The sequence below is a fragment of the Caballeronia sp. LZ034LL genome (assembly GCF_031451215.1).
GTDB lineage: Bacteria > Pseudomonadota > Gammaproteobacteria > Burkholderiales > Burkholderiaceae > Caballeronia.
Window position 1 is genome coordinate 765,943 of sequence record NZ_JARUXR010000001.1, and the last position, 88,958, is coordinate 854,900.

An 88,958-nucleotide genomic window follows, 5' to 3' on the forward strand; every position below is an offset into this window, starting at 1 on the left:
CTTCGTCACGACGTCCGTCATGGCGCCGGCGACGGCGTCGCCCTGAGCCATGCCGTGCGCGAGCGACGGAACATAGCCGCCCGATTTGATCGCCGTCTGTTCATCAGCGTAGGACTTCTTCGCGCAGTCGTCGAATTTAGCCATCGACACGCCGAGACGGACCGGGATCGAGCCCTTGTTCAGGCTGAACTGCTCCTGGAATTCCGGCGTCATGATGGTCTTTGCGAGCGCGAGCTGGCCCGGCGTCGCGGCCTTCTGGTCCTTCTGCTGGAAGAACACGAAGGAATCGACGTTGAAGGTGTAGGCCTTGTCCGTGCCCGGCACCGGCGCGCAGATGTAGTCCGTGCCCGCCTTCTTGTTCGCGCCGGCGAATTCACCCTTCGCCCAGTCGCCCATGAACTGCATGCCTGCCTTGCCCTGGATGACCATGGCCGTGGCCAGGTTCCAGTCACGGCCGGTGCGGCCGCTGTCGAAGTAGCCCTGGATCTTGCGGACCGTGTCGAACACCTGAATCATCTGCGGCGACGTCAGCGTCTTCTGGTCGAGATCGACGATTGCTTTCTTGTAGAAGTCCGCGCCCTGCGAGAGCACCACGTCTTCCCACAGCGTCAGGTCCTGCCACGGCTGGCCGCCCATCGCGATCGGCATGATGCCCGCAGCCTTCATCTTGTCGGCCACCTGGAAGAACTCGTTCCAGTTGGTCGGCACCTTGCCGCCGGCCTTGTCGAGCGCCGCCTTGTTGATGTACAGCCAGTTCACGCGGTGCACCGAGAAGGGCGCGGCGACGTAATGGCCGTCTGCGTGGATGATCTTGTCGATTTCCGGCGGCAGGTTCTTCTTCCAGTCACCCGCGACGGAGTCGATCGGCACGAGCACGCCTTGCTCGGCCCATTCCTGGATCAGCGGACCCTTGATCTGCGCGGCCGAAGGCGCATTGCCCGAGATCACCTGGGTCTTCAGCGCGGTCATCGCCGCCGCGCCCGCGCCGCCCGCCACCGCGAAGTCCTTCCACTGATAGCCCTGCTTGGTCATGTCGTCCTTGAGCACGCCGACCGCCTTCGATTCGCCGCCGGACGTCCACCAGTGCAGCACCGAGACCGCCTCGGCTGCCTGCACCGCCGACGCCGTCGCACCGCACAGAAGACCTGCGGCGCACAGTGCGCCCATGAGCTTACGGACTTTCATTGTTTATCTCCTCGACACCTGAACAAGAAACGATTGGCTCCCGAAGCCGCCAGAAGCATTGTTGGAAAAACAGTGGTCAAAAACGGCACAACGTGGGCGGCCGGGAATCGGCGGTGTCGGCGGGATGCGGCAGGCGCGGGCGCATGAAACGCCGCGTGCGTGCAGGGCCGGCAGACCGATAGCGGCCGCACGGCTCTCAAGAGATGAGTGGGTGGAATCGCAACTGCTGTCTCCTCTTTTGATTTTTGCCGGCCAAGGCGCGTGGAGTTGCGGAGCGCGCCGGGCACGGCGGCGAGGCTGAACGCACTGGAACACTGAAGCTGAAAGGCACGCCTTGCGTGAAAAGCAAGGGTTCCGGGGCTCCGATAACATGCGCTCAGAAGGTCGGCGGGGAAACTGCGCGCTGTCCGATGACTCTCTTTGACAGTGCGATTTTCCCTGCGATGACATTTCCTCTTGATTTGAATTGTAGTTAAACTACAATTCAGTGTCAAAAAAAATTTTATCGGACTACGGCCGGTTTAGAGGAATTCTTCAGCGCGTGCTTCAGAATAGCGCTGAAATCGTCCCGTAATGACCATGAAAGTTCGATAACGCAGCGCCACCGTTTCGACTCACCCAGCGTCAGGAACCCACGTTCAGACCCATGCAAAGCGATTCGAACTTCATCTTCGTCCTCTTCGGCGGCACCGGCGACCTCTCCATGCGCAAGATTCTTCCTGCGCTGTTCGAGGCCCATCGCGCGGGCATGCTCAACCCGGCAGGCAGGATCGTCTGCGTCGCGCGCGAGTCGCTGGACCAGGCCGCGTATCGCGCATGGGTGGAAGAACACGTGAAGCCGCATGTGTCGAAGAGCGGCGTGGACGAGCCGGCGTGGCGCAGCTTCCTCGAACGCTTCGAGTACGTCGGCATCGATCTCGCGCGCGCCGAAGACTTCGTCACGTTACGTGACGTGCTCGCGCAGTACGACGGCACGCGCGTGTTCTACCTGGCCACCGGCCCGTCGCTGTTCGTGCCCATCTGCCGCGCGCTGGCGGATGTCGGCCTCAACAAGAATGCGCGCATCGTGCTGGAGAAGCCGCTCGGCTACGACCTGAAGTCGTCGAACGCGATCAATGACGCCGTCGGCGAGATCTTCGAGGAAGAGCAGATCTACCGGATCGATCACTACCTCGGCAAGGAACCGGTGCAGAACCTGCTTGCACTGCGGTTTTCCAACGTGCTGTTCGAGCCGCTGTGGCGGCGCGAGTGGGTCGAGAGCATCCAGATCACGATCGCGGAAGAACTGGGCGTGGAAGCGCGCGGCGACTTCTACGACAATACGGGCGCGTTGCGCGACATGGTGCAGAACCACTTGTTGCAGCTGCTCTCCATCGTGACCATGGAGCCGCCGCATTCCATCGACTCCGACTCCGTGCGCGACGAGAAACTGCGCGTGCTGCGCGCGCTGAAGCCGGTGGACGAACGCGACATCAGCCGGGTCGCGGTGCGCGGTCAATACCATGCGGGCGTGATCCGCGGCGCGGCAGTGCCGGCCTATGCCACCGAGAAGGGCGTGCGTCCCGACAGCAACACGGAAACCTTCGTCGCGCTGAAGGTGGAGATCGAGAACTGGCGCTGGGCGGGCGTGCCGTTCTTCCTGCGCACGGGCAAGCGGCTGGCGGACCGGGTGGCGGAGATCGTGGTGAACTTCCGGGCCGTGCCGCATTCGGCGCTGGGCGCGAATGCGTCGCGCGTGGGCGTGAACCGGCTCGTGATCCGCTTGCAGCCGAACGAGTCCATTCGGCTGTACTGCCTCGCGAAGCAGCCGGGCGAAGGCATGAATCTGGCAAGCGTGCATCTCGACCTCGCGTTCGACCAGTTCTTCAAGGAAGGACAGATGGAGGCGTATCAGCGCCTGCTGCTCGACGTGATCCATGGCCGGCTCGCGCTGTTCGTGCGGCGCGATGAACAGGAAGCCGCGTGGCGCTGGGTCGAGCCGATCCTGAACGCGTGGGCGTCGTCGGCCAACAAGCCGAAGCCGTATGCGTCGGGCACGTGGGGGCCGGCGGCATCGAGCGCGATGCTCGCGCAGCACGGCACCTGCTGGCTCGAGGAAGAGAACTGAAAGAGAACTGAAGACGTCACGCCGACGCCGCCCGTCAGAGGCACGCGGCGACTAAAGACCGCTTCGCCCATCGTTGCGATGGCGCAGGCAGAAAGCGGATCGATAAACCAAAACAAGCAGGAGGAGCAGTGATCGAGCTTCACACTTTCGATGACCCTCGCGCCCATTCGGACGCGCTGGCGAAAGCCGTGGCGGACGCACTGAGCGCGACGCTCGCGGCGCGGGGCGCAGCCTCGGCCGACGCCGACGCCGGCGGACAGGGCGCGCATGCCACGCTCGCGGTATCGGGCGGCAGCAGCCCGAAGCCGTTCTTGCAGGCGCTCTCGCACGAGCCGCTCGACTGGGCGCATATCGATGTCACCCTCGTCGACGACCGCTGGGTGCCCGAAACCGATCCGGCGAGCAACGCGGAATTCGCGCGCAACACGGTGCTGCAGAACGCGGCGGCGGCCGCTTATTTCCTGCCGCTCGTGGACACGACGAAGCCGCTCGAAAGCCACGTCGCGGAACTGAACGCCGACCCGCGCCGCCGTCTGCCCGATGTCGCCGTGCTCGGCATGGGCGAGGACGGCCATACGGCGTCCATCTTCGCCGATGCCCCCGAGTGGGACTTCGCCATCAGCACGCCGGACCGTTTCGTCGCAGTGCATCCGGGCGCCGCGCCCCATGCGCGCGTGAGCCTGTCGATGTCGGCGCTGACGCAGGTCGGGCAACTGTATTTGTTCATCGCCGGGCAGAAGAAACTCGACGTCCTGAATGCCGCGCTCGCCGCGCCGCAGAAGAACGCCATCTCGACGCTGGCCCATGCTGAAGGAGTGAAGCTCGATGTCTACTGGTGTGCATAAGGGCGTGCATAAGGCAGCGGCTCAGCACGCCGACGGACCGAGACTCCTGGCCGATGTCGGCGGCACCAATGCGCGCTTCGCGCTGGAGACGGCGCCGGGCGAGATCGGCCAGATCCGCGTCTATCCGGGCGCGGACTATCCCGGCATCGCCGAGGTGATGCAGCAGTATCTGAAGGACACGCAGGTCGGCCGCGTGAATCACGCGGCGATCGCCATTGCCAATCCGGTCGACGGCGATCACGTCAAGATGACCAATCACGACTGGAGCTTTTCGATCGAGGCGACGCGCCGCGCGCTCGGCTTCGACACGCTCCTGGTCGTGAACGACTTCACCGCGCTGGCCATGGCCGTGCCCGGCCTGACCGACGCGCAGCGCGTCCAGGTGGGCGGCGGCGCGCGCCGGCAGAACAGCGTGATCGGGCTGCTCGGGCCGGGCACGGGCCTGGGCGTGTCGGGCCTGATTCCCGCCGATGACCGCTGGATCGCGCTCGGCAGCGAAGGCGGTCACGCGACGTTCTCGCCGTTCGACGAACGCGAAGACCTCGTCATGCGCTTCGCGCGCCGCAAGTTTCCGCACGTCTCGTTCGAGCGCGTCTGCGCGGGGCAGGGGCTGGAGCTGATCTACCGGGCGCTGGCCGAACGGGATGCCGTGAACGTCGCGGACTCCTTCAGCGCCGCCGACGTCACGCATCGCGCGCTAGACGGCGAAGCGCTCGCGCTCGAAACGGTCAACTGCTTCTGCGCCATTCTCGGCACCTTCGCGGGCAATATCGCGGTGACGCTGGGCGCGCTGGGCGGGATTTTCATCGGCGGCGGCATTGTGCTGAAGCTGGGCGAGCTGTTCCACAAGTCGCCGTTCCGCGAGCGCTTTGAGGCCAAGGGACGCTTCCAGCAATATCTCGCCGGGATTCCCACCTTCATCATCACGGCCGAGTATCCGGCGTTCCTCGGCGTCTCGGCGATCCTGTCCGAGCAGTTGTCGAATCGCGCGAACAGCGGGTCATCGGCGGTGTTCGAGCGCATCCGCCAGATGCGCGATGCGTTGACGCCCGCCGAGCGGCGCGTGGCCGACCTCGCGCTGAATCATCCGCGCTCGATCATCAACGATCCGATCATCGACATCGCGCGCAAGGCCGACGTGAGCCAGCCCACCGTGATCCGCTTCTGCCGTTCGCTCGGCTGCCAGGGCCTGTCCGACTTCAAGCTGAAGCTCGCGACCGGGCTGACCGGCACGATTCCGGTGAGCCATAGCCAGGTGCATCTCGGCGATACGGCCACCGACTTCGGCGCGAAGGTGCTCGACAACACGGTGTCGGCCATCCTGCAGCTGCGCGAGCATCTGAACTTCGACAACGTCGAGCGCGCGATCGATATCCTCAACGGCGCGCGGCGCATCGAGTTCTACGGGCTGGGGAATTCGAACATCGTCGCGCAGGACGCGCACTACAAGTTCTTCCGCTTCGGCATTCCGACCATCGCGTACGGCGACCTGTACATGCAGGCCGCGTCCGCCGCGCTGCTGGGCAAGGGCGACGTGATCGTCGCGGTATCGAAGTCGGGCAGGGCGCCAGAACTGCTGCGCGTGCTGGAAGTGGCGATGCAGCAGGGCGCGACGGTCATCGCCATCACGTCGAGCAACACGCCGCTCGCGAAGCGGGCGACGGTCGCGCTGGAAACCGATCACATCGAGATCCGCGAGTCACAGTTGTCGATGATTTCGCGCATCCTGCACCTGCTGATCATCGATATCCTCGCGGTCGGCGTGGCGATCCGCCGCGCGGCGCCGCAGCCGGGCGCCAAGCTCACCGAGACGGTCGAGAAGGCGCGCGCATCCGGCGACGATGACGCCGCCGCGGTGCTCGACTGGTTGAGTCATGGCGCGTCGGGGTCGGCGCGGGAATAACGCTGACTTTGTTTCTGATGCGAAAGCCGCCGGCCTACACCGGCGGCTTTTTCACATAGGCTGAATGGCCGTTCAGAACGAATGCTGGATGCCGGCGTACACGCCGGTCTGGCTTTGGCCGGGCAGCGGGTTGTCTGTCGCGGCCGTGTTGCCCACGTTGTTCGCATTCAGGCCGTAGTTCGCGCTGCCGCTGTTCTGCACCGTCGCCACCTGGAAATCGAGCAGGGTGCGCTTGGACAGCTTGTAGGTGCCGCCGACGGAATACAGGGTGGCGTTGCCCGCGCCGTTGTTGCCGTTGACGTGATACACGGCGGCGATCAGCGCGGCGGCGGGCGTCGCCTGCCAGGTCACGCCGCCCCATTCCTGATCGAGCGCGGAAGGCTGGCCAGGCTGCAGGCCGGTCATGCCCGAACTGCGGATGGCCTGGTAGCCGCCCTGAAGCTTGAACGCACCGAGGAACACGTTGAGCAGCGCCGTGTATTCGCGCGAATAAGCGTAGACGCCATTGCCGCCGTTGGCGTAGGCGCCGCCGAGCGAGCCGTTGGCCGGGTTGCGGATCTCGTCGTAGATGCCGCGCACCTGGTAGAGCGGTGCGGTGTAGGTGATCTGCGCGCCGGCTTCACGGCCTTGCGGGCTCGTGCCGTTGCCATTCCAGCTGCTCGCGTTCGAGAAGGCGTACTGGCCGTAGAAGTCGAAGCCCGCGACGTGCGGCGACTGCCAGGAGACGTTGTTGCTCGACTGCGGCCAGTTGCGCCCGCGCACCAGCGATGCCGACGACCAGGCCGACTGGCCGAACGGATCGAAGTCCCACAGGCCGTTCGAGATGAACAGTTCACGGCCGATCCGCAGCGTGCCGTAGCGGTCGTTGCTCAGTCCGACCGTGGCCCAGCGGTTGAAGATGCCGTTGTTGCCCGGGCCCTGCCCGTTCATCGTATTGAAGCTGCCTTCCAGCTGGAACAGCACGTGGTTGCCGTTGCCGACATCCTCGACGCCCTTCAGTCCCCACAGGCTCGTGCCCCAGTCGCCGCTCTCGGCGCGAAAGCGGTGCGAGCTGCCGGTGGCAGCGCCATTCGGCGCAACGCCGGTGGGTACGCCCGTCATGTACTCGAGGCCGGCGTCCAGGCGTCCATACAACGTGATGCTGCCCTGGGCCTGCGCGAGCGCGCTGAATGTCCATAGCGCCGCCGACGCGAGCAAAGCCTTCTTCATGGTCTCCTCCACTATCCTTGATCGACGGCGATTCGATCGGACGCGACGCGCGGCCGGATGAACCGCCGATTCGAATTCTGGAGGAGAAAAGATGCTATTCGGCAGGATGCTTTTGTCGAATTTTGTCCGGCGGCATGGGACTGTCATGCCGGGTGATGCAAAGGCGGCGCTCCAATAAAAAACGGTGCGATACCCTTTCGGGCACCGCACCGATACGCGCCTCTCGCAGCAGCGTGAAAACCTGTTGAAGCTCTGTTCTTGTCCGCCCCGTGTTTTAGAACGAGTGCTGGATGCCTGCGTACACGCCGGTCTGGCTGTGGCCCGGGAACGGATTGTCCGTCGAGGCCGCCGAACCGTAGTTGTTGGCGTTCAGACCGTAGTTGGCGGTCTTGCTGTTCTGCACGGTCGCAACCTGCAGATCGAGCAGCGTGCGCTTGGACAGGTTGTACGAGCCGCCGACCGTGTAGATGGTCGCGTTGCCCGCGCCGTTGTTGCCGTTCACGTGATACACCGCCGCGATCAGCGCCGCTGCCGGGGTGGCTTGCCACGTCACGCCGCCCCACTCGTGATCGAGTGCGGTCGGCTGGCCGGGCAGCTGGCCGGTCATGCCGGAGCTGCGGATCGCCTGATAGGCGCCCTGGACCTTGAACTGGCCGAGGAACACGTTGAACATCGCCGTGTACTCACGCGAATAGCCGTACACGCCGTTGCCGCCCGAGCCGCCGTCGATCGGGTTGTACACGCCGCCGAGCGTACCGTTGGCCGGGTTGCGGATTTCATCGTACATGCCGCGAATCTGGAACAGCGGCGAGGTGTACGTGACATACGCGCCCGCTTCGCGGCCTTGCGGCGTCGTGCCGTTACCGTTCCAGTTGGTGGCGTTCGAGAGCGAGTACTGACCGTAGAAGTCGAAGCCCGCGATCTTCGGCGACTGGTACGAAATGTTGTTGCTCGATTGCGGCCAGTTGCGGCCACGCACCAGCGATGCGGACGACCAGTTCGACTGGCCGAACGGATCGAAGTCCCACACGCCGTTGGCGATGAAGAGCTCACGACCCAGCAACAGGGTACCGAACTGGTTGTTCGCCATACCGACCGTTGCCCAGCGATTGAAGAGACCGCCGCCGCCCGGGCCCGCGCCCGTCATGGTGTTGAAGCTGCCTTCCAACTGGAACACGGCGCGATAGCCGCCGCCCAGATCTTCGACACCCTTCATGCCCCACAAGCTCGTGCCCCAGTCGCCGCTTTCCGCCTTGAAGCGGTGCGAGCTGCCGGTGGCGGGTGCGCCGGCCGGACCGGTCGGCACGCCGTTCATGTATTCGAGCCCCGCGTCCAGGCGGCCATACAACGTCACGCTGCTCTGAGCGTGCGCCACCGCGCTGAACGTCAGCAGTGCTGCCGACGCGAGCAAAGCTTTCTTCATCATCTCCTCCAACCCTGTCAAGAAATAGAACCCAAGTGCTGCGGTGTGGTTCGATGCGGGCGCACCCAACCGAAAATTGTTTTTCAGAGGAAGGACACGCGGGCTTGTAGTGCTTGCAGCGATTCGCACGGGGTGGGCGCGAATCTGACGCCGATTCGTTTGATCGGTGTCGTTCCTCAGTTTCTTTTGGACTTTTTGAAGTAAAACTACTTTTTGGGTACTTCGTTTTGGTACTTTCGTTACCAATTTAACAAATTACGTTATGCGCGCCAAAGAAAAATGACGAAGGGCGTTCGTTTGTGTCAAAAACGCAATGGTGATGTGCTAGGGAGCTGACCCACAGCATGGGAAACATCCCGCAAAGCCTTATGCTGTCAGGGCTTCAGCGCAATGTAAGTTTCGGGGTCAGGTTTGTCTCCTATTGACGCGGACATAGCGTGGCGCTAGGTCGAATCGAGACACGAAACAGTCGAGTGCAGCGGCGCGCGGGCGCAAAAAAAGCGCCTCGCGGGCGCTCTTTCTGGAGTGGGGGGTTGCGGGCAGTACCGCCGGACAAGCCTCTTACTTGAGGCTGCCCGACAGGAACTGCTTCAGGCGCTCGCTCTTCGGGCTGCCGAAGACGGCATCGGGATGACCTTCCTCCTCGATGCGCCCCTGGTGCAGAAACACCACATGGTTCGAGACGTTGCGCGCAAACGCCATCTCGTGAGTCACGACGATCATCGTGCGGCCTTCCTCGGCGAGCGTCTGCATCACCTTCAACACTTCGCCGACCAGTTCCGGATCGAGCGCGGAGGTCGGTTCGTCGAACAGCATGACGTCCGGATCCATCGCGAGCGCGCGGGCGATCGCCACCCGCTGCTGCTGTCCGCCCGACAGATGCGACGGATACTGCTTCTCCAGCCGCGGCGCGAGGCCCACCTTCTCCAGATACATGCGCGCGCGGTCTTCGGCTTCCTTCTTCGGCAGCCCGAGCACGTTGATGGGCGCCTCGGTCACGTTCTCCAGCACGTTCATGTGCGACCACAGGTTGAAGTGCTGGAACACCATCGACAGCTTCGAGCGCATCTGGCGCAGCTGCTTCGGGTCGGCGACCTTGAGCGCGCCGGTCTTGTCCTTCATCGTGCGGACTTCGTCGCCGTCGACGAAGATGCGCCCCTGGTTCGGCTGCTCGAGGAAGTTGATACAGCGCAGCATCGTGCTCTTGCCCGAACCCGACGAGCCGATGACGCTGATCACATCGCCGGCCTTCGCCTTGAGAGAGACGCCCTTGAGGACCTCGTTGCTGCCGTACTGCTTGTGGATGTCGTCGACGAAAAGCTTGTGCATCTGGGAGTTCATGAACGGTCCTTGACTGACTCGGGTACTTATTTGCCTTGCGGCCGCAAATAAGCGAGCCAGCGATGCTCGGCACGGCGGAACAGCCACACGAGCGCGAACGAAATGCAGAGATAGAGCAGGGCGGCGATGCCGAACGCCTCGAACGACTGATAGGTCGCCGAGTTCACGTCGCGCGCGATCTTGAGGATGTCGGGCACGGTGGCCGTGAACGCCACCGTCGTGGCGTGCAGCATCAGGATCACTTCGTTGCTGTAGTAGGGCAGCGCGCGGCGCAGCGCCGACGGCAGGATCACCCGCCGATACAGCGTGAAGCCCGACATGCCGTAGGCGCGCGCCGCCTCGATCTCGCCGTAGGGCGTCGCCTTGATCGCGCCGGCGAAGATTTCGGTGGTGTACGCGCAAGTGTTCAGCGTGAACGCAAGCAGTGTGCAGTTCATGCCGCTGCGGAAGAATTCGGCGAGCAGCATGTGATCGCGCACGACCTGCAGGCTGTACAGGCCCGTGTAGCACAGCAGCAGCTGCACATACAGCGGCGTGCCGCGGAACACGTAGGTGTAGAGCCAGACGGCGCGCGACAGCAGCTTGTTCTTCGACACCCGCGCCACCGCGAGCGGCACCGAGAGACAAAAGCCCAGGCCGATGGAAATGACCAGCAGCCACATCGTGATCGCGAGACCGGTGATGCGGTAGCCGTCGGTGAAGAGGTAGTTCTTCCAGTATTCCTGGATGATTTCGATCATGATCCCAGACGCTCGTGATTAGACCAGTAGCAGGATTAGAGGTCGGCGCGGCGCACGCCGATGGAATAGCGCCGCTCGAGCCAGATCAGCACCAGATTCGAGATCGTGGTGATCGCGAGATAGATCGCGCCCGCGAGAAGCGTGAAGAAGAAGAACCGCAGCGTGCCCTTGCCCGCGTCCTGCGAGGCCTTGACGACGTCGGCCAGGCCGATGATCGACACCAGCGCCGTCGCCTTGACCATGACCTGCCAGTTGTTGCCGATGCCCGGCAGCGCGAAGCGCATCATCTGCGGAAACATGATGCGCGCGAAGGTCTGCCACGGCGTCATGCCGTAGGCCGCGCCGGCTTCGAGCTGGCCGCGCGGCACCGAGAGGAACGCGCCGCGGAAGGTTTCCGTGAAGTACGCCCCGTAGATGAAGCCGAGCACGAGAATGCCGGCGAGGAACGGGTCGATGTCGATCTGATCCCAGCCGACCAGGTCGGTCAGCTGGTTCAGCCAGATCTGGATGCTGTAGAACAGGAGCAGCATCAGCACGAGGTCGGGCACGCCGCGGATCAGCGTCGTATAGATCGTGCCGACGCCCGAGGCCAGGCGGTTCTTCGACAGTTTTGCCGCCGCGCCGATGAGACCGATCACGAAGGCGAACGCGAGCGACAGCACCGCCAGCTTGACGGATTGCCAGGTGCCCGCGAGGATCAGCGGACCGTAGCCTTGCAACATGGTGATTCCTTGGTAAGGTGCCTGACGTGCATGCAGTGGGACGAGTCCGCCGCACGACGGTTCGCGCGAGGGCTTCGGACGGCGGCGGCCGTGGATGACGGCGCCGCGCGCATGGCGAATGGTCTCATCTTTCTCCCCGGCCGCCCGCGCCTTGTCCCGCGCGTTGCAGCTGTATTTCCCTGGTCCGGCCCGTCCTGCGCGTTCCGTGTTTCAGCGAACGGGTCAGCGGTCCGTATTCTAGATGGTCAAAAATGCGCATTGCCGCCGGTTTGCCGCGGGTTTGCCCTTCTCGCGAATCCTTGTCGGCCAGCAACTGTTCGGGTTGCAAACCCTCGCCACCCCGGAAAAGCGCGGTATTTTACCCGAAGCCGACGGACGCGCGGCCACGAAGCCGGAAGCGTCCGATTACCTGCATCAGCAGAACGATGTAGTGCCGTTGCACGCGTTGTACGGAGGGGGCGTCGCCCTTACATTCTCTCCATCGCAAATCAACGCCTTGGGCGGGAGCAAACATCATGTTCGAGATTCGCCGCAGCAATGAACGGGGTCACGCCAACCACGGCTGGCTCGACTCGTATCACAGCTTCTCCTTCGCCGACTACTACGACACGCAGCACATGCATTTCGGCGCGCTGCGCGTGATCAATGAAGACCGCGTAGCGGGCGGTCAGGGTTTCGGCGCGCATGGCCATCGCGACATGGAGATCATCAGCTATGTGCTGGACGGCGCGCTGGCCCACAAGGACAGCATGGGCAACGGTTCGACCATCCGTCCCGGCGACGTCCAGCGCATGAGCGCCGGGACCGGCGTGCGGCATAGCGAATTCAACGGATCGCCGACCGACACCGCGCACTTTCTGCAGATCTGGATCATTCCGGATGCGCCGGGCGGCGCGCCGGGCTACGAGGAAAAGCGTTTCGCCGATGAGGACAAGCGCGGCCGGCTGCGCGTGATCGCGTCGCCGGAAGGCGAGGACGGCTCGGTGCGCCTCGGGGCGGACGCGCGTATCTTCGCGGGTCTGTTCGACGGCGCCGAGCGCGCGGACTTCGACGTGCCGGCGGGCCGCCGTGTCTATGTGCACGTGGCGCGCGGCGCGGTGACGGTGAACGGCAAGGCACTCGGCGCGGGCGATGCCGCGATGATCGAGGACATCGCGAAGGTCTCGGTGGAGCAGGGCGAGAACGCGGAAGTGCTGCTGTTCGATCTCGCGTAAGTCCGGGTCCGTTGATCTGAAAAAAGGCCGCGGAGCGTGATGCTCCGCGGCCTTTCTGCTTCAGGACTTCAGACTTCAGTACTTCGGAAACACGCTTACTGCGCCGCAGGAGCCGATGCGCCGGCTGCCGCGCCCGGCGTGGGCCGTGCACCGTCCGCGCGTTCGCGGTTCTTGTTCCAGCGCTCATGCATGCGCTGCTCGTGCGCGTGCATCCGGGCGAAGTGCTTCTTGAGCGCCGTGCTGACGGTGGTCTTCTGCTGGTCGTTCAGCGCGTTGTAGAAGTTCAGCCACGTGGCGGCGGTCTGCTCGCGCAGATGCGCATTCTGTTCATCCACCTTCTGATGCGCGGCGTGCATCGCGTTCAGGTCGAGGATCGGCTGGTTTTCCATCGACTTGAACTGCTCGCCCATCTGCTTGAAGTTCGCACGCATTGCCTGATGGTTCTGCTTCATCGTGGTGAGCGCCGTCTGCCAGAGCTTTTCCTGGTCCGCGTTCAGCTTCAGCTGGCCATGCAGTTCATCCAGCTGCTTCTGCATGCGCTGTTGCATGTGATGCCCGCCATGACCGCCGGGGCCGCCGGGGCCACCCATCATCGCCGGGCCGGCCGGAGGCGGCGGGGGCGCGTCAGTGGTAGCGGCATGCGCGGCGCCGAACGTCAGCGCGATGGCTGCGGCGGCTGCGGTCAGAATGCGATATTGCTTGCTCATCTCGATACTCCCTGGATTGTTTTGAAGCCGAGGCAGCAACGCCTGCATGACACGTTGGTCAGCGGTTGGCGGCGTTGCCCTTGTCGGTGAGACACAGCGTAGGGGTTGATGGCGCGGGCCGTGTTACGGCAAGGTTCAGGCTTGTTACGCAGGTTTACGCCCTGCTTTCGTGGTAACACCCCGTAACCCTTATGGCGTGCCTGTCATCGATGGCCGCCTGACTCACGCGCTAAACTTCGAGCCATGACTACGCAAATACTTGTTGTCGACGACGACGCCGAACTGCGCGACCTTCTGCGCGACTATCTGGTCCGGCAGGGCATCGAGGTATCGGTGCTGCATGACGCCGGTGGCCTCGAACGCCGCATCGAACGCGAGCGGCCCGACCTGATCGTGCTCGACCTGATGATGCCGGGCGTCGACGGCCTGACCGCGCTCAAGTCACTGCGCGCGTCCGGCGACGACATCCCGGTCATCATGCTGACCGCGCGCGCCGACGACGTGGACCGCATCGTCGGTCTGGAGCTCGGCGCGGACGATTACCTCGGCAAGCCGTTCAATCCGCGCGAACTGCTCGCGCGCGTGCAGGCGGTGCTGCGGCGCCGCCGCACGGTGCCCTCGGCGGCGCCGGAGCAGCGCGAGCCGTATTCGTTCGGCCGCTTCAGGCTGGACTTCCAGTCGCGCACGCTGCAGCAGGACGACAAGCCGCTCACGCTGTCCGGCAGCGAATACGCGCTGCTCAAGATCTTCGTCAACAACCCGATGCGCACGCTCACCCGCGAGCGCCTGCTCGAACTGCTGCACGGCCCGGAATACGACGGCACCGACCGCGGCATCGACGTGCAGGTGTGGCGTCTGCGGCGCATTCTCGAAACCGATCCGTCGGCGCCGCGCTTCATCCAGACGGTGCGCGGACGCGGCTACGTGTTCGTGCCCGACGGCGAGCAAAATGCGCCGGGCAATTGACACGCTGTTCGGACGGCTGGTCGTCATCGTCATCGGCATGCTGGTGTTGTCGCATGTCGCGTGGTTCGCGATCATCCGCTTCGAGCGCGACAACGTGCAGACGCGCTTCGCGGTCGAGGAAGCCGTGTTTCTCGTCGAGGCGGTGCGCCAGCACATCACCAACACGCCGGACCAGCCGCTGCCGCCGCGCGTGCGCGTGGTCCCGCTGGGCAATGCCGAAGTGCCGAGGCCGCCCGACGAAGACCTGCCGCCGCCTTTGCAGCGTTTCATCGAAGATCTGAGAGACCGTCTGCCGGAGGGCACCGAAGTGCGCCTGAACGAGCCCGGCGGGCCGCCGAGCGTCTGGGTGCACGGCGCGAAGGATGCGGGCTGGATCGTCGTGCCGGTGCAGCCGCTGCGGCCGCCGCGCTCGCGCGACCGCATGGTCGTGTGGCTCCTGATCATTTTCTCGGCGGCGGTGCTCGCGGCCTTGTTCGGCGCATGGCAGCTGCAGCATCCGCTGCGCGGACTGGCGCAGGCCGTGCAGCGTTTCGGCCGGGGCCAGCCGACGCCGGTCGTGCCCGAGCGCGGGCCGCGTGAACTGCGCCAGCTGACGCACGGCTTCAACCAGATGGTGCGCGAGGTGTCGCAGGCCGAGAACGACCGCGCGGTGATGCTGGCGGGCGTCGCGCACGATCTCAAGACGCCGCTCGCGCGCCTGCGTCTGCGCGCCGAGATGATGGACGATGAGAAGATGCGCGACGGCGTGGTGCGCGACGTGGATTCCATGGCGCATATCGTCGACCAGTTCCTGGTGTTCGCGCACGACCGTCCGGACGGCAGCGAGCCGGTTCCGGTGGACCAGCAGTGCGAGCGCATCGTGCGGGCGTACCGGGCGGTGTCGCCGGGCGCCGAGCCGGTGCAACTGAGTCTGGAGGCGGGTCCGACCTTCGCGCTGCCGGCGGCCACGCTCGACCGGCTGCTGTCGAACCTGCTCGACAACGCTCATGCCTACGGCGCGCCGCCGGTCGTCATCGGGACGCAGCGAGCCGCGCGCGGCTGGGTTCTGCAGGTCAAGGATCACGGCAAGGGCATTGCGCCCGACGATCTCATCAAGGCCAGCCGGCCGTTCGTGCGGCTCGATCCGGCGCGCGGCGGCAGCGGTCATAGCGGGCTGGGGCTGGCGATCGTCGAGCGGCTGGTGCGGCGCGCGGGCGGCGAGTGTGAAGTCGCCAATTCCGCGGAAGGCGGCGGCCTGGAAGTCCGGATGACGTTCCCGTTCCACCTCGCGACCCTGCCGGCCGACGAGCGCCGCACGGGTTCGCAACCGGAAGAGCGCGTGCTGTAGAAAGTGGCGGGTGCGGCGTGAGGGTCGCGCCGGCGGCGCTCAGTCGAACAGCGTTTCGAGCGCTGAGGCCGCCTCGCTGTCCACCGTGTTGTAGGTCACCGTGGACGCCTCGAAGATGTAGTGCGTCGTGTACTTGCCGAGCCGCGACAGGATCTCGTCCTGGATCGCTTCCGGGGCGAGGTCGATCTTCAGGAACCAGGCTGTCGACGAGAGCCGCGTCTGATACGAACCGTATTCGGCGAGCAGGTGGTCGAACGTTTCCGCGTCCTGATCCCGGCACACGATCACCAGATTTCCCTTCATGCAATCCTCCGATTGAGGCCAGCGTCATTCGATATCGAATGTCGATGATACCTGCGCGCTGCCCGGGCGTCGCGCCGGGCACATGACCGTGCCCATGACCGGAGATTACCGCGGCGCGCGGCTCACTTGCCCGCGAGCGAGTCTTCGGGATGGCGGGCGGGCGGCGCGGCGTCGGCGGGCCGTACTTCGCTGCGGTCGCGGCCGCGCGACTTGGCCTCGTAGAGCGCCAGGTCGGCGCGGGAGAGAATCCATTCGAGGGCGTCGTCGGGCGCCAGTTCGGTGATGCCGATGGACACCGACAGCACCGCGTCGTCCGGCAAGTGCGCGCAATGCTCGTGATGGAAGCGCTTGCGCAGCCGTTCGAGCACGGCCTGCGCGTCGGCCAGCGCGGTCTGGGGCAGCAGGATGCCGAATTCCTCGCCGCCGAGACGTCCGATTGCGTCGCTCGGCCGCAGCTGGGTCCTGCAGACCTCGACGAAATGCTCGAGCGCCCGGTCGCCGGACGCATGGCCGAAGCGGTCGTTGATCTGCTTGAAGTGATCCAGATCCGCGATCGCCACCGAGAGCGGCGTGCCGACCGAACGCGCCAGTTCCACTTCGTGCCGCAGCGTGTCGAGGAAGTAGCGCCGCGACAGCGCGCCGGTGAGTGCGTCGTGGCGCGCTTCGGCGGAGAGCAGGGTATTGGCGGCCTGCAACTGCTCGGCGAGATCGCGTGTGGCGCGGTGCAGGCGGCGTTCGCGCGAGTACGACGTGGCGATCACGATGGCGAGCGTCACCACGCCGAGCATCGTCAGGAACACGAGAAAGCGGTCGCGGCTGTGATTGCGGCTGATCTCCGGCCAGCTCGTCAGCGGATGCACGATATGCGCCGAGAGCCCGGAGTTCAGGCCGGTGCGCTCGTCATACAGCGAGGGCACGTTGCTGCCGTTGGCGGCATAGAAGGTCTGTGCGAGCGCGGGCGCGAGCCAGTGTTCGGAGGTGCGCATCTGCTCGCCGACGTGTGTCAGGCGCAGTTCGGGAAAGGCGTCGCGCCGGTAATGCTCGATTCGTTCGCGCGCGGTCATGCGGGTGATGGGCGCCTGGGGCATGGCTTCGTATTCGAGCCGGCCGTCGTGCGCCATCACGATGACGCCGTTTTCGTCGGTGACGAAGGTGCCCGCGCGCGACACCCAGTGGCGCAACCGGTCGATGCTCACCTTCGCGATCACCGCGCCGACCAGGATGCCGTCCTGATAGGACGGCGCCGCTATGAAGATGCCCGGCTCGCCGGACAGCCGGCCCACGCCGTACATCTCGACGAAGCCGCCGAGCAGCGCCCGCGCGACATAGCCGCGTCCGCTCATGTCGAAGCCGATGAAGCTGTTTTCGTCGCCGGCGTTGCTGGAGGCGATGCAGTAGCCGTGTTCGTTGACGAGCCAGATCGTATCGAGACCGGAGAAGCCCTGGGCGTCGTGCAGGAAGAGATTGACCTTCTCGAGCCCGGGACGCGCGGCCCATTTGTTGCGCCGTTCGAGTTCCGTCTCGCCCGGCTTCGAGGCATAATTCCGCGACTCCGCGAGGGCGCGCTGGGTCAGGTCCATCTGGGCGAGCGTCGCAGGAATGGCGCGCGACAGCGCCAGATCGCTGGCGATGATCTGCGCCATGTTGTCGACGATCGACGCCGCCATGTTGCGCTCGGTGCGCACCGTCGACGTCATCTCCTGCTGTACCATGCGGTCCGACAGCAAGCCCGCGGCAATCCAGCATGCGAACGCCAGCACGGCCAGGCCGAGCGTCGCGATCACACGGTGCAGGATGAGCTTGTTCATCGGACTGGAGCGCAAGGGTGGTTCACGCGGCCTGCATGCGAGGCGCGTCGCCCGGCCGATGCGTATCCGCCAGCCTGGAATACGTGCGTCCTGCAAACCGGGCGCGCGGCTTGCAAGGCGCCTCGTTCGCAGCAGCGTGAATCAGGCTCACGCCGTGACGGCGGGCAGGGGACAGGCGGACTTCCGGCTCGGATCGGGCGTCTCGCATCGCATCGGCGCTCATTTTATTGTTTGTAACCAGCCCAGATTGGACGATGTTTTTTGCCGCCTATCAAGCGCCTCGTGACGGTCTGCGACGTGCGCCCAACACAGGCATCGCGCAGGGGTTCGCCCACTTGACCTCGCCGTTCTCCGCGTGGTCCGGCGCACCGCTCGCCGCGGCGCCTGGCCGGGACGGATTGCAGCCCGTCTGAAAGGAAGCAAAAGCACGCGGGGGGCGTTCACGGAACGCCCGCCGACCCTTCATTGTGCCCTTGCCGCGCGGAAGAGCAACAGAAACATCGCATGAATGGCGGGCGCGGGCGTGGTTACGGTTGTGCGTGTCATGTTGCTTGGTGTAGTGTCGCTCGGTTCGGCTCGGGCAATCTTTGCAACGATGGGCAGCGCGCAGGGCGTGGGTGTCGTCCGTTCGTGTCGTCCGGCTGTGTCGTCCATTTAGCCGCGACGTGCGTTGAGCATGGGGCTGCCGGCGACTTCGCACCCGTCCGCCGACGCCCGATGGGCCGTCTCAAGTACTATCCCGCGCTCGCGCGGTCGCATCACAGCCTTACGGGGAGGGCCTTGCATGGAATTTGGTTTCAATCTGAAGCGCACGGCGAATGCATCGGCCTGGCGGATCCTGCCCAACCGCTGGGATTTCGTCGCCTTCCCGATGATCATCTGCCTGATCGCGCTGGCCGCTGTCGGCTTTCACGAAACCCTCGCGCCGATCTCGACCCTGCAATCGCAGGCCATCTCGCTCGATCCCGCGAATCTTCCCGAATACGCGCTGCGCACCACGCTGCGCATGCTGCTGGCGATGGTCGCCTCGCTCATCTTCACGCTGGTCTACGGCACGCTTGCGGCCAAGAGCCGGCGCGCGTCCATCGTGCTGGTGCCGATCCTCGACATTCTCCAGTCAGTGCCCGTGCTGGGCTACATCTCGTTTACGGTCACCTTCTTTCTCGCGCTGTTTCCCGGGCGCGTGATCGGCGCCGAATGCGCGGCGATCTTCGCCATCTTCACAAGCCAGGCGTGGAACATGACCTTCAGCTTCTACCAGTCGCTGCGCACGGTGCCGCGCGACCTGGATGAAGTCTCGCGCGGCTTCCATCTCACCAACTGGCAGCGCTTCTGGAAGCTCGAAGTCCCGTTCTCGATGCCCGGCCTCATCTGGAACATGATGATGTCGATGTCGGGCGGCTGGTTCTTCGTCGTGGCGTCGGAGGCGATTACCGTCGGCAACCGGACGATCGTGCTGCCGGGCATCGGCGCCTATCTGGCGGCGGCCATCGGCGAGCGCAATCTCGCTGCGATCGGCTGGGTCATCCTCGCGATGACGGTCGTGATCCTTGCCTATGATCAGCTGATGTTCCGCCCGCTGGTGGCATGGGCCGACAAGTTCCGCATGGAGAACACTAGTTCCGGCGACGAGCCCAGTTCCTGGCTGCTCGACCTGATCCGCCGCACGCGCCTGATTCACCGTCTGCTCGTGCCGGCAGGCTGGATTCTTGCCAAGGTCGCCCGCGTGCCGATCAAGCTGCCGTCGCTGCAGGGCGCGCTCGAGAACGTCGGGCTGCCGCTGCGCGCGAAGGTGCCGTCCACGCGCACGGGCGACATCGCATGGGGCGCGGCGGTGCTGCTGATCACCGTGTTCGTCGTGTGGAAGGTGGTGTCGTTCGTATCGACGGGCGTCACCTGGGGCGAAGTGGGCCACGTGTTCGTGCTCGGCTTCATCACGCTGTTGCGTGTGGTCGTGCTGATCGCGCTGGCGTCGGTGGTCTGGGTGCCCATCGGCGTATTGATCGGCCTGCGTCCGGCGCTCGCCGAAAAGGTCCAGCCGCTCGCGCAGTTCCTCGCCGCCTTCCCGGCCAACCTGCTGTTCCCGGTGTTCGTCGTCGTGATCGTGCGCTGGCACCTGAACCCGGACATCTGGCTGTCGCCGCTGATCGTGCTCGGCACGCAGTGGTATATCCTCTTCAACGTGGTCGCGGGGGCGTCGTCCTATCCGAACGACTATCGTGAAGCCGCGACCAACTTCCAGATTCGCGGCTGGCAGTGGTGGAAGAAGTGCATGCTGCCGGGCATCTTCCCGTACTACATCACCGGCGCCATCACCGCGTCGGGCGGCGCGTGGAACGCGAGCATCGTCGCGGAAGCGGTGTCGTGGGGCAAGACCGAGGTCGTCGCGCACGGCCTGGGCGCCTATATCGCGCAGACCACCGCCGCCGGCGACTACCCGAAGATCATTCTCGGCATCGCCGTGATGTCGCTGTTCGTCACGCTGTTCAACCGCCTGTTGTGGCGCCCGCTATACGCCTACGCCGAAGCACGGCTCCGGCTGGATTAAGGACGAGTTCCGATGCAGAACCCAAAAAACCCGCAGACGTCCGCTGCACCGGGCTTCCAGCGCCCGCAAGGTACGCCGCCGCGGCTCGGCGAAGAAATCATGCGCGTGCAGAACGTCAGCCGCGGCTTCAACAAGACCCAGGGCGAGCTGCTGGTGCTCGACGATGCGAACCTCGCGCTCCGCGAGGGCGAGATCGTCGGGCTGCTCGGGCGCTCGGGCTCCGGCAAGTCCACGCTGTTGCGCATCATCGCCGGGCTGATCGAGCCGACCGCCGGTGAAGTCACCTATCTGAACGAGCCGTTGCGCGGTCCGGCGAAGGGCGTCGCGATGGTGTTCCAGACCTTCGCGCTGTTTCCGTGGCTGACCGTGCTGCAGAACGTGGAAGCCGGGCTGGAGGCGCAGGGCGTCGGCGCGCGCGAGCGGCGCGAGCGCGCTCTGGCCGCGATCGATCTGATCGGTCTCGACGGCTTCGAGAACGCCTATCCGCGCGAGCTGTCGGGCGGCATGCGGCAGCGCGTGGGCTTCGCGCGGGCGCTGGTCGTCGACCCGACCTTGCTGCTGATGGACGAGCCGTTCTCCGCGCTCGACGTGCTGACCGCCGAGAACCTGCGTACCGACCTGCTGGACCTGTGGACGCAGGGCCGCATGCCGATCAAGTCGGTGCTGATCGTCACGCACAACATCGAGGAAGCGGTGTTCATGTGCGACCGGATCCTGGTGCTGTCCTCGAATCCGGGGCGCGTGATGGCCGAGATCAAGGTGCCGTTCAAGCATCCGCGCAACCGGCTGGATCCGGCGTTCCGGCGGCTCGTCGACGACATCTACGCGAAGATGACCGCGCGGCCGATGGACGAGGCGAAGAAGAAGGGGCTGGAGCTGGGCACCTGGCTGCCCTCGGTGTCGACCAACCTGATGGCGGGTCTCATCGAAACGCTCGCGGCCGCGCCGTATCACGGCCGCGCGGACATGCCGGAGATCGCGCGCACGCTGCACTTGGAAGTGGATGACCTGTTCCCGGTCGCGGAAGTGCTGCAGCATCTGGGTTTCGCCGACGTCCGCGAAGGCGATATTTTCCTGACGCCGCAGGCGCGCGTGTTCGCGGAATTCGGCACGCAGGAGCGCAAGATGATGTTCGCCGAGCATCTGCTGCGGCACGTGCCGCTGGCGGCGCGGATCAAGAAGGTGCTGAACGAGCGGCCGGGGCACCGGGCGCCGCGCGTGCGCTTCGAGCAGGAACTGGAGGATTTCCTCTCCGACAAGGCCGCGCAGGAATCGCTCGATGCGGTGATCGACTGGGGACGTTACGGCGAGATCTTCTCGTACAACGACCAGACCGAGATGCTGAGCCTGGAAGACGTGGAGGCCTGAACGTCTTGCCGCGCGTTGCGCGCGGCTCAAAAAAAAGCGCGGCGCGCCGGTGACGGCGGCCGCGCTTTTGCATGAAAAGGCCTTATTGCAGGTTGCCCCAGCGTTCCACCGCCGGTTCCGCCGACGCCCACTTCCAGCCGCTCGACTGCTGGCAGGCGGTAGCGACAAACCATTCGGCAGGCGCCTTGGCATCGTCGCCGTCGACGACCGAGAAGGCGAACTCCTTGCAGGTCGCGAGTGCACTGCCGAATTCGCGCAGCACGCGCACTTCGCCGTGGCCGTTCTCGACCGGCAGCGTGTGCTTGACCTTCCACGGCCGCGTCTCGCCGACCGACGCCGTGCCCGCGGTCACCGCGATCATGACCTGCTGATCCTGATGCAGCGACTTCATCGTGCGCTTGACGAGCTCGTCGGTGGCGCTCTGCACCGCGACGCCCACGCCGAAGCCAATCGCCGGATTGGTCGTGAAGGCGCCCGTCGCAATGCCGGCTGCGGCGCCGGTGGCCGCGCCGATCGACGCACAGCCGTTCAGGCTCAGGCAGGCCGCGGCGCCGGCGGCGACCAGGCCGACGCGCAAGCTGATCTGAAGCGTCATTGCAGCGAGCCCCAGCGCGGCGTCGCCGGTTCGGCGGAGGCCCATTTCCACTTGTTGCCGTCGCGGCAGACCGAGGCGACGTAAAAGGCGCTGTCAGCGGGACGGTCCTGCGTGGCGTCGCGATCGACGGAGAACACCACTTCCTTGCACTCGAGCGCGCCGATGCTGATGATGCGGCTCACGGTGACGCGGCCTTTTTCGTCGTCCTCGATCGGCACCGAATGCACGATCTTCCACGGCGCCACCGCGCCGACATCGAGCGGACCGGCCGCCGAGGCGATCTGATCCTGGGTGTTCGTGTGCACCACGCGCTGGCTGTACTGCACGCCGGTCCTGGCCGCGGCGACCGCGCCCAGGCCGATGCCGGTGGCCACGGCCGCATTGTTGGTGACGCTGCTGGCGATGGCCGCGCCGCCGATACCGGCGCCGGCCGTCGCGCCTTCGCTGTAGAGGGAGTTGCATCCCGTCAGGCTCGCGCAGGCCATGACCCCCGTGATGAGCGCGGCCAGCGCGCCGACGTGCCGGCTACGCCGGTCTACCCTGATTTGCATGTTGCTTCCCTTCGTTTTCCGATGTCCGGCAAGGCTGACCGGGTGCTCGAATCTGCTTGAACTTTCGCCGCCGGAGCGAGATCCGGCAGAGCGGGGCGGCTCTCGTGAAAAGCGCGACGCTAACGTTTCACGAGCTTTGCGCATTCTGAAGCAAGCCTCTAATTACCGGGCTGTGAAAATTGCAAGCAAATGCAAACGAACGGAACGCGGTCCGCGAGGCGTCCTGCGTGCGGGCAAAAAAAAGCGAACGCCGGAGGGCGTTCGCTTCGTGTCGATTGCATCCCGGCAAGGAGGCCGGGCGCGCCTCAGCTGTCGTGCTTCGAGGCCGACTCGACCGAATCGGAGTCTTCGTTCTCGTAGGCGCCGAGCCGGTTGTACAGGGTCTTCAGGCTTACCCCGAGCGCCTTCGCCGCGCGCCGCTTGTCGCCGCCGCAATGCTTGAGCGTGCCGAGGATGATCTGTTTCTGCGCGTCGGCGAGCGGCGTTCCAACCCAGACGTTCATCGCATCGCCCTGCGTCACTGGCTTCTTCACCCGCGACGCGAGATGCGGATGCGCGATTTCCACCGTCTTCTCGGCGAGGATGAACGCGCGATATACCGTGTTCTTCAGTTCCCGCACGTTGCCGGGCCAGGAATAGGTGCGCAGGACATCGAGCGCGCGCTTGCTGAAGGCCTTGCTGGTGCCTTCCTGGGCGTTCATTTCGGACAGGAAATGCTGGGCGAGCAGTTCGCGGTCGGCGTCGCGTTCGCGCAGCGGCGGCGCGCGCAGCGGAAACACGGCGAGGCGGTACATCAAGTCTTCACGCAAGCCGTTTTCCTTGACGGCCGCGACGGGATCACGGTTGGTCGCGGCGATCACGCGTACGTCGGACGTGATCAGGTCGTTGCCGCCGACGCGAAAGAACGTGCCGGTTTCGAGCGCACGCAACAGCTTGACCTGGCGCACGGGCGACATTTCGGTGACTTCGTCGAGGAACAGCGTGCCGCCGTTGGCGTGCTCGAAGTAGCCGATGCGTCCCTGAACCGCGCCGGTGAAGCTGCCTTTCTCGTGACCGAACAGCTCGGCTTCGATGAGATTGTCGGGAATCGCGCCGCAGTTCACGGCGATGAACGGAGCGTCCTTGCGGGCGCTGTGGTCGTGGATGGTTCGCGCGACGAGCTCCTTGCCGGTGCCCGACTCGCCGATGATGAGCGCGGTCGCGTCGGTGGCGGCGACGCGCTCGATCTGCGCATACAGCTCCTGCATCACGGGCGACGAGCCGAACATCAGTCCATAGGACTTCAGGCCGGGCACTTCTCCCGCGCTGCGCTTCTTTTGCGCTGGTGTATCGCCGACTGCAAGGGGCGGCTGATCGAGATCGGTTGACGCCATGTGTCCTGATGTGTCCTGAGTGCTTGCGAATAGGGTTGTCCGGGCGGCGTCCGGCGGCGCGCCTGCGCTGAATCCGGTAGCGGCCGGCGCGCGAGCAACGCGGGAGTGGAATGCCGCGCGCGTCGGAAGGCGACGCGCGACGCCCGTTGCCAGATACGTCCCCGCGCTGTGCGGGCGTCGATGCTGGCCGTGCGTCGGTCGAGGAGCGTCTGTGCGGCGAGGCGGCCTGGATTGCTCCAAGGCCGCCTGAAGGCGGACGTTCCTGTCTCATAAACGCTATTTAACCATTCGCGACGACATTGCGGCAATGCGCGCTCGGGCCGATGCGGTGTTTTGTCTGAAGGCCCGGAGCGCGGACGCTCAATTCCGGCAAGGTTCGCCGGACGCATCGCGAATTTACAAAGCCACGGCGTAATTGTTACCCGCTGTTGTCGGTTGTCTGTTCATGGCGGCGCGGTCTTCGCACGCACGGCCTTTTGCTTCTGACGAAAGCCGCTGCTGGCACGAAAGCTGCAATGTCCCTATCGAACTTATTCGAAAGTGCCGCAACGACTCGTTTCGGCGGCACAGATACGAGGATGAGCGAGAGAGGCAACAGCATCATGGACAACATCCAGCATTTCGACAGCATCGTGCACGAGCCCGTCCGGCCCGCGAAGATGCGCGGCACGCGCGGCAGCCGGCCGGAACTCGCGGCAAGCGAACCGATCGACATCTATCACTGGGCCGCGGTTGCGCTGGTGACCGCGCTCATGTGCGCGGTGTTAGGGTATGCGGCAGGAACGCCGGCGCTGGCGCGCGCGGCAAACGTGACGAGCTTCGTGTTCGGCACGATGGGCGGCGCGCTGGTGGCGAGCGGCCTGGTGCGGAGCCTGCGCGCCCGCGGCGCCGGTCAGCGGCTCGCCGAAACCCATTGAACGCGGCATCGATAAACACAAGCACGCCCGCCCGCAGCAACGGCGATGCGTGCACCACCCCACTTGGGCGAGGACTTCATTCCATGAGTCAGACGACTGTCCAGCTTGCGTTGGGCAAGCAAAAGATCATCGAAGACATCAAGGTGCTGCTCAACGACTCGGAAGAGTTGTTGCGCCTCTCGGCGACGCTGCCGGGAGAAGGCGTGGATGCGCTGCGTTCACGCCTGCGCGAGCATGTCGATTCGGCCCGCAGCGCCCTCGAGGACGCGCAGGCGAGCGCACAGACGCGCTATCGCGCAGGCGTGGACTGCACGGAGAAATATGTGAAGGACAATCCCTGGCAGTCGCTCGGCATCGCCGCCGGTGTCGGCTTCCTCGTAGGGCTGCTGGTCTCGCGCTAACAGCTTGCGTCGAATGCCGGACACGGGAAACCGTCGACGATTCGGCGATTTTTGATGACACTGGGAGAGAACACTCATGGCACGTCCTTCGATCGGAATCTTCGGCGCGTTGTTCGCAGTGGGCAGCGTGCTCGCATGGAAATGGGTGCAATCGCAAGACGCCGGCCGGCGCACCGCGCGCGACGTCAGCCGCTGGGAAGATGAAGGCGGCAAGGTGCTGACGCCGGCTTCGGGCGGTGCGGTGAATGGCCACGGTGTCGTCGGCGGCACCGCTGACGCGTGGCATTTCCCGCGCAGCTGAGCCCGCGCGGACAAAGCCCGCCGCGCCCGGCGGGTTCGCCGGCGCGGAACGCGCAGCCGCCTCAGTCGATGAAACGCACGTCTGGTCAGCGTGCGTTTTTGACTTGATAAACGCTTATAATCAGTGAAACTCTTTCATAAGTTGCGTATATGGAAAAACTTACGATGAGTTGATTCCAAGCGTGCTGAATATCGGAAATTATTCTATTTTTGCGGAATCACACGGTGCGCGAATCGCTCGCAGATTCGGCGCCCTGGCTCACCGCACCGGCCCGCGCGGCCTTGCCCGCACGGAGAAGACCACGCCGCATCGAGGCGTGTGACCTGAAAACGCTTTGGAAACATTCGAGACGCAATGCCACACGTATTGATTGTCGATGACGATCCCAGTACCCGCGAGGCGCTAGCCGCGATCATCGGCGAAGACGGACTGACAACGGCCGTTGCCAGCGATTTGCGCGAGGCGCGCATCCAGCTCGTGCGTCAGACGCCGGACGTCGTCTTCACGGATTTGAAGCTGCCCGACGGCACCGGCGTCGATCTCTTCGAAGATCTGGACCCGCGCTCGGGTGTCGAGGTGATCGTGATCACCGGGCATGCCACGGTCGAGTCCGCCGTCAGCGCGCTGAAGATGGGCGCCGCTGACTACCTCGTCAAGCCGATCAACATGCAGCGCGTGAAGGCAATCCTCGCGCGCCTGCCGCGTGCCGGTGACCTCAAGGCGGAAATCGGCACGCTGCGCGGCGAACTGCGCCGCATGGGCCGCTTCGGCCTGATGCTCGGCAATTCCCCCGCGATGCAGACCGTGTACGACCAGATCGGCCGCGTCGCGCCGACGGCCGCTTCGGTGCTGCTGATCGGCGAATCGGGCACGGGCAAGGAAGTGGCCGCGCAGACGCTGCACGAGCTTTCGCTGCGGCGCAAGCATGCGTTCATCGCCGTAAATTGCGGCGCGATCTCGCCGAACCTGATCGAATCGGAGATGTTCGGCCACGAACGCGGCTCGTTCACGGGCGCGGATCGTCAGCACAAGGGCTATTTCGAGCGCGCGAACGGCGGAACGCTGTTCCTCGACGAAATCACCGAAATGCCGATCGAACTCCAGGTGAAACTGCTGCGCGTGCTCGAAACCGGCATGTTCATGCGCGTGGGCACGACCAAGGAAATCGAGACGGACGTGCGCCTGATCGCCGCGACCAACCGCGATCCGGAACAGGCGGTGCTCGAGGGCAAGCTGCGCCTCGACCTCTATCACCGGCTCAACGTGTTCCCGATCAACCTGCCGCCGTTGCGCGAGCGTGGCAAGGACGTCGAGTTGCTCGGACAGGCGTTCCTCGACGAGCTCAACAACCGCTACAGCACGAAGAAGGATTTCCCGGTTGCCGTGCGCGAGATGCTGGCCTCGTACAACTGGCCAGGCAACGTGCGCGAACTGAAGAACTACGTGCAGCGCGCGTACATCATGTCCTCGTCGGATTCCGACAGCACCGCCACCGTGCCGCTGCAGATTTCGCTGTCGAAGCCCTCGGCGGGGACGTCGGTCACCATTCCGTTCGGCACGTCGCTGGCGCAAGCGGACCGGCAGCTGATTCTCGCCACGCTCGAGCAGTGCGGCGGCGTGAAGACGCGGGCCGCGGAAATCCTCGGCATCAGCCTCAAGACGCTCTATAACCGGCTGGTCGAGTACGGCGAGGATGCCAGCAAGGCCACGGTCGGCGAGGGCGGCGAAACCGGCGAGCCAGATAGCGAAAATCCTTGAACGTCGGCTATCTTTAGACGAATCAGACGCCTGCTGCTGTTAAAAGCGCAGGCGTTTTTCATTGGCAGGCGCCTTTTCTACGCCGATAATGAGTCACTGGAGTGCGTGAAAGCAGGATCTCGAAGGGCATGGCCCTTGCTGTCTTCTGATTGACATCCGCGCGCTGCGCAGTGGCGTCGGCGCCTGGATAGGGAAAGTACGATCACAAGACCGCAAGGAGCCCGTCATGTCACAGAGCGATGCAACTCACGTCTTCCACGCTGCGGGTATCGAGGCGCAGACGCCGCAGCCGCCGGATCCGCCGGTGACGCCGCCCGATCAGCCGCCCCCGACTCCGATGCCGCCCGACACCAATCCGGATCCGACGCGCGAGCCGCCCGAGCCGCCGTCGCAGCCGATCGGCGACCCGCCGCCCGGGCCGAATGAAACGCCGCACGTGTATTGAGAGGTTGAAAGGCGGTCGGACAGTTCGCAGGACCGCCGACGTTGGACCATGCCCAGACTTCGTGCACGGTTTGAATAAGTTTCCATCCCGTACGTAGGGATTACAAGCAAAGACGCAATAATGGCCGGCGATCCGCTGTTTCGCCGGTCGTTTTTTCTGAAGCTGCGCTCCTCCAAGGGCGCATCGGTCCGACGCCGCCGAGGTCCTATCGCGACGGCCTTCTACTCTGGAGGCATCATGAGGCATCCCGCACTTCGACGCTCCGCGCGTCATTCATCCAAGCGCGAAGCGCGCGCCGAAGCCGCCAAGGCAGCCGGCACGCAAGCCGGCCCGGCGTCCGCAACCGAGCACGATCCCGCCAGCCAGAACCGCGCCGCGCCTGGCGTTCCGCCCGATGGCGAGCACAATCAGGGTGGCGTCCGGCGCGAGGGAATAGACTATCAACGCGACCTCGGATCCGAGCAGGATTCGTGATCCCAGGCGAGCCGGCCCGCGCGTTCCACGAACAAAAATTTCTACGCGGCGCGCCGTCGCCGCGTGTTTTTGTTCGTCCGTAACATCTGCGTACAAATATTTATTCACCATTAGCAACAAAAAGGCACAGTTTTTGCACCTTTATCGATCGCCAATTCGAGCATGCAACGACAACTGAGAGGTGAAGCTGTAATGAGCAGATTGATCGTGGTATCGAATCGCGTCGCCCCGATTCAGGAAGGCAAGCCCAGCGCGGGCGGCCTCGCTATCGGCGTGCTGGATGCGCTCAAGGAGACAGGGGGCGTGTGGTTCGGCTGGAGTGGCGAGATCGTCGGAGAAGCGGCGGCGCCGGTGGTCGAGAAGGGCGGCAAGGTGACCTACGCGACCGTCGGGCTCACGCGCCGTGACTATGACCAGTACTACCGTGGCTTCTCGAACGCCACGCTGTGGCCGACGTTCCACTATCGCAATGACCTGTCGCGCTTCGACCGCGAGGAATTTGCCGGCTACATGCGCGTCAATGCGAGCCTCGCGTCCAAGCTGAAGACGATGCTGAAGCCCGACGACATCATCTGGGTGCATGACTACCACATGCTTCCATTCGCGCAGGAACTGCGCAAGCTGGGCGTGGCCAATCCGATCGGCTTTTTCCTGCACATTCCGTTTCCGGTGCCGGAAGTGATGCGCACCATTCCGCCGCACGAGGAACTGATGGCGGCAATGTGCCAGTACGACGTCGTCGGTTTCCAGACCGACAACGACAAGCAGTCGTTCATCGATTACATCGAGCGCACCGGGCGCGGTCACTACAGCGACGACGGCATGCTGCAGGCGTACGGACGGATGATGAAGGTCGGCGCCTATCCGATCGGCATCTATCCGGATGCAATCGCCAAGTCCGCCGAGCAATTCGCCAACCGCAAGCAGGTGAACAGCCTGCGCGACAGCATGCGCGGCCGCAAGCTCATCATGAGCGTGGACCGGCTCGATTATTCGAAGGGTCTGGTGGAACGCTTCCAGGCCTTCGAGCGCCTGCTGCTGAACGCGCCGGGCTGGCATGGCCGCGTGTCGCTGGTGCAGATCGCGCCGCCGACCCGCTCCGACGTGCAGACCTATCAGCGCATTCGCCAGAACCTGGAAGGCGAGGCGGGCCGCATCAACGGTCGCTTTGCGCAACTCGACTGGACGCCCATCCAGTACCTGAACCGCAAGTACGAACGCAATCTGCTGATGGCGTTGTTCCGCCTCTCCCAGGTCGGCTATGTGACGCCGTTGCGCGACGGCATGAACCTGGTCGCGAAGGAATATGTCGCGTCGCAGGATCCGGCGGATCCGGGCGCGCTGGTGCTGTCGCAGTTCGCGGGCGCGGCGGATCAGTTGCCGGGCGCGCTGGTCGTCAATCCGTTCGATCTGTCGCAGATGTCGGAAGCGCTGGAGCGTGCTCTGTCGATGCCGCTCGCCGAACGTCAGGCGCGCCACGCCGACATGATGGCGCCGCTGCGGGAGAACAACCTGTCGGTCTGGCGCGACTCGTTCCTGTCGGACCTGCGCAGCGTGGCCAACGCGGCCTCCGTGACGGAGAAGACCGTCAAGACGGTCAAGCAGAATGCGACGTCCGCTGCCGGCTCCGCCGCAAAGCCTTCGGCGGCGGCGAAGGCCTGAAGCCTGGAGCCTTGCTGCAACCGTGTCGCACGCAACCCCGTGTTTCGCAAGAAGCGCGGGGTTTTTTCATGGACGCGCGGAACGGCTTTTGCGGATCTCCATGGAACACGAACAGGAACCGACCATGGAGGTCACGATGAGTGGAAGCACATTGAACCCGCCGGAAGACGACGGCGCGGAATACGGCAAGGGACACGGCACGGGTGCGCTCGGTCCCAGCGATTCATCGGACAGCGGCTCGGACGTGCAGGGCGAGAAGCGCTATCCGGGCGAGATCGAAGACGAACTCGATGCCCACGCGCTCGGCCAGTCCGAAGCCGAGTTGAACAGCGACACCGACCGCTATGGCACCGGTGAAGCGGCGTCCGCGGATGGCGACAATCATCTGACGCCGGACGGCGACATCCTGCCTGACGAAGTGGAAGACGAGACGCGCGGCATCGCCGAGGACGAAGCCGATCCGGACGCGGAACGCCCCTGACTGCATTCAGGCGTGCATGAGGGCAAGCGGCATGTTCCACCCGGAACGTGCCGCTTTTCATTTGCGCCCCCGCTGTGCGCATCGTCCGGCCGGGCTAACATCAGCGCTGGCACCTTTCGCCGCGCTCCGCTTCCCTGTCGATGGACCAGAATCTTCGCCCGACCACTCCGCAAGCTCCCACCGTCGCCGCCGGCCGCACGTCGCGGGTCGGCTGGCTGTCATGGCTGGTCGACCCGGTCTCGCAATGGGTTCAGGACCACTGCCTGATGTTCTCCGCGTCGATCGCCTTCTTCGCGGCGTTCTCGATCGCGCCGACATTGGTCATCGTGATCGCGGTCGCGAGCGTCTTCTTCGGCGCCGAGGCCGTGCAGGGACGTCTGTTCGATGAAATCAGCGGTGTGGTCGGCGCCGACGCGGCGCACGCGCTGGAGGCGATCGTCGCGAACGCGTGGCATGCGGATATCGCACGCAGCACGGCACTGCTGTCGCTCGCGGGCGTGCTGGTCGGGGCGTCGGCGACCTTTTCGACCTTGCACAGCGCGCTGAACGTCATCTGGCCGACGCCTGCGGTCAGCGCGCGCGAGAGCATCGTCTCGCTGCTGCGCGTGCGGCTGATGTCCTTCGGGCTCGTGATCGGCGCGGGGCTGCTCGTCGCGGCGCTGCTGGTGCTGGATGCGCTCGTCGAGATTCTCGGGCATTGGGTGCTGGGCGACGGCAGTCCATTCATCGTGCTGTCGGGGCTCAGCCAGCGGGCGATCTCGCTGTCCGTGCTGATGCTAGCCTTCACCGTGCTGCTGAAATTCCTGCCGACGACCCGCATGCTCTGGCGTGACGCCGCACTGGGCGCGGCCGCAGCGGCCCTGCTGTTCGAGGGCGGCAAGCGGCTGTTCGCGTTCTATCTCGCGCATGCCGGCACGGCGAACATGTTCGGCGCGGCCGGGTCGCTGGCGATCATCCTGATGTGGCTGTATTACTCGGCGGCGGTGTTCCTGCTGGGCGCCGAACTCGCGGCCACGGCGGCGCGCAAGCGCACGCACCGGGCTTCCGGCTGGCGCTGAACGACCGGCGCTGAACCACCGTGCGATGACAAAAAAAGGCCGTCCGCGAACGGACGGCCTGTCGGCTACGCTCCCTGTCGCTCAGGCGCCTCGCTTGACCGGGTCGTCGCCGAGCGCTTGGGAGCGTGACAATCAGTGCGTCCGCGCGCGTTGCTTATATGCGCGGACGAAGCACATCACGCCTGGCGGCGAAGTTCGGCGGGCGGCACCTTCATCAGATGTCGATACTTCGCCACCGTGCGGCGCGCCACGATCACGCCCTGGTCTGCCAGCATCTTCGCGAGACTGACATCGGACAGCGGATCGCGCGTGTTCTCCTGCGAGATCATTTCCTTCAGCAATGCGCGCACGGCCGCGGCCGAGCAGGTGCCGCCGCTTTCCGTCGACAGCTCGCGCGGGAAGAAGTGCTTGAACTCGAAAATGCCGCGCGGCGTGGACATGTACTTGTTGCCCGTGGCGCGCGAGATGGTCGACTCGTGCAGGCCGAGTTCATCGGCGACATCGCGCAGCACCAGCGGCTTCAGCGCGATTTCGCCATAGTCGAAGAATGCCTTCTGATGCGACACGATGCATTCCGCCACGCGCTGGATGGTCGTGAAGCGTTGCTGGGCGTTGCGAATCAGCCAGCGTGCTTCCTGCAACTGCTGCGCGAGCGGCGAACGGCTGGCGCCGGCCGATTGCGCGAACAGTTCGGCATACATGCGGTGAATGCGCGCGCGCGGCAACACGGCGGGGTTGATCGTCACGAGCCACTGCTTCTTGACCTGACGCACGATCACATCCGGCACGACGTAGTTGTCTTCGCTCTGGCCGTAGTTCTCGCCCGGCTTCGGATCGAGACGGCGGACGAGCGCACAGGCGATGCGGAGTTCATCGGCGCTGCAGCCGATCTTCTTTTGCAGCTCGGCTTGCTCGCGTCGTGCGAGACGTTCGAGGTGGTGCGCGACGATCTCGAGCGCCACCGCGCGGCCCGGCGTCTCTTCGTCGAGCGCTTCGAGCTGCAGGGTCAGGCATTCGGACAGATTGCGTGCACCCACGCCAGGCTTGTCGAGCGACTGCACCAGCTTGAGGGCGATCGTGAGTTCGTCTTCGCCGAGCGCCGGTTCGATCTCGACCACATTGGCGAGATCGCTCAGTTCCTGGCGCAGATAACCGTCGTCATCCAGGGCTTCGATGATGAGCTGGGCAATGGCGCGGTCGCGCTCGTTCAGCTGATACAGCCGGAGCGAATCGTGCAGGGTTTCGTGCAGCGACGGTTCGATGCGGACCCAGTCGGCGGGGTCGGAGCCTTCGCCGTCGCCGTTGTTGCGCGACGCGCTGCGTCCAAACGGGTCCGAGGAAAATTCGTTCATCGAGTCGTCGCGGCTGCCCGAATCCATGCTGGATTCGCCTTCGCTCGACGACTCGGTGCTGCTGGGTACTTCGCTTGCGCTGTCGGTGGTGGGGGAGAGCGTCGAATCGCTCATCGAGCTGCCGTTGTCGGCGCCGAGCGCATTGTCTTCGGTCTGCGTTTCGTCGTACTCGAGAAACGGGTTGGTGTCGAGCGCGTTGCGCAGTTCCTGCTGGAACTCGAGCGACGACAACTGCAAAAGGCGAACGGACTGCTGGAGACGCGGTGTAAGCGCGAGACTTTGCTTCGCGCGGAGTTCGAGTATGGGCGGCATTGCGTGCTGATCCTCGATTGTTCTAAACGTGACGGGCTGATGTGTGACTCTATAAAGCACAGGCCGTGCCAGGAATCGTTAAGCTCGTGCCGCTACTGGCTTTTTTGCGCCGGCATCGATTATTCGATGCGTGGCCGAGGCCACATTCACGCACTTTTTTACACGCACTCAGACAAAAGCGCCGCGCGTTTCGCCGATTCGCACGGCCTCGCCGGCATGACCGCCGGAAGCGCCGGGAGAGGCTTTCGCAGCCGCAACAAGCCTTTGATTCTTCATAAGGATCACGTGTCGCGAGACGATTTTCGGACCTTGGAAACAAGGCTTCGGCACGCAAGTTGCGAGAGGGATGTCACGTTTCGCGTGCTACGGCGCGACGTAAATCCAAGAGCGCGGCCCCTCGCCATAAGCAGCGAGTCGGTGCGCCAGACCAAAATCGACAAAATGGGAGTATTGCCATGAAGACGACTCAAATCCTGAAGGCTGCCGGTGGTATCGCTTGTGTGGTGTTCGCGCTGAACGCCAGCGCCCAGAACGCAACCGTGACGCCGGCATCGTCCACCACCGGTTCCGGCACGACGATGGGCCAGAAGGTCGATGACAGCGCGGTCACGACCAAAGTCAAGGCCGAACTGCTCGGCGCCAAGAACGTCAAGTCGACGCACATCCATGTGAAGACCCGTTCGGGCGTGGTGTCGCTGACGGGTACGGTGCCGTCGGCGGAAGACAAGACCGCTGCCGAGGAAGTCGTCTCGAACGTGTCCGGTGTTGCATCGGTGAAGAACCATCTTAAAATTGCGGCCAAGTAATGGCATAGTGCGTATGCCCGGCTTCGCCACGGCGGGCCGCGGTTGAGTGCCAGCAGCAAGGAACCCGCGCAGGGTCCGATGGTTCGCCGGAAGGCGGACGGCCGGATCGGGCGCGGGTTCTCGCATGAGGGCGTCGTGATTCGTGTCGCAACGGGTCCGGCGCCGCAGTCGCAACATGATTCCGCTTCAGCAGTGCGCATTACCTCGCAGCACTTCGAAATCTAAAAACGAAGTACGGCCGTTCAGGACGTTACTTACACAGGCGGTTGACGAGCGTGCAGAACAGCGCCGGTCCGATACTCCGACAAAAGGAGCTCTTCATGAAGACGAAAAAGATGGCATTGATCGGCGCGCTGGCACTGGCGTTCTCCACGGGCGCCTTCGCGCAGGCTGCTTCGGATGCGGCGGCAACCGGCTCGCACGCGAAGAAGTCGAAGGGCACCTATCTGCATCAGCAGGACAAGGCGCACAAGCTGAAGGGCGCTTCGGCAGCCGCAGCGGCGTCGTCGCTGGGCACCAACGACAAGGGTCAGCCGCAGTAAGCTGCGTTTCCCTGATCGCGAAGAAAAACGGCCGCGCAAGCGGCCGTTTTTCATCAGCGAACCTGAATACTCATCAGGACTTCGCAGCCGCATACTGATCGCGCAAGTCGCGAATGCGGTCATGATTCTCCAGCACGCCTTGATACTGACGCTCAACGATCGCGCGGACATCGGCAGGCAGATCCTTGTCCAGCGCCTCGCGATAATTCTTCTTTGCGGCATCTTCTCCACGCTCGCATTCGGCGAGGATTGCATGGTCGCTGTGGCCGCTTACGGCCGACTTCACATCCACCCATCCACGGTGCAACGCGCCGGCCACGGAGCCGCCGGTTTCCGGCGTGCCGCCGAGCCGCTGGACCACGTCCTGCAGTTCGCGCGCGCCTTCGGCGCATTTCTGCGCGCGATTCTGGAACAGCAGCTTGAGACTGGGATCGCGCGTGTCCTCGGCAGCCTTGAGGAAGCCCTTCTCACCATCCTTCGAAGTTTCGACCAGATCGTTGAGTACCGATACGACGTTCGTGCTCATGAGAGTCCTCCGTTATTGAATTGAGACCTTGCTGCGCCGCGGCCTTCCTGCGAGATGCGGCTCGCCGATACATAGCGCATGCGGCGTGCCCGCAAGGCGTGCCGTCCGGAGGAAAGTCGGCACACACCTTGCTGACTCCGAGCCACAACAAGCGCGACTCCCATCGGAGAGTCGCGCACGACGGCAATCGGAGAAAACAATATGAATTTTTTGCATCGGCTCGCGAAGCGCGAGTCGCTCGTACTCGTGGCTATCGTCGCCTCGGCGGTCACCGTGCAAGTGCGACAGCACGTCAACGCCGCTCAAGAGACTGCGGCACACGTTCAACCGTCGCAGGCCGCGCCGATCTGCGAACCTTCGTCGGCGCAGACGGAGACGGACGCACCACGCATGCAGGCCGCCGATTGCAGCATCCGCGCGCATGTGCGTCCTACACATCCGGTCGGACTCTGGGTTTGACGAGCAGCGATAACGCAAACACAGAAACGCCCGCGTTCGCGGGCGTTTCTGCATGAGAAGCAGGGCGCTGCCTCAGGCACGCGTCTCCGCGAATTCGCCCACCGGATGCGGAGGCTTCAGCGGGTCGAAATCGCTCCAGCGGCCTTGCTTCCAGCGTCCCGACGCCCGTTCGATATCCATGCCGCCGGCCGCGCGCAGCATATCGGCGGCCTGGCCCTGGGTTTCGGGAGAAACATGCACGGCGACCACCACGCCGGCATGACGCATCGGCTCCTCCGCGTGCGCGGGACCCTTCGGCTTGCGCGTATGCGACATCGCGCCGACCAGCGACCCCACATAGGCGCCCACGCCCGCCGCGATCACGGACACCAGCAGCGGCGCATGGAACACGGCGAAGATCGCCGCGCCGACCACCGCGCCCGCCACCGCGCCGATCGTCACGCCCTTGCCGGCGCCCTTGGGCGCGGCGCTCGCACCGGCATCGGTGCCGACGTCGCCGCCGATCGGATGACGCGCGTGTTGCCCGCTCGGATTGACGAAGAACAGCGTCACGTCCTCTTCGACGAAACCGTTCTGGAAGAGGCGCTGCGCCGCCGCCTCGGCCGCGGGGAAAGTTTGAAATCGGCCCGCAATGATCAGGGACATGTTCCCTCCTTATCGACTGGGTGAATGGGTTCGACGCGCGGCATGCCGGTCCGGATCATTCCGGTTCCAGGCCCGCGACGCGGAACAGCCCGCTTCTCAGCACGACGGGCTGGCCGCCGTTGTCATCTAGCGCTTCGGCGCAGACCGCGCGGATGCGAGCCTCACCGTTTGCGAAAGCGGCGCGTAAATCGTCTTCGCGCGGTGAGGGCGCGCCGAAGTGGTCTTCGAGCGCCTCGGCGGAGATCGAACAGATGACCGGCTCGCCATCGACGAGTGCAGCGAAGTGGATAGCGAGATCGTCGCCGTCATAAACAGGGGATTCGTCTGCGAAAGTGATGTGCATGGTCGAGTCCTCATAAGCGGGACGAGGGTGGGCGACGCGCCGCGTGTCGTGAGCGAGGATCATGACGCCGCATTTCCAATATAGGCCGTGCCGAAAGCACCGCCGCGGGGATTTTCCGCGGCGCTTGCCGGAAGGCAAAGGCCGCGCCCTTGCGCATGCATGCGGTCGTAACGGCTGAATGGATTCGACATCGCCATGACTTCGTGACGAGGCGTCCGCCTCAGGCCGCGCGCGACTTGCCGAGCGCATCGATCAGCGCACGGTTGAAAGCGGGCAGATCGTCCGGCTTGCGGCTCGTGATGAGATTGCCGTCCACCTGCACTTCCTGATCGACCCACGTGCCGCCCGCGTTGCGCACGTCGTCCTGCAGGCTCGGCCAGCTGGTCATCGTGCGGCCCGCGACGATGCCCGCCGAAATCGGCAGCCAGCCGCCGTGGCAGATCACCGCGATCGGCTTCTTCGCGCGGTCGGCTTCCTTGACGAAGCTCTGCGCCTTCGCGTCCAGCCGGATGGCGTCGCCGTTGACCACGCCGCCCGGCAATACCACAGCGTCGTAATCGCCGGCGTTGGCGGCATCGAGCGTGACATCGACGTCGAACTTGTCGCCCTTGTCGACATGCTTGAACCCCTGGATTTGGCCAGCCTTCTGCGAGATGACGTGCACCTGCGCGCCGGCTTCCTTGAGCGCGCGTTGCGGCTCGACGAGCTCTGCCTGCTCGAAGCCGTCGACGGCGAGAATGGCAACCTTGCAACCGTTGAGCGATGAGGCCATGAACACACTCCTTTTAGCGATTTCCGGGTGATCCGCGTGTGCGGAATCCATGCCCGAAGTTCAGCAAGGGGTGTGCCCAAAGGGCGGGAGACGAGACGTGCGGGCGCGTCCCTCAGGCGGTCTCGACGCGCTGTCCGCTGGTTAGCCGCAGCAGGCTGACGACGGCGGCCACGGCGGCGAATGCCGCGCCGAGGCCGAGCGCGAGCGTGGGGCCGTTTTTGGAAGCAATGCCGAAGCACAGCGCGACGAGCGCCGCGCCGAGGGTCTGGCCGGTGAGGCGGGCGGTGCCGAGCATGCCGCTCGCGCCGCCGCTGCGATGACGCGGCGCCGCGGAGATGATCTGGCGATTGTTGGGCGACTGGAACAGCCCGAAGCCGAGGCCGCAGACGGCCATGCGCCACGCGATGTCGAACGCGTCCGGATGCGCGCCGAGCGTGGCGAGCGCGACCAGTCCGAGCGACAGGATCGCGAGTCCGATGCCGCCGAGCAAGCCTGCCGAATAACGGTCCGCGAGAATGCCCGAGAGCGGCGCGACGAACACGATGACGAGCGGCCAGGGCGTCATCAGGAACCCCGTTTCGACCTGGCTCATGCCGAAGGTGTCCTGCAGCAGGAACGGCAGCGACACGAAGGCCAGCATCTGCGCGCAGAAGGAACAGACCGAGGTGCCGATCGACAACGCGAACACCGGAATGCGCAGCAGGTCGATCGGCAGGAGCGGCTGACTGCGGGTCAGTTGCCGCCTGACGAAGAAGTAGCCGATCACCACCACTGCCGCCAGCTCGGCGATGACCCACGGCCGGTGCGCGCCATGCCCGAAGCCGTCCACCGCGACGATCGCGAGGCCAAAAAACAGCGCATTCATGATCGCGCTGATGAAGTCGTAGGGCTGGCGATGCCCCGGCGTGCGCGGCAGCGCGCGGATGCCGATGGCGAAGGCGGCGAGGCCGATCGGCACGTTGATCGCGAACAGCCACGGCCAGGTGGCGACCGCGAGCACGCCCGAGGCGACGGTCGGGCCGACGACCGAGGACACGGCCACGACGGTCGTGTTGATCGCGACGCCGCGCCCGAGCTGCTTGTGCGGATAGATCATGCGCACCAGCGCCGTGTTGACGCTCATGATGCCGGCCGCGCCGAAGCCCTGCACGATGCGCGCGGCGGTCAGCCCGACGAGCGAGCCGGACAGCGCGCAGGCCAGCGACGACACCGTGAACAGCGCCAGTCCGCCGACATACACGTGCCGGTAGCCGATGCGGTCGCCGAGCGAGGCGAGCGGCAGCAGCGAGATCGTGATGGCCAGCTGGTAGGCGTTGACGACCCAGATGGAATCGGCGGGCGACGCGTTCAGATTGCGCGCGATGGTCGGCAGCGCGACGTTGGCGATGGCGCCGTCGAGCACCGCGAGCGTGACGCCCAGCGCAACGACGAGAATGGCCCAGTAACGTTGGGGGAGCGGCAGACCTTGATCGGAGTCCATCGATGGGCAGGGAGTGGCGGCGGCGCATTGTATGACACGCCGTTTTCAAATTGCTTGTGCACGGGCGCTGCAAGGCGGGACGCGGACTTCGCGGACTTCGTGGACCTTGAAGGCCGCGCCCCGGTCACGGCTACTTCAGTTCGTACAGGCCGGTGTAGGTCGCCGAATCGATTTCGTTCAGATGCGTCATGAAACGCGCCACGGCATTGGTGGCATTGACGTCGAGCGGCAGGCTTTCCGCGGACAGCGCGTGGAGGCGGAAGATGTAGCGATGCGGCTTGTCGCCGCGCGGCGGCGCCGCGCCGCCGAAACCCACGGTGCCGTAGTCGTTGCGCAGTTGCAGCGCGCCGGCGGGCAGCAGGCTGCCGTCGGCCTTGCCGGCGTTGCGCGGCAGGGAGCGGGTGTCGGGCGGAATGTTGACGACGATCCAGTGCCAGAAGCCGCTGCCGGTCGGCGCATCCGGATCGTAGACGGTGAGCGCGAGGCTGCGCGTCTCGGCGGGCGGGGCGTCCCACTGAAGCGCCGGGGAAACATTCTCACCCGCGCCGCCGAAGGCCTGCTGGTCGAATTCGTGGGCGCGCGCCATGAAGCCATTCGCCGGAAATTCATCCGACCAGATACGGAAGTCAGCCATGAGAGTCGTGCCTCCTGGTGGTTGCGTGTCGATGAAGGCGGCATCGCGCCGTGTGTCGTGCCGCGTTGTTGCGCGCGGGGCAGGCGGCGTGCCGTTGACCTGCGGGGAGTGCAGCAAACGTGCCCGAAGACCTGCGCGGGACGCGACGCCCGGGGTCCATGCCTGTCAATCGAGTTTAGCATCTGCCCCCGATACACATCGGCGCCTCCTTCAATGCGGAGCGCGGTCGGGCTCGTGCAAAATATGGCGCGCTACAATAATGAGATGATTCGGGAGTGATCCCGCATGCATCGGCCGCATGCATCAGCCGCATACATCAGCCGCATACATCAGCCGCATGCATCAGCCATGACCGAGAGCCGGCGCAAGCCGAAAGGACCCCCATGCCAAACGACCCGCGCCGCGCTGCCGGTCAATTCACGCCGGCGAGCGTGCCGGAGGACGATGCCGACATGTTCGACCTCGCCCCGGTATCACTCTGGCTCGAAGACTTCAGTGCGGTGCGCGATCAGTTCGAGCGCTGGCGGGCGGCGGGCGTCACGGACCTGCGCGCGTTTCTCGCCGACGAACCCCAACGCGTGGCCGAATGCTCATCGCGCATCCGGGTGGTGAAGGTCAATCAGCGCACGCTGTCCCTGTTCCAGGCGAAGGACGCCGATCATCTGGTGCAGAACCTCGACCGCGTGTTCCGCGACGACATGCTGAAGACGCACGTCGACGAACTGGAGCAGCTCTGGTCCGGCAAGGCGCGCTTCGTGAGCCAGACGGTCAACTACACGCTCGACGGCAAGCGTCTCGATGTGCTGCTCAAGGCAGTCGTCCTGCCGGGACACGAGGACACGTGGAGCCGCGTGCTCGTGACGATCGAGGACATCACCGAACTCGAAGCGATGCGGCGCAGCGCCGCCGCCAGCGAACTCTATGCGCGCGGTTTGTTCGAGCATTCGCCGGTGTCGCTGTGGGTAGAGGATTTCAGCTCGGTGAAGGCGTTGCTGGACGACGTGCGCGAGCGCGGCATCGTCGATTTCCGCACCTTCACCAACGTGCATCCGGAGTTCGTCGAGCGCTGCATGCAGGAGATCCACGTCCTCGACGTGAACCAGCACACGCTGCGCATGTTCGCCGCACCCGACAAGGCGACGCTGCTGTCGCGCCTGCCCGAGGTGTTTCGCGACGACATGCATGCGCACTTCCAGGAGCAACTGGTCGAGCTATGGGAACACAAGCTCTTCCATCAGCGCGAGGTGGTCAACTATTCGCTGGAAGGCAACGAAGTCCATGTGCATCTGCAGTTCTCGGTGTTTCCGGGGCACGAGGCGCGCTGGGACCTGGTGCTCGTCGCGCTGACGGACATCACCGCGCGCAAGAAGGCCGAGGCTTACCTCGAATTCCTCGGCAAGCACGACGTGCTGACGAAGCTCAAGAACCGCTCGTTCTATGTCGATGAAATCAACCGGCTCGAACGCAAGGGGCCGTTCCCGGTGACGGCCATCGCGATCGATGTCAACGGCCTGAAGGCGGTGAACGATCAGCTCGGCCACGCCGCCGGCGATGCGCTGCTGCGGCGCGCGGGCGAAGTGCTCGGCAAGGCGGTGGAGAAGCCGTTTCAGGCGGCGCGCATCGGCGGTGACGAATTCATGGTGCTGCTGCCCGGCACCGACGAACGCGGCGGCGAAGCGGTGATCGACAGCATCCGGCAGTTGCTCGAAGTGAACAACCAGTTCTATTCGGGCATGCCGCTGTCGTTCGCGATGGGCGCCGCCACCGCCCAGGACGGCGAACGGCTCGAATCGATGCTGCAGCGCGCGGATGCCGTCATGTACACGGAAAAGCGCGCGCACTACGAGGAAAGCCAGCGCAGGGACGACTGAACGCCGTCCCGCTGCTTACTGCGGCGGCTGGGCCGTGACTTCGTCGATGCCCCGCGCGAGCGCCGGACACGCCTCGCCAATCTCCTTCTTGTATTCCGCGGGCTGACTCGCCTTGAGCCGCGCGAAACGATCGACGGTGGCCTGCGCCTGAGCCAGCCCGAGTTTCCATTCGCCGTCGAAGTCGGGTGCATCGGGGTAGCTGGTGTGAACCACGTCCTTGAAGCGCGCGATTTTCGCGGCATCGATATGACAGACGTCGGCGGCTCCGCGCGCGAGACTCGCGCTGGTCATGACGCCTTCGGCGGCCATCAGTTGCTTGGCATCGGGATGACCCGGCGGAAGGGCGGTCTGGGCGAAAAGATGCGTGCTTCCCATCAGGCTGCATGCGGCCAGCGCGCACGCTGCCAGCGTTTTAGAGTGCTTCATGCGTAATGATTTTCTTGATTGCATGCGGGGAAGAAAATTATAGGCGAAGCACCCGGAATGGATGGGCCCGCAAGGCAAGGACGCCTATATAGCCCGTGCTAGAATCGATTTTCCATGCCGTTCTCAGACAGAAAAATGAAAAAAGGAAGCAAGGCCGCCAGTACTGCGCCCTCGTCGACCACAGCAGAAGGACGGCGCAAGTACGACCCTGAGGAGACCAAGCGGAACATTCTCGACATCGCCACGCAGGAGTTCTCGGCGATGGGCCTCACCGGCGCACGCGTGGACGCCATCGCGGAACGCACCAACACCACCAAGCGCATGCTGTACTACTACTTCGGCAGCAAGGAAGGGTTGTATGAAGCGGTGCTGGAGCAGGTCTACGGCGACATCCGGGCGCTCGAGCAGGAACTGCAGCTCGCGGAGATGGAACCGGAAGAAGCGCTGCGGGAATTCGTCGGCTTTACCTTCGACTATCACGACAAGCATCGCGATTTCGTGCGGCTCGTGACGATCGAAAACATTCACTCGGCCAAGTACATCGAGCAGTCAAAGACCTTCAAGGCGCGCAATTCGAGCGTCGTGAAAACCATCGAGGATCTGATCGCGCGCGGCGTGGCGGCGGGCAAGTTCCGTGGCGACGTCGATCCCATCGACCTGCATCTGATGATCAGCTCGTTCTGCTTTCACCGCGTGGGCAATCGCCATACGTGGAGCGCCGCGTTCGGACGCGATCCGTCGGGCGTGCGTTCGCGGGCGCGGCATCGCGAGATGATCGTCGATGCGGTGCTGTGTTTCATGCGGCGCGACGACTGACCTCAACGCACGCAACGTTGCAACGCCAGACGGCGGTCTTCTCGCGAGGCCGCCGTTTTTGCTTCCGGATGAACGTTCAGCTTTCCAGCAGACTCTGGAAGTGCGTGAACATGCGTTCGGCATCCGGCTCGCGGCCGGTGAAGATGCGCAGCGCATCGACGGCCTGACACACCGCCATGCCGCCGCCGCTGACCGTGCGGCAGCCGAGCGCGCGCGCCGCCTTCAACAGCTCGGTTTCGAGCGGGAAGTACACGATCTCCGCGACCCACAGTTCCTTGTGCAGATAGTCCGCCGGCAACGGCAGGCCGGGCAGCTTGGCCATGCCGGTCGGCGTCGCGTGGATGAGCCCGCTCGCGGCGCCCAGCGTCTCGCGCAGATCGCCACCGCTCGTGACCGTACGGTCCGGAAAACGCGCGCCGAGGTCGGCCGCGAGGGCAGCGGCGCGGGTGGCATCGGAGTCGAACAGCGTCAGCGTGCGCGCACCCATCGCCAGGGCCGCGTGTGCGACGGCCGCACCCGCGCCGCCGGCGCCGAGCTGCACGACGCGTTCGAGCGGCGCGCCCGGCAAACCCCGCTGGAACGCGCGCGCAAAGCCCGATCCGTCCGTGTTGTAACCGATGCGCCGGCCGTCCTTCAGCACCACCGTATTGACCGCGCCCAGCGCGCGGGCGTCGGGATGAAGTTCGTCGAGCAGGGGGATCACGGCTTGCTTGCACGGATACGTGATGTTCAGGCCGTCATAGCCCATGCGTTCGGCCGCGACGAGCAAGTCCGGAAGGGCAGCGGGTTCGAGTTGCAGCGCCTGCAGATCGATACGCCGGTACACATAGTTGAGGCCGAGCGTGCGGCCTTCCTGTTCGTGCATCGCGGGCGTCAGCGAGCCGCCGATGCCCGAGCCGATCAGGCCGATGAGATACGAAGTCTTCTGAGTCATGCATGCGCTCCTGCAAGGTGTGACACGGTGGCACTGCGCGAGGATTCGATGCTGCAGTGCGAAATCGGGTACGGCGCAGTGTGAACTGCCACGGGAAACGTGTCGTTTGGTGTTTCCACGTATTTGTACGGTCTAGTTAGTTTGCTATCATGCCGCAGACTGACATGGATTGCGCCTGGCGCTTCTTCGTCTCCAGCGCGAACGGCCTACACTGACACGAGACGCGCCCAGTCCATTCCGCATCCACCGAATGCATTAAGGAGGCAGCGATGCTGCGTTCAATCCGGACATCCATCGCGACGGTTTCCATCAGCGGCACGCTCGCCGAGAAACTGCAGGCCATCAAGGCGGCCGGTTTCGACGGCGTCGAGATCTTCGAGAACGATCTTCTCTACTTCGACGGCACGCCCGCCGACGTGCGCCGCATGTGCGAAGACCTGGGCCTCGCCATCTATCTGTTCCAGCCTTTCCGTGATTTCGAGGGCGTGAGCGCGGAGCGTCTCGCGCGCAATGCCGAGCGCGCGAAACGCAAGTTCGAGCTGATGCATGAACTCGGCACGGATCGCATGCTGGCGTGTTCCAATGTGTCACCCGACATGATTCGCGACGATGCACTCATCGTCGATCAGCTTGGCGTGCTGGCGCGTCTCGCGGAGGAAGCGGGCGTGGTCGTCGCGTATGAGGCGCTGGCGTGGGGCCGGCACGTGAATTCGTACAAGCACGCGTGGCGGCTCGTCGATGCCGTGAACGTCCCGAGCCTCGGACTCGCGCTCGACACGTTCCATACGCTGTCCATTGGCGACTCGGTGGACGAGATCGCGTCGATTCCCGGCGAGCGCATTGCGTTCGTGCAGATAGCCGATGCGCCCGTCCTGGCCATGGACGTGCTCGAATGGAGCCGCCACTATCGCTGTTTCCCGGGGCAGGGCGCATTCGATGTCGCGGGCTTCACGGCGCGCGTGCTCGAGGCGGGCTACACGGGCCCGCTGTCGCTGGAAATCTTCAACGATGGCTTCCGCGCCGCGCCCACCGCGATCACGGCGGCGGACGGCTATCGCTCGCTGCGCTTCCTCGAGGAGCAGACGCGCGCGCTGATGGGCGAGAAGGCGCCGCCGGAACTGTTCGATCCGCCCGCGCCGCCGGAACACATCGGCTTCCAGTTTCTGGAATTCGCCGTGGATCAGGCGACGCGCGAGCACCTCGCGCAATGGCTCGGCAGGCTTGGTTTCAGGCTTGCGGGCCAGCATCGCTCGAAGGACGTGCAGCTGTACCGGCACGGCGCGGGTTCGATCGTGCTCAACGCCGAGGCCGATTCGTTCGCCAGTGCGTTCTTCCAGCAGCATGGGCTGTCGCTGTGCGCGTCGGCGTTTCATGTCGACGATGCCCGGCTCGCGTTCGAACGCGCCGCCGCCTATGGATCGAAGCCGTTTTCGGGGCGTATCGGGCCGAACGAACGGCATGTGCCGGGCGTGCAGTCGCCCGATGGCAGCCTCGACTACTTCGTCGACGAAGCGCCCGGCGGCCCGACGCTCTGGGAATCGGACTTCGTACTCACCGACATCGACGGTCCATACGAAGTGGGACCGTTGTCGCGTATCGATCATGTGTGCCTGTCGCTGCCCGCCGACGCGCTCGACACCTGGGTGCTGTTCTTCCGCAGCGCATTCGGCTTCGAGACGGAAGCGGCCGTGCTCGTGCCCGATCCGTACGGCCTGGTGCGCAGCCGGGCCGTGCGCAGCCGCGACGGCTCGGTGCGTATTGCGTTGAATGCGTCGGTGGACCGCTATACGGCGGTATCGGAATCGCTCTCGGCGTATCGCGGCTCGGGCCTGAATCACGTGGCCTTCAGCACGCCCGACATCTTCGACGCGATTCCCCGTCTGGAGGCGGACGGCGTCAAGTTCCTGCGCATTCCGCGCAACTACTACGACGATCTGGTGGCGCGCTTCGGCTTGCCCGACGAGCAGATCGAGACGATGCGCGAGCACAACATCCTCTACGATCGCGACGAACGTGGCGGCGAGTTCTTTCATGCCTACACGGAGCAACTCGACCAGCGCTTCTTCCTGGAAGTGATCGAGCGGCGCGGCGGCTACGACGGGTATGGTGCGGCCAACGCGGCGGTGCGGCTCGCGGCGCATGCGCAGCAGCAACGGGCGCGCAAGGCGGGTTAGGCGGGGATAAGCAGAGCGCGCTCAGGCGCTGCGCGGCTTGGCGCCGGCAGCGAGGGCGGACGCGTCGGCTTCGGCGACGCGCTCGCTTTCACGCTTGCGGAGGTTGGCCTCGAAGGCATCAATGTGCAGATACAGCCGATGCACAGTTTGGATCTGGGTATGGGAAAGATGCGACTGACGCGTGATCGATGCGAGCCGCTCGCGCCAGTAAGCGGGCGGCAGCAATGGACCGCCGAGATCGCACGACAATGAGCGCCGCAACACCTTTTCGAGGTGCGTAAGGTCTTGGTCTGCCAGCAACGCCGAAAACGCGCCCTGCGGCTTGGAATCGGGAATGGGGTCCATTAACGCGATGGCGGCGCGGTCCGGCGTTTCTTGATGGGTGTAAACCCGAATTCATCAGAATATTTCGCATCCTGGGTTGCCGCCGGATTTTTCCCGCAGTGCGCCCGATGACCGCCAATCGCGTTTGCTATACTCTGCGCTCGCTCGCCGATGCCCTCGGCGCGCGGCGGTCCGCTCCCCGTAGTTCACGGGGTGGAATGAAAGCTCTGCGCGTTACCGGAAAAGGCTCTTTCCCCTTGCTGTAGCAAATTTGTAGCAGCGCTTCTCCCGCGCCGCGGACGGCGAGGGGCAAATTAAGGCGTTCCGAAACGGACCCCGCTAAGGCCAAAGCGCAAATTTGAGGTCGCGCTTTCGTTGGCTTCTTGATTCCACACGCTCAACGACAGGCAAATTCGCTGCCTGACGCCGATAGAGCTACACTCTGAGAAGCGTTCTTCCTGCGTAGCTGTTAGTTTCTGGCGATTGGCTGCCTCGATTGATCCGTGCAATTGCTCCGCATGTCATTAAACCGTCGCGGATGCTGAGGGTGGTGACGATTTCACTGTTGAATCTAAATCGCCCGATTGCCCCCACGAATTGCTACGTGAGGTGGCGAAGGACGGAATACAGGGATCGTCCAGCGTATGGAGAACTTGTCATGTCGCGATGCAGACGCCCGTCGTCGCGAACTGACCAATCGTGTATTTGATGCGGCCGATTGAATCCTAATGCGAATCGCCTCATCCACCATCAGCGCAGTATGGACTTTGGTTACGGTTGTTCGGCCGCTGCGAGCAATCTGAATTCGCACGGCGGGCGCGCTGTCAGATAGTTCATACAGTGCGAAATCTATCTTATCATTCACGTTATCCAAGCCGACAAAAACAAAGGGGACGCATGACAACAAAGAATCAAGCGACTGCGGAATTTGCCCATGACATCCAAACTGGCTTGGCGAGGCATAGCGTTCCGGAATTTGAGCAGCTGCCGATCATTGGCATGGCTGCCTCATTGGCGCTTCATATCCGGGGGCTAGGCGAGATCGACTATGTAGTGATGAAGCCGGTCGCTGACTATTATTTCGACATTCCAGCAATGGTTTTGCCGCAAGTCCTCTCCGTGATGGAGGAGGTTCGGCACGTCAATCTAGTGACCGAAGGGAAAACCATCAAGAAAGTCATTCCGATGGTTCCGCACTTCAAAACTGTGTATGAAGGTCTTGGCGATTATGTGGGGACGATTGCTCTAACGGAGCACGAGCAACTCTCGGTCGCCATCCTGAATGAGCTCTCCCAAAAGGCCGAAAAGCGTGATGCACTGTTTTCGCGACTCGGCGCGGATACGAGAGCATTCTCGCGTGCCGAATCGATTACTCAGGCTGGCGGACTTGTAGTACCAAAACGCGCCCGTGGGCACGACATCCTCGTGAGCCCTACCTACTTTGCCGATAACCTAGATGCACTGGCAAATCTCGCAGCGGCCGGTAGTGCGAAGAAGATAGAGAAAATTCTTGGCCTCATCAAAGCAACGCAAGGGTGGCCGCTTTCTGTCATTCTGAAAACTGGGGAAGTGCACGGGACGAAGCTTGATCCGACTGAACTGGCTTTGCTTCAGAGTCTCGTTGCTGACGGCATCCTTAAGCCACCCACTATCAAGAATGGCACAACGGGAGCGCTGGAGCACTTCATTTTCACACCGAAGCCCGGCAAGGTGAGACTAGATGGCGCCAACCGCATGATCTTTGAACGTTCCATGGCTTTGGCAGCTGCCGTGCGGAAGGGGCAACTCCTACCGAACGTTTATCCTATCAAGTATCCGACTGCACTTTTGAGGAAGTTGCGGGACGAGAAGCAGATTGGAGCAACTTCGGAAGCGGCTTTTCAATACCAAAATCTAGTATCTCTTTCTGTCGGTCGACTCGACAAGGTGTCAGGCAACCGATACAGGCTTTCTCTGATCGACACTCCCGAAAATATTCAGGCGGTCGACGGAGCTATTGCCCTCTTTTCGGGCAGTGCGGCATTCGAAGCAGGCTACTCGGATGACGCTCGGATCGCACTGCAGAAGGATGAGGCCTATATGCATTCAATTGTCGGTGCAGCGCAATTCCGGGCGATCAGACGCCCTGAGTTGGATGAGGCGGCGAAGGCCGAAGTAGAACAGCTGTTGTTGGACTTGCGATAATGAAAGACAGCGGACAAAAACAAAAAGCTATCCGATATTGCGTAGCAATGGGCGTTGTTCCATATCTTGAAGCCCTTGTGCGCTATGACGCTGATGTCTCCGACGTAGTTTCGGACATCACAGACGTGGACGTTCTTGGCATAAAGGCTTGTGACGCTAATCGATCGCAACGCATCATCTTTGACTGCAAGACGCTGGCGAAAGTAAGCGGTATTAGCAGAGCGCTTTGGGCAGCGGGATTGAAGCAGTTCGTCGATGCAGACGATGCTTTCGTGATCCTGAATAAAGCTGCGCCGGAAGGTCATCGTCTTGCGGCGGGAACATTAGGCGTCCGCCTTTTCTCCGAACCTCTCTTCGACCAATTCGCGGCATCTGCATCTAAAGACTACTTCGCAGACTCCTCCTACCTTGAAAGTATGGAGGCTTGGGAAAGAGTTTTCGAAGCGCGCAAGTCGAATCCGCGGTTGGAGGAGCTGGTCAATTATTTAATTTCCGACGCTGCCCTTGAAAATAACCCAGCAGCAGGATTTCGGAGTCTGCTTGCGAAGTTCAAGCGGGCGGGGGGCGAAATTGATCCATCGAAGCCTGTCCACCGTGCCATTTTTGGCATGATGCTAAGCCAAGCTCTTGTGTTCCTTAGCGAGATGGCATGTGCCCTTCACTATGTTTTCGATGCCAATGCGAACTCAGCGCAGTACGAAAAAATGCTGCGTTATTACATTTGGGGTGGCAAGGAAGGGTACGAACTGCGTCAGAGGCTTACGGCCTCGCTCAAGGCGGCAAAAGGCATGGATGATTTGCCAAGCTTTGATCTTCCGAACTGGGAGGAATTCAAAGAGTTGATGCGAGCCTATCTTGACGCTCCGTTCTCTCTCAGTGCCGCTTGCTTGCCGATGAAAGAGCTTGCTTTCAGAGAGATAGCTACCAATGCTGCGAAGCAAGATCTTGAACTGTCGCGGCGGCTCAAGGCAAACAATCGCATTCATCAGTTTTCTCTTGTACTAATCAATTATTTCGCCGGCTTGTCAATGATGACTAGGGAGTGCGGAATCCGTTTTGCGAAAACGATCCCTGAAGTCAGCGCGATAGCGCCATAAATTCGGACCGCCTCGCGCTCCGCTAAATCAGACGGAGCCTAAGGAGAGAAAATGGGGATGCTTGAGCACTCCGAGCTCTCGCCGAAGTGATACTCGAACGTGGGCTCGGCCCAGAAGAACCATTGCAGATGGCAGGATTTGGCGCGTGATGCTCATGTACAACCCGTCTTCTCAAGCATGTCTCGATAGGGGTTATCTTAAACTCACGCAGCTTCTCCGGTGCCATAGCCTGGCGAATTTAAGCGCTCCTCTACGTCGTAAGTAAAATCCATCTCCTGTTGAATAGGTTCTTCTTCGGGATGTTTGCTATTCCAGATCATTTCATCAATTTTCAGATGCACCGCGTCCCCGACCATTTGTTGCCGGCGGTCGGTGAGAGACCAAAGCATTTGCGAGCGAGTCGCATCCTCCATGTCAACCCACAGTACCATTTGTCGGCCATCACGATCCCTCTTGCGCAGCGCGTGGTTTGCGCGATAAGACAACCCTGTCCTGGGATCGACACGATATTCGGCGCGTGCTGCGTCGGCCAACTGAGCGGCGAATAGCTCGCGCGCGGTCTTTGGCTTTGGAAGTGTGGCTCCTTGGCGTATCGCCCAGTCGGCGATCTGCTCCATGTCAACAGCCTTTTCTCCGGTCTCTTGCTTGTACCGATGTATCAGCGCTAGCAACCGCTCATTCTTCGTCATGCCGTTCCTCAACTCACGCCCACCGGTGCAACGTCACCCCATCCATCTACAACCGCACTGGGCAAAACGCGATCGCGGATCTTTGCAAGATGAGGACGAAAGAGGTCATACCTGCCCGTTTTGAATTGAATCTGTCCCGCGACGAGGGCCGGGTGTACGCCGAGTACCTTTGCAAGACCTAGAAAGTCGCGCTCAGGAAAAATAGGTGCTTTCCGCTTGATAAAACTATCGATGCGTGCCTTGGGCGCGCAGAACTCTGAAGCCGCCGTATTAGCTAACTTCTCTTCTTCGTCAATGACATCCCCATTTAGATCGACATCAAGCGACGGTTCCGTCTTGCCGTGGCCCAACAAGACGTGTTCGAGCTCGTGCCGCAGCACGAACCAAAAGTTATCCATGCGATCAAACCGCATTGTCATTCCGATCACAGGTGACTGCTCGTCGAGCCAGAGACAAACTCCATCAATCTTCGACGACTTAAGCGCCTCTACCACGACAAATCGAATGCCGCATTCGTTGAGAAAACGAGGCACGTGTCGCGCCTCTTCCGGAGCGCTCAGCAAAGCCTGAAGCTTGGGCAGCATGGCACGCGCGGTGGCCTCGCGATACCTAGGCACCAGCAGCTCCTTGGCTATATGCCGGACACGATACAGCCAGGCTAGTTGCGCTGCTGACGCCTGTTCGCCTGCGGACGTTTTCTTAGCAGCGTGAGGCGTGCGCGCGATCTGACTTGGATTTTGGCCGTCAAAGAATGCGTACAGCGCCTGATCCACAGCATCCAAGTCGCGTATGTCGTCTGCCCTGATCCACTGCCGTTTGATTAACTCGGCCACAGGCAACTCAGCGAATACCTGAGCGCGTTCGGCACGCACTGGATTAGGAATTGTGACAATTCGTGCCTTAGCCAAATCAAGATTGCGCTGAAGCTCCAGAAACCGTTCTGCAGGTAAGCCGAAAACTTCTTCCAGCGAGATGGCGACCTCTGGTGTGACCGCCTTCTTACTAGAAATCAACTTGCTTACGCCGGTTTCCTCTACTTCAAGCACAGCGGCTAATACGCGATTGTTCCATCCGCGTTCAGTAAGCAACGCTTCTATGAGCTGGCCGGGAGTGCGAAACTGAGTGGATTCCATTTGTTTGCGATGATACCCAAACTTGCACCAAATCGCAAACTTTTACTCTGTCTCGGCTAATCGTAGGTCGATCCGCTCCGATGGGAGGACGATGCACTTTATACCGGGTGGCAGGGCGAAATGGCGAATAGGTTCGCACTGTTTCAGTCCGGCCGCTGATTTGCTTCTCATTCGCTGTACCGTTCCTTGCGCCGCGGGTGTGCAGTCGAGGTGGTCAGGGTGGAGCGTTGTGATATTCGCGTCAGTCCTGACTACGGACATCAAGAGGCCGCGCGGGTGAACGCTCGCCTGAATGGCCTCTGCTTGACGCAATCTGGCCCAGCAGGGTTAACGCGACTGTCCTCTCGACTTTCCCTTCAAAACGCTTTCACAAGATCGTGTACGGGCACACCTCGGGCGCAGGCGTGGTCGCTCCTAAAAATGGGCTTATCAGAGCTCCACTGAGGTAACCGAGCTCAAAGGCGCGGGACCTACCTGATTCACCGGGGCCGCTGCGCTCACAGCTACTTCAATGCAAAGGTCAGCGGTCGGCCAGGAGTGGTCACTGCTGAGCGACGGCTTTCCGATCGGTGAGTTCGCCGGTCCTGCGCTCGATCTGCTGCGGCGGAGAGCCAAACCGACGTCGCCTGATGTTGAAACCATGACTGGGCGTGATCCAGGCGCTCGCGCGGCCGCAGTTAGCGAAGGGCGTCGGCTACTTATAATTGCGCCCGAGCAATTCATTCATTTTCGAGAGAAGCGGGGAGCACACATGCGAACGAAAGCAGGCGTCGTGAACGTATTCGCGACGCCGTACGAAGATTGGTCCAAACGCGATACGACCACTGAGGAGGCATTGGATCTCGCCAGGAACAAGGGCTTGTCCTTGATTGAAGCTTTGCAGGTAAACGACAAGCTTATTGAAACCGTATCGACGCACACCGAAGCCGCCACCCGCATGCTACGCCTGCGAGTTGACAATGGCTTGGAGGGCCATATCGACCGGGCACTCGACGCAAGCGCCGAATATTGTTACCTGCTCGATTCGATGCCGCAGAATGTGCCTGAAGCCCTTAGTTCATACCAAGGTGAATTCTCGGATCACGACTGGGCAATGGCGGATGTGGCCATTAGAGCTCATGGCGTCGAGATAGTAGAGGGCCAGCTGTTGTTCCACGGCGGCCGCTGGGCCAGCGACACCCCCACTCTCATCACGTCGCGTCCGTTCTCCACGTCGTTTTGCCCGCAAGTGGCTTTGAGAAATGCTGAATGGAGGGGGAAGGCCTATGACGCTGGCCGGGTGGACCTTATGGTGGTTTGCGTGACGCAACCCAAGACCAAGGCCTACGTCTACAGCCGGGAAGGCGATCACGGAAACGAGAAGGAAGTGGTCTTCGCTAGCGGAGCACGGCTAACTCGTGTGCGCGAAAAATATATCTCCGACATTCTGGTATCGAAAGTTACTTCGGGCACTCAGACGAAAGAGAAGGTCGTGCCCGCTTACTTGGTTGAGGTCGCGATCAGTTGACAACTGGCCTGAACGCCGAAGGACGATCGAATTAGTAAGCAGGAACCCGAAATCAGGGTAGGTTAAAGTCTGCGTCGTGCTGAAGGCAGGCCAGCAGGGAGGCGTACATCAGCCTGGCCGGCCACCTTGCCCGCTCAGGCCGTTAATCCGGTTTATAGGGTCTAAAATAAGCCGGTCAACTCCGCGAACGCGCTCATGAAAACGCTTACCGCTGAAGGCACTGACGTCCGCGAAGTGCTGGTGCGCCCGATGTTTCAAAACGTTTATCAAATCGAATTCCGCCAAACTCGAGGAATTTTCACCGTAATCCTGGTTGGGTTCTCACAGGCATTGTGGCTAGCTGAGCGAATCCGGCCTGGCGCCGACGTCAGGCTTGTGCCAGCTTACGAATTCGCCGCGAACGGAGTGCCGTCAATACAAGCATGATCGTTGCTGCAAGGAACTGTGCGACCGCGGGGAGTCGTGTTCTGCACGGTGCCACAGTGAAAAAATCCGATGTTTTGTTTTTGATCGAGTCACTCAAGCGGCGGCTAAGCGATTCGTCTGAATGGACGAGCATGCAACTGCGCAATGAGGTTCTGTGGATCGCCGATCAAGCGGAGCGATGGTTGGAGCCAACTAAGGAGTTGCACTACGCTCTGTTGCTCGTGCGCTCCAAGGCGCTTGCAGGCAGGCCATTCGCAGCCTTGCAGCAGCTCGAGCAGACAATGATCGAACTCGATGCAGCGAGGGACGAATAGTCAAGGCGAGGTGGCTTGACGTATGCTGGACAGAGTCTCCACGGCTAGGAGGGCAAGATGTACTCAATGCCGCCGTTTTTCGTAGAAATAGGTCCAGAGCATATCCCCGGGGACGGATGGACTGCCGTTGCCCATTTTTCTCGCCGCAGCGATTATCTCCGGCACGACGACGTGCCCAAGGTCGCTCTACATACTCACATGGCAGAAGCAACCAGAGGTGCAGCTGAAAGAGCCGCGACGCAATGGGCGCATGCCTTCGTATGCTCAAGCAGCGAAGTGTTGGAATCTGCTCTGCGGCTTGCGGTTGAGCATCGCTAGCGCGCCGGTAGGAAGCGTATCGAGGCGCCTGGTTCAAACTGTCGTGCAAGAACGATTGCCTCGTACTCTGATGGCGCTAGTGCTCGGGTTACGCCTTCGGACCCAGGGAACTCTACCTGCCATGCGCCGTTCTGCGCGGGGCGAATAATCACGTCTCGATCGTCGGCGCCTTCGTCGGTAAGCATGGCGTGCTCTTCCGCGTTGTTAATGGACCCAGTATGGACGCTATCTCCGAGCGCCGGGGCGTCCAAAACGTCTGCAAAAGTGGCGTTGCCAAAGACGTCACGACAAGGCCGCGCGCATAAGGTGTTCCAAAATTCACAAACTACTAGCTCAGAAAAACTTACGCTCAGTAATTCCCCCAGTATTTTAAATAAACAGGTGTTTCATATGATTGTTCACAACACCGAGGGCCGATATCGGATACCCCGTTCTGATACGTGGTGTCTGACTGAGCACAGAGTCGATAGACTGGCGCGAACGCCCGCGGCAGAAATGTCGCGGGTTTTTTTCTGTGGATACGGGATTGAAAGGATGATTGAAGCTGTTTAGAAACTCCCGACCTCAGGCAGCGGCTTCCACTCTCGACCGCAGAATTGCCTTCTGCCGCAGGGCGATTGACGATGCAAGACGTGCTCGGGTCTACGCTTCAGGAGGCGACGTAGCAGAGTTGGAGCGAGACATCGATGCGTTGATAACGCGGATGGGCTCCTAGAGCGGCTGAAGGCAGTGACTGTGCGCTGAGCATGACAACATGGTGAGGTTGCGTGCGCCGTCACATCGAGTAAATCTTACCGGGGTGAATTGGCGACATGTCAAGGCGAACGAATTACCGTTTTTCGACCTCTCGAAAGAGAGGCTCGCTTAACTTCGATCGGCTGTCCATCGATACGGCGTCGCCTGCGCAAGCGTTTCGTAAGACGCGACCAGATATCCATGACGTTCTGATCATTCTGGGCTTCACAATAGTTGGCTTGGGAATGCCGGCCGGCTTCCTAATGTTTTGGTTGTTTAGAGCATGAGGCAGCGTGCGCGACGGAGGCACCGCACCGTGGTGTCGAAGCAATGGTGTCGCCCGTTCAAGCCGCTGCAGTGTCGCGAAAGGCCTGCCGGCAACGCCATGAAGCGCACGAGCAACAAGCCCTTTGAAAGTGAGAATTTGAATGAATGACAACGCTGCCGACAGTCGGCTTGAAGCAAATGGTCCATCAGGCAAATGCGCTGGCTGCCGCGTGTCCGCGCACGAGGCAATTGACTTAGCTTTTGCTTTTCAGCCGATCGTAGATATTAAAAGCGGTACAGCTTACGCGCATGAGGCACTAGTTCGCGGACCGAACGGCGAGTCAGCCGCATCGATCCTTGCACAGGTTGATGAGAATAATCGCTACCATTTCGATCAGCGCTGCCGCACGATCGCCATCGAGCAGGCTGCATCGCTCGAGCTCAGTGGCTATCTTTCAATCAATTTCATGCCCAACGCCGTCTATCGGCCAGAAGCATGTATCCGCAGCACATTTGAAGCCGCCGAGAAGTTTCAATTCGCGAGCGATCGAATCATCTTCGAGACCGTCGAAGGCGAAAACATCATCAGCCGCGCGCACTTGGTCGAAATCTTTCGCGCATATCGACGTTTTGGCTTCCAGACGGCTATCGACGATTTTGGCGCAGGCTATTCAGGGCTCACTCTACTCACAGAGTTCCAACCGGACCTAATCAAACTTGACATGGAACTCGTGCGGGGCATCGATACAGACAATGTACGCCAGAGTATAGTGCGAGGTGTGCTATCAATGTGCCGGGATCTGGGGATTCGCGTGATCGCTGAAGGTATCGAGACACGTGGCGAGCGAGACTTCTTCGCTGCTAACGGTGTTAGGCTCATGCAGGGTTACTTTTTCGCGAAGCCAGCATTTCGATCGATACCCGAGCCGACTGAAAGTTGGCTCGGGAAATAGGGTCTACGGGCGTGTTGAATCTCATGCGAGAGCCCGGGCTGACGATACAAGCGCTGCTCTTGATTGCCGCCACGTTTGAGGCACGTTTTCGATAGCCCCGTGTTTCAACGTTGCACCATCGCCCGCCTGATGCGGGCCTCCTGCAGACCTTCCCGGTCAGGGCTTGGTCACCTCGTCGCGACGCTCAGCGGCGTCTTTCAGTCCTTCTTCGGCATCTCCCGGTTGCTTGCGCACCTTGCCGCATGGATCTAGCCATCGACCATGCATGCTGCACGTTCGCACGGTCCGTTTTCGGGCTGGGCGGCTTAAATTTCTGCGGATGCCTGCGCTTCACTGCCGACGGAGCCGCGCGTTATAGAAATCACGGGCTTGCTGAAGGAAGCGATTGTGCGCGCGGTCGAATGGGAGTACGCGCCCTTGAACGATTGGCAGCAGCACATCGCCGCCGTGATTCTGGACGAGATCGCCGGTAGCTCCGGCGATGCTTTCACCTTACCCATGCCTGCCGATCCTCGGCTCTTACGTATCGCAACTGCGCTTGCCGATGCACCCGCTGACCAACGTTCGCTTGAAGACTGGGCCAACTGGGCCCATGCAGCGCCACGGACAGTCAGCCGCCTTTTTGTTGCGGAGACTGGGCTAACGTTCACCGCGTGGCGGCAGCGGGCAAGGCTAGTGCGTGCCCTTGAACTGCTGGCGGCAGGTGAGCCTGTTGCCAGTGTTGCGTATCAACTCGGGTATGACAATGTGAGCGCGTTTATCGCGTTGTTCAGGCGGACATTTGGCACGACGCTAGGCCGCTATTTCGGGGCTGAGCCTACAGCTCTCGGGTCCACGCTCGAGCGTCCGACCGCGCGGACCAAGGCAGCAAAAGCTGCAACACATCGCTACTTTGGTGTTCTAGACGCCACTCGCTTCACGCAACTCAATCTCCTTCGAATGGGATTCTGGAATAGCAGCCTGCGAGCGCAGCCTAATTGCGTCGCCTAAGACAAGCCCGACGCACCGACCGCGCTCTGATCTGGCCGTCGCGTTTGAGCACTACAAAAGCGCCGCCCGCACAAAGCCGTGAAATACCGCTAGCCTTGTGAGTTCAGGCGCGATCGGTGTGCTCAACCTGACAGTGCCGCGTGTACTGGGCTACATGGACAACTCCAGCTTTGAGTGCCGAGCGTCAATCACTGACGTGACCATATAGACCAAGAGTCGACTATGACGCATCGTTTGAAGAGTCCTCTGCCTTCCCCACTGATTGTTCTCTGCGATTACCGCGCACGATATGAGCGAGAGTAGCACACGCTATACGGTTGCTCGCATGCGGCCGATAACAACGTAAAGGGTGGAATATCAAACTCGTTTAATTTATAGGAGGGTCTCTGACCCATGACTCGAACTTTGGTACGCGTCTGATTCCTTCGCCACAGTTGTAGCGCTAATCTCTCTTCTCTCACTTACACAGGAACAGAGGGTTATCAGTGAAAGCGATGAAAAGATTCGGCAAAGTGGTGATCGTATTATCTTGCATCGGCGGTGCATGCTTTTCTTGCAGCGTGGTCGAAGCCGCCGACGTCACCGATGCCTCTACCGGCCGATCATATGCGGAGCACCTACGAGCAAAGAGCCGGCCAAAGCGGGTTTCCAAAGGCGCTGGGAAAGAACGCAAGCGTCATAACTTGAAGCCATTCGCGCATCAAAGCTGGTCAATTGATCCAAGGGATCGTGACGCCCAAGCGATTCGTCAAGATACTTTGCGGCACCGCGCTCGCTCGCGTGCTCGTGATAGCGATGTCGAGTTGATTTCAAACTGAGCATATAGAGAAAACAGGCTCGGTTCGGTGACCGCACGTTTTGTGCAATAAAGTCGCCTAAGGACGAGGCCGATTTACTTAGGCCTAGTCCTTAGGCGCGTCGGAAGCCAGGCTTAGGTAAGCGGCTTTCATTGCTTCAAGTTAAAGGTCGTCGCACTGACTGACAACTTTACCGTAACGAAATCGAAAGAAGATACGCAGAGATGGACCTCAAATCTGGCAAGACCCCCCTCCGTCGCCCGCGCTTCATTTTGGAATGTGCTTCGCAGGCCTATCCAGGCCGACACTATTTCGCGCGCTGGCGCCGTTTTCGTTTTCTCATTCGCACGGTGCTGTGCTACAAGACGACTATCTCTTGGCTAGACGCGTGCTTGACGTCAAGGCTTCCGGGTTTGACGTGTCAAGCGCCGCAATGCTTTGAACGGACTCACCGACCGTTTTTGCATAATGCATTTAGGCCAAATGAGATTGTCCGGGTAAGCTTGGAGCATCAGCGGTACGCGTACGAACTGCTTCCTTCGATAGCGTGCGAGATAGCTAAATCGGGGCGCGCTGTCATCGCGCGCTTTCGACTGGGTGATGAAAGCTGGCAAATAGTTTTAGAGGTGCTCGAACAATTCAAGAGGGAAGGGGATTGGACGCTTTCTATCAAAAACTCAGATGGTTCATCCGTGGTCTCATGTTCATTCTCAATCGCCGCTTTAGGAGGTCGAATTCTGCGACCCAGGATTCTGATAGGAAATGTACAGGGTCCAGGCAAGGGGCAAGATGGACTATGCCTATTTCGGTCGCTGACTCGCAAATGGCATGGGTGGCGACCGAAGTGGCTGGCTGTTCGGCTGATCCAGGTGATTGCTGTTGAAATCAACGCGCGGAGCGTATTGATGGTAACGAATGACACCCACGTCTACGCGAGCTGGCGCTATCCGTCATTTAAGCATCGTATTGCAGCAGACTACAAAGCTTTAGCGATCGAGTGTGGTGCAACGCAACAGTGGAGGGGGTGCCTGCTGTTAGCCAAGGCGAGAGCAGGGGGAAAAGGGCGATGCGATGATCTAGCCCTGAGCCGTCGCGACAGACGGACGAAATTATTAACGCATTTGACTCAGCAGATTCAATGTTCAATCAGATCAACCTGAAGAGAAGTCTAAATGTTGTTTTCGAAATCGACTCCAACTCAAGACACGATTTCTGCTACCTGTAAGCGCAGGGCAAAGCGCATTTATAGTTCTGGAAGCAAAAGCAGAACACCTTCGCCGTCGCAACTCGCGAGCGGCTATGTAATCGCAGTAAATGAATCTAGACCTCGGTTGTATTTGAAATGTCTTATCGAAATCTCCAGCGCGTATCTCGCAGGCCGTTAGTACGCACGGCCATCACACTCGCGACGGTGTCGATCTGCATTGCAGCGGCTATAGCGGCATCACTCAGCGACAATGCAGCTAGGCACCGTGCCGTTGAGTTTGTCGTTTCCATTGCCATAAATGACTTCCGGGACGCACGGAACGGCGCTGCGCATGTCTTCAGTTATGTACCAGATGAGACGGAGCAAACGTTGTCCTCGTCCATTAAAAAATGGTTGAATGACGGGGAGAAAGAAAGCCTGCAATTAGGGTACGCGGATCAAGAGACCATCTTCGCGACTTACTGGGCGGCGACGCAAATGAGAGAGACTTCCGCATGCTTCTCTGACATCGAACGCGAATCGTGTCACGCGGATCTGGGAAAATGGCTCACGCGCGTTCGAGCCGGCGATCCCAGGTTCATCGCAGCTTATGAGCAATCCTATGTCCGACTTGGCCTGCCTCAACTTGTTCGCGAGACGGATTGATGCAACGTTCGCATGCCAGATACCTCAAGGCGGATCCGCATAGAGAGAGTACTGTTCAAACAAGACGCGCGATCTTGTCACTGCCCCTTCGATGGTTTGACGCACGACGAACACACCGAGGGATTACGAGTTGCCGCGATTCCAGTGAGATAATCGACTTGACGATGGACTCGATTCGATCGAACCTCAACGTTTTCATGCCGCCGCTCGCACACGAGCCCTTTTAGACATTGAGTCCAAATAGTCTGCTACGGCCTCGTACGAAGCAAAGCGCTTCGATCCTTCCGTATAAGTTGCGATCGGGAAAGTTTCGGCGCTTACCTGGTTACGAATCGTACCTTCCGACATCGCAAGCAGCGTTGCCAGCTGGTTCATCGTGAGGCGAACGCCGTATTTCTCCAGTATGAAGGCACGGGTTAGAAGGGTCATCGTTTTGTTTGTGTTGTGTGGGAGGAATTAAACCTTGATGAATCGATTGTCATCATCGAGCGTGTAGATCGTGTATGGATCTATACCGTCCTCTCCAACGTACCCGATCTTCATGAGGTAACGCCTTTCTACGAAATCCCAATACCAGATGCTGATCTGACCACTCGTGCCAGCGCTTGCTTTGCCCCGAACGCCGGTGATTGCGGTACCGTGATCTTCTGCAACAGCGACCCCGCCAGTTCCAGCGATAGCTGTCCCGCAGCGACCTGCGGCGGATGTACCGAGAAAACCGGTGGTTGCTATTCCGCGAGCGCCAACCGATGCGATGCCACGATGCCCTGCGACGGCGGTTCCGTTATCCCCTGCGAAGGCTGCGCCCAGTGCGCCCACGACAGCGGACTCGCCATCGCCAACGGTGCGACGCTCGCCAATCACAGGGAAGGCGCGAGCACGAGGCTCGTGCTCAACGAGATAATTAGCAGCCTTGTAACGCGTGCCAATGAAAAGCACCTTGCCGCTCGGAAACTTGCAGACACCGTCGAAACTGATAATGTCACTCGTATTTGCTTCGACGACGAGCCACTTCGCGGTCGGTTCCATAAGTGCGCTGAGGGCAGGATCGCCATGACCGTAAAGCCAACCGCGAAGACCACCGAAGCGAAGCGTGGGTTCCCAGATTGGAGCCTCTGCGACTTCACCGGTATGCGGCCATGTGAAATCATATTCGGTCGACATGTCAGCACGACATACGCAAAGCATGAGTGATTTGTCGGGAAGAATCGGACTGGGTGGATCATCCTTAAATGGAAAGCCGAGGAGGGGAACGGCTTCCGAGGAAGCCAATAAAGTAAATGTCGTTTCAATCATATGTACCTCTCTTAGTACAACTAGGTTCTTTCGCGTCGGTAGCATCGACGGGTGCTATCTTTTACTCAACGAGGGATTTGCTTTGGCCCTTGCGACCTCGGTACGCGAGCCTACGGCAAACTTGATTTAAGGAGCGAAGGCGATCCGCTAATTCAGCCATCTCGCAAATAGCGTACAAAGCTCCGCGTAGGCAAGCAGGTTGTCTCGTCTGAAGATATTAGGAGACGCTAAACTAGTTGTCAATAGGTCTGACTAACTTTCTTGGCGAGGTGGAGCGGAAGTGGCAGTGGCAGCGGAAATGATGGGAGATTGGAACATCGACCTTTGGATGGATTAGCTGCGCTCAAAGGAAATTATCGTTCCAGAGTGCACGGCCAATGAGCTTCGGGCGGTCATCGGGTGGAAGGATCTTGTCCGGATGGGCGGTTTTGTCCGGGTTGTCGCTGCGCATGATCCAGGTCTGCGCTCCGATGCCGGAGTGGTAGTCCCATATCAACCGCTTGAGTACCAATCCTCCGCCGGGCGTGCAAATCGCAAAGACCTTCCCGTCCTTTGGTGTTGTGTCAGCTGTATTGATCAGAACTGTGCATCCGTCCCGCAAAGTGGGCCACATGCTGCACCCGACGGCGCTAATTATCCTCGCGGTCGCTTCGGTAACTCCGAGAGCCCGCAGCGTCGAGCGCCTGAACGAAATATTGCCGTTCACGACAACGTTTTCATTCAGACGCCCGTCGCTACAGGCGGCTGCTACTTCGAGCTTCGGGACGAGAGCGAATTCGTCCTGTCCTGGATGATCGAAAACTGGGTGCTCTGCAACGGAACTCGCCGACATCGTATCGTCGGGCTGGATCTGCATGAGTCCCTTCCCGGTGGCCAGCCACTCTTGGGAGACTCTCAGCGCTCGAGCTGCGGCAAGCAAATTTTCGCCCCGAAGGAATTTGGATTTGCCGCTAAGCCAACCGTGGACACTCGGTGGCCGAACGCCGCACGCGCGTGCGAGTTCAGCCTGATTGATACCAGCGGCCTTCATCGCGAGATGTAATCTTTCGGAGAGCATTAGCTAATCCTAACATTTCGTTTGAAAGGAGATGCTATTGACTTGTCGGTTAGCAAGTCCTAATATGACTGCGTTCTGAATCGGTTTGAACCCATGAGTCCTTCTCTACTGATCGATGCATTAGGCGGCACGACAGCTGTCGCACGATTATTGGGCATAACGCCGCCTTCTGTTCACGCATGGCGCAAAGGCGGCATCCCCGATGACAAGCTGATCCGCCTCGCGCCGTTTGCAGAAAAGCGCGGGATTTGCCAACGCCGCGATCTGCGGCCTGCTGACTGGCACTTGATTTGGCCAGAGCTTGCTGCAAAGCAAGGCGGGTACATCGATGCACGGCCTCATAACCGGAGGTGAAAGCAAGCCCCAGCGATCAAACTGAGTCAAGAAGTCGCGATTGCGCGTCCCAGTTCGGCACAGAGCAGGCATCTTGAACCTCAGCCATATTCACGTCTTCTCCACTGCACGAGCGGCGCAGAGAAGGTGAGTCCTTGCGATTTGAGGATGTCATCGAACGCGTCGGTCAGGGTTTTTGGTAACACCTGTAAGCCGTCACGTTTTTAGGAGTCAGCTCCGCCCTTGTATGGCCAGCTTGTTGAGATCGTACTAACCCACTGCAGGACAAAATATGAAGTCTCCGAAGATAAAAATTGAAACGATAAGGCCGGGCGGAGAGCTCGTCCCAACGCGAGGACGCGTTGCAATCGACGGCAAGGAAATACCTGGTGTGCGCCGTGTCACGACAGTGGTCTCTGTCGATGAACCACCATTGGTAAGGCTCGACTTGTGTCTTGGTCACGAGGTGACGATTGAGGATGGAGCTATCCACGTAAGTGATGTGGTGATGTCGCCGAGCTTGGAGCGGGCCCTCTGGGAGCACCTCCGACAGAAGTATGGTCGCAAGACCGACGTCGCTACGATCGGATCAAATCCCAACTGAAGAACATGAACCATCGCGCTCACTGCGGCATTGATGTGCTCGTCTGTCCCCATCGATGAGAGTCTTCGAGCACTCGACGCGTGACGGTGGTTATTTGGGTCGATGAAGCAGATGGCGACAGAGGTGAACTGTCGTGCGCACTAAACGGAGAAGCAAAGATGCTTACAGAGCGGCACCAGCAAATGCTTAAGAACGCGACCGACGAAACACTCGCGGAGATTGTCGAGCAGTTGAAGATGGAATGTCCTGAGGCCTTTCATGTCGAGACCGGCGAGAACGAGACACTCTCACAGCGGCGCTTTGCCTACGAACCAGTGATGCCATTACCAATGGCATCCTTCAACGTTGCGCGGAGCGAGGGCGCAGCGGCTGTGCCACTCGCTCCTCAGGAAACCTTGCGGCAGGAGACGGACCAGTAGCAGGCAAAGCGCAATCGCCTAGTGCATTCGGTTGCGTTAGCAGAACTAATAGAGGTACTGCGCGCCAGACGGTGTAATGGCAGCAGAACCCCCTTGCGCTCAAGATTCAATTGAGACGCGGAATTGATGGACATGAACTATGGCAAAGAACTCAATTGACGCTTACGGTGCATCGGGAAAGACAAACCTGCTTTTCTTCGATCCTGAGAAGCTGGTGTTGGTGACTGACACGAATTCGCCGCTTTATGACCCGCGCGTCGATCTTCCGGTGAACGAGGATCTTGCTCGGAACATCGACTTTCAAGGTGTTCTGCAGCCGATCTCGGTAGTGAAGAATACCGAGACCGGAGAAACCGAGGTCGCAGTCGGCCGGCAACGGACCAAGGCGGCACGGTTGGTCAACGAATGGCGGCGCGCACGCGGCGAGACGCCTATTCAAGTCGCGGCGCAGGTGTATCGAGGCGACAGACGTACGACGCTGACTGCGATCATCGGCGAAAACGAATTACGTGAGTCCGACACTCCGCTCGGCCGCGCTGAAAAGATGAGGCGAGTAATGGCGCTCGGCTACAGCGAGGCCGAAGTTGGCACGATCTTCGGATGTGGGATCAGCACCGTTCGGGCCACGATCGCGCTGCTCGAATGCTGCGCCGACGTTCGCAAGGCTGTTGAGAGCTTGAGTATTAATGTCACGCACGCGCGCCAACTTTCGAAGCTTTCGCCGGAGGATCAGCGAGAGAAGGTCCAGGAACTAATTGCAGCGGGGCAGCATGTCGTGGGTCATGCCCGCGCTCGCGCGCAGCGTGCAGTAATCGGCACTGCGAAGGCAAAGCTGCGCAGCCGCAAGGAGATCACGCGCGAGCTCGAAATGTCGTCCGGAGATCGTGCGGCAGCACTGCGCTGGGTGCTAGGCATGGAGCACGATGGTGAGGGGGGCGCATGACGGCCACGACTTTCTCGTTCATAGTTTCTGGAGAACTACGCGCTCCTGCCCTATTGGCAAAGTTCCCCTCCACGAGTAAGCCGCTGCTCAAGTCGATCGGTCATCGTGACTCACGCACACGCTCGCCAGCACTTCCTGCGGGCTCTCTACTGATACTCCTTTCTGACGGCCTCATGTCGAGCTGCTCGCATAAGGCTGGCGGCAGCGCTTCGGCACGATGCGGACAGGCCGGCATCGGTTTTCGCGTGGCGGTAATCGCCTTCAACCAAAGATTATTGTCAGCAGGGTGCTGGCTGGCGCGGTTCCACGTTGCGGTCTATTTCATCGCGCGTGGACAACGTCTTCAAGTCATAAGTTGCTTGCAGATTCAACCAGAGCTCGGGGGTCGTGTCGAAGTACCGTGCCAAGCGATACGCGGTGTCTGCCGTGATGCGACGACGCTCGCGCACGATGCTCTTGATGAGTCCGGTGGGGACGTGCAACGCGCTGGCAAGGGCGTTTGCATCCATGGCGAGTGGCACGAGGAAATCCTCGCGAAGGAATTCTCCTGGGTGAATGGGGCGCATTCGATTGTTAATCATGCTACTGCCTCGTTGTATCGACGAAAGGCGATGCGCTCAGCGCGCTTGCTCCGCGCTCAACTTGTGATTGCCGCTTATAGACACAGGCGTTTTCGCTCAGCTAGATTTAAGCTCCATGCGAGGCTGCAGACCAGCCCGCGCAGCCAATTTGACGAGCAAGCCGAGACTGACCTGGTTGATCTTTCCGCGCTTGATGTCAGAAACACGCGCCGGCGTCGTGCCAAATACTTCTGTGGCTGCGGCTTGCGTCATCTTCTGGTTGTGCAACCAGGTCGTAAGCCCCTGAAGCAAGATTGCGCCCATTTCGAGCTCTGCCGCTTCGCTTCCGGAGAACAGGTCGTAGAAAACGCTTTTTCCGCGAACAGTCACGTACTTTGTAAGTTGCGAAGCGCTTCTGGGTGCAGTGCCGCCACACGCAGCAAGGTTTGGGCAGCGCCCGTCGGCTTGCGTCTGCCTTGCTCCCACTCCTGCAACGTGCGGAGTGAGACGCCAATCAGCTTGGCGAATTCACTTTGTGACAAACCGCTCTTATCGCGCGCGACAGATGCTGTGGACGGCTCCACGTGCGTGACGCGGGCTGCACGGCCTTGCTTCATTTCGCGAACCGCCTGCAGCAACTCGCCACCTAGATTCCGCTTTGCTTCTTTCGCTGCAAGTTCTTTTTTAGTGAGAGGCATCGATCATCTCCTTGAGCAGCTTGAGCTCGTGAGCTGGAATATTCTCTGCAACGTTTTTGCCATAGATCGTCAACAGCCAAATTACGCCGTCTGCAAACACGTTGTAATAAACCACCCTTACTCCACCACGTTTGCCTACGCCTTTGCGGCCCCAACGGACCTTTCGGCATCCCCCGGACTTTGGAATAACATCGCCCGCTTCCGCGTTCGACGCCAACCATGCGCAAAACGCGCCACGCTCGTCTTCCGTCCAATAATCAGATACATACGCTTTAAAAACGTGTGTTTCGGCGACAGTGTACATAGCGCGGATTATACGTCATTGACGTATCAGTTGCAACATCCTCAAACCTTGACTGCAGCGCGCGGCGCTGCCTATACTCGAAGCATCGCTGAGACAACAGCGGTCGGGATTGGCGTCTCGAATCACGATCGGCGGACGTCCGCCTTCCGGCGGATTTTTTACGTCCGTTTGCCTGTGCGCGCCTTCAATGGGCGGGCCATGGCAGGGGAGCCTTTGGGCTCGCCGGGATCCGTCGTGTCCGGTACGCCAACTCTGTCTCGTGCCCGCCCACCCCAATTGGCGTTGGGGCGTGGGTCTAGTACCTACACGACGGAGGCCGCCATGCGTGCCAACACCCTCGCTCGTCCTGAGCAAACACAATCCCTTCCTTTTCAATCCCACCGCCTCGACATTATCGACCGCTACGGTCAGCGTTGGCTAAGGGCGCAGCAGATTGCTGACGCCCTTGGTTACAAAAATCGTCGCCGAGGGCTCAACGACCTATTGAAGCGCAACGGTTCCGGATTCAGCGACGACGTGACCCGTGTTGTGACGCTGCCAGCAGGAGGTGGCGTTGAGCAAGTTCGCATTTTTTCTCTACGCGGCGCCCACTTACTCAGCACGCTTGCCCGCACCTCGAAGGCTGCAGCATTTCGATGTTGGATAGCGGAGTTGCTCGAACGCGAAGCGACGGGCTGGATCGCGCTTAGGCAAGACGAGGCACAACACTTAGGCGCGCTCTTGATCCACCTCAAAATCGCACAAGCTGCCTGGCGAAAAGCAATGCCCGCGCTACAAGCGCTTGAGTCGCCGCTCACGCGGCATCAAGACGCGTTCGCACACGTCTCCTTCTATGCGTCCACCATCTCCGCGATTCTTGCGAGACACGCTGCATCGGGCGCGGGCGCGGGCACGTCTGAACGTCAACCGTGGAATAGGGCTTCCCGCAAAACTTCGGAGGCACGCTCATGAGCGGCTGCGTTTTCAGACTGGCCGAGCGCCACTACCTTGATAGCCTCGCAGTCACAACTTATCAGCATTCAGCTGTTCTCTTGTGCTCTCGCGCTATTCCCGACGCTCAAAGTGATCGCGGAGGTGGCGCATGAGGGTGTCAGAGTTCTTCGATTACGTCGGCCACCCGCTGGCCTATTATCCGCCGCTCGCTGAACCATTTAGCAGCGCAATCGCCGCATTGCTTGCGTTGATCGATCGCCGTCGCGCCATTGGTGTCGGAAGGAGGGCGCGTTGAGCCGCTTCATAATCATTCCGCATCGCGTGCTCTCGGACGCACGTTTCACCTCAATGACGCCTCTGCGCGTCTTGATGGCGCTCGGCAACCGAACGGACAAGAACGGCTGGGCATTCGTCAAACGCAAAACACTGGCCGAGAGCGTGGGCGTATCACGTGCGCGGATCAGCCAGTGCATCGCTGATCTTCGCGCCTGGGGCTACATCGAAGTCATAGCGCAGGAACGCAGCGGTGGCGGCGGACAGACCTGCAATCGTTATCGCGTGCTCTATGACGTTGGTGGTCCCGAGCCGCTCGACGAGATCGACGACGAGGACAGGAACGGTCCGACTCCCCAGGTAAGCGACGCTGACCCCCCGGTAAGCGACGCTAACCCCCCGGTAAGCCACAAGGAGCTTACCCCCCGGTTAGCAGAGCTTACCCCCCGGTTAGCTCCATACGATTTACCCCAGTAGTTAACGATGTTGTTGTTAACGATAAAAGCAGCAGCATCGCGTGCACGCGCGACCCTGTGGATAACTCTGCTGCTGCTTTCTCGAAAACCGAAAATCCAAACCTTGAATACCAGCTCACTGAGCTTCTGATCGCCTTAGAGGCGGCGCGTCGCAAACGTTTGCGCGTCGAGCGTCGTCCGGATCGAGCGCACGTGCTCGGCTGGGTGCGCCGAGGCCTCACCGCCGACCAGCTGCGCGAAGCACATCGGCGAGCAGTGGCTGCGCGCGAGCGGGACGGCGACAGCCGTGCTGTGAACGTCGGGTTTCTCGCTCGCTTCGTCGACGAGGTACGTGTTGAAGCGCCCGGCGCGCCAACGGGCGCAAGCGGCGCTGAGTGGTGGCTTGGCGGCGAAGCCGACATCTGCCGGGAAGGCTTGCGACTCGGTGTGCGCCCGAAGCACCCTGACGAATCGTTGCCCGAATACCGCGTGTTGGTTGCGAAGGCCGCGGGCAGAGGACCGTGGATAGACCACGTGCTGAGAGACGCTCAGCGCAGCGGATCGGAGCGCTTTTATCGAAACGTGATTGCCGCCTTCGGCGACGCGCTGCTGCCTACGGATTTCCACGCTTGAGCCACGCGTAGACGAGAGGCGGCGAGTGTCGCCGGTCGCGAGCCTACGTATCGGATGGACTCACGCAAGCGCGCATCGCTGCCTGGCTGCTCACGTTTGCGGACCCGTCGAGCGTCTTCTAACCCTATTCGCTGGAGTCAAGAGCGATGCATTTTCGAAAGCTTTTTCGTGCCGTTTTTTTTGACGTTTTGCTGGCTATCTGCCTCTGCTTGTGGATCGAGCGCGGCTGCGAACTCGCCCGGGACCTTGCCGTTGCCTACCTGTGCGTCATTGCGCAAATCATGTGGATCGCTGCCTTGTTGGTGCGAGCAAAGGATTACGAGCACGGCTATCCGGTGAATGCCTTCTACGATTTCGTGAGCACGACGGCGATCATCGCCGTTCTCATCTCCCAGCACGAACTCGTCGTAGCCTTGCTTTTGGGTGTCCCGTATGTATTCACCCTCGCGAAACGGGGGGTGGCCGGAGCATGGTGAGCTATCACTTATTTCGCGTGGGAAAACGGTGGCACTACCGGTTTCAGGTGAACGGCGCACGCGTGCAGCGCAGCACACGCGAGAGCGTAAAGCACAAGGCCGAAGTCGTGGCAGCGCGAGCCTATCAAGACGCCAAGCTGTGGTCGAGAGGACGCGAGCCCGTCCCGACGCTGCAGGAATTGTTCATGAAGTGGATCGCCGCCAACGAGCTGATCGTGAGCGGCGCGCACATTAAGTCGATGCGAACAGTCGCCCGGCTGCATCTCTACGAGCTCGCGGATATTTCGGTCGATCAGTTGACCAACGAGGCAATCGAGCAGGCGCGTCTTGAGCATTTGAAGACACACAGCCGGGCGAGTGGCAACCACTGGCTCAAGTCCATCAAGGTCGTTTGCAACTGGGCGGTCCGGCGCAACATCCTGCCGGTGGTGCCGTGGTCGGTGAAGCTGATGAAGCTGCAGAAGAGGCCACGCACCACCTTGCCCGTGTCAAGGGCCTCGCATTGGTTGGTCGAAGTGGATGCTGCCGCCGCTCGGCGACCTGGCGTTTCGATCGCCGTGCGATTGATGCTTGGACTGGGGTTGCGCGAATTCGAGACTATCACGGCGCGCTGGGAGTGGCTCGACTGGGAGCGCGGCACCTATACGCCAGGCCAGACCAAAGGCCGCGAGGCGGATCCCGTGCCTGTCCCGCAATGGTTGCTCGACTATCTGCATCCTTTGCGCAAGGCGTGCGGACTGATCGTCACGCGCCCCACCGGAGAGGCGTGCAAAGCGGGTTTTACGCGTCGGGCGATGTTTGCTGCGAACGCTGCATGCGAAGTTATGGGTCTCACGCCGCACCGGCTGCGCGGAACGTTCGCCACATTGCTGAGCGAACAAGGCGTTCCAATCCAAACCATCAGGCGAGTGATGCGTCACAAGGATCCCCGCACGACGATGGTCTATCTGGAGGCGGACCTCGGTTCAGTGGTCGATGCTCAAGCACGCTTGAGCGAGAAGATGGGATTGGGCAATGCGCAAAAACGCGAAGTGAGTGGCGAAAAAGTGGCGAAGGGCACCGCTCAAACCCGCGTCGTTACTGAGTTGCCAAATTCCTGTGAGTCATCCGCTCAGGGTGCGCACGACGAGACTCAAGCCATCACGAGGTCGTCGACAACATGAGCGCATACACATACATTGAAATGTCTGCGATTCCGCAACCGCTTCTGCGGATGGCCGTGCGACGGCTGGAAGGATCGCAGAATTGGATCTCGATTCCAGGCTGCCCATTCGCTGGAATCGAAGAAGCAGGTCAGATCCAGTTTCCGTATCCGCGCAACCGGGAACTGCGCAAGCAGTTGCTTGCCTGGCTAGATCACTGGAACATTTCTTACGGCGTTGAGCAATAGCGAGATCGGTGGAGAGGCTATGAGTGAACAAGGCTTGAATGAAGGTGCGCGAAACGCCGCTGACGACAAGACCCATCGGTGGGTCGCTTGGTGCCTGACGCGACGCATTTTCGCGCCGTGTGTGAAGTCCAACGTGCTTGCACGTCTTCAACCTACGCGGCGGGCAGTGGCGCAGGAGCCGGACTCATTCTTGGATCCCGAGATGCCGTTCTTCAATATGGCGATTCATGCACTATGCGAACAAGGCGATTGCGCGCGCGACGCTGAGTGCTTCCTTGGAATCTATTGGTACAACGTGAACATTAAGGCATTGGCCTACGAGCAGAATTGCGCGCGCGGCACGATCTATAACCGCGCCCGGCGGTTTGCGACACGCGCCGAATCGCTTAGTAAATCAATCCGCCGGGCAAGTGAGAGCTTCATGTCCGAGAAGTGTTCAAGAATTATTGAACAAAATAGTTCTACTGCTGATTGAACACTTTCATATAAAATCGGTTCCTAATCGATAGGCTGCATCACTGTCTTTAAGGCCCGCATGGCTCAAACCATGTGGGCTTTTTGCATTGGTGCGCGTCTTGCGCGATAGCTTCGTTCGAGGCTAGTTCATCCATCTCTGTGTTGCAACCTGCGAATGGCGAGACTGAGCACCCTTAAGCCCCGACTGGGTAACGTGAGGGCCAATAGGCTCTCGTTGTTGGAGGTGAAAGCTGGATCCACGGTGCGCATTCGTGGGCGCAGATGGATGACGACGCGCATGCGCATCGCCGCTCGCGACAGTTTCTGCTGTGCGGAGTGCGGCCGAGCTTGGAACGAGCATCTCGATCACGTCGATCATCGTGTACCACTTGAAGCCGGTGGCAGCAACGACGACGCCAATCTGCAGTTGCTCTGCGTTGACTGCCATGCGCGCAAGACGGCGGCGGAGGCTGCGGGGCGGTTCGGACGTTGAGCAAGTGCTTGGGGGGAGGGGGTATCGAAAGTCTGGAGGGTTTGAGGCTCGGACACCGACTGCTCTCTCACGCGCACAATTTTTCCCCTTTTTCGAGAGTTGCTAATGTCGCTAACGAATAAGCAACGGCTGTTCGTCGAGGCGTATCTCGTTGATGGAAAAGGGAAAAGCGCCGCAGTCGCAGCCGGATACTGCCAGCGCACCGCTAGCATCGAAGCTAACCGGTTGCTAAAGAACCCGCGGGTGTTAGCGGAGATCGAGCGTCGAAGAAAATTGCTTCATCGGCCGCCGAAGGTCGCGCCAGATTTGAAGAACGCGGCCGCGAACGCAGGGTTCGATGTGTCCAGAGCGTTCTCGACGCGCGACGCACTGGAATTCCTGATCGCGGTGTTCAACGATCCGATGAGCGAGCCAAAGCTGCGCGTCGACTCGGCGAAGGCAGTCGCTCCGTACCAACATGCGAAGAAAGGCGAGGGTGGCAAGAAGGATGCGCAACAAGAGGCGGCGAAGCGGGCTGCATCTAAATTCGGGGCGCCTCCCCCTGCACCACGCCTTGCGGCGAGCGGGGGTAAGAAGCTGTGACGCCCGAACAAGAGGAGATCATTCTCGATTGGGTCACGTCATGTAAAGATTGGAGCGAACGGCTGAAGGATGGCCGCACGATCATCCCGCCGCCTATTTTTGCCGAAGAGGCGGAGTACGCTCTGTCAATCTTCAAGGAACTAAAGATCGTTGACGCGCCCGGTTCGCCTTCATTTGGCGAGGCGTCGGCGCAGTGGGTATTTGATCTGGTGGCATCGATATTTGGCGCGTATGACCGGGCGAACAATCGGCGGCTGATTATCGAATGGTTTGTCTGCCTGCCGAAGAAGAACAGCAAGTCGACGCTTGCGGCGGGCATCATGATGACCGCGATGCTGGTCAATCAGCGCCAGTCGGCGGAATTCGCCATTCTTGCTCCCACTATTGAAGTCGCGAACAACAGCTTTGCGCCATCGCGTGACATGGTGAAGCACGAACCCGAGCTCGACCCGATCTTTCAGGTTCAGGTGCATGTGAAGACAATCACGCACCGCATAACAGGCGCGACGCTCAAAGTTGTGGCGGCTGATGCCAATACGGTATCGGGCAAGAAGTCGGTCGGAACGCTTGTCGACGAGTTATGGCTGTTCGGGAAGATGGCGAACGCAGAGGACATGCTGCGCGAGGCCATCGGTGGTCTTGCGGCTCGCCCTGAAGGCTTCGTTATCTACCTGACCACGCAGTCGAACGAGCCGCCCGCAGGTGTGTTCGCCAAAAAGTTGCAGTATGCGCGCGACGTTCGCGACGGCAAGATTATCGACAAGCAGTTCGTGGCGGTCATTTATGAGCATCCACCGGAGATGGTGCGCTCGAAGGAACATCTGAAGGTCGAAAACTTGGCGATGGTGAATCCGAACTTCGGATTCTCTGTCGATCAGGCGTTTTTAGAGCGCGAGTTCCGCAAGGCGCGCGAAGAGGGCGAAGAGTCATTCCGGGGTTTCCTCGCGAAGCACGCCAACGTAGAGATCGGCCTTGCATTGCGCTCAGATCGTTGGGCGGGCGCGGAGTTCTGGGAGGCAGCAGCACTCGCATCGAGTCTCACGCTCGAGGCGCTGATGGCTCGTTCAGAGGTAATCGACGTGGGAATCGATGGCGGCGGGCTCGATGACTTACTCGGGCTTGCGGTAGTGGGTCGTGAGAAAGACTCGCGTAATTGGCTTGCCTGGACGCACGCGTGGGCGCATCCGTCCGTACTCGATCGTCGAAAGGAGATCGCGCCGCGGCTGCGCGATTTCGAAGCTGATGGCGACTTGACGATGGTGGCGCAGATCGGCGATGACGTGCGGGATGTCGCCGACATCGTTGCTGCGATCTATCAGGCTGGTCTGCTCGATAAGGTGGGAGCAGACCCGGCGGGCATCGGTAGCGTGCTCGATGCGCTGGCAGAGGTGGGCATCCCCGAAGACAAGGTTATCGGAATCTCGCAGGGTTGGAAGCTCTCAGGCGCCATCAAAACGGCGGAGCGACGTCTTGCTGTTGCGGGAAGCAGAGGATCTAACGGCGATGACGTAGGACCGGACGGCGTGCTTTTGCACGGTGGTCAGCCGCTGATGGCCTGGTGCGTAGGAAATGCGCGCGTCGTACCGGTCGGCAACGCAGTGAATATCACGAAGCAGGCCAGCGGGACAGGGAAGATTGATCCGTTGATGGCGCTGTTTAACGCCGTGACACTGATGGCACTTAATCCCACAGCGTTGCACGGCGGTTCCGTTTATGACCAAGGGGTAGGCGTTTGAAGACAATCGGAATTGCTGGCTGGATCGCTGGACTAGTTGGCTTTGGACTGCTCGTTTTCGGTGTGGCACTTATTAGTGTGCCAGCGGGATTTATCGTGGCGGGACTGTTCCTTTTGTTCTGGGCATACCTTGCCGACCGTGCCGCGGCTCGCATCGGGCAGGCGGCGCAGGCAAAGGAGTAGGTAGTGTTTTTTAGCAAGCATCTATTGCCTAGCGTCGGTCTCTCGCAGACAGGATTCGGCGGATGGATCTCGTCGCTTCTGGGTAGCGTGCGCTCCGAGTCGGGCCAGACCGTTACGAAGGAAAGCGCGCTATCGCTCACGGTACTGCAGGCCTGTGTCACGTTGCTGGCCGAAAGTATTGCGCAGTTGCCGATCGAGCTGTATGAACGATCTGGCGATGATAGGAAGCCGGCCGTTAATCACCCGCTGTATTCAATACTGAAATACGAACCGAACTCGTGGCAAACACCGTTCGAGTATCAAGAGCAATCGCAGCTTGCCGTCGGACTTTGCGGCAATAGCTATAGCTTTATCGATCGCGACTGCGATGGGGTCGTTCGCGGGCTTTATCCGCTGCCAAGCGAATCGGTGGTGATTAAGCGCGGTGGGGATCTCCGGCCCCTATACATCGCCTTTGGCAGGGAGCCGATGCCCCAGCGCCTGATCCATCATGTTCGCTGGATCACGCTCGATAGTTATACAGGGCTGTCCCCAATCATGCTCCATGCGAATGCGATTGGGCATGCTCAGGCGATACAGCAGTATGCGGGAAGGTCGTTTCTGAATGGCACGGTGCTTTCCGGCGTGATTGAGCGACCGAGTGCAAGCCCGCCCATCAAGGATCAAGCAGATGTCGATCGCATTACCGACAGCTGGAACGCGAAGTTCGCAGGCTCAGGCAACGCCAAGAAGGTCGCGCTCCTGCAGGAGGGAATGACCTTTAAGCCGCTGTCGATGACTAACGTTGACGCGGCTTTGATCGACGCGTTGCGGCTCTCCGCGCTCGACATCGCGCGGATCTATAAGATTCCGGCGCACATGGTGAACGAACTTGAGCGGGCCACGTTCAGTAACATCGAGCATCAGGAGATTCAGTTTGTGATCTATACCTTGTTGCCATGGGTCAAGCGGCACGAGCAGGCGAAAACGCGTGATTTGCTGCTGCCGTCCGAGCGCAAGCGGTACTTCATCGAATACAACCTGGCAGGGCTGCTGCGGGGTGACCAGGCGTCGCGGTACGCAGCTTATGCGGTCGGGCGTCAATGGGGCTGGCTGTCAAGCAATGACATCCGGCGCTTGGAGAACATGCCGCCAGTGGATGGCGGCGATACCTATCTGAGCCCGCTCAATATGGTAGACGCATCCATGCCGCTGCCGCCCGCTACGAGCAAAAACGAACCCACGAAAGCACAAATTGAAGACGTTCAAAGGATCCTTGCTTGAAACCACATCTTAGAATCGCCAGCCTGATCTTCAATCAGCCTCAGCTCGTCAGTGACCAAATGATGTCGCTTGCTGTGCAATGGGCGGATCAAGCGATGCACCTGAATATTGTCAATCTGACGGTGAACGGCGCGCAACCGAACATCATGGAAGACGATCGCTCGGGTGCTGGCGCGCAGATGACGAGGGCTTCAGATTGCCGACGCGCCGTCGTGGCGGATACGGGTCTGGACATCATTTCGGTGTCTGGAATCCTTGTGTCGCGTTCGGCACATCTCAACCCATGCGAGCCGATGACGAGTTATGAAGGCCTGCGATCTTCGCTGAATCAGGCTGTCGGTGATCCTGCGGTCGAACACATTATTCTCGATATCGACAGCAACGGGGGCAGCGCGACGGGCGCGTTCGAGCTTGCCAACGACATCCGCGCTGCCACGAAACTGAAACCGATCACGGCGATCGTCAATTTCTCGGCGTTTTCGGGCGGCTATCTGATCGCGGCGGCTGCATCGAACGTGATCGTGAGTCAGACCTCGGGCGTGGGTTCAATCGGTGTGATCGCGAAACACCTGGACGTATCCAAGCGCGACGAGCAGCAGGGCATCAAGGTCACGTCGGTGTTCGCTGGCGATCGCAAAAACGATCTGACGCCGCACGAGCCGCTGAGCGATCAATCACTTCAGCAACTAACAAGTGTGGTTCAGACCAACTACATGCAATTTGTCGATGCAATCGCGAACTTTCGCGGGCTCACGACGCAGGCAGTTAAGGACACGCAAGCGAGCGTCTTCTTTGGCAAGCTGGGCGTGGACGCCGGGTTGGCCGACAGTGTCGAGACGCCATAGGCCGCGGTGAACCGAATCGCGGCCGAAGTCCGCCACTCACGCGGTAAGCGGACGTCAAAAATCGCTTCGCGCCGAAGCATTGCTGCGCAAGCCGCTGCAATGAGCATGCGAAGCACGTACTAACGCAACCTAGGTTTCGTCCTTGAGCGCGTTAGCGTCTCGGTCGAGTACGGCAGCCCTTAGGCGGCATTTTTATTGGAGGCCTGATTTTGAACATCAACGAACTTCGCCGCGAACGCGCAACCATTAACCAGCAGGTCCAGGCGCTAGCTGCGATCGAGGCCGGCGGCGTTGCACTGTCGGCCGAGCAGCACGCTGAGTTTGCGAGCTTGAGCACCAAATTCAGCGAGATCACGGCGCAGATCGAGCGGGCCGAGGCGGCTGAGCGCATGGCGGCCGCAGCGGCGGTCGTCATAGATCCGACTGCGGCCGCAGTGGCGGGCGCTGCGGCGCCGGTCGTTCCGGCGGAGCCGAAGATCCCGGAAGTGAAGGGCGCGAAGATGGCGCGTATGGTTCGCGCGCTAGCGGCTGCGCGTGGCGATACCCAGTTGGCCTCAAAGTTGGCGATCGAGCGCGGTTTCGGCGAAGAGGTCGCTATGTCGTTAAACACATTGGAAACAAGTGCTGGCGGCGTGCTCGTGCCTTCGAACCTGTCGAGCGAAGTGATCGAGTTGCTGCGTCCGAAGTCGGTCGTTCGTAGGCTTGGCGCGCGCACGCTGCCCCTGTCGAACGGAAACATCACCATCCCGCGACTGAAAGGCGGCGCGGTAGTCGGCTACATCGGCGCAGATGACGATATTCCCGCATCGCAGCAGCAGTTCGACGATTTGAAGCTCACGGCCAAAAAGCTTGCGGCACTTGTGCCAATCGCAAACGATCTGCTTAAGTATGCGGGCGTGAACCCAAATGTCGACCAGATAGTTGTGGCCGACCTTACCAGCGCGATCGGGACTCGCGAAGATAAAGCTTTCATTCTCGATGACGGCAATTCGAACACGCCGAAAGGCCTTCGTCACTGGGCGGTACAGGCAAATAAGATAACCGCAAGCGATGGATCGACGATCCAGAAAGTCGACACGGACCTAAACAAGGTAATCCTCGCGCTTGAAGGTGCGGACGCGAACATGATCACGCCGGGGTGGATCATGGCACCCCGCGTGTTCCGCTTTCTGACGAGCATGCGCGACGGAAACGGCAACAAGGTATACCCGGAGCTCGACAATGGGATGTTGAGGGGCTACCCCGTTGGCCGGACGACGCAGGTCCCCGTGAACCTCGTCGCCGAGGGAGGTAAAGAACCCGGCAACCTGTCGGAAATTTATTTTGCGGATTTCGGCGACCTGTTCATCGGCGAAGAAGAGGCGCTTGAGATCGACTACAGCAAGGAAGCCACCTACACGATCGCTCGCGATGGAAAAAGTGAAACGGTGAGCGCCTTCCAGCGAGATCAGACGTTGATTCGTGTCATTGCGAAGAACGACTTCGGCCCACGCCACGTCGAATCGATTGCCGTGCTCACCGGCGTGCGCTGGGGTGCCTAATGCTCGGCAATAAAGGGTGAACGCCAGTGGCCGCCGTACTTCTTGAATACCTGGACGACACTGAGCCGCTGGCGTTCGAAGACGTTGCCGCACAGTGTCGCATCGACGATGAGGATGAGCGTGATTTCATCGAGCGCATCGTGATTCCTGGCGCTCGACAGGCAGCGGAAAGCAAGTCGGGTGCTGCAGTTCGGAAGGCCCGTTATGTCGAGCGTTTCAATGGCTTCCCGCAAGGCGATTTCGCATTGTCTATCGGGCAGGTCTTGTGCGTTGAAAACATTCAATCGCGCACTGGGTCGGAAGCGTTGACGACGCTCGATCCGAGCAACTACGAAATTGTGCAGTTGGGGCGCGAGACGCTTCTCGCGCCCGCCTACAACAGCTCTTGGCCCGAGGCCAGCGCCGTCTTTATCACGTACCGCGCTGGCATTGACCTGGCGCGCTATCCGTCGGTGCGTTCCTGGATGCTGCTAGCGTCAGCGTGGGCATATGACCATCGTGAATTGTTCGCGCGGGGACAGGGTATCAACGAGATGCCGGGTGGCTATGCCGATGTGCTGCTTGCGCCAATTTGTGTTCCGTCGAGGTTTTGATGCCAGCGGGAACGTTCAATCGAACCGTGTGTATCGAGCGCCGTGTACGTGATGCAGATACTGCATCGATCGAATGGGAGCTTGTCATTAACCCCCGCGCATCGGTGATTATGCAAAGCGGCAAGGAGATTATTGCGGCCGATGCACCTATCAGCATCATGCGAGCAAGCGTGCGCATCCGATACAGCAAAAGACTCTTCAACATTATCCGGCAGGGCATGCGCTTGACGGTTGACGACGTTGTGATGCGGATCGAGAGCGTGTGGCCTGATGTTAGGCGGCGGGAGTACATCCAACTGATATGTGTAAGCGATGAGTGCCGAACGGGTCGTTCGTGACGCACTCGCACATCTTGCCGACGGGCGTGTGTTCGAAGACGCCGTGGATGACGATGTTCCCCCGCCCTGGATCGTTTATCAGGTGGCGGGGGGTGAAATCGCGGCGGATCTGAGCGGCAGGCCATGCGTCGAGTATCTTGCGCGCGTGCAGATCGCAGTGTGGCATGCGACGCCGGAGGGTCGCTCCTCGCTGATGCGACAAGTTATGGGCGCGGTGATTCGCCCTGAGGTAGGAGCTGTGCCGCTAGGCGCGCCTACAAACATCTTCGAGCATGGGACGCGGCTATTTGGTAGCCGTGTTGATGTGAGCGTTTGGAGTGAGTGGTAGCGAGCTGTGCAAACCTCTTGGCTACCTTGCGTCGAGGTTGTATGTTTTATGAAGGAGCAGTTGAGATGACCGAAGTGAGAACGTTACAGGCGGACGCAGCAAAACAGGAAAGCACGAGCGCTGTAAAAGCGCAGGGCACTCTTCTGTATTACACGAAGACGACCAGCAGCGATGGCGGCGATGTCCCGGATGCGGACTGGAAACAGGTCACCAACCTGAGCGACATAACAGGCTTCAATGGTTCGGCGAACATGGCCGATGTCACGCGTCTGGACAGCAAGGGCAAAGAGAAGCGCCCAGGCTTGCAGGACTGGGGGCAGGTGACAATCTCCCTGTTCATCAATTTGAAAGAAGAGTCTCATATGGCGCTGCTCACCGCCAAGCAGAAAGGCGATAAGCTCGGATTCAAGCTCACGCTCTCGGACGGGAGCACGATCGAGTTCAAGGCGTACGTCAAAGACTTTCCGATTTCCGCCAAAGTTGATCAATATGTGGCCGGCTCGATCAACCTCGAGATTACTAACGACATTACTGTGACGCCGAGCAAAAAGTAATCCAAGCCCGATTCTCCTGGTCGGTCCTTAACTTTAAGATGTGGAATGGAAACGTGATGAACAAGGAACAATTCTTAGCGGCGTTTGCGCCGCTTGTGGTGCAAGAGCCGGTGCAAGCGCTCGATGGCGCAACGGTGCGCTTTCGAGAACTCTCAGGTGCGGCGCGCGATGAACTCTACGACAGCGCAAAAAATGGCAACGGCAATAGCGGTTTCGAAGCAGCCCTGATTGCGGCGACGGTCGTGAACGAAAGCGACGAGCCGCTGTTCAGCCAGGATGATGTGGCAGTCATGCGCGCTGGTCGCGCGCCATTGCTGGAGGAACTCGCGCAGATTGCGTTGCGCCTGAACGCGCTCGGTCAGCGCGCGCAGGAGCAAGCCTTAAAAAACTGAAGGCCGACCCGCAGAAACTGATGTGGATGCGCATCGCCATGAAACTGGGCATGTCGGTGCGGCGCGCCAAGGTCGAAGTGTCTAGCGCTGAGTTCGCGGACTGGGTGGCGTTTTTCGAGCACGAGCCGTGGGGCGAGCACATCGAAGATCTGCGGGTAGGCACGCTGATGAGCCTTTTATACAACATGCATCGTGGCAAGGATGCGCCCGCGCTGCATGCGGCGGATTTCACGCCGTGGTCCGGCTGGTGCAACCCGGCTCGTTCAGGATCTGAGCGCGGTGGCGAGTGCCATCGAAGTGCCGACGAAATCGCAATCTGCGCCTTCGGCATCGATCTCGAACAGATCAAGCGCTCTGGGGCGAAACAGGTGATTGTGCGAAAGGGCGAGGTCATTGGGCTATGAGCAGAGACTATCGTATCGAGAATCTCGAATCGTTGACGGGGATGTTGCGCACGCTTGACGAGGCGGTTGGCGAGAGCACGCTTCGCCAGGCGGCAGTCGCCGGCGCTCGCGTCATTCATAACGAGATCAAACGGCGTGCGCCGGTGGGTAACCGAGATGGGATGCGTCGAGGTCAGCCGCATACACCGGGTTTCCTGCGCGACCATATGCTGATTGCCTATGACAGAGAAGCGTCGGTGCCGGGCAAGTATGCCTCTTACTTGATCACCTGGAGCAAGGATGCCTTTTACGGGCGCTTCCTCGAATTGGGCAAGCGCAACGCGGTAAAGCTCACTGAGCGCACGCTCGCGCGCGCGATTCGAGAGATCGAGTTCGGCAGTTCGCGCACGCCCGCGCAACCCTTCATCCGCCCTGCGTTCGATGCCAAACAGACCGCTGCGCTGCACGTAATGGCTGAGGTCGTCCAAAAGAAGTTGAAGGAGGTAGGCAATGGCTAATGAAGTCGTCACTCGCGTCAGTGTCGACGCGAGCGGTTTCGAAGCAGGCATGGAGCGCACCAAGCGGGCCGCGAACGGGTTCGTGGCGCATCAGCAAGCGAGCGCGAGCAAGTATGAGGCGTCTAAGCAGCAGATGGCGGCAAGCAGCACCATGACTGTCCGCGCGCTTGAGGAAGCCGCGAGGTCGGGCAGTGCCGCGACGGCACGGCAGGTGAGCGCTGCGGTGAAAGGGTTTGCGAAGGTTGCTGACACGGCTGGCAAGACGCGCTTCGATCTGATGCGATTGAGAGCGGCAAATCTTGGCATTGCCGAGTCTGTTGAGCCATTGATTGCGAAGGCGGAAGCTGCCTCGCGTGCCATGCATCATCTCGGAGCAGGGTCGGTGGCCGCTCGGCGCGAATTATTTGTGCTGGGTCACGAGGCGATGCAAGGCAGCTGGAAGAACTTCACGGGCTCGCTCATGGTGCTGGCCGAGCGCATCGATATCTTGCCGATGCTATGCGGTCCGGCGGGCGTAGCGCTCGGCGCGCTGGGCGCAGGCGCCTATGCTGCCTATCACGCGATTCATTCGTTGACCGAGCAGCAGGAAAAGCTTGATCGCGCAATGCTGCTCACGGGCAACTATGCCGCGCTCACGCAGGGCAAGCTGCAAGCGTATTCCGACATCATCTCGCAACGTATTGGGGTGTCGATCGCAGAAGCGCGCGATGCGTTGATGGCGCTGGCTAACTCAGGGCATGTAGCCGGCGCGGATATGCAACAAAGTGCAGAAGGCGTTGCGGCGTTCGCCAAGGTCTCTGGCCAGTCGGTGGCGGAGACCACACGCCAGTTCCTGCAATCGTACGGTCATGCAACGGACGCTGCGCGCAAATGGCGCGAGAATCATCACGATCTTGGGCAAGCGCAGATCGACCATATTCGCATCCTTGAGCTGTCGGGCGACAAGGCCGGAGCCTGGGCGGCATTCGTGCAGGCGGCAAGCGAGAGTGCGCGCAAGGCAGTGGCGTCGGACAATCGCGAGATGGCGCAAAGCTACGAAACGCTCGGCCAGAAGTGGGACCGTTTCTGGCGAGGCATAACGGGCAGAGGCGACGCTCTGCAGAAGGCGCAAGACGAGTTGGCAGCCGCTCGCTCGGCGCAGCTCGATCCTGAGTTAAATCCCGGCGGGCTGAACACGGAGGCGTTCGACAAGAAGATCAAGGCGCTTGAGCGGCTGCAGCAGACATTGCTCAACGCGAGCGAAAAAAACGATCCGCATCAAAAGAGCGTTGAGACGTTCAAAGCGATGATGGATCATCATGCCGAGTACATGAAATCGGCGCGCTCGCGTCAGGAGCAGCTTGCCGACGCGAACAAGGAGACGAACGAGTATTTCGATACTCTAACAAGAGCGGGCGAGGCAGCGGGCAAGACTCGCGAAGAGCTCAGGGCGCTCGATGCAGAGCGCCAGAAAATGCTTGCGCATAATGAAGACCGTTACCGGCCGCACGACAGAAAGCTGCATGCGTCTCAAGTCGATGCCGGGGCGCGTTATCTGGAGCGTATCCGCGAGCAAGGCGCAGCGCTCGATGCGCAGTCGCGTACAACGGACAGACTCACGAACGCGCAGAAGGAACTCGCGCAGTTCAACGAGAGGATGGCTGCTGTCAAGCAATATGCGGCAAGCGCTGAAGATAGAAGCCTGCTGCATTCAGAGAAGCAAATCCGGGCTGCGCTTGAGCACAATGTGGCACTCGAGAGGGCAAACACGCTGCGGGCGGCACAGGTGAGGCTCGCGCAGCGCGCAGATCAGGCGCACGCGAGTGTGATCGAATATCAGCAGGGCCAAGAGGAGCACTATGCGCGCGTGCTTGATGAGCGCGCGAGCGGCCGCCGGGTCGATCCTTTGGGTCGGCAAGAGCGGGCGGCTATGGCTGAGATTGTGCGCCACTACCAGCACGCGCTCGATGCGCTTAAGCAGACCACGCCCGCCGAGTTGCTGGGCAGCGAAGCGTATCGCAAGGCGGTCGAACAAATCAAATTGCAACTTGAACGCTCGAGCGAGATGCACACCGAGCACTTTGCGACGCTCAAGCGCCTGCGTGACGATTGGGCGGCGGGCTTACGCAACGGCGTCGCTGATTTTTATAAAGACACGCTTGACAAGGCTGAGACGGCGAGACAGGCGATGGTCAACGTCATGAGCCGGATGGAAGACGCGGTGGCGAAGTTCGTGACGACGGGCAAGCTCGGTGTAAGACAGTTTGTCGCCAGCGCGCTGGCCGATCTCTCCAAGCTCGCATTGCACCGGGCAATGGGTGGCGTGATTGCAGGTCTGATGGATCGCTCACCGACCACAGGAGTGATTGCGCAGCTTCTGAAGCTGCTGCCCCATCGCGCGCAGGGTGGATCCATCTCCGGGCCGGGCACAGGCACGAGCGACAGCATCCCCGCGATGTTGTCCAACGGAGAGTACGTGGTGAACGCCGCCTCGGCACGCCAGCATCATGCGCTGCTCGACGCGATCAATTCGAACCACCTTAGGCATTTCGCTTCCAGTGGCATCGTGGGCGCAACGGCTGCAGCCGCTCCACGAACAGCAGGCGCGCAAGTTCAGCTGGAGGTTCATCATCACGGAGGTGCGGGCTTGGGCGAGCGGGACGCCCGTGAGTTGCAGGAAATGGTGCGCATATTTGTGGATCAGAGAATCGGCCGCAAGATGGGCGGCCAGGGCGGAGTCGGTTACTTGATGTCGCAGGGGTTGCTTGCGTGAGCGTATAGGCTATGTATCGCACCTTCACTTGGTCGCCTTTTGTTGACGCGGAGGGAACCACGCACTATCGAGTGCGTACGGTACAGTTCGGCGACGGCTACAGTCAGGTCGTGGCCGACGGCATGCGCAACGTCACGGAGTCGTGGCCACTTCGGTTTGTTGGTGACGGGCAAGAAATCGGCGCAATCCGCGCCTTTCTCAATGCTACGCGCGGTACCGAACCCTTTTACTGGACACCGCCCTTACGCACGCGCGGTCTATTCAGGCTCGACGCTCAGCAGGGCGTGCAAACGCGCACGCTCGGCGGCGATCTTTACGCATTGAGCGTGACATTCAAGGAGGTCTTCGACGCATGAGCGAAGTGATCAATGCTGCACGCGCGGATGTGCAGCGATTAGAACCTGGCGCGCTAATCGAGCTCTTCGAGCTCGATCTGACAAACCGACGGGGTGAAGTCCTTCGGTTTCACGCGCATCAGCACGGGGGCGTGATCAAGTGGCAAGGACAGCAGTATCACGCGTTTCCCGTGCAAGTGACTGGCTTTGGACGAACCGGTGATGCTGCACAACCCACGCCCAGGCTGAGCGTCGCGAATCTCAACGGCGCGATCTCTAGACTGTGCGAGCGGTTTGCCGATCTCGTGGGCGCGCCCGTGCGACGGCGCAGAACGCTTGCACAATATCTTGACGATAGTGCGCAAGCAGACCCGCACGCCGAGATGCCCGTCGAAGTGTGGTTGATTGAGCAGAAGACGCTCGAATCAGCGGCGGTGGTCGAATTCTCTTTGAGCTCACCCTTGGATCTGTCGGGGCGCAAACTGCCTGTGCGCCAGATTATCAGTGCGGTGTGCAAATGGCAGTATCGCGGAGCCGAATGCGGGTACAAGGGACCACCATTCTTCACGCGCAAGAACATTAAGACGGAGAATCCGGAAGAGGATGTGTGCGGTGGGCGATTGTCGTGCTGCCGTGCGCGCTTCCAGGACAACCCGCTGCCTTTTGGTGGCTTCCCGGCTGCAGGCGCGGATGGCGCGCTTACGCGAGGCGGATGAGCGATGCTTGCTGATCGCGCGCGCGCGGCGATCCAGGCGCACGCGCTCGCGTGTTACCCGAACGAATCGTGCGGGCTGATCGTGCGTGGCGATTATGTGCCGTGCGCCAACGTCGCTCATCACCCTTCCGAGCATTTCGCCATTTCGGCTGCCGAGTACGCTCACATAGAAGATTTGGGATCCGTGCAGGCCATCGTCCATTCGCATCCTGATGCGAGTGCTCTTCCAAGCCTCGACGACTTGCGTGCTTGTGGGGCGTCAGGCGTTCCCCTATGGTTTATTCAAAGTGTGCAGCGCGACCAGCACGGTGCCGTCCACGCCGGCCGCCTCCATCACATCACGGCGCAAGCAATCGCCCAAGCGACTGCCACCGCGCCGCTGATCGGCGCAAGCTTTATGCACGGCGTAGACGATTGTTACGGAATCGTGCGGCGTTATTACCGCGCGGCACTCGGGCTGGATCTGCCGGACTTTGAACGCTCTGGCAAGTGGTGGACCGATGCTGCGTGCTCGCTGTATCTCGACAACTACGAAGCGGTCGGCTTCTTCAGCCTGGGGTTCGACGCGCGCCTGCAGACGGGCGACGTCCTACTCATGGCGATTGCGAGCCGATACGGCGTGCCCAACCACGCCGCAGTCTATCTCGGGCACGACGAGATATTGCACCACCTTTGGGGTCAGCTCTCGCGACGCGAGCCGCTGCCGCGCTATCAAAGACACGTGACGCATGTTCTACGTCACCGGGAGACATTGAATTGGAAGATGTAGTACGCCCAATCAGGCTGTACGGAAGCTTGGGTGCCAAGTTTGGCCGAGAGCACGCCTATGTCGTGCGTTCGCCTCGCGAAGCGTTAGGTGCCCTTGGAGCCATGATTCCAGGCTTCTGGCGTGAACTCTGCAAGAGCGGTCAGCGGGGCGTGCGCTATGCTGTGTTCGTGGGGCAGCGCAATGTGAATCAAACGCAACTCGATTGGCCCTCAGGCGGCGAGGCCATTCGCATCGCCCCGGTGGTAGCGGGCAGTAAGGCAGGGGGGATATTCCAGACGATCGCAGGGGTGTCGCTCGCCGCCGCCGGGGCCGCATCAATGTGGCTGATTCCTGGCAATGCGTTCGGCATCGACATGATGTTGATGGGAGGTTCGTTAGCGCTGGGCGGCATTGCGCAGATGCTCTCGCCACAGACGCCGACTCCGAGCCCGACAAATCAACATGGGATGCCAGGTATCCAGAACGTCACCGCTCAAGGTGGCCCGGTGCCTTTGTTGTACGGCCGCATGCGTGTTGGATCGATTGTCACCAGTGCTTGCATACAAGCGTTCGACGTGCCCGCGCGCACCGAGTCGGAGGAGCCTGCGTCACACGCCAATGAGTCGCTTGAAGATCAAGTCAAGACGCTGATAGATAGCTGTTTGAGCTACACCGTTGTCGATCTTATCTCGGAGGGAGAGATAGAGGGATTGGCGAACAATGTTGGGCCGATTCCCGCCAATGCTATTCCGCTTCGCTCTGTTTATCTGGACGGCATCCGAGTCGAAAACGACGACGGAAGCCGGACGTTCAAAGTTGAAGAATTTGATTTGCTCGAGGGGCGGGCGGAGCAGGATGCTATTGAGTGGGTTACTGCGGCCTCAAGTGAGGTGCAAGTGGGCGTCGAGCTGCAGCGTCGTCTGGCCGACAAAGAGGAGGGTGGCAAGAAGATCAAGGTGACGCATTTCACGCCTTATTCTGTCGAGCTCGCCGAGCCGGACGTGGATGAGGTGGATGTTACCGTCCAAGTGAATGATTTGTGGTGGGATTCGAATAAAGGGCACACGAACGCGACGATCAAGCTTCGGTTTGAACCATCGTACTATCCGCCGCTTAAAGACGTTCCTGCGCCGGAGCCCGAGACTAAAGAAATCACGGGCATCTGCCAAAGCTACTGCAAGACATTTACATTTCCAGTGCGCTTAGTCGGAGGCGCGCGCTTTGTGCTGAAGATCACGCGTGCGGACGAGATCGATCAAGGGAAAAGTGCCGGCAAGAAACACGGTACGGCACATGTGATGAGCTACACAAAAAAGCGAACCGGCAAGTTCAAATATCCCGCCAGCGCTTTGGTGGCGATGCGAATCAACTCAGATAAGTTTGATCGTATTCCGGTTCGCTCTTATGACGTGAAGGGCTTGCTGGTCGAGGTGCCAGACAATTACGATCCGCTCAAACGGGTCTATGCTGGCACGTGGGCCGGAAAGTTTAAGCGAGCGTGGACCGACAATCCAGCATGGATCTTTCGAGATCTGCTTCTCAATCGCCGCTATGGCGCCGGTGCCTGGGTGAACGAGTCGTACGTAGACCGGTATGCGTTGTATGCCATTGCAAAGTACTGCGATGAGCGCGTGCCCAGTAGCGATGGCGGCACGGAGCCGCGTTTCACGTGCAACTGCCATATCACATCACGCACGCACGCGTTCGCTTTACTGCAGCAGCTTGCGAGTATATTTCGTGGTATAGCCTACTGGAGTGCCGGTAGCATATTGTGTTCGGCCGACATGCCGTGCGACCCGGTATACATCTATAACCCGAGCAATGTCGTGCAAGGAGTGTTCAAGTATACCGGGAGCGCGTTGAAGTCACGCTACACGGCGGTGATGGTCACATGGTGTGACCCGAACAACGGATTTCAGCGGGCCGTTGAAAGCGTCGAAGACTTTGATGGTATCGCTCTGTACGGTTACAACACGGCAGAAATCACGGCGTTTGGCTGTACCAGCCGATCGCAGGCGCAACGGGCTGGGCATTGGCTTCTCGAAACCTCGCGCCTGGAAACCGACACTGTAACGTTCGGCGTTGGTCTGGATGGAGCGCTTGCGCTTCCCGGACAGGTGATAGAGATTGCCGATCCGTTGCGCTCGCAGCGTTCGGCCGGTGGGCGTGTCAAAGCGGTGAGCGAGACAGGCCATGTGATCCTGGACCGCGAGATGCAAGCGCTTTCTGGAGACTATCTCACGTTGATGCTGCCAGATGCGCGCATTCAACGCGTGGAAATTGAGAGTGCGCATGGCACGCAGGTCATGCCGGGAAAGCCACTTTTGCAGACGCCCGTTTCTGGTGCAGCATGGACGATCCAGCCGGCAGCTGAGGTGCGGCAGTTGTATCGCGTGGTCGGCGTGTCTGAATCGCATGATGGAACGTCTTTCACGATCACGGCGACGCGGCACGCACCAGAGAAGTTTGAGCTAGTCGACAATGCGGCGGCGTCTGACGAGATCCATCGAGAGTACGTGCCGATTGCCGCGCCAAGCGCGCTACGCATTGAAGCATTCGCGGACTATGGCGCGAAGATGTCGGCCAAGATATCGTGGGGCGCGGTGGCCGGTGCCAAACACTATCTGCTTGAGTGGCATCAATCGGGGCAAGTAGTCAAGAAAGAGCGGCTTCCAAACACGAAGTGCGAGTGGGTCGTGCACGACTTAAACACCGGCTACTACACGGCGCGCGTTCAGGCCGAGGTGTGGGACGGTCGTTTATCGGAGGCGGCCACCGCGACCCGAACGCTCAATGGATTGGTCTCAATCAAGGGCATGCGCATGGGCCGCGATCGTCAATTGTTGACGATCGACTGCGAGCTTGATGGCGCAACGAACTCACTTCAATGGTGCGTTGAGGTTGGCCTAAGTGAGACAGACAAGTTCACTGACGCCAGGGTCAACCTATGCGGCGAGGTGGGCTCTGCCCGGGTGCGGGTAGGCGTGCGTCGCTCAGGGTATTGCTGGGTCCGGGCGCGATATGCGACCCCCTCGGCGAATGGCGGACTCAATGACTTTCATGCAAGCGGCTGGTTTCCGAGCGAAGCCGGGCCAGGCATACGATACGAAAAGGATTGACGCGATGCGAGCGATCGAGACCGGTTTGGAGATTCGACCTTGGCATAAAGCTTTCGACTATAAGAATCGCCGAACGGGCGAATTGATCCTCACGCAAAGCGACGACCAATTTCGAGATTCACTGCGTGTTGCCGTTCCTAGAAAACGTGATCTCAGTCATATCGACCTGGGCACATCGATAATTTTTGGTGGTGCCCCGCTATCAGATTCACAGCTGCGCGCAGCGTGCCTAGTCGACGCAGATTTGGCCGGGGCGAATCTGGAACGAGCTACGATCAAGCAAGGCGATATGCGTAGCGCCAACTTAGAGCAGGCGGTGCTCGTTGGAGCGCAATTGAGCGGTGTCATTCTGTGCGGCGCTAACCTGGTCAATGCCAAGATGGCTGGGGCTATGTTAAACGGTGCGGATTTGACGGGCTCTAACTTGTACGGAGCTGACTTGAAGGGGGCTGATTTGCGCGATTGCAAGCTGAACGGGGCGATCCTTGAAGGCGCGAACCTCGACGGCGCAATTCGCAGCGACACGTCTTGGAAGCGTGGCACTGAGATTAAAAACCGCCATACCGGCGCGGTGATTCTGACCACGCAGAGCGACAATCTTGCTGACGATCTCAGTCAAAGCCGCGAACAGAGATCTGAGTCACGCAGATCTTAGTAGTGAGCATCGGGATAACGCGCCGCTCGTGAATGTCAAACTCGCGAACGCCTCGCTTTGCGACGTCGACCTCACAGGAGCGAGCCTGACCTGCGGCGACCTACGAGCAGCTGACCTGCGGGGCGCAATTCTTGTGCGAGCATCGCTCAAAGGTGCGAATCTAAGCGGGGCCTGTTTGCGCAGCGCAGATTTCTCAGGAGCTGACTTAAGCGGGGCCGATCTAAGCGGCGCTGACTTCGATCGAGCGCGACTCGAGAAGGTGAATCTTCGAGGTGCTGATTTGGCAGGGGCAAATTTGATTGTCGCACGCGTAGGTGAAATCGAGCATTTTCAGGGCGATTAGACGAAACGCGGAGAGCATCACTAATCGCTGCGAGTAAAAGCTCAGAACTCGTACGCGTCCAATTGTCCAGAAAGCGCAATTCTTATAAATTGATACCCGCTCCGCGTCTGTAGCAACGGCGTGCCTGGTCTCACTCGTCAGGCAATTTCGGAGTTGTTTGTGATCCCCGACCCTGGGGGCGATGTAAAGCCCTCTTTAAGCCGCTGAACTGCACCCCAAAAGTTGGACACCAGTCCAACGATTTGGGGTGTTTTTTCATGAGCAAGCACAGCGCACGATTCAAGCAAGCAGTCGTCAAAGACT

At 61.0% G+C, this 88,958-nt stretch carries 94 protein-coding genes and 1 pseudogene (1 of these 95 running past the window's edge); 64 read left to right on the plus strand and 31 right to left on the minus strand.

Going from position 1 to position 88,958, the window contains the following annotated elements; translation table 11 throughout:
- Positions 1 to 1,185, minus strand: partial view of an ABC transporter substrate-binding protein gene (locus QCE83_RS03545; protein ID WP_309807647.1) — the 5' portion only. The gene continues 69 nt to the left of window position 1, outside the view; 1,185 of the gene's 1,254 nt are visible here — the first part of the coding sequence; it begins with the start codon at positions 1,183 to 1,185; its stop codon lies beyond the left edge, outside the window.
- A 646-nt stretch (positions 1,186 to 1,831) separates the two neighbouring features.
- Here QCE83_RS03545 and zwf point away from each other — a divergent pair.
- From zwf to QCE83_RS03560, 3 genes are all read left to right on the plus strand, one after another.
- Entirely contained in the window at positions 1,832 to 3,292 is a 1,461-nt protein-coding gene (gene zwf, locus QCE83_RS03550; protein WP_309807648.1) for a glucose-6-phosphate dehydrogenase, read from the plus strand.
- Between the two features lie 128 nt (positions 3,293 to 3,420).
- Entirely contained in the window at positions 3,421 to 4,137 is a 717-nt protein-coding gene (pgl, locus tag QCE83_RS03555; RefSeq protein ID WP_309807650.1) for a 6-phosphogluconolactonase, read from the plus strand.
- Complete coding sequence (locus tag QCE83_RS03560; protein ID WP_309807651.1) at positions 4,118 to 6,040, plus strand: bifunctional transcriptional regulator/glucokinase; 1,923 nt, start codon at positions 4,118 to 4,120, stop codon at positions 6,038 to 6,040. Before pgl ends, QCE83_RS03560 begins: the two co-directional genes overlap by 20 nt.
- Before the next feature lie 72 nt (positions 6,041 to 6,112).
- Here the strand turns inward: QCE83_RS03560 and QCE83_RS03565 are convergent, their stop codons facing one another.
- The 5 genes from QCE83_RS03565 to QCE83_RS03585 form a co-directional block, all read right to left on the minus strand.
- Entirely contained in the window at positions 6,113 to 7,249 is a 1,137-nt protein-coding gene (locus QCE83_RS03565) for a porin (RefSeq protein ID WP_309807652.1), read from the minus strand.
- Positions 7,250 to 7,523: 274 nt separating this feature from the next.
- Positions 7,524 to 8,672 carry a porin gene (locus tag QCE83_RS03570; RefSeq protein WP_309807653.1) on the minus strand — a complete coding sequence of 383 codons (1,149 nt, stop codon included), beginning with the start codon at positions 8,670 to 8,672 and terminating at the stop codon, positions 7,524 to 7,526.
- Positions 8,673 to 9,233: 561 nt separating this feature from the next.
- Entirely contained in the window at positions 9,234 to 10,013 is a 780-nt protein-coding gene (locus tag QCE83_RS03575; RefSeq protein ID WP_309807655.1) for an ATP-binding cassette domain-containing protein, read from the minus strand.
- A gap of 26 nt (positions 10,014 to 10,039) precedes the next feature.
- Positions 10,040 to 10,753, minus strand: coding sequence for an ABC transporter permease (locus QCE83_RS03580; RefSeq protein WP_309807656.1), 714 nt, complete (start codon positions 10,751 to 10,753; stop codon positions 10,040 to 10,042).
- Between the two features lie 35 nt (positions 10,754 to 10,788).
- Positions 10,789 to 11,475 carry a histidine ABC transporter permease HisQ gene (locus QCE83_RS03585; protein WP_309807657.1) on the minus strand — a complete coding sequence of 229 codons (687 nt, stop codon included), beginning with the start codon at positions 11,473 to 11,475 and terminating at the stop codon, positions 10,789 to 10,791.
- Between the two features lie 241 nt (positions 11,476 to 11,716).
- Here QCE83_RS03585 and QCE83_RS03590 point away from each other — a divergent pair, with 241 nt between their 5' ends.
- The gene (locus QCE83_RS03590; RefSeq protein WP_309807658.1) at positions 11,717 to 12,016 is read left to right on the plus strand and encodes a hypothetical protein; all 300 of its coding nucleotides are present in this window, start codon (positions 11,717 to 11,719) and stop codon (positions 12,014 to 12,016) included.
- A complete protein-coding gene (locus QCE83_RS03595; RefSeq protein WP_309807659.1) occupies positions 11,991 to 12,689 on the plus strand; it encodes a pirin family protein in 699 nt (232 codons plus the stop codon). The genes QCE83_RS03590 and QCE83_RS03595 overlap by 26 nt, the downstream gene beginning before the upstream one ends.
- Before the next feature lie 95 nt (positions 12,690 to 12,784).
- Here the strand turns inward: QCE83_RS03595 and QCE83_RS03600 are convergent, their stop codons facing one another.
- A complete protein-coding gene (locus tag QCE83_RS03600) occupies positions 12,785 to 13,396 on the minus strand; it encodes a Spy/CpxP family protein refolding chaperone (protein ID WP_309807660.1) in 612 nt (203 codons plus the stop codon).
- 243 nt (positions 13,397 to 13,639) lie between these two features.
- Here QCE83_RS03600 and QCE83_RS03605 point away from each other — a divergent pair, with 243 nt between their 5' ends.
- Both QCE83_RS03605 and QCE83_RS03610 read left to right on the plus strand, forming a co-directional pair.
- Positions 13,640 to 14,362 (plus strand): response regulator, encoded by a 723-nt coding sequence (locus QCE83_RS03605; protein WP_309807661.1) that lies wholly within the window; start codon positions 13,640 to 13,642, stop codon positions 14,360 to 14,362.
- Positions 14,346 to 15,689: an ATP-binding protein gene (locus QCE83_RS03610; RefSeq protein ID WP_309807662.1), complete on the plus strand. Its 1,344-nt coding sequence runs from the start codon at positions 14,346 to 14,348 to the stop codon at positions 15,687 to 15,689. Before QCE83_RS03605 ends, QCE83_RS03610 begins: the two co-directional genes overlap by 17 nt.
- A 39-nt stretch (positions 15,690 to 15,728) precedes the next feature.
- On the opposite strand, the gene QCE83_RS03615 is transcribed toward QCE83_RS03610, so the two are convergent.
- Positions 15,729 to 15,992: a hypothetical protein gene (locus QCE83_RS03615; protein ID WP_309807664.1), complete on the minus strand. Its 264-nt coding sequence runs from the start codon at positions 15,990 to 15,992 to the stop codon at positions 15,729 to 15,731.
- Positions 15,993 to 16,114: 122 nt separating this feature from the next.
- The gene (locus QCE83_RS03620; RefSeq protein ID WP_309807665.1) at positions 16,115 to 17,800 is read right to left on the minus strand and encodes a diguanylate cyclase; all 1,686 of its coding nucleotides are present in this window, start codon (positions 17,798 to 17,800) and stop codon (positions 16,115 to 16,117) included.
- 784 nt (positions 17,801 to 18,584) lie between these two features.
- Here QCE83_RS03620 and QCE83_RS03625 point away from each other — a divergent pair.
- Both QCE83_RS03625 and QCE83_RS03630 read left to right on the plus strand, forming a co-directional pair.
- Positions 18,585 to 20,348, plus strand: coding sequence for an ABC transporter permease subunit (locus QCE83_RS03625; RefSeq protein ID WP_309807667.1), 1,764 nt, complete (start codon positions 18,585 to 18,587; stop codon positions 20,346 to 20,348).
- A 12-nt stretch (positions 20,349 to 20,360) separates the two neighbouring features.
- Positions 20,361 to 21,716 carry an AAA-associated domain-containing protein gene (locus tag QCE83_RS03630; protein ID WP_404984114.1) on the plus strand — a complete coding sequence of 452 codons (1,356 nt, stop codon included), beginning with the start codon at positions 20,361 to 20,363 and terminating at the stop codon, positions 21,714 to 21,716.
- Between the two features lie 82 nt (positions 21,717 to 21,798).
- Here the strand turns inward: QCE83_RS03630 and QCE83_RS03635 are convergent, their stop codons facing one another.
- The 3 genes from QCE83_RS03635 to QCE83_RS03645 form a co-directional block, all read right to left on the minus strand.
- Entirely contained in the window at positions 21,799 to 22,311 is a 513-nt protein-coding gene (locus QCE83_RS03635) for a hypothetical protein (RefSeq protein WP_309807669.1), read from the minus strand.
- Entirely contained in the window at positions 22,308 to 22,862 is a 555-nt protein-coding gene (locus QCE83_RS03640) for a hypothetical protein (protein ID WP_309807670.1), read from the minus strand. Before QCE83_RS03640 ends, QCE83_RS03635 begins: the two co-directional genes overlap by 4 nt.
- A 305-nt stretch (positions 22,863 to 23,167) precedes the next feature.
- On the minus strand, positions 23,168 to 24,235 hold the full coding sequence (locus tag QCE83_RS03645; protein WP_309807671.1) for a sigma-54 dependent transcriptional regulator: 1,068 nt from the start codon (positions 24,233 to 24,235) through the stop codon (positions 23,168 to 23,170).
- Between the two features lie 578 nt (positions 24,236 to 24,813).
- On the opposite strand from QCE83_RS03645, the gene QCE83_RS03650 reads away from it, so the two are divergent.
- From QCE83_RS03650 to QCE83_RS03690, 9 genes are all read left to right on the plus strand, one after another.
- Positions 24,814 to 25,152 (plus strand): hypothetical protein, encoded by a 339-nt coding sequence (locus QCE83_RS03650; protein WP_309807672.1) that lies wholly within the window; start codon positions 24,814 to 24,816, stop codon positions 25,150 to 25,152.
- Positions 25,153 to 25,235: 83 nt separating this feature from the next.
- Positions 25,236 to 25,553: a DUF883 family protein gene (locus tag QCE83_RS03655; protein WP_309807673.1), complete on the plus strand. Its 318-nt coding sequence runs from the start codon at positions 25,236 to 25,238 to the stop codon at positions 25,551 to 25,553.
- A 76-nt stretch (positions 25,554 to 25,629) separates the two neighbouring features.
- Entirely contained in the window at positions 25,630 to 25,854 is a 225-nt protein-coding gene (locus QCE83_RS03660; protein ID WP_309807675.1) for a hypothetical protein, read from the plus strand.
- Positions 25,855 to 26,208: 354 nt separating this feature from the next.
- Positions 26,209 to 27,612 carry a sigma-54 dependent transcriptional regulator gene (locus QCE83_RS03665; protein ID WP_309807676.1) on the plus strand — a complete coding sequence of 468 codons (1,404 nt, stop codon included), beginning with the start codon at positions 26,209 to 26,211 and terminating at the stop codon, positions 27,610 to 27,612.
- A gap of 226 nt (positions 27,613 to 27,838) precedes the next feature.
- A complete protein-coding gene (locus QCE83_RS03670) occupies positions 27,839 to 28,057 on the plus strand; it encodes a hypothetical protein (protein WP_309807678.1) in 219 nt (72 codons plus the stop codon).
- Positions 28,058 to 28,294: 237 nt separating this feature from the next.
- Positions 28,295 to 28,531 (plus strand): hypothetical protein, encoded by a 237-nt coding sequence (locus tag QCE83_RS03675; RefSeq protein ID WP_309811440.1) that lies wholly within the window; start codon positions 28,295 to 28,297, stop codon positions 28,529 to 28,531.
- Between the two features lie 192 nt (positions 28,532 to 28,723).
- Entirely contained in the window at positions 28,724 to 30,193 is a 1,470-nt protein-coding gene (otsA, locus tag QCE83_RS03680) for an alpha,alpha-trehalose-phosphate synthase (UDP-forming) (RefSeq protein ID WP_309807679.1), read from the plus strand.
- A 136-nt stretch (positions 30,194 to 30,329) separates the two neighbouring features.
- Positions 30,330 to 30,674 (plus strand): chemotaxis protein, encoded by a 345-nt coding sequence (locus tag QCE83_RS03685; protein ID WP_309807681.1) that lies wholly within the window; start codon positions 30,330 to 30,332, stop codon positions 30,672 to 30,674.
- Between the two features lie 140 nt (positions 30,675 to 30,814).
- Positions 30,815 to 31,732 (plus strand): YihY/virulence factor BrkB family protein, encoded by a 918-nt coding sequence (locus QCE83_RS03690; RefSeq protein ID WP_309807682.1) that lies wholly within the window; start codon positions 30,815 to 30,817, stop codon positions 31,730 to 31,732.
- Between the two features lie 176 nt (positions 31,733 to 31,908).
- Here QCE83_RS03690 and QCE83_RS03695 read toward each other — a convergent pair whose 3' ends face one another.
- Complete coding sequence (locus QCE83_RS03695; protein WP_309807683.1) at positions 31,909 to 33,396, minus strand: RNA polymerase factor sigma-54; 1,488 nt, start codon at positions 33,394 to 33,396, stop codon at positions 31,909 to 31,911.
- Between the two features lie 455 nt (positions 33,397 to 33,851).
- Here QCE83_RS03695 and QCE83_RS03700 point away from each other — a divergent pair, with 455 nt between their 5' ends.
- Together QCE83_RS03700 and QCE83_RS03705 are read left to right on the plus strand one after the other, a co-directional pair.
- On the plus strand, positions 33,852 to 34,202 hold the full coding sequence (locus QCE83_RS03700) for a BON domain-containing protein (RefSeq protein ID WP_309807684.1): 351 nt from the start codon (positions 33,852 to 33,854) through the stop codon (positions 34,200 to 34,202).
- A 320-nt stretch (positions 34,203 to 34,522) separates the two neighbouring features.
- A complete protein-coding gene (locus QCE83_RS03705) occupies positions 34,523 to 34,744 on the plus strand; it encodes a hypothetical protein (protein WP_309807685.1) in 222 nt (73 codons plus the stop codon).
- 73 nt (positions 34,745 to 34,817) lie between these two features.
- On the opposite strand, the gene QCE83_RS03710 is transcribed toward QCE83_RS03705, so the two are convergent.
- The gene (locus QCE83_RS03710) at positions 34,818 to 35,270 is read right to left on the minus strand and encodes a PA2169 family four-helix-bundle protein (RefSeq protein ID WP_309807687.1); all 453 of its coding nucleotides are present in this window, start codon (positions 35,268 to 35,270) and stop codon (positions 34,818 to 34,820) included.
- Positions 35,271 to 35,471: 201 nt separating this feature from the next.
- Between QCE83_RS03710 and QCE83_RS03715 the strand changes: the two genes are divergently transcribed.
- Positions 35,472 to 35,729, plus strand: a complete 258-nt coding sequence (locus tag QCE83_RS03715) for a hypothetical protein (RefSeq protein WP_309807688.1) — start codon at positions 35,472 to 35,474, stop codon at positions 35,727 to 35,729.
- 72 nt (positions 35,730 to 35,801) lie between these two features.
- Here the strand turns inward: QCE83_RS03715 and QCE83_RS03720 are convergent, their stop codons facing one another.
- From QCE83_RS03720 to QCE83_RS03740, 5 genes are all read right to left on the minus strand, one after another.
- The gene (locus tag QCE83_RS03720; RefSeq protein WP_309807690.1) at positions 35,802 to 36,374 is read right to left on the minus strand and encodes a glycine zipper domain-containing protein; all 573 of its coding nucleotides are present in this window, start codon (positions 36,372 to 36,374) and stop codon (positions 35,802 to 35,804) included.
- A gap of 55 nt (positions 36,375 to 36,429) precedes the next feature.
- Positions 36,430 to 36,717, minus strand: a complete 288-nt coding sequence (locus tag QCE83_RS03725; RefSeq protein WP_309807691.1) for a DUF1488 domain-containing protein — start codon at positions 36,715 to 36,717, stop codon at positions 36,430 to 36,432.
- A 220-nt stretch (positions 36,718 to 36,937) separates the two neighbouring features.
- On the minus strand, positions 36,938 to 37,489 hold the full coding sequence (locus QCE83_RS03730; protein ID WP_309807692.1) for a type 1 glutamine amidotransferase domain-containing protein: 552 nt from the start codon (positions 37,487 to 37,489) through the stop codon (positions 36,938 to 36,940).
- A 112-nt stretch (positions 37,490 to 37,601) separates the two neighbouring features.
- On the minus strand, positions 37,602 to 38,969 hold the full coding sequence (locus QCE83_RS03735) for an MFS transporter (RefSeq protein WP_309807693.1): 1,368 nt from the start codon (positions 38,967 to 38,969) through the stop codon (positions 37,602 to 37,604).
- Positions 38,970 to 39,099: 130 nt separating this feature from the next.
- Positions 39,100 to 39,603, minus strand: a complete 504-nt coding sequence (locus QCE83_RS03740) for a YbhB/YbcL family Raf kinase inhibitor-like protein (protein WP_309807695.1) — start codon at positions 39,601 to 39,603, stop codon at positions 39,100 to 39,102.
- A 383-nt stretch (positions 39,604 to 39,986) separates the two neighbouring features.
- Between QCE83_RS03740 and QCE83_RS03745 the strand changes: the two genes are divergently transcribed.
- Positions 39,987 to 41,474 carry a sensor domain-containing diguanylate cyclase gene (locus tag QCE83_RS03745; protein WP_309807696.1) on the plus strand — a complete coding sequence of 496 codons (1,488 nt, stop codon included), beginning with the start codon at positions 39,987 to 39,989 and terminating at the stop codon, positions 41,472 to 41,474.
- Between the two features lie 15 nt (positions 41,475 to 41,489).
- On the opposite strand, the gene QCE83_RS03750 is transcribed toward QCE83_RS03745, so the two are convergent.
- Positions 41,490 to 41,900, minus strand: a complete 411-nt coding sequence (locus tag QCE83_RS03750; RefSeq protein WP_309807697.1) for a hypothetical protein — start codon at positions 41,898 to 41,900, stop codon at positions 41,490 to 41,492.
- 135 nt (positions 41,901 to 42,035) lie between these two features.
- Between QCE83_RS03750 and QCE83_RS03755 the strand changes: the two genes are divergently transcribed.
- Entirely contained in the window at positions 42,036 to 42,716 is a 681-nt protein-coding gene (locus tag QCE83_RS03755) for a TetR/AcrR family transcriptional regulator (protein WP_309807699.1), read from the plus strand.
- Between the two features lie 76 nt (positions 42,717 to 42,792).
- Here QCE83_RS03755 and QCE83_RS03760 read toward each other — a convergent pair whose 3' ends face one another.
- A complete protein-coding gene (locus QCE83_RS03760; RefSeq protein ID WP_309807700.1) occupies positions 42,793 to 43,650 on the minus strand; it encodes a shikimate dehydrogenase in 858 nt (285 codons plus the stop codon).
- Between the two features lie 281 nt (positions 43,651 to 43,931).
- On the opposite strand from QCE83_RS03760, the gene QCE83_RS03765 reads away from it, so the two are divergent.
- Positions 43,932 to 45,824 carry a TIM barrel protein gene (locus QCE83_RS03765; RefSeq protein ID WP_309811443.1) on the plus strand — a complete coding sequence of 631 codons (1,893 nt, stop codon included), beginning with the start codon at positions 43,932 to 43,934 and terminating at the stop codon, positions 45,822 to 45,824.
- A gap of 21 nt (positions 45,825 to 45,845) precedes the next feature.
- On the opposite strand, the gene QCE83_RS03770 is transcribed toward QCE83_RS03765, so the two are convergent.
- Complete coding sequence (locus QCE83_RS03770; protein ID WP_309807702.1) at positions 45,846 to 46,169, minus strand: hypothetical protein; 324 nt, start codon at positions 46,167 to 46,169, stop codon at positions 45,846 to 45,848.
- A gap of 876 nt (positions 46,170 to 47,045) precedes the next feature.
- Between QCE83_RS03770 and QCE83_RS03775 the strand changes: the two genes are divergently transcribed.
- Both QCE83_RS03775 and QCE83_RS03780 read left to right on the plus strand, forming a co-directional pair.
- The gene (locus tag QCE83_RS03775; RefSeq protein WP_309807703.1) at positions 47,046 to 48,332 is read left to right on the plus strand and encodes a hypothetical protein; all 1,287 of its coding nucleotides are present in this window, start codon (positions 47,046 to 47,048) and stop codon (positions 48,330 to 48,332) included.
- On the plus strand, positions 48,332 to 49,429 hold the full coding sequence (locus QCE83_RS03780) for a hypothetical protein (protein WP_309807706.1): 1,098 nt from the start codon (positions 48,332 to 48,334) through the stop codon (positions 49,427 to 49,429). Before QCE83_RS03775 ends, QCE83_RS03780 begins: the two co-directional genes overlap by 1 nt.
- A 203-nt stretch (positions 49,430 to 49,632) precedes the next feature.
- Here the strand turns inward: QCE83_RS03780 and QCE83_RS03785 are convergent, their stop codons facing one another.
- Complete coding sequence (locus QCE83_RS03785) at positions 49,633 to 50,118, minus strand: hypothetical protein (protein ID WP_309807707.1); 486 nt, start codon at positions 50,116 to 50,118, stop codon at positions 49,633 to 49,635.
- A gap of 8 nt (positions 50,119 to 50,126) precedes the next feature.
- Positions 50,127 to 51,251: an ImmA/IrrE family metallo-endopeptidase gene (locus QCE83_RS03790; protein WP_309807708.1), complete on the minus strand. Its 1,125-nt coding sequence runs from the start codon at positions 51,249 to 51,251 to the stop codon at positions 50,127 to 50,129.
- A 751-nt stretch (positions 51,252 to 52,002) separates the two neighbouring features.
- Here QCE83_RS03790 and QCE83_RS03795 point away from each other — a divergent pair.
- The 8 genes from QCE83_RS03795 (at position 52,003) to QCE83_RS03825 (ending at position 59,410) form a co-directional block, all read left to right on the plus strand.
- Positions 52,003 to 52,758, plus strand: a complete 756-nt coding sequence (locus tag QCE83_RS03795; RefSeq protein WP_309807709.1) for a hypothetical protein — start codon at positions 52,003 to 52,005, stop codon at positions 52,756 to 52,758.
- Between the two features lie 195 nt (positions 52,759 to 52,953).
- The gene (locus tag QCE83_RS03800) at positions 52,954 to 53,184 is read left to right on the plus strand and encodes a hypothetical protein (protein ID WP_309807710.1); all 231 of its coding nucleotides are present in this window, start codon (positions 52,954 to 52,956) and stop codon (positions 53,182 to 53,184) included.
- Positions 53,185 to 53,240: 56 nt separating this feature from the next.
- Positions 53,241 to 53,498 carry a hypothetical protein gene (locus QCE83_RS03805; RefSeq protein ID WP_309807712.1) on the plus strand — a complete coding sequence of 86 codons (258 nt, stop codon included), beginning with the start codon at positions 53,241 to 53,243 and terminating at the stop codon, positions 53,496 to 53,498.
- A 1,481-nt stretch (positions 53,499 to 54,979) separates the two neighbouring features.
- Positions 54,980 to 55,771: an EAL domain-containing protein gene (locus tag QCE83_RS03810; RefSeq protein WP_309807713.1), complete on the plus strand. Its 792-nt coding sequence runs from the start codon at positions 54,980 to 54,982 to the stop codon at positions 55,769 to 55,771.
- 369 nt (positions 55,772 to 56,140) lie between these two features.
- Positions 56,141 to 56,761, plus strand: coding sequence for an AraC family transcriptional regulator (locus tag QCE83_RS03815; RefSeq protein ID WP_309807714.1), 621 nt, complete (start codon positions 56,141 to 56,143; stop codon positions 56,759 to 56,761).
- Between the two features lie 485 nt (positions 56,762 to 57,246).
- On the plus strand, positions 57,247 to 57,579 hold the full coding sequence (locus QCE83_RS03820; protein ID WP_309807716.1) for a hypothetical protein: 333 nt from the start codon (positions 57,247 to 57,249) through the stop codon (positions 57,577 to 57,579).
- Between the two features lie 203 nt (positions 57,580 to 57,782).
- Positions 57,783 to 58,718, plus strand: a complete 936-nt coding sequence (locus QCE83_RS35085) for a DUF535 family protein (protein WP_404984115.1) — start codon at positions 57,783 to 57,785, stop codon at positions 58,716 to 58,718.
- A 416-nt stretch (positions 58,719 to 59,134) separates the two neighbouring features.
- A complete protein-coding gene (locus QCE83_RS03825; RefSeq protein ID WP_309807717.1) occupies positions 59,135 to 59,410 on the plus strand; it encodes a hypothetical protein in 276 nt (91 codons plus the stop codon).
- A 456-nt stretch (positions 59,411 to 59,866) separates the two neighbouring features.
- On the opposite strand, the gene QCE83_RS03830 is transcribed toward QCE83_RS03825, so the two are convergent.
- From QCE83_RS03830 to QCE83_RS35090, 3 genes and pseudogenes are all read right to left on the minus strand, one after another.
- Positions 59,867 to 60,706 carry a hypothetical protein gene (locus tag QCE83_RS03830; RefSeq protein ID WP_309807718.1) on the minus strand — a complete coding sequence of 280 codons (840 nt, stop codon included), beginning with the start codon at positions 60,704 to 60,706 and terminating at the stop codon, positions 59,867 to 59,869.
- A 343-nt stretch (positions 60,707 to 61,049) separates the two neighbouring features.
- The gene (locus tag QCE83_RS03835) at positions 61,050 to 61,562 is read right to left on the minus strand and encodes a S24/S26 family peptidase (protein WP_309807719.1); all 513 of its coding nucleotides are present in this window, start codon (positions 61,560 to 61,562) and stop codon (positions 61,050 to 61,052) included.
- 33 nt (positions 61,563 to 61,595) lie between these two features.
- Positions 61,596 to 61,763: pseudogene (locus QCE83_RS35090) on the minus strand (helix-turn-helix domain-containing protein); the annotation flags it as partial.
- Between the two features lie 93 nt (positions 61,764 to 61,856).
- Here QCE83_RS35090 and QCE83_RS03840 point away from each other — a divergent pair.
- The 3 genes from QCE83_RS03840 to QCE83_RS03850 all read left to right on the plus strand — a co-directional run bounded on the left by QCE83_RS03840 (position 61,857) and on the right by QCE83_RS03850 (position 64,062).
- Positions 61,857 to 62,117 carry a carph-isopro domain-containing protein gene (locus QCE83_RS03840; RefSeq protein ID WP_309807720.1) on the plus strand — a complete coding sequence of 87 codons (261 nt, stop codon included), beginning with the start codon at positions 61,857 to 61,859 and terminating at the stop codon, positions 62,115 to 62,117.
- A gap of 663 nt (positions 62,118 to 62,780) precedes the next feature.
- Positions 62,781 to 63,119 (plus strand): hypothetical protein, encoded by a 339-nt coding sequence (locus QCE83_RS03845; protein ID WP_309807721.1) that lies wholly within the window; start codon positions 62,781 to 62,783, stop codon positions 63,117 to 63,119.
- A 139-nt stretch (positions 63,120 to 63,258) separates the two neighbouring features.
- Positions 63,259 to 64,062, plus strand: a complete 804-nt coding sequence (locus tag QCE83_RS03850) for a ParB/RepB/Spo0J family partition protein (RefSeq protein WP_309807722.1) — start codon at positions 63,259 to 63,261, stop codon at positions 64,060 to 64,062.
- Positions 64,063 to 64,340: 278 nt separating this feature from the next.
- On the opposite strand, the gene QCE83_RS03855 is transcribed toward QCE83_RS03850, so the two are convergent.
- The 4 genes from QCE83_RS03855 to QCE83_RS03870 form a co-directional block, all read right to left on the minus strand.
- Complete coding sequence (locus QCE83_RS03855; RefSeq protein ID WP_309807723.1) at positions 64,341 to 64,643, minus strand: HigA family addiction module antitoxin; 303 nt, start codon at positions 64,641 to 64,643, stop codon at positions 64,341 to 64,343.
- Positions 64,644 to 64,739: 96 nt separating this feature from the next.
- The gene (locus QCE83_RS03860) at positions 64,740 to 65,012 is read right to left on the minus strand and encodes an XRE family transcriptional regulator (protein WP_309807724.1); all 273 of its coding nucleotides are present in this window, start codon (positions 65,010 to 65,012) and stop codon (positions 64,740 to 64,742) included.
- Positions 65,009 to 65,320, minus strand: coding sequence for a helix-turn-helix domain-containing protein (locus QCE83_RS03865; protein WP_309807725.1), 312 nt, complete (start codon positions 65,318 to 65,320; stop codon positions 65,009 to 65,011). The genes QCE83_RS03860 and QCE83_RS03865 overlap by 4 nt, the downstream gene beginning before the upstream one ends.
- Positions 65,307 to 65,624, minus strand: coding sequence for a transcriptional regulator (locus tag QCE83_RS03870; RefSeq protein WP_309807726.1), 318 nt, complete (start codon positions 65,622 to 65,624; stop codon positions 65,307 to 65,309). Before QCE83_RS03870 ends, QCE83_RS03865 begins: the two co-directional genes overlap by 14 nt.
- 321 nt (positions 65,625 to 65,945) lie before the next feature.
- Here QCE83_RS03870 and QCE83_RS03875 point away from each other — a divergent pair, with 321 nt between their 5' ends.
- The 27 genes from QCE83_RS03875 (at position 65,946) to QCE83_RS35105 (ending at position 88,655) form a co-directional block, all read left to right on the plus strand.
- Entirely contained in the window at positions 65,946 to 66,575 is a 630-nt protein-coding gene (locus QCE83_RS03875) for a BRO family protein (RefSeq protein ID WP_309807727.1), read from the plus strand.
- Positions 66,576 to 66,848: 273 nt separating this feature from the next.
- Entirely contained in the window at positions 66,849 to 67,307 is a 459-nt protein-coding gene (locus QCE83_RS03880) for a helix-turn-helix domain-containing protein (protein ID WP_309807728.1), read from the plus strand.
- Between the two features lie 56 nt (positions 67,308 to 67,363).
- The gene (locus QCE83_RS03885) at positions 67,364 to 67,918 is read left to right on the plus strand and encodes a hypothetical protein (RefSeq protein WP_309807729.1); all 555 of its coding nucleotides are present in this window, start codon (positions 67,364 to 67,366) and stop codon (positions 67,916 to 67,918) included.
- A gap of 146 nt (positions 67,919 to 68,064) precedes the next feature.
- Positions 68,065 to 68,394 (plus strand): hypothetical protein, encoded by a 330-nt coding sequence (locus tag QCE83_RS03890; RefSeq protein ID WP_309807730.1) that lies wholly within the window; start codon positions 68,065 to 68,067, stop codon positions 68,392 to 68,394.
- On the plus strand, positions 68,388 to 69,557 hold the full coding sequence (locus QCE83_RS03895; RefSeq protein WP_309807731.1) for a site-specific integrase: 1,170 nt from the start codon (positions 68,388 to 68,390) through the stop codon (positions 69,555 to 69,557). The genes QCE83_RS03890 and QCE83_RS03895 overlap by 7 nt, the downstream gene beginning before the upstream one ends.
- Positions 69,554 to 69,784, plus strand: coding sequence for a hypothetical protein (locus QCE83_RS03900; RefSeq protein ID WP_309807732.1), 231 nt, complete (start codon positions 69,554 to 69,556; stop codon positions 69,782 to 69,784). Before QCE83_RS03895 ends, QCE83_RS03900 begins: the two co-directional genes overlap by 4 nt.
- A 19-nt stretch (positions 69,785 to 69,803) precedes the next feature.
- The gene (locus QCE83_RS03905; protein WP_309807733.1) at positions 69,804 to 70,259 is read left to right on the plus strand and encodes a hypothetical protein; all 456 of its coding nucleotides are present in this window, start codon (positions 69,804 to 69,806) and stop codon (positions 70,257 to 70,259) included.
- Positions 70,260 to 70,538: 279 nt separating this feature from the next.
- Complete coding sequence (locus tag QCE83_RS03910) at positions 70,539 to 70,733, plus strand: HNH endonuclease signature motif containing protein (protein WP_309807734.1); 195 nt, start codon at positions 70,539 to 70,541, stop codon at positions 70,731 to 70,733.
- 105 nt (positions 70,734 to 70,838) lie between these two features.
- Complete coding sequence (locus tag QCE83_RS03915; protein WP_309807735.1) at positions 70,839 to 71,315, plus strand: terminase small subunit; 477 nt, start codon at positions 70,839 to 70,841, stop codon at positions 71,313 to 71,315.
- On the plus strand, positions 71,312 to 73,051 hold the full coding sequence (locus QCE83_RS03920) for a terminase large subunit (RefSeq protein WP_309807736.1): 1,740 nt from the start codon (positions 71,312 to 71,314) through the stop codon (positions 73,049 to 73,051). The genes QCE83_RS03915 and QCE83_RS03920 overlap by 4 nt, the downstream gene beginning before the upstream one ends.
- 185 nt (positions 73,052 to 73,236) lie before the next feature.
- Positions 73,237 to 74,496, plus strand: coding sequence for a phage portal protein (locus QCE83_RS03925; RefSeq protein ID WP_309807739.1), 1,260 nt, complete (start codon positions 73,237 to 73,239; stop codon positions 74,494 to 74,496).
- Positions 74,493 to 75,341: a S49 family peptidase gene (locus QCE83_RS03930; protein ID WP_309807741.1), complete on the plus strand. Its 849-nt coding sequence runs from the start codon at positions 74,493 to 74,495 to the stop codon at positions 75,339 to 75,341. Before QCE83_RS03925 ends, QCE83_RS03930 begins: the two co-directional genes overlap by 4 nt.
- Positions 75,342 to 75,550: 209 nt before the next feature.
- Positions 75,551 to 76,882, plus strand: a complete 1,332-nt coding sequence (locus QCE83_RS03935) for a phage major capsid protein (RefSeq protein WP_309807743.1) — start codon at positions 75,551 to 75,553, stop codon at positions 76,880 to 76,882.
- Between the two features lie 26 nt (positions 76,883 to 76,908).
- Complete coding sequence (locus QCE83_RS03940) at positions 76,909 to 77,475, plus strand: hypothetical protein (RefSeq protein ID WP_309807744.1); 567 nt, start codon at positions 76,909 to 76,911, stop codon at positions 77,473 to 77,475.
- Entirely contained in the window at positions 77,475 to 77,813 is a 339-nt protein-coding gene (locus QCE83_RS35095) for a phage head closure protein (protein ID WP_404984116.1), read from the plus strand. Before QCE83_RS03940 ends, QCE83_RS35095 begins: the two co-directional genes overlap by 1 nt.
- Complete coding sequence (locus QCE83_RS35100) at positions 77,788 to 78,141, plus strand: DUF3168 domain-containing protein (RefSeq protein ID WP_404984117.1); 354 nt, start codon at positions 77,788 to 77,790, stop codon at positions 78,139 to 78,141. The genes QCE83_RS35095 and QCE83_RS35100 overlap by 26 nt, the downstream gene beginning before the upstream one ends.
- A 65-nt stretch (positions 78,142 to 78,206) precedes the next feature.
- A complete protein-coding gene (locus tag QCE83_RS03945; RefSeq protein WP_309807745.1) occupies positions 78,207 to 78,695 on the plus strand; it encodes a phage tail tube protein in 489 nt (162 codons plus the stop codon).
- Positions 78,696 to 78,751: 56 nt separating this feature from the next.
- On the plus strand, positions 78,752 to 79,087 hold the full coding sequence (locus QCE83_RS03950) for a hypothetical protein (RefSeq protein ID WP_309807746.1): 336 nt from the start codon (positions 78,752 to 78,754) through the stop codon (positions 79,085 to 79,087).
- 20 nt (positions 79,088 to 79,107) lie between these two features.
- A complete protein-coding gene (locus tag QCE83_RS03955) occupies positions 79,108 to 79,491 on the plus strand; it encodes a hypothetical protein (RefSeq protein WP_309807747.1) in 384 nt (127 codons plus the stop codon).
- Positions 79,488 to 79,988 (plus strand): HK97-gp10 family putative phage morphogenesis protein, encoded by a 501-nt coding sequence (locus QCE83_RS03960; RefSeq protein WP_309807749.1) that lies wholly within the window; start codon positions 79,488 to 79,490, stop codon positions 79,986 to 79,988. The genes QCE83_RS03955 and QCE83_RS03960 overlap by 4 nt, the downstream gene beginning before the upstream one ends.
- Complete coding sequence (locus QCE83_RS03965) at positions 79,981 to 82,740, plus strand: phage tail length tape measure family protein (RefSeq protein WP_309807751.1); 2,760 nt, start codon at positions 79,981 to 79,983, stop codon at positions 82,738 to 82,740. The genes QCE83_RS03960 and QCE83_RS03965 overlap by 8 nt, the downstream gene beginning before the upstream one ends.
- Positions 82,741 to 82,751: 11 nt before the next feature.
- Positions 82,752 to 83,096: a phage tail protein gene (locus tag QCE83_RS03970; protein ID WP_309807752.1), complete on the plus strand. Its 345-nt coding sequence runs from the start codon at positions 82,752 to 82,754 to the stop codon at positions 83,094 to 83,096.
- Complete coding sequence (locus tag QCE83_RS03975) at positions 83,093 to 83,791, plus strand: phage minor tail protein L (protein ID WP_309807753.1); 699 nt, start codon at positions 83,093 to 83,095, stop codon at positions 83,789 to 83,791. The genes QCE83_RS03970 and QCE83_RS03975 overlap by 4 nt, the downstream gene beginning before the upstream one ends.
- A 3-nt stretch (positions 83,792 to 83,794) precedes the next feature.
- Positions 83,795 to 84,559, plus strand: a complete 765-nt coding sequence (locus tag QCE83_RS03980) for a Mov34/MPN/PAD-1 family protein (protein WP_309807754.1) — start codon at positions 83,795 to 83,797, stop codon at positions 84,557 to 84,559.
- Positions 84,547 to 87,657, plus strand: a complete 3,111-nt coding sequence (locus QCE83_RS03985; protein ID WP_309807755.1) for a phage tail protein — start codon at positions 84,547 to 84,549, stop codon at positions 87,655 to 87,657. The genes QCE83_RS03980 and QCE83_RS03985 overlap by 13 nt, the downstream gene beginning before the upstream one ends.
- Positions 87,658 to 87,661: 4 nt before the next feature.
- Positions 87,662 to 88,312 carry a pentapeptide repeat-containing protein gene (locus QCE83_RS03990; RefSeq protein WP_309807756.1) on the plus strand — a complete coding sequence of 217 codons (651 nt, stop codon included), beginning with the start codon at positions 87,662 to 87,664 and terminating at the stop codon, positions 88,310 to 88,312.
- Positions 88,313 to 88,340: 28 nt separating this feature from the next.
- Positions 88,341 to 88,655, plus strand: coding sequence for a pentapeptide repeat-containing protein (locus QCE83_RS35105; protein WP_404984118.1), 315 nt, complete (start codon positions 88,341 to 88,343; stop codon positions 88,653 to 88,655).
- Positions 88,656 to 88,958 lie beyond the last annotated feature (303 nt).

Excerpts from the sequence above, each read along its gene's own strand:
- zwf (WP_309807648.1), top strand. The coding sequence starts at position 1,832 with ATGCAAAGCGATTCGAACTTCATCTTCGTCCTCTTCGGCGGCACCGGC.
- QCE83_RS03560 (WP_309807651.1), top strand. The coding sequence starts at position 4,118 with ATGTCTACTGGTGTGCATAAGGGCGTGCATAAGGCAGCGGCTCAGCAC.
- QCE83_RS03565 (WP_309807652.1), bottom strand. The coding sequence starts at position 7,249 with ATGAAGAAGGCTTTGCTCGCGTCGGCGGCGCTATGGACATTCAGCGCG.
- QCE83_RS03570 (WP_309807653.1), bottom strand. The coding sequence starts at position 8,672 with ATGAAGAAAGCTTTGCTCGCGTCGGCAGCACTGCTGACGTTCAGCGCG.
- QCE83_RS03575 (WP_309807655.1), bottom strand. The coding sequence starts at position 10,013 with ATGAACTCCCAGATGCACAAGCTTTTCGTCGACGACATCCACAAGCAG.
- QCE83_RS03580 (WP_309807656.1), bottom strand. The coding sequence starts at position 10,753 with ATGATCGAAATCATCCAGGAATACTGGAAGAACTACCTCTTCACCGAC.
- QCE83_RS03585 (WP_309807657.1), bottom strand. The coding sequence starts at position 11,475 with ATGTTGCAAGGCTACGGTCCGCTGATCCTCGCGGGCACCTGGCAATCC.
- QCE83_RS03590 (WP_309807658.1), top strand. The coding sequence starts at position 11,717 with ATGGTCAAAAATGCGCATTGCCGCCGGTTTGCCGCGGGTTTGCCCTTC.
- QCE83_RS03595 (WP_309807659.1), top strand. The coding sequence starts at position 11,991 with ATGTTCGAGATTCGCCGCAGCAATGAACGGGGTCACGCCAACCACGGC.
- QCE83_RS03600 (WP_309807660.1), bottom strand. The coding sequence starts at position 13,396 with ATGAGCAAGCAATATCGCATTCTGACCGCAGCCGCCGCAGCCATCGCG.
- QCE83_RS03605 (WP_309807661.1), top strand. The coding sequence starts at position 13,640 with ATGACTACGCAAATACTTGTTGTCGACGACGACGCCGAACTGCGCGAC.
- QCE83_RS03610 (WP_309807662.1), top strand. The coding sequence starts at position 14,346 with ATGCGCCGGGCAATTGACACGCTGTTCGGACGGCTGGTCGTCATCGTC.
- QCE83_RS03615 (WP_309807664.1), bottom strand. The coding sequence starts at position 15,992 with ATGAAGGGAAATCTGGTGATCGTGTGCCGGGATCAGGACGCGGAAACG.
- QCE83_RS03620 (WP_309807665.1), bottom strand. The coding sequence starts at position 17,800 with ATGAACAAGCTCATCCTGCACCGTGTGATCGCGACGCTCGGCCTGGCC.
- QCE83_RS03625 (WP_309807667.1), top strand. The coding sequence starts at position 18,585 with ATGGAATTTGGTTTCAATCTGAAGCGCACGGCGAATGCATCGGCCTGG.
- QCE83_RS03630 (WP_404984114.1), top strand. The coding sequence starts at position 20,361 with ATGCAGAACCCAAAAAACCCGCAGACGTCCGCTGCACCGGGCTTCCAG.
- QCE83_RS03635 (WP_309807669.1), bottom strand. The coding sequence starts at position 22,311 with ATGACGCTTCAGATCAGCTTGCGCGTCGGCCTGGTCGCCGCCGGCGCC.
- QCE83_RS03640 (WP_309807670.1), bottom strand. The coding sequence starts at position 22,862 with ATGCAAATCAGGGTAGACCGGCGTAGCCGGCACGTCGGCGCGCTGGCC.
- QCE83_RS03645 (WP_309807671.1), bottom strand. The coding sequence starts at position 24,235 with ATGGCGTCAACCGATCTCGATCAGCCGCCCCTTGCAGTCGGCGATACA.
- QCE83_RS03650 (WP_309807672.1), top strand. The coding sequence starts at position 24,814 with ATGAGCGAGAGAGGCAACAGCATCATGGACAACATCCAGCATTTCGAC.
- QCE83_RS03655 (WP_309807673.1), top strand. The coding sequence starts at position 25,236 with ATGAGTCAGACGACTGTCCAGCTTGCGTTGGGCAAGCAAAAGATCATC.
- QCE83_RS03660 (WP_309807675.1), top strand. The coding sequence starts at position 25,630 with ATGGCACGTCCTTCGATCGGAATCTTCGGCGCGTTGTTCGCAGTGGGC.
- QCE83_RS03665 (WP_309807676.1), top strand. The coding sequence starts at position 26,209 with ATGCCACACGTATTGATTGTCGATGACGATCCCAGTACCCGCGAGGCG.
- QCE83_RS03670 (WP_309807678.1), top strand. The coding sequence starts at position 27,839 with ATGTCACAGAGCGATGCAACTCACGTCTTCCACGCTGCGGGTATCGAG.
- QCE83_RS03675 (WP_309811440.1), top strand. The coding sequence starts at position 28,295 with ATGAGGCATCCCGCACTTCGACGCTCCGCGCGTCATTCATCCAAGCGC.
- otsA (WP_309807679.1), top strand. The coding sequence starts at position 28,724 with ATGAGCAGATTGATCGTGGTATCGAATCGCGTCGCCCCGATTCAGGAA.
- QCE83_RS03685 (WP_309807681.1), top strand. The coding sequence starts at position 30,330 with ATGAGTGGAAGCACATTGAACCCGCCGGAAGACGACGGCGCGGAATAC.
- QCE83_RS03690 (WP_309807682.1), top strand. The coding sequence starts at position 30,815 with ATGGACCAGAATCTTCGCCCGACCACTCCGCAAGCTCCCACCGTCGCC.
- QCE83_RS03695 (WP_309807683.1), bottom strand. The coding sequence starts at position 33,396 with ATGCCGCCCATACTCGAACTCCGCGCGAAGCAAAGTCTCGCGCTTACA.
- QCE83_RS03700 (WP_309807684.1), top strand. The coding sequence starts at position 33,852 with ATGAAGACGACTCAAATCCTGAAGGCTGCCGGTGGTATCGCTTGTGTG.
- QCE83_RS03705 (WP_309807685.1), top strand. The coding sequence starts at position 34,523 with ATGAAGACGAAAAAGATGGCATTGATCGGCGCGCTGGCACTGGCGTTC.
- QCE83_RS03710 (WP_309807687.1), bottom strand. The coding sequence starts at position 35,270 with ATGAGCACGAACGTCGTATCGGTACTCAACGATCTGGTCGAAACTTCG.
- QCE83_RS03715 (WP_309807688.1), top strand. The coding sequence starts at position 35,472 with ATGAATTTTTTGCATCGGCTCGCGAAGCGCGAGTCGCTCGTACTCGTG.
- QCE83_RS03720 (WP_309807690.1), bottom strand. The coding sequence starts at position 36,374 with ATGTCCCTGATCATTGCGGGCCGATTTCAAACTTTCCCCGCGGCCGAG.
- QCE83_RS03725 (WP_309807691.1), bottom strand. The coding sequence starts at position 36,717 with ATGCACATCACTTTCGCAGACGAATCCCCTGTTTATGACGGCGACGAT.
- QCE83_RS03730 (WP_309807692.1), bottom strand. The coding sequence starts at position 37,489 with ATGGCCTCATCGCTCAACGGTTGCAAGGTTGCCATTCTCGCCGTCGAC.
- QCE83_RS03735 (WP_309807693.1), bottom strand. The coding sequence starts at position 38,969 with ATGGACTCCGATCAAGGTCTGCCGCTCCCCCAACGTTACTGGGCCATT.
- QCE83_RS03740 (WP_309807695.1), bottom strand. The coding sequence starts at position 39,603 with ATGGCTGACTTCCGTATCTGGTCGGATGAATTTCCGGCGAATGGCTTC.
- QCE83_RS03745 (WP_309807696.1), top strand. The coding sequence starts at position 39,987 with ATGCCAAACGACCCGCGCCGCGCTGCCGGTCAATTCACGCCGGCGAGC.
- QCE83_RS03750 (WP_309807697.1), bottom strand. The coding sequence starts at position 41,900 with ATGAAGCACTCTAAAACGCTGGCAGCGTGCGCGCTGGCCGCATGCAGC.
- QCE83_RS03755 (WP_309807699.1), top strand. The coding sequence starts at position 42,036 with ATGAAAAAAGGAAGCAAGGCCGCCAGTACTGCGCCCTCGTCGACCACA.
- QCE83_RS03760 (WP_309807700.1), bottom strand. The coding sequence starts at position 43,650 with ATGACTCAGAAGACTTCGTATCTCATCGGCCTGATCGGCTCGGGCATC.
- QCE83_RS03770 (WP_309807702.1), bottom strand. The coding sequence starts at position 46,169 with ATGGACCCCATTCCCGATTCCAAGCCGCAGGGCGCGTTTTCGGCGTTG.
- QCE83_RS03775 (WP_309807703.1), top strand. The coding sequence starts at position 47,046 with ATGACAACAAAGAATCAAGCGACTGCGGAATTTGCCCATGACATCCAA.
- QCE83_RS03780 (WP_309807706.1), top strand. The coding sequence starts at position 48,332 with ATGAAAGACAGCGGACAAAAACAAAAAGCTATCCGATATTGCGTAGCA.
- QCE83_RS03785 (WP_309807707.1), bottom strand. The coding sequence starts at position 50,118 with ATGACGAAGAATGAGCGGTTGCTAGCGCTGATACATCGGTACAAGCAA.
- QCE83_RS03790 (WP_309807708.1), bottom strand. The coding sequence starts at position 51,251 with ATGGAATCCACTCAGTTTCGCACTCCCGGCCAGCTCATAGAAGCGTTG.
- QCE83_RS03795 (WP_309807709.1), top strand. The coding sequence starts at position 52,003 with ATGCGAACGAAAGCAGGCGTCGTGAACGTATTCGCGACGCCGTACGAA.
- QCE83_RS03800 (WP_309807710.1), top strand. The coding sequence starts at position 52,954 with ATGAAAACGCTTACCGCTGAAGGCACTGACGTCCGCGAAGTGCTGGTG.
- QCE83_RS03810 (WP_309807713.1), top strand. The coding sequence starts at position 54,980 with ATGAATGACAACGCTGCCGACAGTCGGCTTGAAGCAAATGGTCCATCA.
- QCE83_RS35085 (WP_404984115.1), top strand. The coding sequence starts at position 57,783 with ATGGACCTCAAATCTGGCAAGACCCCCCTCCGTCGCCCGCGCTTCATT.
- QCE83_RS03830 (WP_309807718.1), bottom strand. The coding sequence starts at position 60,706 with ATGATTGAAACGACATTTACTTTATTGGCTTCCTCGGAAGCCGTTCCC.
- QCE83_RS03835 (WP_309807719.1), bottom strand. The coding sequence starts at position 61,562 with ATGCAGATCCAGCCCGACGATACGATGTCGGCGAGTTCCGTTGCAGAG.
- QCE83_RS03840 (WP_309807720.1), top strand. The coding sequence starts at position 61,857 with ATGAGTCCTTCTCTACTGATCGATGCATTAGGCGGCACGACAGCTGTC.
- QCE83_RS03850 (WP_309807722.1), top strand. The coding sequence starts at position 63,259 with ATGGCAAAGAACTCAATTGACGCTTACGGTGCATCGGGAAAGACAAAC.
- QCE83_RS03855 (WP_309807723.1), bottom strand. The coding sequence starts at position 64,643 with ATGATTAACAATCGAATGCGCCCCATTCACCCAGGAGAATTCCTTCGC.
- QCE83_RS03865 (WP_309807725.1), bottom strand. The coding sequence starts at position 65,320 with ATGCCTCTCACTAAAAAAGAACTTGCAGCGAAAGAAGCAAAGCGGAAT.
- QCE83_RS03870 (WP_309807726.1), bottom strand. The coding sequence starts at position 65,624 with ATGTACACTGTCGCCGAAACACACGTTTTTAAAGCGTATGTATCTGAT.
- QCE83_RS03875 (WP_309807727.1), top strand. The coding sequence starts at position 65,946 with ATGCGTGCCAACACCCTCGCTCGTCCTGAGCAAACACAATCCCTTCCT.
- QCE83_RS03890 (WP_309807730.1), top strand. The coding sequence starts at position 68,065 with ATGCATTTTCGAAAGCTTTTTCGTGCCGTTTTTTTTGACGTTTTGCTG.
- QCE83_RS03895 (WP_309807731.1), top strand. The coding sequence starts at position 68,388 with ATGGTGAGCTATCACTTATTTCGCGTGGGAAAACGGTGGCACTACCGG.
- QCE83_RS03900 (WP_309807732.1), top strand. The coding sequence starts at position 69,554 with ATGAGCGCATACACATACATTGAAATGTCTGCGATTCCGCAACCGCTT.
- QCE83_RS03905 (WP_309807733.1), top strand. The coding sequence starts at position 69,804 with ATGAGTGAACAAGGCTTGAATGAAGGTGCGCGAAACGCCGCTGACGAC.
- QCE83_RS03910 (WP_309807734.1), top strand. The coding sequence starts at position 70,539 with ATGCGCATCGCCGCTCGCGACAGTTTCTGCTGTGCGGAGTGCGGCCGA.
- QCE83_RS03915 (WP_309807735.1), top strand. The coding sequence starts at position 70,839 with ATGTCGCTAACGAATAAGCAACGGCTGTTCGTCGAGGCGTATCTCGTT.
- QCE83_RS35095 (WP_404984116.1), top strand. The coding sequence starts at position 77,475 with ATGCCAGCGGGAACGTTCAATCGAACCGTGTGTATCGAGCGCCGTGTA.
- QCE83_RS35100 (WP_404984117.1), top strand. The coding sequence starts at position 77,788 with ATGAGTGCCGAACGGGTCGTTCGTGACGCACTCGCACATCTTGCCGAC.
- QCE83_RS03945 (WP_309807745.1), top strand. The coding sequence starts at position 78,207 with ATGACCGAAGTGAGAACGTTACAGGCGGACGCAGCAAAACAGGAAAGC.
- QCE83_RS03950 (WP_309807746.1), top strand. The coding sequence starts at position 78,752 with ATGAACAAGGAACAATTCTTAGCGGCGTTTGCGCCGCTTGTGGTGCAA.
- QCE83_RS03955 (WP_309807747.1), top strand. The coding sequence starts at position 79,108 with ATGTGGATGCGCATCGCCATGAAACTGGGCATGTCGGTGCGGCGCGCC.
- QCE83_RS03960 (WP_309807749.1), top strand. The coding sequence starts at position 79,488 with ATGAGCAGAGACTATCGTATCGAGAATCTCGAATCGTTGACGGGGATG.
- QCE83_RS03965 (WP_309807751.1), top strand. The coding sequence starts at position 79,981 with ATGGCTAATGAAGTCGTCACTCGCGTCAGTGTCGACGCGAGCGGTTTC.
- QCE83_RS03970 (WP_309807752.1), top strand. The coding sequence starts at position 82,752 with ATGTATCGCACCTTCACTTGGTCGCCTTTTGTTGACGCGGAGGGAACC.
- QCE83_RS03975 (WP_309807753.1), top strand. The coding sequence starts at position 83,093 with ATGAGCGAAGTGATCAATGCTGCACGCGCGGATGTGCAGCGATTAGAA.
- QCE83_RS03980 (WP_309807754.1), top strand. The coding sequence starts at position 83,795 with ATGCTTGCTGATCGCGCGCGCGCGGCGATCCAGGCGCACGCGCTCGCG.
- QCE83_RS03990 (WP_309807756.1), top strand. The coding sequence starts at position 87,662 with ATGCGAGCGATCGAGACCGGTTTGGAGATTCGACCTTGGCATAAAGCT.